The organism is Pseudomonas sp. ACN8, assembly GCF_002303925.1.
In the GTDB taxonomy this organism is placed as follows: Bacteria; Pseudomonadota; Gammaproteobacteria; order Pseudomonadales; family Pseudomonadaceae; genus Aquipseudomonas.
This window is the reverse complement of record NZ_MRCS01000028.1, coordinates 1-88,195: the sequence shown is the minus strand read 5'-3', so window position 1 is coordinate 88,195 and position 88,195 is coordinate 1. Positions and strand designations below refer to the sequence as shown.

The 88,195-nt window shown below is 60.4% G+C and carries 79 protein-coding genes, 1 tRNA gene and 1 pseudogene; 28 read left to right on the top strand and 53 right to left on the bottom strand.

Annotated features, from left to right (window positions below; translation table 11 throughout):
• Positions 1–91: 91 nt before the first annotated feature.
• The 6 genes from BSF44_RS17160 to queA all read right to left on the bottom strand — a co-directional run bounded on the left by BSF44_RS17160 (position 92) and on the right by queA (position 6,195).
• A complete protein-coding gene (locus BSF44_RS17160) occupies positions 92–643 on the bottom strand; it encodes a glycine zipper 2TM domain-containing protein (RefSeq protein WP_056721275.1) in 552 nt (183 codons plus the stop codon).
• Between the two features lie 121 nt (positions 644–764).
• Positions 765–1,679: a protein translocase subunit SecF gene (gene secF / locus BSF44_RS17155; RefSeq protein WP_095944518.1), complete on the bottom strand. Its 915-nt coding sequence runs from the start codon at positions 1,677–1,679 to the stop codon at positions 765–767.
• Positions 1,680–1,688: 9 nt separating this feature from the next.
• Positions 1,689–3,557 carry a protein translocase subunit SecD gene (gene secD / locus BSF44_RS17150; RefSeq protein ID WP_095944517.1) on the bottom strand — a complete coding sequence of 623 codons (1,869 nt, stop codon included), beginning with the start codon at positions 3,555–3,557 and terminating at the stop codon, positions 1,689–1,691.
• A 64-nt stretch (positions 3,558–3,621) separates the two neighbouring features.
• Positions 3,622–3,957, bottom strand: a complete 336-nt coding sequence (gene yajC / locus BSF44_RS17145) for a preprotein translocase subunit YajC (protein WP_007982729.1) — start codon at positions 3,955–3,957, stop codon at positions 3,622–3,624.
• Positions 3,958–4,000: 43 nt separating this feature from the next.
• Positions 4,001–5,116, bottom strand: a complete 1,116-nt coding sequence (gene tgt / locus BSF44_RS17140; RefSeq protein WP_172435360.1) for a tRNA guanosine(34) transglycosylase Tgt — start codon at positions 5,114–5,116, stop codon at positions 4,001–4,003.
• A gap of 14 nt (positions 5,117–5,130) precedes the next feature.
• On the bottom strand, positions 5,131–6,195 hold the full coding sequence (gene queA / locus BSF44_RS17135) for a tRNA preQ1(34) S-adenosylmethionine ribosyltransferase-isomerase QueA (RefSeq protein ID WP_056721282.1): 1,065 nt from the start codon (positions 6,193–6,195) through the stop codon (positions 5,131–5,133).
• Positions 6,196–6,303: 108 nt separating this feature from the next.
• Between queA and BSF44_RS17130 the strand changes: the two genes are divergently transcribed.
• Both BSF44_RS17130 and BSF44_RS17125 read left to right on the top strand, forming a co-directional pair.
• Positions 6,304–6,388: transfer RNA gene (locus tag BSF44_RS17130), tRNA-Leu, on the top strand.
• A gap of 156 nt (positions 6,389–6,544) precedes the next feature.
• The gene (locus BSF44_RS17125; protein WP_095944515.1) at positions 6,545–6,874 is read left to right on the top strand and encodes a hypothetical protein; all 330 of its coding nucleotides are present in this window, start codon (positions 6,545–6,547) and stop codon (positions 6,872–6,874) included.
• A gap of 78 nt (positions 6,875–6,952) precedes the next feature.
• On the opposite strand, the gene BSF44_RS17120 is transcribed toward BSF44_RS17125, so the two are convergent.
• The 3 genes from BSF44_RS17120 to BSF44_RS17110 all read right to left on the bottom strand — a co-directional run bounded on the left by BSF44_RS17120 (position 6,953) and on the right by BSF44_RS17110 (position 10,073).
• Positions 6,953–8,155: a hypothetical protein gene (locus tag BSF44_RS17120; RefSeq protein WP_095944514.1), complete on the bottom strand. Its 1,203-nt coding sequence runs from the start codon at positions 8,153–8,155 to the stop codon at positions 6,953–6,955.
• Positions 8,156–8,442: 287 nt separating this feature from the next.
• Positions 8,443–8,940: a DUF4411 family protein gene (locus tag BSF44_RS17115; RefSeq protein ID WP_095944513.1), complete on the bottom strand. Its 498-nt coding sequence runs from the start codon at positions 8,938–8,940 to the stop codon at positions 8,443–8,445.
• The gene (locus BSF44_RS17110) at positions 8,937–10,073 is read right to left on the bottom strand and encodes an XRE family transcriptional regulator (RefSeq protein ID WP_095944512.1); all 1,137 of its coding nucleotides are present in this window, start codon (positions 10,071–10,073) and stop codon (positions 8,937–8,939) included. Before BSF44_RS17110 ends, BSF44_RS17115 begins: the two co-directional genes overlap by 4 nt.
• Before the next feature lie 691 nt (positions 10,074–10,764).
• Between BSF44_RS17110 and BSF44_RS17105 the strand changes: the two genes are divergently transcribed.
• Positions 10,765–11,079, top strand: coding sequence for a DUF3077 domain-containing protein (locus tag BSF44_RS17105; RefSeq protein WP_095944511.1), 315 nt, complete (start codon positions 10,765–10,767; stop codon positions 11,077–11,079).
• A gap of 299 nt (positions 11,080–11,378) precedes the next feature.
• Here BSF44_RS17105 and BSF44_RS17100 read toward each other — a convergent pair whose 3' ends face one another.
• Entirely contained in the window at positions 11,379–11,639 is a 261-nt protein-coding gene (locus BSF44_RS17100; RefSeq protein ID WP_095944524.1) for a DUF6429 family protein, read from the bottom strand.
• Positions 11,640–12,309: 670 nt separating this feature from the next.
• On the opposite strand from BSF44_RS17100, the gene BSF44_RS17095 reads away from it, so the two are divergent.
• The 5 genes from BSF44_RS17095 (at position 12,310) to BSF44_RS17075 (ending at position 18,606) form a co-directional block, all read left to right on the top strand.
• Positions 12,310–12,786, top strand: coding sequence for a formate dehydrogenase subunit gamma (locus BSF44_RS17095; RefSeq protein WP_095944510.1), 477 nt, complete (start codon positions 12,310–12,312; stop codon positions 12,784–12,786).
• Entirely contained in the window at positions 12,786–14,345 is a 1,560-nt protein-coding gene (locus tag BSF44_RS17090; protein ID WP_095944509.1) for an NADH-quinone oxidoreductase subunit NuoF, read from the top strand. The genes BSF44_RS17095 and BSF44_RS17090 overlap by 1 nt, the downstream gene beginning before the upstream one ends.
• The gene (gene fdhF / locus BSF44_RS17085; RefSeq protein WP_095944508.1) at positions 14,342–17,224 is read left to right on the top strand and encodes a formate dehydrogenase subunit alpha; all 2,883 of its coding nucleotides are present in this window, start codon (positions 14,342–14,344) and stop codon (positions 17,222–17,224) included. The genes BSF44_RS17090 and fdhF overlap by 4 nt, the downstream gene beginning before the upstream one ends.
• Positions 17,221–17,442: a formate dehydrogenase subunit delta gene (locus BSF44_RS17080; protein ID WP_095944507.1), complete on the top strand. Its 222-nt coding sequence runs from the start codon at positions 17,221–17,223 to the stop codon at positions 17,440–17,442. Before fdhF ends, BSF44_RS17080 begins: the two co-directional genes overlap by 4 nt.
• Positions 17,443–17,565: 123 nt before the next feature.
• Entirely contained in the window at positions 17,566–18,606 is a 1,041-nt protein-coding gene (locus BSF44_RS17075; RefSeq protein WP_095944506.1) for a DMT family transporter, read from the top strand.
• Positions 18,607–18,652: 46 nt separating this feature from the next.
• Here BSF44_RS17075 and BSF44_RS17070 read toward each other — a convergent pair whose 3' ends face one another.
• The 8 genes from BSF44_RS17070 to BSF44_RS17030 form a co-directional block, all read right to left on the bottom strand.
• Positions 18,653–19,000 carry a potassium channel family protein gene (locus tag BSF44_RS17070; protein WP_095944505.1) on the bottom strand — a complete coding sequence of 116 codons (348 nt, stop codon included), beginning with the start codon at positions 18,998–19,000 and terminating at the stop codon, positions 18,653–18,655.
• Between the two features lie 314 nt (positions 19,001–19,314).
• Complete coding sequence (locus BSF44_RS17060; protein ID WP_095944503.1) at positions 19,315–20,958, bottom strand: fatty acid--CoA ligase; 1,644 nt, start codon at positions 20,956–20,958, stop codon at positions 19,315–19,317.
• A 24-nt stretch (positions 20,959–20,982) separates the two neighbouring features.
• Positions 20,983–22,761, bottom strand: coding sequence for an acyl-CoA dehydrogenase C-terminal domain-containing protein (locus tag BSF44_RS17055; RefSeq protein ID WP_095944502.1), 1,779 nt, complete (start codon positions 22,759–22,761; stop codon positions 20,983–20,985).
• 6 nt (positions 22,762–22,767) lie between these two features.
• Complete coding sequence (locus BSF44_RS17050; protein ID WP_095944501.1) at positions 22,768–25,287, bottom strand: RND family transporter; 2,520 nt, start codon at positions 25,285–25,287, stop codon at positions 22,768–22,770.
• 16 nt (positions 25,288–25,303) lie between these two features.
• The gene (locus BSF44_RS17045; protein ID WP_095944500.1) at positions 25,304–26,395 is read right to left on the bottom strand and encodes a YCF48-related protein; all 1,092 of its coding nucleotides are present in this window, start codon (positions 26,393–26,395) and stop codon (positions 25,304–25,306) included.
• A gap of 157 nt (positions 26,396–26,552) precedes the next feature.
• A complete protein-coding gene (locus BSF44_RS17040; protein WP_095944499.1) occupies positions 26,553–27,911 on the bottom strand; it encodes a DUF1329 domain-containing protein in 1,359 nt (452 codons plus the stop codon).
• Between the two features lie 41 nt (positions 27,912–27,952).
• Positions 27,953–29,956 (bottom strand): DUF1302 domain-containing protein, encoded by a 2,004-nt coding sequence (locus BSF44_RS17035; RefSeq protein WP_095944498.1) that lies wholly within the window; start codon positions 29,954–29,956, stop codon positions 27,953–27,955.
• 124 nt (positions 29,957–30,080) lie between these two features.
• The gene (locus tag BSF44_RS17030; protein WP_095944523.1) at positions 30,081–30,647 is read right to left on the bottom strand and encodes an alpha/beta hydrolase; all 567 of its coding nucleotides are present in this window, start codon (positions 30,645–30,647) and stop codon (positions 30,081–30,083) included.
• A gap of 356 nt (positions 30,648–31,003) precedes the next feature.
• Between BSF44_RS17030 and BSF44_RS17025 the strand changes: the two genes are divergently transcribed.
• The gene (locus BSF44_RS17025) at positions 31,004–32,020 is read left to right on the top strand and encodes an AraC family transcriptional regulator (protein ID WP_095944497.1); all 1,017 of its coding nucleotides are present in this window, start codon (positions 31,004–31,006) and stop codon (positions 32,018–32,020) included.
• A 190-nt stretch (positions 32,021–32,210) separates the two neighbouring features.
• Here the strand turns inward: BSF44_RS17025 and BSF44_RS17020 are convergent, their stop codons facing one another.
• From BSF44_RS17020 to BSF44_RS16990, 7 genes are all read right to left on the bottom strand, one after another.
• Complete coding sequence (locus BSF44_RS17020; protein ID WP_095944496.1) at positions 32,211–33,221, bottom strand: YeiH family protein; 1,011 nt, start codon at positions 33,219–33,221, stop codon at positions 32,211–32,213.
• Positions 33,218–33,544: a Rieske 2Fe-2S domain-containing protein gene (locus tag BSF44_RS17015; protein WP_095944495.1), complete on the bottom strand. Its 327-nt coding sequence runs from the start codon at positions 33,542–33,544 to the stop codon at positions 33,218–33,220. Before BSF44_RS17015 ends, BSF44_RS17020 begins: the two co-directional genes overlap by 4 nt.
• On the bottom strand, positions 33,541–34,203 hold the full coding sequence (locus BSF44_RS17010; RefSeq protein WP_095944494.1) for a DsbA family oxidoreductase: 663 nt from the start codon (positions 34,201–34,203) through the stop codon (positions 33,541–33,543). The genes BSF44_RS17015 and BSF44_RS17010 overlap by 4 nt, the downstream gene beginning before the upstream one ends.
• Positions 34,200–35,531, bottom strand: a complete 1,332-nt coding sequence (locus BSF44_RS17005) for an MFS transporter (RefSeq protein ID WP_095944493.1) — start codon at positions 35,529–35,531, stop codon at positions 34,200–34,202. Before BSF44_RS17005 ends, BSF44_RS17010 begins: the two co-directional genes overlap by 4 nt.
• Before the next feature lie 92 nt (positions 35,532–35,623).
• On the bottom strand, positions 35,624–36,676 hold the full coding sequence (locus BSF44_RS17000) for a 3-keto-5-aminohexanoate cleavage protein (protein WP_095944492.1): 1,053 nt from the start codon (positions 36,674–36,676) through the stop codon (positions 35,624–35,626).
• A gap of 102 nt (positions 36,677–36,778) precedes the next feature.
• On the bottom strand, positions 36,779–37,627 hold the full coding sequence (locus BSF44_RS16995; RefSeq protein ID WP_095944491.1) for a TauD/TfdA family dioxygenase: 849 nt from the start codon (positions 37,625–37,627) through the stop codon (positions 36,779–36,781).
• Between the two features lie 13 nt (positions 37,628–37,640).
• Positions 37,641–38,621 (bottom strand): quinone oxidoreductase, encoded by a 981-nt coding sequence (locus BSF44_RS16990; protein WP_095944490.1) that lies wholly within the window; start codon positions 38,619–38,621, stop codon positions 37,641–37,643.
• Between the two features lie 204 nt (positions 38,622–38,825).
• Between BSF44_RS16990 and BSF44_RS16985 the strand changes: the two genes are divergently transcribed.
• Both BSF44_RS16985 and BSF44_RS16980 read left to right on the top strand, forming a co-directional pair.
• On the top strand, positions 38,826–40,745 hold the full coding sequence (locus tag BSF44_RS16985) for an alkaline phosphatase D family protein (protein WP_095944489.1): 1,920 nt from the start codon (positions 38,826–38,828) through the stop codon (positions 40,743–40,745).
• Between the two features lie 131 nt (positions 40,746–40,876).
• Positions 40,877–41,371: an adenylate kinase gene (locus BSF44_RS16980; RefSeq protein ID WP_095944488.1), complete on the top strand. Its 495-nt coding sequence runs from the start codon at positions 40,877–40,879 to the stop codon at positions 41,369–41,371.
• Positions 41,372–41,594: 223 nt separating this feature from the next.
• Here the strand turns inward: BSF44_RS16980 and BSF44_RS16975 are convergent, their stop codons facing one another.
• Positions 41,595–42,785: an aspartate aminotransferase family protein gene (locus BSF44_RS16975; protein WP_095944487.1), complete on the bottom strand. Its 1,191-nt coding sequence runs from the start codon at positions 42,783–42,785 to the stop codon at positions 41,595–41,597.
• 102 nt (positions 42,786–42,887) lie between these two features.
• On the opposite strand from BSF44_RS16975, the gene BSF44_RS16970 reads away from it, so the two are divergent.
• A complete protein-coding gene (locus tag BSF44_RS16970) occupies positions 42,888–43,805 on the top strand; it encodes a LysR family transcriptional regulator (RefSeq protein WP_095944486.1) in 918 nt (305 codons plus the stop codon).
• A gap of 9 nt (positions 43,806–43,814) precedes the next feature.
• Here BSF44_RS16970 and msrA read toward each other — a convergent pair whose 3' ends face one another.
• From msrA to msrB, 3 genes are read right to left on the bottom strand one after another with little or no spacing between them, the layout of a single operon-like run.
• Positions 43,815–44,522 carry a peptide-methionine (S)-S-oxide reductase MsrA gene (gene msrA / locus BSF44_RS16965; protein WP_095944485.1) on the bottom strand — a complete coding sequence of 236 codons (708 nt, stop codon included), beginning with the start codon at positions 44,520–44,522 and terminating at the stop codon, positions 43,815–43,817.
• Between the two features lie 30 nt (positions 44,523–44,552).
• Complete coding sequence (locus tag BSF44_RS16960; RefSeq protein WP_095944484.1) at positions 44,553–46,328, bottom strand: cytochrome c biogenesis protein DipZ; 1,776 nt, start codon at positions 46,326–46,328, stop codon at positions 44,553–44,555.
• Between the two features lie 33 nt (positions 46,329–46,361).
• Positions 46,362–46,880, bottom strand: coding sequence for a peptide-methionine (R)-S-oxide reductase MsrB (gene msrB / locus BSF44_RS16955; protein WP_095944483.1), 519 nt, complete (start codon positions 46,878–46,880; stop codon positions 46,362–46,364).
• A gap of 265 nt (positions 46,881–47,145) precedes the next feature.
• Between msrB and BSF44_RS16950 the strand changes: the two genes are divergently transcribed.
• Complete coding sequence (locus BSF44_RS16950; RefSeq protein ID WP_056728524.1) at positions 47,146–47,865, top strand: response regulator transcription factor; 720 nt, start codon at positions 47,146–47,148, stop codon at positions 47,863–47,865.
• Positions 47,862–49,381 (top strand): annotated as a pseudogene (locus BSF44_RS16945) (ATP-binding protein). The gene BSF44_RS16950 and the pseudogene BSF44_RS16945 overlap by 4 nt, the downstream one beginning before the upstream one ends.
• Positions 49,382–49,510: 129 nt before the next feature.
• Here BSF44_RS16945 and BSF44_RS16940 read toward each other — a convergent pair.
• The gene (locus tag BSF44_RS16940) at positions 49,511–50,455 is read right to left on the bottom strand and encodes a GTP-binding protein (RefSeq protein WP_095944481.1); all 945 of its coding nucleotides are present in this window, start codon (positions 50,453–50,455) and stop codon (positions 49,511–49,513) included.
• A complete protein-coding gene (locus tag BSF44_RS16935; RefSeq protein ID WP_095944522.1) occupies positions 50,452–52,200 on the bottom strand; it encodes an amidohydrolase in 1,749 nt (582 codons plus the stop codon). The genes BSF44_RS16940 and BSF44_RS16935 overlap by 4 nt, the downstream gene beginning before the upstream one ends.
• A gap of 284 nt (positions 52,201–52,484) precedes the next feature.
• On the opposite strand from BSF44_RS16935, the gene BSF44_RS16930 reads away from it, so the two are divergent.
• The 3 genes from BSF44_RS16930 to BSF44_RS16920 all read left to right on the top strand — a co-directional run bounded on the left by BSF44_RS16930 (position 52,485) and on the right by BSF44_RS16920 (position 55,984).
• Positions 52,485–53,390, top strand: coding sequence for a LysR substrate-binding domain-containing protein (locus tag BSF44_RS16930; protein WP_095944480.1), 906 nt, complete (start codon positions 52,485–52,487; stop codon positions 53,388–53,390).
• Between the two features lie 246 nt (positions 53,391–53,636).
• Positions 53,637–54,341 carry a hypothetical protein gene (locus BSF44_RS16925; protein ID WP_095944479.1) on the top strand — a complete coding sequence of 235 codons (705 nt, stop codon included), beginning with the start codon at positions 53,637–53,639 and terminating at the stop codon, positions 54,339–54,341.
• Positions 54,342–54,559: 218 nt separating this feature from the next.
• Positions 54,560–55,984, top strand: a complete 1,425-nt coding sequence (locus BSF44_RS16920; RefSeq protein WP_095944478.1) for a PLP-dependent aminotransferase family protein — start codon at positions 54,560–54,562, stop codon at positions 55,982–55,984.
• A 242-nt stretch (positions 55,985–56,226) separates the two neighbouring features.
• Here BSF44_RS16920 and BSF44_RS16915 read toward each other — a convergent pair whose 3' ends face one another.
• The 10 genes from BSF44_RS16915 to BSF44_RS16870 form a co-directional block, all read right to left on the bottom strand.
• Positions 56,227–57,027: an N-acyl homoserine lactonase family protein gene (locus BSF44_RS16915; RefSeq protein WP_095944477.1), complete on the bottom strand. Its 801-nt coding sequence runs from the start codon at positions 57,025–57,027 to the stop codon at positions 56,227–56,229.
• Between the two features lie 14 nt (positions 57,028–57,041).
• Positions 57,042–58,001: a diiron oxygenase gene (locus BSF44_RS16910; protein ID WP_095944476.1), complete on the bottom strand. Its 960-nt coding sequence runs from the start codon at positions 57,999–58,001 to the stop codon at positions 57,042–57,044.
• 66 nt (positions 58,002–58,067) lie between these two features.
• The gene (locus tag BSF44_RS16905) at positions 58,068–58,826 is read right to left on the bottom strand and encodes a TauD/TfdA family dioxygenase (RefSeq protein WP_095944475.1); all 759 of its coding nucleotides are present in this window, start codon (positions 58,824–58,826) and stop codon (positions 58,068–58,070) included.
• A gap of 18 nt (positions 58,827–58,844) precedes the next feature.
• On the bottom strand, positions 58,845–59,720 hold the full coding sequence (locus BSF44_RS16900; RefSeq protein WP_095944521.1) for a branched-chain amino acid aminotransferase: 876 nt from the start codon (positions 59,718–59,720) through the stop codon (positions 58,845–58,847).
• A gap of 31 nt (positions 59,721–59,751) precedes the next feature.
• Entirely contained in the window at positions 59,752–61,092 is a 1,341-nt protein-coding gene (locus BSF44_RS16895; protein WP_095944474.1) for a KamA family radical SAM protein, read from the bottom strand.
• A gap of 32 nt (positions 61,093–61,124) precedes the next feature.
• Positions 61,125–61,769, bottom strand: coding sequence for a glutathione transferase (gene yfcF / locus BSF44_RS16890; protein WP_095944473.1), 645 nt, complete (start codon positions 61,767–61,769; stop codon positions 61,125–61,127).
• A 243-nt stretch (positions 61,770–62,012) separates the two neighbouring features.
• On the bottom strand, positions 62,013–62,498 hold the full coding sequence (locus BSF44_RS16885) for a cupin domain-containing protein (protein ID WP_095944472.1): 486 nt from the start codon (positions 62,496–62,498) through the stop codon (positions 62,013–62,015).
• A 78-nt stretch (positions 62,499–62,576) separates the two neighbouring features.
• On the bottom strand, positions 62,577–63,071 hold the full coding sequence (locus BSF44_RS16880) for a RidA family protein (protein WP_046040191.1): 495 nt from the start codon (positions 63,069–63,071) through the stop codon (positions 62,577–62,579).
• Positions 63,072–63,119: 48 nt separating this feature from the next.
• Positions 63,120–64,400: an acetyl-CoA carboxylase biotin carboxylase subunit family protein gene (locus BSF44_RS16875; RefSeq protein ID WP_095944471.1), complete on the bottom strand. Its 1,281-nt coding sequence runs from the start codon at positions 64,398–64,400 to the stop codon at positions 63,120–63,122.
• Between the two features lie 42 nt (positions 64,401–64,442).
• Positions 64,443–65,543: a hypothetical protein gene (locus BSF44_RS16870; RefSeq protein WP_095944470.1), complete on the bottom strand. Its 1,101-nt coding sequence runs from the start codon at positions 65,541–65,543 to the stop codon at positions 64,443–64,445.
• Between the two features lie 148 nt (positions 65,544–65,691).
• On the opposite strand from BSF44_RS16870, the gene BSF44_RS16865 reads away from it, so the two are divergent.
• On the top strand, positions 65,692–67,110 hold the full coding sequence (locus BSF44_RS16865; RefSeq protein WP_095944469.1) for a PLP-dependent aminotransferase family protein: 1,419 nt from the start codon (positions 65,692–65,694) through the stop codon (positions 67,108–67,110).
• 640 nt (positions 67,111–67,750) lie between these two features.
• On the top strand, positions 67,751–68,029 hold the full coding sequence (locus BSF44_RS16860; protein ID WP_095944468.1) for a DUF3077 domain-containing protein: 279 nt from the start codon (positions 67,751–67,753) through the stop codon (positions 68,027–68,029).
• A gap of 59 nt (positions 68,030–68,088) precedes the next feature.
• Here the strand turns inward: BSF44_RS16860 and BSF44_RS16855 are convergent, their stop codons facing one another.
• From BSF44_RS16855 to cyoA, 7 genes are all read right to left on the bottom strand, one after another.
• Positions 68,089–68,403, bottom strand: coding sequence for a DNA-binding transcriptional regulator (locus BSF44_RS16855; RefSeq protein WP_007970375.1), 315 nt, complete (start codon positions 68,401–68,403; stop codon positions 68,089–68,091).
• The gene (locus BSF44_RS16850; protein WP_095944520.1) at positions 68,400–68,744 is read right to left on the bottom strand and encodes a toxin; all 345 of its coding nucleotides are present in this window, start codon (positions 68,742–68,744) and stop codon (positions 68,400–68,402) included. The genes BSF44_RS16855 and BSF44_RS16850 overlap by 4 nt, the downstream gene beginning before the upstream one ends.
• Before the next feature lie 137 nt (positions 68,745–68,881).
• Positions 68,882–69,769, bottom strand: a complete 888-nt coding sequence (cyoE, locus tag BSF44_RS16845; protein WP_008046745.1) for a heme o synthase — start codon at positions 69,767–69,769, stop codon at positions 68,882–68,884.
• 11 nt (positions 69,770–69,780) lie between these two features.
• Positions 69,781–70,134, bottom strand: a complete 354-nt coding sequence (gene cyoD / locus BSF44_RS16840; protein WP_095944467.1) for a cytochrome o ubiquinol oxidase subunit IV — start codon at positions 70,132–70,134, stop codon at positions 69,781–69,783.
• Positions 70,135–70,761 (bottom strand): cytochrome o ubiquinol oxidase subunit III, encoded by a 627-nt coding sequence (locus BSF44_RS16835; RefSeq protein WP_008046749.1) that lies wholly within the window; start codon positions 70,759–70,761, stop codon positions 70,135–70,137. It abuts the gene before it with no gap.
• Between the two features lie 3 nt (positions 70,762–70,764).
• On the bottom strand, positions 70,765–72,795 hold the full coding sequence (gene cyoB, locus BSF44_RS16830; RefSeq protein ID WP_095944466.1) for a cytochrome o ubiquinol oxidase subunit I: 2,031 nt from the start codon (positions 72,793–72,795) through the stop codon (positions 70,765–70,767).
• A gap of 3 nt (positions 72,796–72,798) precedes the next feature.
• The gene (gene cyoA, locus BSF44_RS16825) at positions 72,799–73,743 is read right to left on the bottom strand and encodes a ubiquinol oxidase subunit II (RefSeq protein WP_095944465.1); all 945 of its coding nucleotides are present in this window, start codon (positions 73,741–73,743) and stop codon (positions 72,799–72,801) included.
• Positions 73,744–73,770: 27 nt separating this feature from the next.
• On the opposite strand from cyoA, the gene BSF44_RS16820 reads away from it, so the two are divergent.
• The gene (locus tag BSF44_RS16820) at positions 73,771–74,031 is read left to right on the top strand and encodes a hypothetical protein (protein ID WP_095944464.1); all 261 of its coding nucleotides are present in this window, start codon (positions 73,771–73,773) and stop codon (positions 74,029–74,031) included.
• Positions 74,032–74,582: 551 nt separating this feature from the next.
• Here BSF44_RS16820 and BSF44_RS16815 read toward each other — a convergent pair.
• The gene (locus BSF44_RS16815; RefSeq protein ID WP_056728475.1) at positions 74,583–75,092 is read right to left on the bottom strand and encodes a disulfide bond formation protein B; all 510 of its coding nucleotides are present in this window, start codon (positions 75,090–75,092) and stop codon (positions 74,583–74,585) included.
• A gap of 271 nt (positions 75,093–75,363) precedes the next feature.
• Complete coding sequence (gene hmpA / locus BSF44_RS16810) at positions 75,364–76,545, bottom strand: NO-inducible flavohemoprotein (RefSeq protein ID WP_095944463.1); 1,182 nt, start codon at positions 76,543–76,545, stop codon at positions 75,364–75,366.
• Between the two features lie 156 nt (positions 76,546–76,701).
• Between hmpA and norR the strand changes: the two genes are divergently transcribed.
• From norR to BSF44_RS16785, 5 genes are all read left to right on the top strand, one after another.
• Positions 76,702–78,252: a nitric oxide reductase transcriptional regulator NorR gene (norR, locus tag BSF44_RS16805; protein WP_095944462.1), complete on the top strand. Its 1,551-nt coding sequence runs from the start codon at positions 76,702–76,704 to the stop codon at positions 78,250–78,252.
• A 174-nt stretch (positions 78,253–78,426) separates the two neighbouring features.
• Complete coding sequence (locus BSF44_RS16800) at positions 78,427–79,329, top strand: chemotaxis protein CheV (RefSeq protein ID WP_008046758.1); 903 nt, start codon at positions 78,427–78,429, stop codon at positions 79,327–79,329.
• 27 nt (positions 79,330–79,356) lie between these two features.
• The gene (locus tag BSF44_RS16795; RefSeq protein WP_095944519.1) at positions 79,357–79,815 is read left to right on the top strand and encodes a GNAT family N-acetyltransferase; all 459 of its coding nucleotides are present in this window, start codon (positions 79,357–79,359) and stop codon (positions 79,813–79,815) included.
• A gap of 159 nt (positions 79,816–79,974) precedes the next feature.
• A complete protein-coding gene (locus tag BSF44_RS16790; RefSeq protein ID WP_095944461.1) occupies positions 79,975–80,301 on the top strand; it encodes a hypothetical protein in 327 nt (108 codons plus the stop codon).
• Positions 80,302–80,384: 83 nt separating this feature from the next.
• Positions 80,385–81,134 (top strand): YkgJ family cysteine cluster protein, encoded by a 750-nt coding sequence (locus tag BSF44_RS16785; protein ID WP_095944460.1) that lies wholly within the window; start codon positions 80,385–80,387, stop codon positions 81,132–81,134.
• A 146-nt stretch (positions 81,135–81,280) separates the two neighbouring features.
• Here the strand turns inward: BSF44_RS16785 and BSF44_RS16780 are convergent, their stop codons facing one another.
• Positions 81,281–81,538: a hypothetical protein gene (locus BSF44_RS16780; protein ID WP_095944459.1), complete on the bottom strand. Its 258-nt coding sequence runs from the start codon at positions 81,536–81,538 to the stop codon at positions 81,281–81,283.
• Positions 81,539–81,732: 194 nt separating this feature from the next.
• Here BSF44_RS16780 and BSF44_RS16775 point away from each other — a divergent pair, with 194 nt between their 5' ends.
• Both BSF44_RS16775 and BSF44_RS16770 read left to right on the top strand, forming a co-directional pair.
• Positions 81,733–82,707 (top strand): D-glycerate dehydrogenase, encoded by a 975-nt coding sequence (locus BSF44_RS16775; protein ID WP_095944458.1) that lies wholly within the window; start codon positions 81,733–81,735, stop codon positions 82,705–82,707.
• A gap of 188 nt (positions 82,708–82,895) precedes the next feature.
• Entirely contained in the window at positions 82,896–83,405 is a 510-nt protein-coding gene (locus BSF44_RS16770) for a DUF2165 family protein (protein WP_095944457.1), read from the top strand.
• A 25-nt stretch (positions 83,406–83,430) separates the two neighbouring features.
• Here BSF44_RS16770 and BSF44_RS16765 read toward each other — a convergent pair whose 3' ends face one another.
• The gene (locus tag BSF44_RS16765; protein ID WP_095944456.1) at positions 83,431–84,333 is read right to left on the bottom strand and encodes a DMT family transporter; all 903 of its coding nucleotides are present in this window, start codon (positions 84,331–84,333) and stop codon (positions 83,431–83,433) included.
• A 137-nt stretch (positions 84,334–84,470) separates the two neighbouring features.
• On the opposite strand from BSF44_RS16765, the gene BSF44_RS16760 reads away from it, so the two are divergent.
• Positions 84,471–85,346, top strand: coding sequence for a helix-turn-helix domain-containing protein (locus BSF44_RS16760; protein ID WP_095944455.1), 876 nt, complete (start codon positions 84,471–84,473; stop codon positions 85,344–85,346).
• Positions 85,347–85,489: 143 nt separating this feature from the next.
• On the opposite strand, the gene BSF44_RS16755 is transcribed toward BSF44_RS16760, so the two are convergent.
• Positions 85,490–87,919: a TonB-dependent receptor gene (locus tag BSF44_RS16755; protein WP_095944454.1), complete on the bottom strand. Its 2,430-nt coding sequence runs from the start codon at positions 87,917–87,919 to the stop codon at positions 85,490–85,492.
• Between the last annotated feature and the right edge of the window lie 276 nt (positions 87,920–88,195).

Here is an 88,195-nt window from a genome sequence, read left to right as displayed (position 1 = left end):
CGCTCCTACAGTGGGGTTGTGGTGGTGCATAAATCACGAGCACAAAAAAAGCACCCCGCAGGGTGCTTCTTTTTTATCCAGCATCAGCAGATCACTGAGCCGCCTGATTCTCAGACAGGATCAACTTGCCTTCCTTATCCACCGGAATCTGGTTGCCTGGATCACGATCCATGCGCACTTTGCCTTCCTTGCCGTCCAGCGAATACCGCACGTCGTAACCTACAACCTTGTCACTGATGTCGTTGACCGTGTTGCAGCGGGTCTGGGTCGTGGTGTAGGTGTCACGCTCTTGCATGCCTTCCTGCACCTTGTTGCCGGCGTAACCACCACCGACAGCACCCGCGACCGTGGCGATCTTCTTGCCGCTGCCGCCACCGATCTGGTTACCCAGCAGACCACCTGCCAATGCACCGACCACCGTACCGGCGATCTGGTGTTGATCTTTCACCGGCGCCTGCCGGGTGACCGCTACATCCTTGCACACTTCACGTGGAGTCTTGATTTGTGTCTTGACCGGCTCAACGGCTAGAACCTGAGCAAACTCAGGACCGCTTTGTTTAACCAGGCTGTAGGTGGCCACAGCACCCCCGGCAGTTACACCGACAGCACCCAGTACAGCACCAACCAGCATCGACTTGTTCACATGAACCTCCTGGACCATCACATGCGGAACATGTCCGCGCTTCTCCCTGCCTTGGAGCACAAAAAAAGGCGCGAGTTCAACTCGCGCCTTTTTTGGACTACATCGCTTAAAGACTTTGCCTTCAAGGACGGTCGTCGACTTCCTTCTCGGTATTGACCGGAGGAATCAGGTCTTCCGTGCTCAGGTTCAGCCAGATCAGCACCACGTTCGCGATGTAGATCGACGAGTAAGTACCCGCCAGAACACCGATGAACAGGGCGATGGAGAAGCCGAACAGGTTGTCGCCACCAAAGAACAACAGGGCCGCGATCGCCAGCAAAGTGGAGATCGAAGTCGCCATGGTCCGCAGCAGGGTTTGCGTGGTCGAGATGTTGATGTTCTCGATCAGGCTGGCCTTGCGCAGTACACGGAAGTTCTCGCGAACCCGGTCGAATACCACGATGGTGTCGTTGAGCGAGTAACCGATGATCGCCAGTACCGCCGCCAGCACCGTCAGATCGAAGGTGATCTGGAAGAACGACAGGATACCGATGGTCACGATCACGTCGTGGATCAGGGACACGATTGCACCGACCGCAAACTTCCACTGAAAGCGGAAAGCCAGGTAGATCAGGATGCCGCCCAGCGCCATCAGCATGCCGAGGCCGCCCTGGTCGCGCAGTTCTTCACCCACCTGCGGGCCGACGAACTCGACACGCTTGACCGTCGCCGGGTTCTCGCCGCCGACCTTCTGCAAGGCTTCGGCGACCTGGTGACCCAGTTGCGGGTCTTCGCCAGGCATGCGCACCAGCAGGTCGGTGGTCGCACCGAAGTTCTGCACGATGGCTTCGTGATAACCCGCGGTCACCAACTGCTCACGCACCTTGGTGACGTCGGCCGGACGCTCGTAGGTCAGCTCGATGAGCGTACCGCCGGTGAAGTCCAGGCCCCAGTTCATGCCCTTATGGAAAACACTGAAGATTGCCAGTGCGGTAAGGAACAATGTGACGCCGAACGCGAAGTTGCGAACGCCCATGAAGTTGATTGTACGTAACATGGCAGCCCCTTAAATCCACAACTTCTTGAAGTCACGACCGCCGAAGATCAGGTTGACCATCGCGCGGGTCACCATGATGGCCGTGAACATCGAGGTAAAGATCCCGAGGGACATGGTCACTGCGAAGCCCTTGACGGGACCTGTGCCCATGGCAAAGAGGATGCCGCCGACCAACAGTGTTGTCAGGTTGGCGTCGAGAATCGCGGTGAATGCCCGGCCGAAGCCTTCGTTGATTGCGCGCTGCACGGTCATGCCGGCGGCGATCTCTTCACGGATCCGCGAGAAGATCAGCACGTTGGCGTCGACCGCCATACCCATGGTCAACACGATACCGGCGATACCCGGCAGGGTCAGCGTTGCACCCAGCAGCGACATCAGGGCCAGCAGCATCACCATGTTCACCGCCAGCGCGACGGTGGCGATGAGGCCGAAGAAGCGGTAGATGGCCATGATGAACAGCGAGACGAACAGCATGCCCCACAGCGAAGCATCGATACCCTTGGTGATGTTGTCGGCACCCAGGCTTGGACCGATGGTGCGCTCTTCAGCAAAGTACATCGGTGCGGCCAGGCCACCGGCACGAAGCAGCAGCGCCAGCTCGGACGACTCGCCCTGGCCGTTCAGGCCAGTGATGCGGAACTGAGCACCCAGCGGCGACTGAATGGTCGCCAGGCTGATGATCTTCTTCTCTTCCTTGAAGGTCTGGACCGGCACGTCTTTCTCGACACCGTTGACCATCTGCTTGGTGTAGGTGGTCACCGGACGCTGCTCGATGAAGATCACCGCCATGCTGCGACCGACGTTCGAACGGGTCGCACGGCTCATCAGCTCGCCGCCGTGACCGTCCAGACGGATGTTCACTTCCGGAGTACCGTGCTCGCCAAAACCTGCCTTGGCGTCGGTTACCTGGTCACCGGTGATGATCAGGCCACGCTCGATCAGTGCCGGAGGACGGTTGCCCTCACGGAACTCGAAGGATTCGGAAGTGGCTTTCGAAGCGCCAGGCTCAGCGGCCAGACGGAACTCGAGGTTGGCCGTCTTGCCGAGGATACGCTTGGCTTCGGCGGTGTCCTGCACGCCCGGCAGCTCAACCACGATGCGGTTGGCGCCCTGACGCTGGACGATCGGTTCGGCAACACCCAGCTCGTTGACGCGGTTACGTACCGTGGTCAAGTTCTGCTTGATGGAGTATTCACGGATTTCCGCCAGCTTGGCCGGGGTCATCGCCAGACGCAGCACCGGTTGACCATTGAGGTCGGCCGGAACAATGTCGAAATCGTTGAAGTTCTTGCGAATGATCGAACGGGCCTGTTCGCGGGTCGCTTCATCAGAGAAGCCCAGCTGAATGGCACCATCGAGTTGCGGCAGGCTGCGATAACGCAGTTTTTCTTTGCGCAGCAGGCTCTTGACGTCGCCTTCGTAGACTTTCAGGCGCGCGTCGAGGGCTTTGTCCATGTCCACTTCCAGCAGGAAGTGCACACCACCGGACAAGTCCAGACCCAGCTTCATCGGGTGCGCGGCGAGGCTGCGCAGCCATTGCGGGGTGGTTTGTGCCAGGTTCAATGCAACGACGTAGTCATCACCCAACGCCTTGCGTACAACGTCCTTGGCCGGCAGCTGGTCTTCAGCCTTGGTCAGGCGAATCAGGCCGCCCTTGCCGTTGGCGGCCAGGGTGGCAGCCTTGACGTTGATCCCGGATTCCTTGAGCGCAGCGCTCACGCGATCCAGATCAGCCTGATTGACCTGCAGCGCAGTGCTTGCACCGCTGACCTGAATGGCCGGGTCATCAGGATAAAGATTGGGAGCGGAATAAATCAGACCGACCGCCAGCACCGCCAGGATCAGAATGTATTTCCACAGAGGATATTTGTTCAGCATCACGCCGCCCGTTTATGACGCGGGGCGCCTTGCGCGCCCCGTCGATTGAATATGAAGTTGAAACTTAGATCGCTTTGAGCGTGCCTTTTGGCAGCGTGGCGGCGATGGCGCCTTTCTGGAACTTCATTTCGACGGTGTCGGAAACTTCCAGAACGACGAAATCGTCGGCCACTTTAGTGATCTTGCCGGCGATGCCGCCGGTGGTCACGACTTCGTCGCCTTTCTGCAGGCTGCTCAGCAGATTCTTCTGCTCTTTGGCGCGCTTGGCCTGTGGACGCCAGATCATCAGGTAGAAGATGACCAGGAAACCGACCAGGAAAATCCACTCGAAACCGCCGCCCATTGGGCCGGCAGCAGGTGCAGCGGCGTCAGCCATGGCATTAGAGATAAAAAAGCTCATTTAGCACTCCAGTTGCAAATGTTGAATCTTGGGGTCAGAAAACTCAGTCCAAAGGCGGAACAGGTAACCCGCGTTTGGCGTAGAAGGCATCGACAAAGGCGGCCAATGTACCCTGTTGAATAGCCTCGCGCAAACCAGCCATAAGCACTTGATAATGACGCAAGTTATGGATGGTATTGAGCATGCTTCCCAGCATTTCGCCGCACTTGTCCAGGTGATGCAGATAAGCGCGGGAGAAGTTCTGGCAGGTATAGCAATCGCAGGTCGGATCGAGCGGCGAATCATCATGGCGATGGAACGCGTTACGGATCTTCAGCACGCCGGTATCGATGAACAGATGCCCGTTGCGGGCATTACGGGTTGGCATCACGCAATCGAACATGTCCACACCGCGGCGCACACCCTCAACCAAGTCTTCCGGTTTGCCAACGCCCATAAGGTAACGAGGTTTGTCAGCCGGCATCATGCCCGGCAGGTAATCCAGCACCTTGATCATTTCATGCTTGGGCTCGCCCACCGACAGACCGCCAATGGCCAGGCCGTCGAAGCCGATCTGGTCGAGGCCTTCCAGGGAGCGCATGCGCAAGTCCTGGTGCATGCCGCCCTGTACGATGCCGAACAGCGCCGCCGTGTTGTCGCCATGGGCTTCTTTCGAACGCTTGGCCCAACGCAGGGACAATTCCATCGATACGCGGGCAACGTCTTCGTCGGCCGGGTACGGCGTGCATTCGTCGAAAATCATCACGATGTCGGAGCCCAGGTCACGCTGGACCTGCATCGACTCTTCCGGGCCCATGAACACCTTGGCGCCGTCGACCGGGGAAGCGAAAGTCACGCCCTCCTCCTTGATCTTGCGCATGGCGCCCAGGCTGAACACCTGAAAACCGCCGGAGTCGGTCAGGATCGGGCCTTTCCACTGCATGAAATCGTGCAGGTCGCCGTGCTTCTTGATCACTTCCGTGCCCGGGCGCAGCCACAGGTGGAAAGTGTTGCCCAGAATGATTTCAGCGCCAGTCGCCTCGATATCCCGTGGCAGCATGCCCTTGACCGTGCCGTAAGTGCCCACCGGCATGAAGGCCGGGGTCTCGACGGTACCGCGCGGGAAGGTCAAACGACCGCGACGAGCCTTGCCATCAGTGGCCAGCAGCTCGAAAGACATACGACAGGTGCGACTCATACTGTTTCCTCTGGGCCCGATTCTTTAGGGGCAGTCGGCGCAGGATTACGCGTGATGAACATCGCATCACCGTAGCTGAAAAAGCGGTAACCGTTGTCCACGGCGGCCTTGTAGGCGGCCATGGTCTCGGGATAACCGGCGAACGCCGAAACCAGCATCAACAGCGTGGATTCGGGCAAATGGAAGTTGGTGACCAGGGCATCGACCACGTGAAACGGCCGACCAGGATAAATGAAAATATCTGTATCGCCGCTGAACGGCTTGAGCACGCCATCGCGGGCGGCGCTTTCCAGGGAACGCACACTGGTGGTCCCCACCGCCACCACGCGACCACCGCGAGCGCGGCAGGCGGCAACGGCATCGACCACGTCCTGGCCAACTTCCAGCCATTCGCTGTGCATATGGTGGTCTTCAAGCTTCTCGACGCGTACCGGCTGGAAGGTGCCAGCGCCGACGTGCAGGGTCACGAACGCAGTCTCGACGCCCTTGGCGGCAATCGCCTCCATCAGCACCTGATCGAAATGCAGCCCCGCCGTCGGCGCCGCCACCGCGCCCAGACGCTCGGCGTAGACGGTCTGGTAACGCTCGCGGTCGGCGCCTTCATCCGGGCGGTCTATATAAGGAGGCAGCGGCATGTGCCCGACACGGTCGAGCAGCGGCAACACCTCCTCGGCAAACCCCAGCTCGAACAACGCATCGTGCCGCGCCAGCATCTCGGCCTCGCCACCGCCGTCGATGAGAATCTTCGACCCAGGCTTGGGCGACTTGCTGGACCGCACATGGGCCAGCACGCGATGACTGTCGAGCACCCGCTCCACCAGGATTTCCAGCTTGCCGCCGGAAGCCTTCTGGCCAAACAGCCGCGCCGGAATCACCCGGGTATTGTTGAACACCATCAAGTCGCCGGGGCGCAAATGCTCCAGCAAATCAGTGAATTGACGGTGTGCCAGAGCGCCGCTGACCCCATCCAGGGTCAACAGGCGACTATTGCGCCGCTCGGCCAGCGGATGGCGGGCGATCAGCGAATCAGGGAGCTCGAAGGTAAAGTCAGCAACGCGCATGATGGGGTGTCGTCTAGCAGGGCCGGGAAGTCTAGCGGAAATATCAAAAATTCTCCATGTACCTGATTGACCAGCGGTTATCTCATCTCTATACTTCGCCGCCATTGAGCCCTGATGGCGGAATTGGTAGACGCGGCGGATTCAAAATCCGTTTTCGAAAGGAGTGGGAGTTCGAGTCTCCCTCGGGGCACCAAAATTAAGAAAGGTCTTGCTTTGCAAGGCCTTTTTTTTTCGCCTATAGAAAAGCACCTGACACCCCCGCTGTCCCTGTGGGAGCCAGCCTGCTGGCGATGCTTTTGCCCCTTCAACACCAGCCGCACCGCCGGAACATTTCACAAGGATTCCCCCCATGGAATTGCACCTGGAAACCGTCGCCCTCTTCTCCCTCAAACTGGCTTATGAGTCGGAAGATTCAAGCCCGATTTTGCGTGATGATCTGGTGATGGGTGACTACCAGCGGGATGTGTTTGAGTTGCTGGTGCGGTGGGGGGATGTCAAGACGATTCAGTTGAAAGTGGATGAGTGTGTGGGGTTGGCGCTGGAGGCCATTGGTGGCGTGGATAAGCCGTTGGGGCGGGAGTTGCGGAGGTTGGCGGGTGAATTTGCCAGTGTTCAGATGATGGAGCAGCTTGATGCCCCGCTCATCGCGCTCAAGGACTATCTGAAAGCTATTCAATGAATGAAGGCCGACGATTAAAAAAGTAATAATAGATCCGCCCCATTTTTCTTCATTCAAACCCGCGGGGCAAATCCTGCGTCAACGCGTAAGTTGCAAAGTAGGTAGAGGATGAACACGTACCTGCGACCATTCAACCATACGACGAACAGCTTCCGCCCATACGTCTTTTGCAGACCTGTCATTAGCTAAATGCAACCGTGGAGGCATACGGCTGACCTTGCTGTTATTTGTGATCAGGCATAGTTTTGTGTACGCGGGCAAGCGATGAAGCGATGCGCCACGCAGGGCGGTGGGGCACATCAACAATAGGTCACCGAAAGTAAACAGCTGATACGCCTCAACTTGCACCCTATTGTCGGGACGTAGTCTGGTATGCCATTGCAGGGAGTCTATATCGCCAAGCCTCACCTGCTCGTCGAGAATGAAGTTTGTGGTCTGCATCTGGCGAATTTCCAACTTCCCGGCCACGACGTAGGTAATGCTCGACATCGCCCCACGGGAAGCCAGCAGATATGCCATGAAGAGTGCAAGGATGCACAGCCCGGCGATGAATACCCTTCGATAAATATCGCCATTTAGCAAGTAAAATAACAATGCGGGAACCAGACTCAGTGCCAAAGTACAAATAGAAAACACGGCAACGAAATTAACTGCCACCTCATCGTCTTGCCCCACATAGCTGTTAAGAATGAGTAAGAGGGGAAGTGATCCGGAGATCACCGTCAACACCAGCATGACTGCGATAGGCACATATATTTTCCTGCGCGCACCCAAGGGAGCACCTGCCGCGATGAGTACTCGCAACGTGGGGATTCTTGATATGCCAAGAAACGTAACCACGATGACCAACGCTACGATAGATAATGCTTCGCCAGTATTCACACGACCGCTGAAATAAAACACAAGCAGGACAAAAGCGGTAAGCCCGACCACCACCGGCACCACCAGCCACAGCCCGACGACTCTGGTCCTGCGACGATGCCGAGATATCAATGATATCGATGAGGCGAACAACCAAGAACAAGTCATCAATACGCAGAGCTGCAACACCATGATGAACACTACGCATATCATCCATACAAGCAACGCTGACTTCGAGTCCAGCGTCGACATGAAGATGTCTACACGGCCAATCGCCAGCGTGTAAATGTACAGACTGAGCACCCCAAAGCCAGTACTGAGAAAGATCATCAAAACACTGATGGGCGACCAGTACTGAAATATCCGTTTGAGCCATTTCCTGCTGAAGCTGGGGAAGGTCAAATCTGCTGTCCCTGTCATGACATATCCTTAAATTAGACGCTGTTTTCAGTTACCGTAGAAGGAGCAGACTAGAGCAAGAACTTCCATTAACTTCCGACTATCCATACACCAAACAAAGTAAAGCAATGCACAACTTGATAAAACATCAAAAAACCCTAGCCACCTATCAAACCGACCACCAATTTCATATGCGACGCTTGGAGAAAAAGGAGGTAGAAAAAAAAGCGAAAAATAAGTGCTGAGATCTACTTTCACTCACTCCGCTAAAAACTCCAAGCCCAAACGACTTGAGCAAGTCATTTATTTTAAGAAGACAACACAAACCTTGCTTCAAGCCTATGCAACAACTCAAACGTATTCAAAAAAGGAACATTGAGCTCCTGACAAATATTGGGAATGATGAATTTTCGTTTAGCGTCGCGATTCAGTACCTCATGAGTAACGACTGTAGCCCCTGTAGTCATCGCTTTCGCAATTAACCAAGGGTCAGCACCCGCTAAGAACTCCTCCATAGCACCTATTTTCATCTTAGGTGCCTGGCCAGCCACAAGCCTCGCAATTTGCGCGAACGCCAGTTGCGTATCCTGATCGGTGGTGGAGTGAAAGAAATCGGAATTGTCCTTCGCCCAACCTGCCAGATCGTCATGCCCTTTTGTTAACTCATCCATTACAGGTGCAATGCTGGCTAAAGCCAATGCTTTATTTTTAAGTAATAACCAATGCCAAAATCCAGGACAGATAGCCATCCCGTAGTAACGGTTCTTCGCTTCGATCAGTGTGTTAGCGTCGAGTAAATGATTCATTCCGTAATCTTGCTGGCGAGAGTTCTTAATTTGGCAGGTTGCACGCCGAGCAAGTGTCCCGCCTCGCGCAGCAGCATCCGGCCACTCATTGCTTCAGTCAGCACTGCCTTGCTCAGACGGGGGCTGTTTTTCGCGGTAGCGTTACGGTAATAGTCACCCGCTCCACCTTTTTCATCCTGGAAAGCCTTGAGGATCCTTCGATAGTAAGCGCTGTATTGCGCTTGGCTTATATATCCAAGATCCAATGCGCGGCGACCGGTCGCCAATTTACTGATGTGAAACCGAGTGGCTAGCGGAGCTAAATTGTCTTGCCAGTCAACATCTACGCTCCACAGGGCGCGGAATTGGGCTTCAGGAGCCAGAAACTCACCTGCAACTGCATTGCAGAAACGCTCCTCGTCTCGACCATTTGCGGTATTTCCATCAGACACTCCACTGCTACCAATCCAGATATGGGCCAGCTCGTGAAGTAAGGTGAACAGCCTGGCGGTGGGAGCGTCGGAGCTGTTGATAAATACGACGGGGGCGTAGGCATTGCTGATGGCAAAACCCCGAAATTCGCTCACTTCCAGTTTGCGGTGAGTGTTCCCTAGCGCGATGCCACTGCGCATAACCAAAATGCCAGCCGTTTCTGCTGCCTCGATCAAGGCGCGGCTATATTTTTCGTAATCCAGTCGAGCAATGTCAGGGTTCACGCCGAGGACCCGGCGGATATCGTCCACCACCTCTCTGACTTGAGATTGACTACTGAAGCGACCTACAAATGCCAGCGGTTGATGCTCCTGGTGTTGCAGATACTCCAAGTACCAGTCCTGCTTACGTATGGCATCCCTTACAGTGTCCAACAGTTCCAAAGTGGGACGTTGAGGAGCAATCCCTCCCACTGTCCGCAGATCAGGTAAAGGCAGTTGCTCGACGGGAGGCTGCTGTAGAAACAGGAATCCGAAAGGGATGTGAGCGACACTCGCCCATTTTTGAGCCTGAAGGAATGTTGGCTTGGTCTCGCCAGCCTCCCATTCCTGTACTCGATCAGGTTTCACTGGTAGCTTTTTAGCAACCTGCTCAGTGGACAGACCTGCGCGCTCCCGAGACCAGGTGAGCAGGCTTGGATTGACGAAGGCGGCTTGACTCATAGGGTCGCAGGCAAATCAGATGGGTTCAGTAACCGTTCAAGAGCATCCTTGGCAGATGCGTCCGACTGAAGCTGGTTCCCGCTATCTGGCATTGCCTTTCTCCTTGGCTATTGAATATCTGGTAACAGCGTCTACAGATTAGTAGAGAAGCGGAGCTACCGAAGGTAGAAGCGGGCGAGTATGAGGTAAATCCGCAACGACCCGAAGCGCAAATATGTAACCCGCGGACAGATGGCATTGCCCTTTTGCCAGCCCGCCGCCACGACCTCCTAATGCAAACATCCGCCCTGATCGCCCACATCATCACCCAGCGTCTCGACGGTTGCAGGAAAAGGATCTGGACGATAACCTTCCAACGTCGCTGCCAATTCAGCGGCCGGGCTTGGTAACCCGAGGTAAATCACTGCGCAACAGTGCCATGCGTTCGCAGGCGCTTTTTTTCGCCTGCGATCTGCGTTATGGCGGCTGTGCGTGGGACGTCTTCGGACGTGCCGGTTTCCTTGATTTCCCGGTTTACCAACCTGCGCACAGCTGCCACCCATTCGCTTGGTAACGAATTGTGGCAGCTCTTCAAATTAAGGAGCTTCGCAATGCGCAGTATGAATCCGTTTGAAATTTGGCTTTTCCCTCTACGCAATTCCCAATCGCGTAACACCCTCCCCCATTGCCTCTCCATCCTCGGAGGTGGCCAATGACTGAACAAACTGAACTCAAAACCATCGGCCTGACACCGGCCATCTACTGTGCGGATCAAGCGCTGTTTCATGTCACTCGCGGGGTTCCTCTCGGGGATGCGTTGTCCATGGCTTCTGATTTTTTGTTCCTGGCTAAAACGCTCACTGAAGATGCTACTTATGCCAGAGACACTGACCGGCATGCCTGGGCTGCGCATTATCTGACTTCGATGAGTAAGGCGTTGGTGGATGATGCGGTGAAGGTGCTGACGCGGGATCGGGTTTGCGCGCAGGTATCATCCAAGCGGGCGGGAGCGAAGGCTGAAGCTTAGTGTTTGAGGCCTGTGGGGAGGGGGTGACTTGCGATGGTGGTAGCTGATTCAGCATTTATGTTGGCTGGGCTGGCGCTATCGCGAGCAGGCTCGCTCCTACATGGATTGCGGTGGGCTGACGGGCATTGTTTGGCCCGGCTGGGTGACTGGGTTGTGATTGCGGTGCATCTTCAGCATTGATGGTGGTTGGGCTGGCGATTTCGCGAGCAGGCTCGCTCCTACAGTGCAAGAAATGGGGGCCGAGTAGTTTATGGATTTATTTTTGAGATCAATCCAACCATCGTGCCCGCAGTCTGAGGTCAGGTATCAGAGCTGGACTCAAGCTCGCCTTGAGTTTTCACGCCGAACAACCGGTCGGCTATCTGCCGACCGCGCTCCAACCCTTCCTCCGTTAACCAAACTGACTTGTTCCTGTTCACCGGATCGCTGATGAAACCCTGTTCATGCAATCGGCTCATGATTTCGAAGTCGAACCCTTTCCAGGTGTTGCCGCTGTCGGAACTAAAGGCTGCCAACAGGGCAAGCACGGCGTCTTGAATGAGTTTGTCGTCGTATTCCATGATCATTGTTCCGCTTATGTTTGATGGCTATCGTCGGGGCTGTGATGGGCGTTCCACTCCCCCTCTGAGTTGCATAAAAACATAAGAATAGTGCGTTCATCCAGGTAGCGTCGTTGAGTGGACTCACGCCTGCGACCGATTCAGCACAGGGGCTTTCTAGACTGCCGCTTTCGCGAGCAAGCCCGCTCCCACAGTGGGTGCAACAAGCTGTCTTGTTTGGGCCACGCGTGTGGGTGGGTTTGGGGCGCATCTTCGATATGGATGAGGGGTGGGCGGGCGCTATCGCCAGCAGGCTGGCTCCCACAGGGGTTAGTTGTGGTGACTGGCATTTGGGTGGTTGCTATACATCATCCATCGACAAGCCCTTCGGGCACTACGCCGGTGTGTGAACACCCCTTGCGGCGCTCATCTAGACTTAATGGATAGTCGTAGACAGAACCGAACACGTCGCTCTGGTGCGGCCGATTCAAGGGCCGCGTGGCAATCTGGCTTTTATGCCCCTATTGAGGTGCGGCGAAGACCGTGCCGGGCGCAACAAGATGCCCGCTCAGGGTGCCCTGGCCGACGGTCTGTAGATGCCACGATACCGTGACGTGGTGTAAATGCCGCAGCCGACACTTTCGGACAACCGACGACCGCCTGGTTTGTCCGTGACCGTGAGGATTGCTGAATGCCTGATGAGTTGTTGCACCTGCCTGTGGTCAACAGTCTGCTGGAGCGCCACAAGGGCTCTGCGGGTGCGCTGTTGCCCATTCTTCATGATATTCAGGAGCGCATCGGTTACATCCCCGATGTCGCCGTCCCCGAGATTGCCCATGCCCTTAACCTCAGCCAGGCCGAGGTTCGTGGGGTGATCAGTTTTTACCATGACTTCCGTACCGCGCCGCCCGCGCGGCATATCCTGCGGCTGTGCCGGGCCGAGTCGTGCCAGAGTCGTGGCGCCGAGCAGCTTGCGGCGCAGTTGCGCGAGCGTCTGCAACTGGACGATCACGGCAGCAGTGCCGATGGCAGCATCAGTTTGCGTCCGGTTTATTGCCTGGGTGCTTGTGCCTGTTCGCCGGCGCTGGAGCTGGATGGCCAGGTGCACGCGCGGCTCAGTGCCGAGCGGCTGGATGCGTTGCTCGATGCTTGCCGGGAGGACGCGTGATGCCGACTCTTTATCTGCCTTGTGATTCCCTTGCCCGTGCCGTGGGGGCCGATGAAGTGGCAGTGGCCCTGATCACTCAGGCCCGGGAACGTAATTTGCCGCTGGAATTGCAGCGCACCAGTTCTCGCGGTTTGTATTGGCTGGAACCGCTACTGGAAGTGGACAGCGCGCAAGGTCGTATTGGCTTTGGGCCGCTGACGGCTGACGATGTGCCGTCGGTGCTTGATGCGCTGCAAGGCGAGCCGTCCGCTCATCCACTGGCCTTGGGCCTGGTGGAAGAACTGCCTTATCTGAAGACTCAACAACGTCTGTTGTTTGCCCGCGCCGGCATCACCCGGCCGCTGTCCCTGGAGGATTACCGGGCCCACGGCGGTTTCGAGGGCTTGACCCAGGCCATCGCCATTGGCGGCGAGCAGACCGCGACGGCGGTGTTCGATTCGGGCCTGCGTGGCCGTGGCGGCGCGGCTTTCCCGGCCGGGATCAAATGGCGCACGGTGCGCGGCACTCAGGCTGCGCAGAAATACATTGTATGCAACGCCGACGAAGGCGACTCCGGCACTTTTGCCGACCGCATGCTGATGGAAGGCGACCCCTTCCTGCTGATCGAAGGCATGGCCATTGCCGGTCTCTGCGTCGGGGCCACTTACGGCTACATCTATGTGCGCTCGGAATATCCGGATGCCGTGGCCACTATGCGTGCAGCATTGAACATCGCCCGAGAAGCCGGTTACCTCGGCGCCAATGTCGGCGGCAGTGGCCTGGCCTTCGACATGGAAGTGCGCGTCGGTGCCGGTGCTTACATCTGCGGTGAAGAAACCGCGCTGCTGGACTCCCTCGAAGGCAAGCGCGGGATCGTCCGCGCCAAGCCGCCGATTCCGGCGTTGCAGGGGTTGTTCGGCCTGCCGACCCTGGTGCACAACGTGCTGACGTTGGCCTCGGTGCCGCTGATTCTGGCCAAGGGCGCGCAGTTCTATCGCGACTACGGCATGGGCCGCTCCCTGGGCACCATGCCCTTCCAGCTGGCGGGCAATGTGCGTCGCGGCGGTCTGGTGGAACGGGCCTTTGGCCTGACCTTGCGGGAGCTGGTGGAAGACTACGGTGGCGGAACTGCCAGTGGTCGGTCGCTGAAGGCTGCTCAGGTGGGCGGCCCGCTCGGCGCCTGGGTGCCGCCTTCGCAATTCGACACGCCGCTGGATTACGAAGCCTTTATGGCCATCGGCGCGATGCTCGGTCACGGTGGTGTGGTGGTGGCTGACGACACCCTGGACATGGCCCGCATGGCGCGCTTCGCCATGCAGTTCTGCGCCGAGGAATCCTGCGGCAAATGCACCCCGTGCCGCATCGGTTCGACCCGTGGCGTCGAGGTGATCGACCGCCTGTTGGCCGCGCCCGACCAGAACAGTCGCGATGAGCAGGTGATCATCCTCAAGGACCTGTGCGACACCCTGCAATACGGTTCGCTGTGCGCGTTGGGCGGCATGACGTCTTATCCCGTGGCCAGCGCCCTCAAGCACTTCCCCGCTGACTTCGGTCTGCAAGCCTCGGAGGCCGAACAATGATCACTCTCTTCGACCCGAAAACCGATATCGACCTGGGTACACCGGCCCGCGACAGTCAGGTGCAAGTCACCCTGAACATCGACGGCCGCAGCATCAGCGTGCCCGAAGGTACTTCGGTGATGCGTGCCGCTGCGCTGATGGGCACCACCATTCCCAAACTCTGTGCCACCGACAGCCTGGAAGCCTTCGGCTCCTGCCGCATGTGCCTGGTGGAGATCGACGGCATGCGCGGTTATCCGGCGTCCTGCACCACGCCGGTCAGCGAAGGCATGAGCGTGCATACCCAGACGCCAAAGCTCGCAACCCTGCGCCGCAATGTCATGGAGCTGTACATTTCCGATCACCCGCTGGACTGCCTGACCTGCTCGGCCAACGGCAACTGCGAGTTGCAAACCGTGGCCGGTCAGGTCGGCCTGCGGGAAGTGCGTTATGGCTATGAAGGCGAGAACCATCTGGAGGACGTGAAAGACACCTCCAACCCTTACTTCGACTACGACCCGAGCAAGTGCATCGTCTGCAACCGCTGCGTGCGCGCCTGTGAAGAAACCCAGGGTACTTTCGCCCTGACCATTACCGGGCGCGGTTTTGAATCCCGGGTGGCGGCCGCCGGTGGCGAGAACTTCCTCGACTCCGAATGCGTGTCCTGCGGCGCCTGTGTGCAAGCCTGCCCCACCGCGACCCTGATGGAAAAGAGCGTGGTCGAACTGGGCCAGCCCGAGCGCAGCGTGATCACCACTTGCGCCTATTGCGGTGTGGGCTGCTCGTTCCGTGCCGAGATGAAAGGCGACCAGCTGGTGCGCATGGTGCCGGACAAGAACGGCCAGGCCAACCACGGCCACTCTTGCGTCAAGGGGCGCTTTGCCTGGGGCTATGCGACCCACCCGGATCGCATCACCAAGCCGATGATCCGCAAACACATCAGCGACCCTTGGCAGGAAGTCAGCTGGGATGAAGCGGTGACCTACGCCGCCAGCGAATTCCGTCGGCTGCAGCAAAAATATGGCCGCGATTCCATTGGTGGCATCACCTCCAGCCGTTGCACCAACGAAGAAACCTACCTGGTGCAAAAACTGGTGCGCGCGGCCTTCGGCAACAACAACGTCGACACCTGTGCGCGGGTCTGCCACTCGCCGACCGGCTATGGCTTGAAGCAAACGTTGGGCGAGTCCGCCGGCACCCAGAGTTTCGACTCGGTGATGCAGGCCGACGTGATCCTGGTGATGGGCGCCAACCCCAGCGACGCCCACCCGGTGTTCGCTTCCCAACTCAAACGCCGCCTGCGTGAAGGCGCGCGGCTGATCGTCATCGACCCACGACGCATTGATCTGGTGGATACGGTGCATGCCCGCGCCGAGTATCACCTGGCCCTGCGCCCCGGTACCAACGTCGCCATGCTCAACGCCTTGGCTCATGTGATTGTCACTGAAGGACTGCTCAACCAGGCCTTTATCGACGCCCGTTGCGAGGGCAGCGATTTCGCGATCTGGAGTGAATTCGTCAGCCGTGCGGAAAACTCGCCGGAAGCCCTTGGCCCTGTCTGCGGTGTACCCGCTGCCGACATCCGTGCCGCTGCGCGCCTGTATGCCACCGGGGGCAATGCGGCGATCTACTACGGTTTGGGCGTCACCGAACACAGTCAGGGCAGCACCTCGGTGATGGGCATCGCCAACCTGGCCATGGCCACCGGCAACATCGGTCGCGAAGGCGTAGGCGTGAACCCGTTGCGTGGGCAGAACAACGTGCAGGGTTCCTGCGACATGGGCTCTTTCCCCCACGAGCTGCCCGGTTACCGGCATATTTCCAACGAAGTTGTGCGGGCGCAGTTTGAGCAAGCCTGGAACGTCACCCTGCAACCCGACCCGGGCCTGCGCATCCCCAACATGTTCGAGTCGGCCCTGGCCGGCAGTTTCAAGGGCCTGTATTGCCAGGGCGAAGACATCGCCCAGAGCGATCCGAATACCCAGCACGTCACCGCGGCCTTGTCGGCGATGGAATGCATAGTGGTACAGGACATTTTCCTCAACGAAACCGCCAAGTTCGCCCATGTGTTCCTGCCGGGCTGCTCGTTCCTGGAAAAAGACGGCACTTTCACCAACGCCGAGCGACGCATCTCCCGGGTGCGCAAGGTCATGGATCCGCTGGGCGGCAAGGCCGACTGGGAAGGCACGGTGGCCCTGGCCAATGCCCTCGGTTACCCGATGAACTACAGGCATCCGTCAGAAATCATGGATGAAATCGCCAGCCTCACGCCGACCTTCACCAACGTCAGCTACGCGGAACTTGAGCGCCACGGCAGCCTGCAATGGCCGTGCAACGCCGAAGCACCGGACGGCACGCCGACCATGCACATCGAAGAGTTTGTGCGCGGCAAGGGGCGCTTCATGCTCACCGGTTACGTGCCGACCGAGGAAAAGGTCAACGCTCGCTATCCGCTGCTGCTGACCACCGGGCGCATCCTCAGCCAGTACAACGTCGGTGCCCAGACCCGGCGTACCGACAACGTCGCCTGGCATGACGAAGACCGTCTGGAAATCCACCCGACCGATGCCGAGAGCCGTGGCATCAACGAAGGTGACTGGGTCGGCATCGGCAGCCGCGCCGGGCAGACTGTGCTGCGTGCGCGGATCACCGAACGGGTTGCCCCGGGTGTGGTGTACACCACGTTCCACTTCCCGGAATCGGGGGCCAACGTGATCACCACCGACAACTCCGACTGGGCCACCAACTGTCCGGAGTACAAGGTCACCGCCGTGGAAGTCAGCCGCGTTTATCACCCTTCGGAGTGGCAAAAACGCTTCCAGGCGTTCAGCGACGAACAACAGCGCCTGCTTGACGCTCGTCGCCAGGAACGCGGGACCAAAGCCGAGGTGCGCCGATGAGCACGGACAACCTGATCAAGATGGCCAACCAGATCGCCCAGTACTTCGCCAGCCAGCCGGACCAGCAACAAGCGGTGCTCAGCGTGCGCAATCATATGCAGATGTACTGGGCGCCGAGCATGCGCAGGGAGTTGCTGGCCTGGCAGACGAAGCATCAGGGGGCGGATTTGCACCCGCTGGTGCAGGCGGCGGTGACTGGGGCGGGTTGGGAGGCTTAGCCTGCTGGCTCCCACAGGGGGTTGTGTCAGGGGGGGTGTGTTGTGTGGGCAGGCCAGAGGCGCTCATTGGCGGCATTAAGCGTATCCTGTTCACGACCACCTCCCCTGAGCCCCGGAACCACAATGACCAAAAGCATTCTCTACGCCTTGGGCGCTGCTGCCTTGTTCGGCGCCAGCACGCCCTTGGCCAAGTGGCTAGGCTTGAACGTGTCCCCCATCCTCCTCGCCGGCCTGCTTTATCTGGGCAGCGGCATCGGGCTGACGCTAACCCGCCTGATCCGTGATCGTGGCTGGCGGCCGACAGGTCTGACAGCCCCTGAATGGCCGTGGTTCATCGGGGCCATTGTGTTCGGTGGCGTGCTGGGTCCGGTTTCATTGATGTTTGGACTCACCCTCACCTCTGGCACCACCGCATCACTGTTGCTGAACCTGGAAGCCGTGTTGACCGCACTGATGGCGTGGGTGGTCTTCAGGGAGAACGCTGACCGGCGCATTGTTGCGGGGATGGTGGCCATTGTTGCCGGGGGCGTGTTGTTGGCGTGGCCTCGCACTTCGGCAGAGGTTCAAGGCTGGTTGGGGCCTGTCGCGGTGGCGGTGGCGTGTTTTTGTTGGGCCATTGATAACAACCTCACCCGCAAGGTGTCTGCGTCGGATGCGTTGTTTATTGCCGGCACCAAAGGGCTGGTGGCAGGAGCCGTCAATTGCGCGCTGGGGATCGCGTTGGGTATGCACCTGCCAGAGTGGTCGCTTCTTGGGCCAACCCTGCTGGTGGGCTTTTTGGGGTATGGCGTCAGTCTGGTGCTGTTCGTCCTGGCGTTGCGGGGGCTTGGTACGGCGCGGACCGGGGCGTACTTTTCCACGGCGCCGTTCCTGGGAGCCGCGATAGCGATCCTGTTTTTCGGTGAAGCCGTGACGTGGGTGTTTTGGATCGCTGCCGGCCTGATGGGGCTGGGGGTCTGGATTCATCTGACCGAGAGTCACTCACACGAGCATCAGCACGAACCGCAAATCCACGACCACAAGCATGTCCACGATGAGCATCATCAGCATGAACATGCCTTTGAGTGGGACGGTGTGCAACCCCATAGCCATGTGCACCAACACTCACCGATCGTCCACAGTCACCCGCACTTTCCCGACATCCATCACCGGCACTCGCACTGAGCCCCGGAGGCTGCGGCCATTTAAACCGGCCGTAGCCATCACCGCCCTACTCCACGTCCCCCTTCCTCGTCGCCGTCACGGTCACTTCAATCGCCCGGACACTGATCGCCGCGAATGTCGCGGTCATCAGCACGCCGTTGAAACCCAGCAGGATCGCCAGCACTCGCGACACACCCAGTTTTGGTACCAGTTCTCCATAGCCGATGGTCAGCCCGGTCACGAAGGCAAAGTAGACACCTTCATCAGGGCTCCACCCTTCCAGCCGGGCGATGATGAGGCCAATCGCAACGATCACTAACAGCAGAATCGAGAAGATCGGCCACACCACTTTGAAGTAGAACCAGACGGCTTTGTAGAACTCGTGGCGAACGTTTGATGCATGGGCGAGGCTCATGGCATGGGCTTCCTGGGGTTTGATTGGCCGGCAATCGAATGCGCTGCGGTTCAATACCCCGTTCAGCTTGGCACAAGCGCTGAAAACCGCGACCGACGGGGCGTTATCTTTGGCGCGAACTATGACAAGGATGACGCCCCGCAAACTATCCAGAAACCGCCTGGCACCGGTGGATTTCTGTAGGAGCGAGCTCGTGATGGTCGTTAACGATAACGCTGTAAACCTGATAGCCCCCGGCGTTCTCAAGTCCATCGCGAGCAAGCTCGCTCCTACAGTTAAGTTGCGACCATCGGGGACGGTGGCAGGTTTATCCCTCAGTTCGCTTCCGTTTCCCGAATCAGCTTCTTGTTGATCTTGCCGACGCTGGTCTTGGGGATTTCGGTGACGAACTTGAACTGCTTGGGGATCGCCCATTTGTTGATGCGCCCGCCGTCGACGAAGACTTGCAAATGCACCTCCAGAATCTTGCGGTCCAGGTATTGCCCCGGTTCGCACACGACCATGGCCATCGGGCGTTCACCCCATTGTTCGTCGGCAATGCCCACCACGGCCACGGACATCACGCCCGGGTGTTCGCTGATCAGGCTTTCCAGTTCCAGGGAGCTGATCCACTCGCCGCCGGTCTTGATCACGTCCTTGATGCGGTCCTTGATTTCCACGCCGCCCAGTGGGTCGATCGAGGCCATGTCGCCGGTGTGCAGCCAGCCGTTGAGCCACAGCTGCGCGCCTTTGTCCGGGGCTTTCAGATAGCCCTGGGTCAGCCATGGCGCGCGCACCACGATCTCGCCCAGGGACTCGCCGTCATGGGCCACGTCATTGCCCTCGGCGTCGATGATCTTCAGGTCGACCAACGGCACCGGCGTACCGGTCTTGATGCGGATCGGCAGTTGCGCTTCGGTGGACAGCTGCAGGTCTTCATCGCGCAGGTAGGTCAGGCACAGCAACGGGCAGGTTTCGGACATGCCGTAACCGGCGTGCACCACCATGCCTTTGGCACTGGCTTCGCTGGCCACGCCCAGGGTCAGCGCGCTGCCGCCCAGGAGCATTTTCCAGCCGTCGAAGCGGGTCGCCTTGCCTTCCTCACAATGGAGGATCATCTGCAAAATGGTCGGCACGCAGTGGGAGAAGGTCACCTTCTCTTCGCGGTACAGCCTGACCAGGCTGTTGGGCTCGTAGCGGCCGGGGTAGACCTGCTTGATGCCCATCAGCGTCGCGACATACGGCACGCCCCACGCATGCACGTGGAACATCGGCGTGATCGGCATGTACACGTCGTCGGAACGCAGCAGCGGCTGGCCCTGATAGGCGCCCAGGGTGCCGACGGCATTCAGGGTGTGCAGCACCAACTGCCGGTGGGTGAAGTACACGCCTTTCGGGTCGCCGGTGGTGCCGGTGGTGTAGAACAGCGTGGCGACCGAGTTCTCGTCGAAATCGGGGAAGTCGTACTGGTCCGGGGCCAGGGACAGCAGGTGTTCGTACTCGCCCAGCACCGGCAGCGAGGTGGTGGTCGCCTCGTCATCGGTGAGCTGCAGGTAGCCTTTAACGGTTTCCAGCCGACCGTGGATCTGCTCGACCAGGGGCAGGAAATCATCATGCACCAGCACCAGGTCATCTTCGGCGTGGTTCATGGTGAACAGCACCTGCTCCGGCGACAGGCGAATGTTCACCGTGTGCAGCACCGCACCGATCATCGGCACGGCGAAGAAGCACTCCAGGTAACGGTGGCTGTCCCAGTCGAGCAGGGCCACGGTGTCACCGGCCTTGACCCCGGCCGCCGTCAGCGCATTGGCCAGGCGGCGGATACGCTTGTTGAGGGTCTGGTAGCTGTAGCGCAGCTTGTCGGCGTAGACGATTTCCCGGCCTGGCTCGTAGCGCACGCCGGACAGCAGCAATTGCTTGATCAGCAAGGGATAGGCATAAGCGCCGTCGGCGGGCGGAATTATTTTTGTCGCCATCATGATTAAGGTTCCTTGTCCTTTCGATCAGAACTGATCGGCTTGCAGCTCGTAGAGGCAGTCGCTGCCGGCCTTGGCCGATGCGCTCAACGAGTGGATACGCGGCAGCAACCGGGCGAAGTAGAAACGCGCGGTGGCCAGTTTGCTGGTGTAGAAATCGTCTTCGGCATCGCCGCTCATCACGGCCTTGGCCATGCGCGCCCACAGGTAGGCGTACGCGGTGTAGCCGAACACGTGCAGGTACTCGACCGAGGCCGCGCCGATTTCGTTCGGGTTGTTTTGGGCCCGGTCGAGCAGCCACGCGGTCAGGTCGTCGAGGGTGTCGACGGCGGCGTTCAACGGCTGGGTGAACTCGCCGAGATCCGCGCCAGCGCTGGCGGTGAATTCGCGGATTTCCGAAGCGAACAAGCGGTACAGCGCCCCGCCGCTGCCGACGATCTTGCGCCCGGCCAGGTCCAGGGACTGGATGCCGTTGGTGCCTTCGTAGATCTGGGTGATGCGCACGTCGCGCACCAGTTGTTCCTGGCCCCATTCGCGGATGTAGCCGTGGCCGCCGAAGACCTGCTGGCCGTGGATCGTGGTTTCCAGGCCCATGTCGGTGAGAAAGGCCTTGGCCACCGGGGTCAGCAGCGAGACCAGGTCCTGCGCGCGCTGGCGCGTCGGGGCGTCGTCGCTGTACTTGGCGATGTCCAGTTGCAGGGCCACGTAGCTGGAGAACGCACGGCCGCCTTCGTTCAAGGCTTTCATGGTCAGCAGCATGCGGCGCACGTCCGGGTGCACGATGATCGGGTCGGCCGCCTTGTCCTTGTGCTGCGCGCCGTTCGGTGCGCGGCTTTGCAGGCGGTCGCGGGCGTAGGCGACGGCGTTCTGGTACGAGCGCTCGCCCTGGGCCAGGCCTTGAATGCCTACGCCCAGACGCTCGTAGTTCATCATGGTGAACATGGCCGCCAGGCCTTTGTTCGGGGCGTCGACGATCCAGCCGGTGGCGCCGTCGAAGTTCATCACGCAGGTGGCGGAGGCCTTGATGCCCATCTTGTGTTCGATGGAGCCGCAGGACAGCGCGTTGTTTTCACCCAGCGAGCCGTCGGCGTTGACCAGCACTTTCGGCACCAGGAACAGCGAGATGCCTTTCGGCCCGGCCGGTGCATCGGGCAGACGCGCCAGCACCAGATGGATGATGTTTTCGGTCAGGTCGTGCTCGCCGCCGGTGATGAAAATCTTGCTGCCGCTGACCTTGTAACTGCCATCGGCCTGGGGTTCGGCCTTGGTGCGGATCAGGCCCAGGTCGGTACCGGAATGGGCTTCGGTCAGGCACATCGAACCGGTCCAGGTGCCGGCGTACATGTTCGGCAAATAGGTGGCTTTCAGTTCTTCACTGGCATGGGCCTTGATCGACAGGCAGGCGCCGGCGGTCAGCATCGGGTACAGGCCGAACGACAGGCTGGCCGAGTTGACCATCTCTTCGACCTGCGCGGAGATCGCCTTGGGCATGCCCATGCCGCCGTACTGCGGATCACCGCCGACACCCACCCAACCGCCTTCGGCGAAGGCTTGATAGGCCTGGGCAAAGCCGTCCGGGGCGCTGACCGCGCCGTCGTGCCAGGTGCAACCCTGTTCGTCGCTGGCGCGGTTCAGCGGCGCGATCACTTCGCCGCTGATCTTGCCGGCCTCTTCGAGGATGGCGGCGGCGGTCTCTTCATCGATCACGTCGGCCAGGCCGGGCAATTGCGCCCAGAGCCGGGACACCTGGAAAACCTCGTTGAGTACGAAGCGCATGTCGCGCAGGGGAGCTTTGTAATCAGACATCTTGGCTTACTCGGAAGTGGTCACGGCATGCGGCATGCCGGGACGTTCAGTGGATTCAGTGGTTTCGGTTGCCGCGACAGCACCGGGCTGAGGGGCCCGTTCGCGCAGCAGGAAGTACGACAGGGCCGGAATCAGGATCAGCGCGCCGAGCATGTTCCACAGGAACATGAAGGTCAGCAGGATGCCCATGTCGGCCTGGAACTTGATCGGCGACCAGACCCAGCACACCACGCCGGCGGCCAGGGTGATGCCCACCAGCCCGACCACACGGCCGGTGAACGACACGGCGTTGCGGTAGGCCTGGGACAGCGGCAGGCCCTGGCGCTGGAAGTGCAACTGCACGCTGAGCAGGTACAAGGCGTAGTCCACGCCGATGCCCACGCCGAGGGCGATCACCGGCAGGGTCGCGACTTTCACGCCGATGCCCATGGCCACCATCAAGGCTTCGCAGAGGATCGAGGTCAGCACCAGCGGCAACAGCGCCACCAGCGTGGCGCGCCAGCTGCGGAAGGTGATCAGGCAGAACAGCGTCACCGCCGCATACACGTACAGCAGCATGGTGCGGTTGGCTTCGCGCACCACGATGTTGGTCGCGGCCTCGATCCCGGCAGTACCGGCGGCGAGCAGGAACTGGCGATCCGCGGTGCTGTTGTCCTTGGCGAACTTGTCGGCAATCGCCACCACCGCATCGAGGGTTTCCGCCTTGTGATCCTTGAGGAAGGTGATCACCGGCATCAGCGAGCAGTCGGTGTTGAACAGCTCCGGCGAGTTGACCGAGGCTTGCTGCGCAGCGTAGTTGAGCACGTCCTGGTTGCGCTGGATGCTGTTGAGCTTGGGGTTGCCTTCGTAGGTGCCGGCGGTGATCTGGCGTACCGCGTTGACCAGAGAGGCCGTCGCTTGCACGCCCGGATACTGCTGCAGCTCCCAGGCCAGGCGGTCGGCGAGGACCAGGGTTTTGTAGTTCAGGCAGCCTTCCGGCGCGGTCTTGATCATCACCGCGAACAGGTCGCTGGACAGCGCGTAATGCTGGGTGATGTAGGCGTTGTCGCGGTTGTAGCGCGAGTCGGCGCGCAGCTCCGGCGCCCCGCTGTCGAGGTCGCCGATCTTCAGGTTGAGGCTGACCAGGTAACCGCCGATGCCCATCAAGATGGCGACCAGCACGGCACCGGTAGCCCACTTGGCCGTGGTGAAGCGATCGAGCGCGTCCCACAGTTTGCCGAAGCCTTTGTGCTTCTCGGCACGGTTGTCGATCTTCAGCGCGCGCTCGGCGGCCTTGGCGCCGACGCCGATGTAGGACAGGGCCACCGGCATCAGCAACAGCGAGGTGAAGATCAGCACCGCGACACCGATGCTGGCGGTGATCGCCAGGTCCTGGATCACCGGGATGTCGATCAGCATCAACACGGCGAAGCCCACGGCGTCGGCCAGCAGCGCGGTGACACCGGCGATGAACAGACGGCGGAAGGTATAGCGCGCGGCGATCAGTTTGTGGGTGCCACGGGCGATGTCCTGCATGATCCCGTTCATCTTCTGCGCCGCGTGGGACACGCCGATGGCGAAGATCAGGAACGGCACCAGCACCGAATACGGGTCGATGGCATAACCGAGCCAGGCGACGATGCCCAGCTGCCAGACCACCGCGATCAGCGAGCAGCCGACCACCAGCAAGGTGCTGCGCACGCAACGGGTGTAGGCGTAGATGATGATCAGCGACGTGACCACGGCCAGGCCGAAGAACATCATCACCTGGATCAGGCCGTCGATCAGGTCGCCCATCAGTTTGGCGAAACCGATCACCCGCACCTTGTAGTGACCGGTGCCTTCGACTCCGGATTGACGCGCCGCGCTGTCGCCGGCGTATTCGATCTTGTCGCGCAACTGCTCTTCGAGCATCTGCGAGAAGGCGTGGTAGTTGATGCGCTGGCCACCGGCGGCGGCTTTGTCCATCAGCGGCACGATCAGCATGGTCGACTTGAAGTCGCTGGCCACCAGGCTGCCGACGAGGCCCGCGCGGGAGATGTTCTGGCGCAATTGTTCAATGTCGGAGGGCGAGCCCTGATAACGGTCGGGCATCACCGGGCCACCCTGGAAACCGTCCTCGGTGACTTCGGTCCAGCGCACGGCCGGGCTCCACAGCGACTTCATCCACGCACGGTCGACGCCTTCGGTGAGGAACAGCTGGTCGTTGACCTGCTTGAGCACGTCGAGGTATTCGGGGTCGAAAATATCACCCTGGGTGTTCTCGACCACGACGCGCACTGAGTTGCCCAACCCGCGCAGCGAAGCGCGGTTTTCCAGGAAGTTCTGGATGTAGGGCTGGCTCTGGGGAATCATTTTTTCGAAGCTGGGGCGCAACTCCAGGCGAGTCACGGCCATGAAGCCCAGCACCACGGTGGCGAGCGCCATCAGCAGCATGAACAGCGGGCGGTAGTTGAACACCAGCCGCTCGAGGAGGTTGCCGGAGCGCTGGTCGAAATCCCGCAGGTCGCGGATCACCGGCATGGCGTCTTGTTTGATATTGCCCATGTCTGGGTTCTCGCTCTTAGGGTTCGAGGGCTGGATCGGCGGACAGCGTCCGGGCGCCACGGCTACCCGCCACCACCAGTGAACCGTCGGTGGCCTGGGTGGCGCCGGCGACCGGGGTCGGTGCCGGTTGCTGCTTCAGACGCAACTGCGCGCCCGTCCCCTGGCTGACCAGCATCTGCCCGCCCTGGGTGAACAAGCGATAATTGCCACGGGCGTCGATCAGGCCGGCGGTGATGCTGACGTGCAGGCCGCTGTCCAGTGCGGTCCAGCGCTGGCCGCCGTCGGTGCTGCGCAACACGTTGCCGCGCAGGCCGTAGACCAGCACTTCGCCGGGCTTGCCGAGCACGCCGAAAAAGCTGCCTTGATAAGGCGTCGGCACGGCATTGAAGCGTTGGGCGCTGTCGTCCCACTTGAGCAGCAGGCCTTGCTCGCCAGCGATGTACACACCGTCGCCGGTGGAGGCGATGGCGTTGAGGTGGAAACCCTGGGGGTTGTCGGTGCGGTCCTGAAACGGGGTCCAGGTCTGACCACCGTCGTCGGTGCGCAGGATCAGGTTGAACACGCCGACCACATAGCCGGTCTTGTCGTTGGCGAACCAGACGTCGAGCAGCGGTTTATCCGCGCCCTGATCGGCTAGCTTCTGGCCCTCGGTGACCAGCAGCGGCCATTGCTCATTTCCCGGATCGGCGCTGGCCAGCGCCGTGTAATGTTTGACCAGCAAGGCGCCGATCTGACGACCGTCGAGTTGCTTTTGCCAGGTCGCGCCAGCGTCGCTGCTGTGCAGCACCACGCCGTCGTTACCCACCGCCCAGCCTTGGGTGGCGGTCGGAAAACTCACCGCAGTGAGGTCGGCACTGGCCGGTACGGCGGCCTGTTGCCAGTGCTTGCCGGAATCATCGGAAAACAGAATATGGCCACGCTGGCCGACGGTAATCACTCGCCCGCCGGCGCGAGTCATACCCGACAACGGGCTGTTGATGGCCAAGGCACTGACCCTGGCGGGCAGGTCCAGCACATCGACGTACTCGGCCGCCTGGGTGACGCCCTGCGACAGGCCGAACACGACGCCAAGCGCCAGCTGCAACATATTATTTTTATACGAACACATACTGCGTCCTCTTCGGAAAACCTGGCGCCGTGCAGATCCTGTGGGAGCGAGCCTGCTCGCGATGGACTCAAAAACACCGCGGGGAACCAGATTCCCCGCTTCATCGTTCACGACCATCGCGAGCAGGCTCGCTCCTACAGGGGATCGTGCGGTTGGCTTAGCGAATACCGGCGCCGGCCAGGGATTCCGAAGACCACTGGGCCTTGGAGAGCGGCTCGATGTACTTGATGCCGCCGTAAGGGCCGACTACACCGTTGATGTTGTAGGAACCGCCGACCAGGTCGTAGATCATGAACGGCGTGGAGTCCGGAACCTGCTTGTCGTAGCTCTGGCTCAGGAAGGCGAAGGAACCGCGATAGAGCTGACCACGGGCGTCATATTGATCCGAGGCCAAAGCGGTCCAGCTGTCTTCGTCGAGGTAGAAGCGGCGCTTGGCGTAGATGTGACGAGCACCGGACTTGAGGTTGCCTTCGACGACCCAGACGCGGTGTTTTTCCCAACGCACGAAGTCCGGTGACAGGTGATTGGCGGTGGTCAGCGACTTCGGATCCTGCACGTAGGTCAGCTTGTAGGTGTTGTACGGCACGATCATTTCCTGCTTGCCCGTAAGCTTCCAGTCGTAGCGATCCAGCGCACCGTTGAACACGAACACGTCATCGTAGGTGCCCGCGCCAGCGGTACCCGGGTTGGGCGTGTCGTAGGCCAGGCTCGGAGCCAGCTTGACCCGACGCTGCCCCGGCAAGTACTGCCAGGCGCGACGCGGTTGCTGCAACGGGTTGGCGGCGTCCTTGAGCATGATTGCCTCACCGGCGCGGCGCGCAGGGCCGGTGTACGCCAGCTTCATCTGGTAGTACACGTCGGCGCTGCTGATCGGCTGCGAGAGGTTTTCGTAGATCGGGTAGGAGATGTTCGCTTGCCCGGTGGTTGCCAGGCTTGGCACACCGGCGGAGTCGACGTTCCAGGAGTCGTACTTGGAGCTGATGCTGACGCCTTGGTAGCGCAACAGGAAGTTCCACATCGCTTCGTTGCCCGACTGCGGAATCGGGAATGGAATGCCCGGCAGCACGTTGTCGATGGCCAGGCCACCTTCCAGGGACTTGGCGCCGCTGGCGTTCTTCACGCCGTTATCCAGAATCGCCTGGGGCAGCGACACGGTGCGGTGCGTCGGGAACACGTCGACACGGAAGGTCGGGAAACGCTTGGCCAGTTCTACCGTGGTCGCCGTGAGCATGCCCTTGTACTGATCGACGTTCTTGCCGTCGATCACCAGTATCGGTTTTTCACTGGCAAACGGGTCCGGGCGCATGCTGTCGCCGGCCTTGAAGCTGGCCGGCGGCGTGGTCAAGCCACCGTTGTAGGCAGGAATGGAACCATCAGCGTTCCCGGCTTTTTCAGCCCCTACCATGGTCAGGCTGGTGCCCAGTTTGGCAGCTTCCTGAGTTGAAACGGCAGCCTGTGCCTGAGCGGCGAAGACCATGGCCAAGGACGCGGCCAACACGGTTTTTACGAATTTCATCTTGTTATTCTCCTGCTTGCATTGAGCAAATCAGTGGTGAATCAGAATGTAGTTTTCATCGTCAGGTACACGGCGCCACGGTCCTCAGTCGTGGCACCACCTCCGGAGAAGGACGAGTAGCCGCCGGCATAACAGGCGTAGTTTTCGTTGCCGCTAAAGGCGTTCGGGGTGGAGCCGTCACCGGCCTTGGAACCGGTACTCACACCGCTGTTGTTGCACTTCTCGGTTTCACCGAAAGAGTCCACGTACTTCAGGTCGACAAAGTATTTGTTGTACACAATGGCGCCCACGCCCACGGCATAGTTGCCGGTGTCCTTGGCACCGCCACCGGAGACCGGCGACACACCGTCGAGACCGACGTTGACGGACATCGGCGCGTTGAGATCCACACCCGGGAATACCTGGTACCAGGTCGGTGTGAAGTTGACTGCCAAGCCCCAGTTGTCACGGGTCGGCGCGTCGATACCGCGATAGCTGCTCTTGCCTTTGTAGAGCGCTTCGTTCTCGCTATCGAGCTTGAGCAGGTTGCTGTAGTACAGCTCGGCAAGCACGGTTGCCTGGTCGAACACCGGTGTTTTAGGCAGGGTCATCAGACCGTTGAGCGTCCAGTGCAGGGTATCGCCGGTGGCGCTCATGCTGTCGCCACGGCTCGGGGTGTCATAGACCACACCGGTAGCGTCCGTACGTGCAGGCAGCAGGCCAAGCCCTTGACCCAGGCCCAGCGGGCTGCGGGTACTGACGATCGCCGGGATACTGGCCAGCGGCATGTTGTGACGGATGTTCAGGTCCGAACCGACACTGATCCCGCCCACGTCCTTGGACAGGCTCAGGCCGAGGATCTTGATGTTGTCGGCATAGGCCAGTTGATAGGTGGCGGTGTTCAGCGAATTGAGGGTGTTGATCACCGCAGGCACCTGCCCCGCCGGACGGGTGCCGTTCGGGTTGGCCGAGCTGATGCCCCGGGCGTCCAGCCAGGCTTGCGGCAGGATTTCCGAGGTTTCGCGGTAGTAAACGCCGAGGGTGCCATCCAGCCAGGCCGGCGACCATTTGGCCATGACGCCCCAGTCGCCGCTGTCATGCGGCGTCAGGTCCTTGCCACGACGCACATTGGTCAAGGCGTTGCACGGCGCCAGGCCACAACCCAGCGGACTGCCCGGTACCACGCCGTTGGTGTTGCCCAACAGGAACGATTGCGCGCCGAAGCCGACCAGGTCGGAACCACCGTAATAGGTGCCCGCTTCCGGAAGACGCGCGGCATCCCAATTCAGGAAATACTGGGCACCCACGGTCAGCTCGGGATTGATGGTGAACGACATCGACAGCTGGTTACGCGGAACGAACAGTTCCTTGGCTTCGGTACCCGGCGACGCGGCGAGCTTGGCCAGGTCGAGGCCGGACTGGCCATAGCTGACCGAGTGCACCGGATTGAGAATGGTCTCGCCCCAGAACACGTTGTGCTGACCGGCCTTGGCGCTGAACATCGACTCCTCGCCCACTTCGGTGCTGTAGAACACGAAGGCATCGAGGATTTCGCCCGAAGGACCGCTGTAGTAGCGCTGGGCATAGTTGCTCAGGTGCGGGCTGCCGTTGCCGACGTTGTCACGGTTGACCCCGGCAAGGCGCGGGTCGTTGGCGATCAGGCCCGAACGCGCATCGTTGCCGTTGACGAACGGGTTGGAATTGGAGCCAGTGTTGTCATAGGCCTTGTCGTACCAGCTGGCGGCGCTGACGCGAAAACCCATGGCGTTCTTGTAGACCACGTCCATTTCGGTCAACAGGTCGATACGGTTGGTGATGTTGGTACCGGCCTTGCGGAAGTTGTAGTCGCCGTCGTTGTTGTTCGGCGTTCCCAACATGCGCTTGTCGGCACTTTCGGTGCGCACGCCGTAGTTGTACTTGATGGTGTTATCCACGCGTACGTTCCAGTCCGGGTTCCCCGTCTCGATCTCGACCGCATGGGCCGCCGGTACGCTTGCCGCGAGAATGGCCGAGGCCAGCAAGGTGCAGCGTGGAGCGGTGAAGCCGTGACTCTTATTGTTGTGCATTGCGTTGTCTCCGCCTTTTTGTCTTTGTTTTAAGCGCAGCCGCCCTCGCACAAACCTCTTCGGGTTTGCGTTTAAGGAATGAGGGCAAATGCCGGTTGGCGTACTGCCAGTCCAGCTCCTTGTACTAGCGATCCAGCTCCAGGATGAGTGCTTCTGCTTGCTGCCAGTGGCCAAATCCTGCGGCCGGATTGAGATGGCCGACATCGCCCAGATTGAGCAATTCGGCGCCCCAGCCTTGCGCCATGCGGGTGACCGCGGCAAGACTGGCCAGGTGATCGTTGGTGCTGCCGGCCACGATGCTGCGAAATGGCAGCGGGCTTTGTGGCAGAGGATTCCAGCCCTGGCTACGCAGGGTTTCGGACGATGGATAGTTTGACGGCCAGACCGCATCGAGATCCGGTGGCGCGGCCAGCAAAGCGCCCTTGATCGGACGGCTGTAGTGCGCCGCCCAGTGCGCGACCATCAGCACGCCGGCGCTGTGGGCCACGAGAATCACGGGGCCGTCGATTTGTTCGAGTTCGTGTTGAATCGCCCGCACACGGGCCATGCAATCGAGTTTGTCGGTTGTAAGCGGCGCCACACTGCGCACGTTGCTCAGCCTGGCGGCAAGCAGTGTTTGCCAATGTTCGGCCACGTGCTCGCGCAGACCCGGAACGATCAGAATGGTGGCGGCAGTTTGCAGTTTGTCCACGGTCAACACCTTCGCTTTCTCGATAACTCGACTGGCTGTTTTCGCCAGGGGCTTTTTGTAGTGTCGACATTAAAGAGCGCCCACCCGAAGCGCTTTACATTGGACGTCAGGCACTTTTCTTTTGATGACAAATTGTCGGACACTTGGACAGTGCGACCACCGGTCTAAAAACCCCGCAGGTTGGCGCAAGGTCACTGTAATCAACGGATGAGCGCCGGTGGTTCCATGCAGCGTAGAAGATGAGTGACCGGACAGCATGAAATCCATCAACGACATGACAACTGTTCAACTGTTGATACGCTGGATATAGTCGCCACGCTCACGCCAACCGCCATCGGCCCAGGGAAGACTTTTGCATGACCAAGCTTGTTCGCGCCGCTGTCTTGACCAACTACCTGGAGGTCACCCAATACCTGGGTTTCAACCCGCGCGACGTGCTGGCCGCTGTCGGCCTGAGCAGGGCCCAACTGCAAGCCCCTGAACACCGTATCCAGATCGATGCCGCCGTCCGCTTGCTGGAAGACTCGGCCACCGCCAGCGGCTGCCAGACCTTCGGCCTGAGCATGGCCGAGTCGCGCCAGCTCTCGGACTTCGGCGTGGTCAGCCTGCTGCTCAGCCACCAGCGCACCCTGCGCGATGCCTTGCAGGTCGTGGTGGATTACCGGCACCTGATGAATGACTCGCTGGCCATCTTCATTGAGGAGGCCGGCAAGATGGTGATTATCCGCGAAGAGGTCGTCACCGAATCGCCGATGCCCAGCCGCCAGGCCACGGAGCTGGCCATCGGCGTGATGTTCCGGCTGTGCTCGGCCCTGCTGGGCTCACACTGGCATCCCTACAGCGTCAACTTCATGCACCAGCCACCGGACAACCTGCACCTGCACCGCCGCCTGTTCGGCTGCAACCTGGAGTTCGGCAGCGAGTTCAACGGCATCGTCTGCCCCGACATCAGCCTGGACATGACCAACCCCAATGCCGACCCGGCCATGGCCCGCTACGCCCAGAGCTACCTCGACTCGCTGCAGAACCACGAAGGCACCTCGATGCTGTTCGAGGTGCGCAAGGCCATCTACCTGCTGCTGCCCATGGGGCGCGCCACCATCGAACAGGTGGCGCAGAGCCAGGGCATGAACGTACGCACCCTGCAACGCCGCCTCAAGGACGACAACTGCGCCTTCAACGACGTGATCAACGACGTGCGCCGCGACCTGGTGCTGCGTTACCTGGACAACCCCAATTACTCGTTGAGTCGAATTGCCGACATGCTGGGCTACTCCATGGCGAGTTCGTTTACCCGTTGGTTCATCAGCCAGTTCGGCATGCCGCCGGCGACGTGGCGGGCGCAGAAACAGGCTGGGACGAAGTCGTCCTGACAGCCCGGCAAAAAAAAACGGCGACTGCTGGCACAGTCGCCGAAAGCACGAGATTGGAACTGCAATCCTTGTAGGAGCGAGCCTGCTCGCGATGGTCGTGAACGATTACGCGTATAAACAGATGCCCCGCGGTGCTCTTGGATTTTTCGCGAGCAGGCTCGCTCCTTCAGGTTTTAATCCTGGCCGATGTTCAGAGCCCCCAGCGCAGCAACAACAGCACCAGCACCACCAGGAACACCGTCTCCCCGACCATCAGCAGAATCGGCTTGATCCCGACCGCCGCCAGCTCCCTGAGCCGGGTCTTCATGCCCAGGGCACTGATGGAAATCACCAGGCACCAGCGCGACAGTTCGTTGACCGATCCTTGCACCGCAGGCGCTATCCAGCCAGTGCTGTTGATACAGGCCAGAATCAGAAAGCCGACGGCGAACCACGGCAACAGCGGCGGGCGCTTGCCGGTCGGGTCGGCGCCTTGCATGCGGGTGATCATCGCGGCGGTGACGATCACCGGCAGCAGCATCGCCACACGCATCAGCTTGACCACAGTGGCGGTGTCACCGGTCTCGGTCGACATGCTGTAGCCGGCGCCGACCACCTGGGCCACGTCGTGGATCGTGGCGCCGAGAAACACGCCCGCCACCTGCGGCGACAACTCCAGCCAGTTGGCGATCATCGGGTAGACGATCATCGCCAACGTCGACAGCGCCGACACGCCAATGACCGTGAACAGTGTGGCGCGTTCTTTCTGCGGATGGTTCGGCAGCGCCGCTGCCAGGGCCAGGGCCGCCGAGGCGCCGCAGATGGCCGTCGCGCCGCCGGTGAGCATGCCGAACAGGCGCTGGAAGCCCAAGGCCTTGGCGGCGATCACCGACACGCTGATGGTCACCACCACCAGGATCACCACCAGCGCTATAGGCTTCCAGCCCAGCGCGGCCATTTGCTCCAGGGTGATGCGCATGCCCAGCAACGCCACGCCAATGCGCAGCACGGTGCGGGCGGTGAACTCGATGCCGGCCTTGCAGGGACCGTCATCGGCAAGAAAATTCAGGGCCATGCCCAGCAACAAGGCAAACAGCATGACCGGCGCACCGTAGTGCTCGGACAGGAACGACGCGGCGGCCGCGACAATCAGACTGACGATAAACCCCGGTGCCAGTTCGCGCGTGCGACTGTGGATACGGGTAAGAGCAATGGCGCTCATGGCGCGGACTCCTCGGTAACGATGACGATAAACGCCTGGCCGTCGATGATCTCGACCGGGTAGTTGGTGACTTTGACCTGCCTGGAATTGAGCAGGTAGCCGCTGTGCAAATCGAAGCGCAAACCATGGGCGAGGCATTGAATCACCCGCCCCTCAAGACGCCCTGCGCATAACGAGGAACCCTGGTGCGGGCAGCTGTCGTCAATGGCAAACAGCTGCCCGTCGACGTTGAACAGCGCCAGGCTTTTGTCTTCGAACTCGAACAGCGCCCGGCCGCCGGCCGGCGGGTGCTTGCCGGCCGGCACGGGAATGCGCCGGGTCATGCTGGCTGCCGCTCGCGATCACTTTCCTTGAGGGCTTCGTTCATGGCCCCGAGCAGCGCCTGGGCTGGTTGTGCGCCGATCACCGTCATGCGGTTGTCGAACTTGAAGCTCGGCACGCCACTGGTCGCGCCGGGGGATCCTTCAAACGGCGTGGCATCGCCCGTCAGGCAATCGAGCACCCCGTCCGGGGCGATGCCGCAGGAGCGGGCAATGGCGAGCAAGGTCTCACGGCAAGCGAGGTTTTCGCGCCTGAAGAAATAAGCGGCGAACAGCCGTTCAAGCAACATTTCACGCTGACTGGCGTTGCCCAGTGCGCTGGCACGCTCGAACAAGCGATGGGCGTCCGCGGTGTTGGGCATCGTCTCGATACGGCTGAGGTCGATGGCCAGTCCGACTGCACTGGCAGCCTGTTGTACCTGGGTCTGGCGCATGGTCATCGCGTCGGCATTGCCCAGGCGCTTGCGATAGAAATCGGCGAAAGGTTCACCTTCTACCGGTATCTGCGGCAGCAACTGCACGCCATGCCACACCGTGGTGATCTGCACGTCCGGATGGCGACTGCGAAACTGCACCTGCGCATGCTCCAGTTGGCGCTTGCCGATCAGGCACCAGGGGCAGATAAAATCGAAAAACACATCAATACGTAAACGACGACTCACAACTTCACCTCTATCCCGGCGGCACTGACGGGCTCAGGCACGCTCTGACCCTCAAGCCGGGCGATATCTTTGTGGTAATGACACTTGGCATAGAAGAACACCGCTGCCGCCGCGAGGCTGACCAGCGGCACTAATTGGAAAGCGGCATGCAGGCCGATGAGGTCGGACACACGGCCAGTCAGGAACGGCCCGGGTGCCAGCCCCAGCAGGTTATTGGCCAGGGTCAGCGTGGCGAACGCCGTACCGTGGACGGAGTAATGGGTCAGGTTGGCAACCATCGCGCCGGCGGGGCCGGTGGTGCCGGTGGCAATCGCCATGCCCAGGCAGATCAGCGCCAGTTGCACCGGCCCTGCGTGCAAGGCAAAGGCCGCCGACAGCAGCAGGCAACTGCCCAGGCAAAAACCAATGGCCAGGCTGACCTTGCGCTCCGGCGAGTTGCGACACAGGCGGTCGCTGAGCATGCCGCACAGGATCATCCCCGCGCCGCTGCACAACACGATGATCGCCGCCATGCCACCGGCCTTGTCGGTGGGCATGTCGTAGTAGCGGTTGAGGTAGCTGGGAATCCACACCATCACCGTACCGCCGACGAACAACTGCAAACCGCTGGCGATGTAGGTCGACACCACCGAACGGCTGGACCACAGCGTGCGCAGCGGACGCTTGACCGCGGCAGCCGTCTTGTTCGCAATCTGCGCGGCACGTTGTGGCGCAATGCGCGCTTCCTTGACGATCAGCGGGTAAAGCACCGCCAGAAACAGGCCAAACAGCGACATGCCGGCGAACGACCAGCGCCAGCCCAGCTTGGCGGCAATCGCACCGCCCAAAGCCATGCCCAACACCGAACCGAACATCCCGCCGGCCATGAAGGCACTGGCCAGGGTGGCCCGCATGTGTTTGGGGAACACCGAAATCACCACCGCGATGCCCACGCTGCCGTAGGCGGCTTCGCCGACGCCGACCATGAACCGTGCGATGAACATTTGCTGGTAGTCCTGGGCCAGCGCGCAACCCAGGGTTGCGACGCTCCACAGGAACGCCATCAGCGCCAGGCTCTTGACCCGGCCGAAACGGTCGGCCATCAACGACAGGGGAAACGTCAGCAGGCCGACCATCAGGGCAACGATGCCGCTGAGCAGACCGAGCTGTCCGTCACTCAACGCCCACTCAGTCTTGAGCAGCGGGAATACCGCGTTCAGCACCTGACGCGACATGTAATCGGAAATCAACAGGCCGAACGTCAAGGCAAAGACGATCCAGGCATATTGGCGCGCAACGCCGACTCCGCAGGAGTCGTCATCGTCAGCGGCTATTGGGTGAAAGGCCATGCAGCCTCCTCAAGAGCTTTGTTTTATTTTTGTTATCAAGCGTGTAACGGTCGGGCGGACGAGAGGTCACGGCCTCTCGTCCCGACCCTCGGTCAGCCGCGTTGCGGAGTACCTTTCTGCCCAGCCTTGCGGTTGGGGGCCATGCCGTTGGCCAACAGGGTTTCTTCGATGGTTTCGTACTGCACGCCGATGCGGTAGATCTCACGGGCTTCCTTGCCGGTGGCGATTTCACGGCCCAGTTCGTGGGCAATGCGCACGGTTTGCTGGATCTGGGCAACCGAGCCGAAACGATCGCCCTTGTGATCAATGATAGTGTCTTCGTTGCCCACACGCGGGTGCATGCCCATGGCCATCGACATGGTGTTGAACGGCATGACGTTCTTGAGCAGCGATTCGGAGGTCAGGGTGCAACCGTCCGGCGCGCGGTGGATGAAGTTGAAGAAGTTGAACGGGTTCGGGCCATCGAAACCGCCGCCGATGCCGATCCAGGTCAGGTTAAGCGGACCTTTGTAGATGCCCTTGCGCACCAGGCGCTCCAGGCTTTCCATGGCGTGCATGCCGGTCAGCTGGAAGTGTGGCTGGATGCCGTTGTCCATCAGGCGCTTGAGGTGCTCCGCAACCCAGGCCGGGCCTGCCGGTACGGTCATTTCGCTGTAGGCAGCCTGGTACAACGGGTTGGCCAGGGAGGTGCCTTCCAGGTATTCCGGATACAACAGCTCCATGATGTTCATTTGCGTGGTGTTGATTGCCACGGTGACCTGATCCGGTTTCGGCGTCAGCTCGGCCAGCATGTGGCGGGTGTCGTCGGACAGCCACTTGGCCGCTTCGCCATCGCTTTCCGGAGCGAAGGAAATCGAGCCGCCGACCTGGATGATCATGTCTGGCACGGCTTCACGCACACCGGCGATCAGCTCGTTGAACTTCGACAGGCGCTTGGAGCCCTTGCCGTCCAGTTCGCGCACATGCAGGTGCAGCACGGTGGCGCCGGCTTCATAGCATTCGACCGCTTTCTGGACTTGCTCGTCCATGGTCAGCGGGATGTCTTCCGGGAAGTCTTCCGGCATCCACTCCGGGCCGTACGGGGCCACGGTGATGACTACCTTTTCCATGTTTTCGGGGTGCAGGGAATCGTCGAAGAATTGCATGGCTGCTCCAGTTCTTATGATTGTTCCGTCCACCCGGGGTCGTGCCGGGCAGACATTTTTACGAATACGAATGCCGCGAGTGCGATTGCAGGTGGCGTTCGATCAGAACGTCTTGTCGCCGATGATCCCGGCACGGTCCATCTTGCGATGGCACGGCGGGTAATCCATGACGGCGTAGTGCTGGGTACTGCGGTTGTCCCAGATAGCGATGCTGTTGGGCTTCCAGCGCCAGCGCACTTGATACTCGGGGATGTACGCCTGGCTGATCAGGTAACGCAGCAGCTCGCTCGCGCCGGGGTTGGCGTCCTGGCCGAACCGCACCCGCGCCGGGGTGTGGTAGTTGCTGAAGTGCGTGGCGAAGGCGTTGACGAACAGCACCTTCTCGCCGGTTTCCGGATGTGTGCGCACCACCGGGTGCTCGGCATCCGGAAATCTCTCCCTGAGCGCCAGGCGTTTTTCGATCGGCATGGCCGCACCGAAGCTGGCTTCGATGCTGTGACGGGCGCGCAGGTCGGCGATCTTCACCTTCACATCTTCGGGCAAGCGCGCGTATGCCTCGACCATGTTGGCCCACATGGTGTCGCCGCCCACCGGCGGGCACTCCAGGCAACGCAGTACGCAGCCCATCGGCGGGGCTTCGCGCCAGGTGGCGTCGCTGTGCCAGGAGTTTTCGTAGCGGTCCGCCGGCTGGTCCGGACGCTTGTAGATTTGCACCAGACCCGGATGCTCCGGATCGCTGCCGGCCACCGGGTGATCCTCCAGCTCGCCGAAGCGCCGGGCGAAGGCCACGTGTTCGGCGCGGGTGATGTCCTGGTCACGCAGGAACACCACGCGATGCTTGAGCAACTGGGCGCGGATTTCGGCAAACAGACCGTCGTCATGTACCGCGTCGGCCAGGTTGACGCCGATCAGTTCGGCGCCGATGGTGCAGGTCAATTGTTCGACTTTCATGGCTGGCCGCTCCTTAAACGACGAAAATCGATGAGCCGGTAGTCTTGCGCGATTCAAGGTCGCGATGGGCCTGCACCGCGTCCTGCAAGGCGTAGTGCTGGTTGATCTCGATCTTGATCCGGCCGCTGCCGACGTGGTCGAACAACTCACCGGCCAGCTCGGCTTTTTCAGCTGGGTCGCTGATGTAGTTGGCCAGGGCCGGACGGGTGAGGAACAGCGAGCCTTTCATCGCCAGCATCACCGGGTCGAACGCCGGGATCGGGCCGGACGCGGTACCCACGCAGACCATCAGGCCACGAGGTTTCAACGAATCCAGCGAACCCATGAAGGTGTTCTTGCCAACGCTGTCGAACACCACGTTGACGCCCACACCGTCGGTCAATTCGCGAACGCGAGCGGCGACGTCTTCATGGCTGTAGTTGATCGTATGGTCGCAACCGTGAGCCCGGGCGATTTCCGCCTTTTGCTCGGTCGACACCGTGCCGATCACGTTCAGGCCCAGCAACTTGGCCCACTGCGAAACGATCAGACCGACACCGCCGGCGGCGGCATGCAACAGGATGCTGTCGCCCGGTTTGAAGTCGTAGATGCGGCGCATCAGGTACGAAGACGTCAAACCGCGCATGGTCATCGCGGCAGCGGTCTCGAAGCTGATGGTTTCCGGCAGTTTGATCAGCGGCGCGGCCGGGATCAGGCGCTCGGTGCTGTAGGCACCGAGGGTGTTGAGGAAACCGGTGTAGGTGACACGATCACCGACCTCGACGTTGGTGACCCCTTCACCAACGGCCTGGACGACGCCAGAGGCCTCGACGCCCATGCCGTTGGGCATCGGAATCGGGTAGGTGCCGTTGCGGAAATAGGTGTCGGCATAGTTCAGGCCGACTGCCACATGACGAAGCCGAACCTGGCCGGGACCGGGTTCGCCGACTTCGACGTCCTCATAACGTAGAACTTCGGGACCACCGGTTTCGTAAAAGCGTACGGCTTTGGCCATTTTTCTTATTCTCCAATCTGCAATGTGGGCGTGTTGCATCGAATTGCGCTGATTGGACTGTAGGACGAGGCCTGTCGGGACGCTTCTCATCAGACGACAATGGCTTTTCATTTGGTGACAGGCAGAAACGGGATCGTCTAGCCGGTCCCGTCGCCACCTGCGCTATCATCGCCCGCTTCCACGCCCCAAGAGTCTTGAAGCCGGATGTCCGAAACGCTGCCACTGCCTGATGATCATGCCCTGCCGCCGGTCCTGGCGGGTCCGCTGTTGCGGCGTCTGGAGCCCACGCGGCTGGCGCTGTGGCTGGTGGGTTCCCGGGCGCTGGCGCTGACCTTGCGCCTGCAGGGCATCGGCGATATCCGCCTGGATGCCGGGCAATGCACGGTGATTGCAGTGGGGGCCCATGCCTTTGTGCACTTGATCGATGTACACCTCGATTGCGCCCTGCCCTGGGACGAGTCGATCGACTATGACCTGCTGATCGATGGCACGGAAGAAGGCATCGCCGACTGGGCGCCGCACCTGCTGTACGGCGATGCCCGTTGCCCGAACTTCGTCCTGCGCGCACGGGTCGACCAGTTGCTGCACGGCTCTTGCCGCAAGCCTCATCACCCGGCGACAGACGGCTTGCTGTGCGTCGACCGGTTGCTGGCGCAGGAACACGCGGCAAAAGACCGCCCGGCACTGCTGATGATGACGGGCGATCAGGTCTACGCCGACGATGTCGCGGGGCCGATGCTGCGGGCGATTCACGCCTTGATCGAGCGCCTGGGTCTGTTCGGGGAACACCTCGAAGGCGCCGTAGTCAGCGACAGCGCCAGGCTCTACGAGCATCCGGCCAGTTACTACCACCGTGCCGATCTGCTGCCGGCATTGCAAAGCAATGAAACCCTGCGCGAGCGGTTTTTCGGTGGCGCGCGCAAGCCGATTTTCACCAGCAGCAGTGCCGACAACCACCTGGTGACCTTCGCCGAAGTCATGGCCATGTACTTGCTGGTCTGGTCGCCAGTGCCCTGGACCCTGATCGCGCCCCAGGCACCGTCGCTGACGCCGGAACGGCTCAAGCGCTACGCCCTTGAACAGACGCGCATCGATGCCTTCAAGGCAGGCCTTGGCAACGTCGCGCGGGCACTGGCGCATCTGCCGACGCTGATGATTTTCGACGACCACGACATCACCGATGACTGGAACCTTAGCGCGCAGTGGGAAGAAACGGCCTACGGCCATCCGTTCTCCCGGCGCATCATCGGCAACGCGCTGCTGGCCTACATGTTGTGCCAGGGCTGGGGCAACCATCCGGATGCGTTCGCCGCCCTGCTGGAAAAGGCCGGTGCGTTGAGCGTCAGCACACACCAGCGTCACCTCGACCGCACCGTTCAGGATGATTTGATCGGTGATCTGCTGAAGTTTCAGCACTGGCATTACGTGCTGCCGACCACTCCGGCCATCGTGGTGATCGACACCCGCACCCGGCGCTGGCGCAGCGAGATGAACCTCAAGCAGCCTTCCGGTTTGCTCGACTGGGAAGCCCTGAGCGAACTGCAACAGGAACTGCTGGACCACCCGAGTGCGATCATCGTTTCGCCCGCGCCGATCTTCGGCGTCAAGCTGATTGAAACCGTGCAGCGGGTATTCAGCTGGTGCGGTTATCCACTGCTGGTGGACGCGGAAAACTGGATGGCCCATCGCGGTGCGGCGCAGGTGATCCTGAATATTTTCCGCCACTCGCGCACGCCGGGTAACTACGTGGTGCTGTCGGGCGATGTGCACTATTCCTTCGTCTACGAAGTGCTGATCCGCCACCGCAAGGCCGGGCCGCGCATCTGGCAGATCACCAGCAGCGGCATCAAGAATGAATTTCCCGCCACTCTGCTCGAGTGGTTCGACCGCCTCAACCGCTGGCTGTACTCGCCACGTTCACCGCTGAACTGGCTGACCAAGCGTCGACGCATGCGCATCGTGCCCCACGTGCCCGAACACGCCGAAGCCGGTGAACGGCTATGGAACTCGGCGGGGATCGGGCAGGTGTTCTTTAATGAAAAAGGTCAACCGCAGGACATTTTTCAGCACAACGCCAATGGTTCGCCGAAGACCCGGATGGTGGCGCCCGAAAGCGACGAGTGATCACAAAAAACTGTGGGAGCGAACTTGCTCCGGGCGGCGTACCGACGATTGCAATCTGTCAGTCACTTTAGTGGTGACTGCCACACCGTCATCGCGAGCAAGCTCGCTCCCACAATTGATCGGAGTCGCTCATGGACCTCACCCGAACCCTGATCATTGGTAATTCCGGCTCGGGCAAGAGCTGGCTAGCACAGCGGCTGGCCGAGCAACTGCGTGTGCCCTGGACCGATCTCGACCGGATTCACTGGCTGTCCGACGAACACAGCATCCCCCGCCCCCGAAATGAAACGCTGGGTATGGCGCGCGGGGCGGCAAGTGAAGAGCGCTGGGTGATCGAAGGGGTTTACGGCTGGATCGTCAGCGAAATCCTCCACCGCGCCACGGCGTTGATCTGGTTGTGTGTCGATGACGAGGATTGCGTCGCCAACATTCGCCAACGGGAAACACAGGATGATGAACGGTTGGTGGCATTGCTGGAGTGGGCGGGCAGCTATCGCACGCGTGATGACTCAAGTGGATTTGCTGCGCATCAGCGGTTGTTCGAAGGGTTTAGCGATTCAAAAACTCGGTTGATGGATCAAGCTGAAATCACGGATTTTTTCGGCGCAATGCGAAACCCCGGTTAACCACTGCATCTGCCCCTTTCAAATCGGATCTGGACTACAGCAATCGCAGAAACATCTTTTGGAATGCAAACGGATACTGAACACCTATCCAGATGCGGAGAAGACCATGCGATATATCCGACACTTGCTGAGTTATTGCAGTATGAAAAAGAACACGCCGGTTGGCCTCGACGTGTCTGATGAAACCGCTTACCTACTACGATCAAAAGCCAACGCTGAACGATTATTCCAGTCGATCGAGAACTTGCGAAATCACCCCACTCACCCCTCTGACAATCATCTCCACCTCCCGCTCATCAATGGTCAGCGGCGGCAGCAGGCGGATGGTCTTGCCCCGCGTGACGTTGATCAGCAAGCCGTGATCCCGGGCGGCGATCAGGCTCAGGTCGCGGATCGGTTGCTTGAGTTCGAGCCCGATCATCAGGCCCTGGCCGCGGACTTGCGAGACGTTCGGGTTGCCCGCCAATTCTGTGCGCAATCTTTCGAGCAGGCGCGCCCCCTGAAGCCGGGCGTTTTCCAGCAGGCCTTGTTCTTCAACGATATCCAGTACGGTGCATCCGACCCGGCAGGCCAATGGATTACCGCCGAAGGTGCTGCCGTGGCTGCCCGGCGTGAAGAGTTCTGCCGCCTTGCCACGGGCCAGGCACGCGCCGATGGGCACGCCGTTGCCCAGGCCTTTGGCCAGGGTCATGACGTCCGGGACGATGCCTTCGTGCTGGAACGCGAACCACTGGCCGGTGCGGCCGATGCCGGTCTGGATTTCATCGAGCATCAACAGCCATGAGCGCCGGTTGCACAGTTCGCGCACGGCCTTGAGATAGCCCGGTGGCGCCAGCTGCACGCCGCTTTCGCCCTGGATCGGCTCCATCAGGATCGCCACGATCCGTGAACCGTGGGCCTGCTGCACCTTGTCCAGCGCATTGAGGTCGCCGAACGGCACTTTGACGAAATCCCCCGGCAGCTTGTTGAAACCCAGACGCACCGCAGGGCCATCGCTGGCCGACAAGGTGCCGAGGGTGCGGCCATGGAACGCGTTCTCCATGACCACCACCAGCGGCTGCTCGATGCCTTTGTGCCAGCCATGCAGCCGGGCGATCTTCAGTGCGGTCTCGTTGGCTTCGGCCCCGGAGTTGTTGAAAAACGCCCGGTCCATGCCCGCCAGCCGCGTCAGTTTCTGCGCCAGCCGCTGTTGCCAGTCGATGCTGTAGAGGTTCGACGTGTGCAGCAGTAACCCGGCCTGTTCAACGATGGCGGCGACGATTTTCGGATGGGAGTGGCCGACATTGGTCACCGCCACACCGGCGACCGCATCCAGGTATTCCCGGCCGGCCTGGTCCCATAGGCGAGTGCCCAGGCCCTTGTTGAAACTCAAGGCCAAGGGTTGATAAGTGCTCATCAGGCAGGCGGCGGTCATGACATCAAGCTCCAGCAAGGGTCGGTGTTTTTGCAGTATGGTTAGCCACCAGAACTGGATAAACACCGAAAAACTTCAATCATTTAAAAGCAGAGCTTGATAATGGATCTGTTCCAGGCAATGACCGTCTACGTGAAAGTGGTGGAGACCGGCAGCATGACCGCTGCCGCTTTGCAGTGCGAAATGTCCACGACCATGGTCGGCAATCACCTCAAGGCCCTGGAGCAACGACTGGGTGTGCGCCTGCTCAACCGCACGACGCGGCGCCAGCGGCTGACCGAGTTCGGCACCGCGTATTACCTGCGCTGCCTGGAAGTGCTGGGGTTGGTGGCCGATTCCGAGCGCCTGGCCGAGCAGGCGCTGGACGAACCGAGCGGCATCTTGCGCATCACCGCGCCCCTGACCTTCGGTACCGAACGTCTGGCACCGGCACTGAGTGAGTTCAGCCGGCAAAACCCGCGGGTGAAACTCGACGTGGTCCTGACCAACCGGCGCCCGGATCTGCTGGAAAACGGCCTCGATGTAGCGTTCCGCCTTGGCGCTCTGGAACCCTCCAATCTGATCGCCCGCCCGCTGATCGACTACACCCTGACCATGTGCGCGTCACCGGAGTACCTCGCCCGGCGCGGCACACCGCAAACGCCTGAAGACCTGCGACACCACGACTGCCTGTCCTTTGCCTATCCGGCCGGGGATGACTGGCAATCGGTGCAAAAGGAATGGCGCCTGGCCGGTCCCGATGGCGAAGTCAGTGTCGGGGTCAGCGGGCCGATGCTGATCAACAGTTCGGCGGGACTGCATCAGGCGGCGCGCACCGGCATGGGCATCGTGATGATGCCCGACGCCCTGGTCGAGCAGGATCTCAAGGACGGAAAGCTGTTGGCCCTGATGCCCGATTACTGCCCGCCCAGCCGGCCGATGCACCTGGTCTATGCCCAGGATCGCCACCGTTTGCCGAAACTGCGGCGCTTCGTCGAGTTTGCCGTACAGAGGTGGGGCAAGCACCCGTCGGCCGAATAGGCCATGCATTTACATCCCCGCCTTCACCAGCACCGGCTGCTCCTGATAGCGATTGGGGTACAGCTGCTTCAACTGCGCGACCTTCGGCAAGTCGTTGATCACGATGTACGGATAGGTCGGATGCTCGGTCAGGAAGTCCTGATGTTCTTCCTCCGCCGGGTAGAAACCGTTGTAGCTTTCCAGCTTGGTCACTATCGGTTTATCGAACGACTTGGCGGCATCAAGCTGGGCAATGTAGGCCTGCGCGACCCGTTGCTGTTCACTGGTTTTGGTGAAAATCGCCGAGCGATATTGAGTGCCGGTATCCGGCCCCTGGCGATTGAGTTCGGTCGGGTTGTGTGCCACCGAAAAGTAGATCTGCAACAAGGTGCCGTAGCTGACCTGAGCAGGATCAAACGTCACTTCGACCGATTCCGCATGGCCGGTATTGCCGTTACTGACGCGCTCGTATTGTGCGGTATTGGCCGCTCCGCCCGCGTAGCCGGAGACGGCGTTCTTCACGCCTTTGACATGCTGGAACACCCCTTGAACACCCCAGAAACAGCCACCGGCAAACACGGCGGTTTCGCTGCGGGCCTGAGTGGTTTCATCGAGGGCCGGCGGTGGAAGGATGACCCCCTCTTCGGCGCCACCGAAGGAGAAGGCCGAGCATTGGCCGATGATGCCGGCAGCCGCCAGCCCCAGCAGGGTACGGCGCCAGGTAAAGAGTGTTTTCATGGGGCGAACTCCTGAAGCGTTGGAAAGTAATCAGCCGAAGGTGAAGGCGTAAGCCGACGCACCCGGATCAAGAAACTCGATACTGAAGGTCCGGTCGGTCACGCCGCCGCTCTGACGCACCAGTTGATACAAGCGCTGGTCGGTCACGGTGCCGCTGCCGTCGGGGGCCACGTCCATGCCGTGGGCATCGCCGGGAGCCTTGCCGTCGATCAGCACCTTGAAGCGCACCGGCTTGCCATCGGCGCCAGGGCCGAGAACCAGATGCAAATCACGGGCATGGAAGCGATAGACGATGCGGCTGGCCGGTGCGCTGGCGGTGGCCCGCTCCGGGCCGACATGCCACTGGCCGCCCAGGCTCCAGTCGTTGAGGGCCAGTTGCGCAGGCGGGTTGTAGGCCGCGACCTTGTCCGGCACCAGCGCGGTTTGCGGTACGAAGTGCTCGGCACGCTGGTAGCCGACATAGGTTTCCGGCGACTGCACGGCGTCGTTGTCCGGGGCCATTTGCACACCGTCGGCCTTGGCACTGATCAGCCCGTCGGCGACCTTGGCCGCCCCCGCCTCGCGCAGCAATTGCTGAATGACTCGCTCAGACTCGGCGTACGCGCCTTCGCCGAAGTGGTGATAGCGAATGCGTCCCTGGGCGTCGGCAAAGTAATGCGCCGGCCAATACTCGTTGTTGAAGGCGCGCCAGATCTTGAACTCGTTGTCGATGGCCACCGGGTAGTTGATGCCCAGGTCTTTCATGGCCTTGGTGACGTTGCCGACGTCACGCTCGAAGGCAAACTCCGGCGCATGCACACCGATCACCACCAGACCCTGATCGCGATACTTCTCGGCCCAGGCCTTCACATAGGGCAGCGAACGCAGGCAGTTGATGCAGGAGTAGGTCCAGAAATCCACCAGCACGACCTTGCCTTTCAAGGCCTGGGCATCGAGAGGTGGCGAGTTGAGCCATTGCACGGCGCCCTCCAGTGACGGCAGGTTGCCTTCGACCGGCAAGCTGCCCGGGGAATTCTCGGCCACTTGCGCTGCGCCCCCGGAGGTCGAGTTCTGCGCCATCATCGCCCCGCTGTTACGCGCAGATTTGCCGCTCAGTTTTTCCACCAGCGCCTGCTCGATACCACCGGTCGACGCCGTAGAGAGCCGCGCCAGAACCCCCGTATCCAGACCCAGGGCAATCGCCGCCACACCCGCCAGCATCGCCGCGCCAAGACCGCGACGCAGCCATTCGCCCGCGCCGATGGAGCGCTTCATCGCGGTGAAGACTTTGCCGCCCAGCAACAAGGCCAGCGCGAGGGACGTGGCGGCACCGGCGGCATACGCCAGCAGCAAAAAGCTGGTTTGAATGCTGGCGCCTTGTAGTGCTGCACCGGTCAACAGCAGACCGAGAATCGGCCCGGCGCAAGGTGCCCACAGCAGGCCGGTGGCCACGCCGATCAGCAACGAAGCACCGGGACGTGGTCGCGCATCGGCGCCCGCCGCCTCCGACAAACGACTGCCCGCCGCCACCAATGGCCGGGTCAGGCGTTCAGCCAATTGCGGCAGCAACAACGTCAGTCCGAACAATGCCACGAACACCAGCGCCAGCCAGCGCCCGTACTGGTTGAGCTGCACCACCCAGCCACCGCCCACCGCCGCCAATGTGGCGACCAGTGCGAAGGTCAGCGCCATCCCGATCAACAGCGGTAATCCGCTTTTGACGAAGGGTTGCCCGGTGCGGGCGAAGACAAACGGCAACACCGGCAAAATGCACGGGCTGACAATCGTCAGCACACCACCGAGATAAGCGAGGACCAGCAGCCACATGGCGATTACCTGCAAAAAGTGAGTGGAAGGGAATCACACCGTCCTGGGCACGAATTTCATCGCCAGGCCATTCATGCAGTAGCGCAGGCCGGTGGGTTTCGGGCCGTCGTCGAAGACATGCCCCAGATGCCCGCCACAGCGCCGGCAGTGAACCTCTTCGCGGACCATGCCGAACGCCCGGTCCTGACGGGTCGCCACGGCCTTGTCCAGCGGCGCCCAGAAACTCGGCCAACCGGTGCGGCTGTCGAACTTGGTTGCAGAGGAAAACAGCGGCAGGTCGCAACCGGCGCAGGCGAAGGTGCCATCGCGGTGCTCGTTGTTCAGCGGGCTGCTGTAGGCGCGTTCGGTGCCTTCTTCGCGAAGGATGTCGTACTGCTCGTCACTGAGGATCGCGTGCCATTCGCTGTCACTGTGGGTCACTTCGAATACCTCCGCTGCGCTGGCCTCACTGATCAATGCCGGGCCTGTGGAAAACTTCGGCAACAGGCCGATTGCCAGGGCCGTCATCCCCAGCCCGCCGCTCGCGACAAGAAATTGCCGTCTTGAAAACATGCTCGCCTCCAAAAAATCCAGGGGTGTTTCATGGAACACAGCCTAGGCTTTGGGTGATCGCCAAATCCTCACGGGAAGTTAAACAATTCGTGATAACTCAGACCCCGAAAAACCCGCACAATGCGTCTGCCCGAACTGTAGGAGCGAGCCTGCTCGCGATGGTGGTTCAGACACAGTGGTGTCGACTGACACTCCATCGCGAGCAGGCTCGCTCCTACAGGGGCATTGCGCATCATGCGTGCATCGCACTGAAGGATTGAGCTGAATGGAACAGACCAAACGCGTCCTCGTGGTCGAGGACGATATGCATATCGCCGACCTGATCTGCCTGCACCTTCGCGATGAGCAGTTCGAGGTGGTACACAGCGCCGATGGCGATGAAGGCATGCGCCTGCTGCAACAGGGCAACTGGGACGCACTGGTCCTCGACCTGATGCTGCCCGGCGTCGACGGCCTGGAAATCTGCCGCCGCGCCCGGGCCATGGCCCGCTACACGCCGATCATCATCACCAGCGCACGCTCCAGCGAAGTGCACCGGATTCTCGGCCTGGAACTGGGTGCCGACGACTATCTGGCCAAGCCCTTTTCCATGCTTGAACTGGTGGCCCGGGTCAAAGCGCTGCTGCGCCGGGTCGATGCCATGGCGCGCAACCTGAAGATGGACGCCGGCAGCCTGCTCACCGACGGCCTGGCCATCGACCCGATCACCCGCGATGTGTCCCTCGACGGACGGCGCCTGGACCTCACGCCCCGGGAGTTCGACTTGCTGTATTTCTTTGCCCGCCAGCCCGGCAAGGTGTTTTCGCGCATGGACCTGCTCAATGCCGTGTGGGGCTACAGCCACGAAGGCTACGAACACACGGTCAACACCCACATCAACCGCCTGCGCGCCAAGATCGAGGCCGACCCGGCGCAACCGGTGCGCATCCTCACGGTCTGGGGCCGTGGCTACAAATTCGCCACAGGCGAGGAGCCGCAGCCATGAGGCTGACCCTGACGCAACGCCTGTCCCTGGTGTTCGCCGTGCTGCTGCTGGTGTGCTGCGGCACGTCGGCGTGGTTGCAGGTGCGCTCCAACCAGATGCATGAGCAGGAAGTGGTGCAAGGCTTGTCCCGGGACCTGGCGCAGCACATCGCCAGTGACACGGTGCTGATGGACACCCAGGGCCTGATGCCCAATGCCGTGCGTGACCTGTTCAGCAAACTGATGCAGGTCAACCCGAGCGTCGAGGTGTACCTGCTGGACACCGAGGGCAAGATTGTCGGCAGCGCCGCGCCCGAGGGCCGGATCCGTCGCGAACGGATCGACCTGGCGCCGATCCAGCGCTTGTTGCGGGGCGATGCCCTGCCGATTCTCGGCGACGACCCGCGCAGCGTCGATGCGCGCAAGGTGTTCAGCGCGGCACCGCTGAAAGTGGATGGCAAGCCGGCCGGTTATCTCTACGTGGTGTTGCTCGGCGAGGATCACGACCGCCTGGCCGAACGCGGCGCGACCAGCGCGGCGCTCAACACGGCATTGCTGTCCATCGGCCTGGTGGCGCTGCTGTGCCTGATTGCCGGTCTCACGGCGTTTGCCCTGATTACCCGGCCGTTGCGCCGTTTGACCGAAACTGTCAGCCAGTTCGACATCGATGGCGTCCCGGTGACACCGGCCCTGCCTCTCGCAGTGGAAAAAGCCGCCAGCCATGATGAAATCGCCGTGCTCGATGCGGCATTCCGGCAGATGCAGACCCGCCTGGGCGAGCAATGGCGCTCGTTGACCCGCCAGGATCAGGAGCGCCGCGAACTGGTGGCGAACATCTCCCACGACTTGCGTACGCCGCTGGCCTCGCTGCACGGTTATCTGGAAACCCTGTCGCTCAAGGACACCACGCTGTCCCCTGCCGACCGCCGTCGCTATCTGGGCATCGCCCTGGACCAGAGCCGCAAGGTCGGCGGTCTGGCGCAGTCGCTGCTGGAACTGGTGCGGTTGGAACATGGCTTCGTACAACCGGTGCTGGAACGCTTTTCCCTGACCGACCTGGCTCAGGACATCTTCCAGAAATTCGAACTCACCGCCGAAGCACGCCAAGTCGAACTCAAGGCCACCTTCGCGCCTAATGCCTCAGCGGCCTGCGCGGATCTCGGCTTGATCGAGCGGGTGCTGACCAACCTGTTCGACAACGCCCTGCGCCATACCCCGGCCGGTGGCGAGGTCGAGCTGGGCCTGCGCCCGCAAGGCTCATTCATTGAAGTCACGGTCAGCGATACCGGCCCCGGCATCGCCCCGGAACTGCGCGAAGGGTTGTTCCTGCGCCCGTTCAATATCGGCGGCGCACGGCGTGATGGTGGGCTGGGGCTGCGGATCGTGCATCGCATCCTGCAATTGCATGGGCGCGAGATTCAGCTGATCGATGTGCCTGGGCGCGGGGCGACGTTCCGGTTTTCATTGCCGATCGATGAGGAAACGGCAACTGCGTTGGCGGTGCGTCGATGAACCTCAATACACCGCGGCAGGCCTGACTGACCGAGGCGCCTGCTTTCGCGAGCAGGCTCGCTCCCACAGGGGTTATGTGTCGATCACAAAATCCGCAGCAAATCAGATCAATTGTGGGAGCGAGCCTGCTCGCGAAGAGGCCAACCCGGCCGCAGTCATGCGCTCATCTTCACGGTGCAGGCCTCAAGCCCCTGCCCCAAGGCATCCCAACCGTCGAAACCACGGCGGGCGATAAATACCAGGCGTGTGGTCTTTGCCTGGGCTTCATCCGTGGCCGGCAGAAACTGACTGCGCGTGCCGACATGTTGCAACCAGTGCGCCGTGCTGCCCTGCGCCAGCTTCACCAGCCCCTTGACCCGAAATACATCGCCGGGCAACACCTGCAACCAGCCACGCAAGCCCTCGGCATCGAGCGCCAAGTCGCTCTGCCACAACCAGCTGCTGAACATCTCGCCATGATCGCCATCGGACACCCGTGTCAGCGGTTTCACGGTGCGCGGCTCAAGCTCCAGATCGGTGTCGAGCCACAGCGTATCCGGCAACTGCGCCTGCACGCTTTCGTGGATCCGCGTGCGCAAACCCAACGCCTCGCGCAGCGTCCGCAACTGTGACTCATCAACCAGGTCGGTCTTGTTCAGCAACAGCAGATCGGCGGCCGCCACCTGCGCCCGGGCCAGCCGCGCGTACTCGCCGTCGAGTTGCAGATGACGGGTGGCGTCGACCACGGTAATCACCATATCCAGTTGCATCTGGCTGCGCAGCTGTGGATAAGCCAGGGTCTGCACGATGCGCTGCGGATCGGACACGCCGCTGCACTCGATGACAATGCGCTCCAACCTTGGTTCAAGCTGCGCCAGGCTGCCGAGTTGCGCCAGCAGATCTTCCTGCACGGTGCAGCAGATACAACCGTTTTGCAGGCTGTACACCGCGTCGGTGACTTCGGAAACGATGGCCGCATCGATGTTCAGCTCACCGAAATCGTTGACGATCACCGCCAGCCGACTGCCTTCGGCACGGCGCACCATGCGGTTGAGTAGCGTGGTTTTACCGGCGCCGAGAAAACCCGAGACGATGGTCACGGCAATACGTGGGGAAGTCATTCTGCCTTGCCCTCCAGCACCGGCGGTTCGCCCTGCCACACAGACTTGAGGCCGACGGATTCCAGCGTCGAGTGGCGGTCGTAGACCAGTTGCCCTTCAACGAAGGTCAGCAGCACCTGGGTCTTGTGGATGTAGTTGCGTGCCGGGGCGGCGAACAGGTCGCGGTCGATCACGATCAGGTCTGCCGCCTTGCCCACTTGCAGGCTGCCGGTGCTGTGTTCCAGGCCCATGGCCACCGCGCCGTTGCTGGTGATCACGGTCAGCGCCTGTTCGAGGCTGATCGGGTCGCCGAAGCAGGCCGGGTCGTCGTTCCACGGGTTCTGCCGGGTGATCATGGTTTCCAGCGCCAGCCACGGGTCGATGGACGCCACCGGCCAGTCGGTGCCCATCACTGCGGTGCCGCCTGCGGCGAGCACGCCTTTGAAATCGTAGATGCGTTTGAGCCGCTCCTGGCCATAGCCGGAACGCGCACCGCTGGCGAACGGTGTCGGGTACCAGGCGGCCGGGGAGAATTCGGCGATGACATTCAGTTCCTTGAAGCGCGGCAGATTGCCCGGATGCAGCAAGGTACTGTGGGCGCACTGGTGGCGTACGCCGCTGAAACCGTTGCGACGACGGGCCTCGGCCACGGCATCGAGGAACACGTCCGACGCACCATCGCCGGTGCAGTGGGCAATCACGCGGATGCCCTTGCGGTCCATGTCCACCACCATGTCGGTGATGTGTTCCGGGGTCAGGTTGAGCTTGCCGCGCCAGCTCGATTCCTGCGGCCATGGGGTCAGCAGGTATGAAGATTTCGGCTCGACCGTGCCGTCGAAGTGGAACTTCACCGCGTTGGCGCTCAGGCGTGCGCTGCGGTAGTAGTGACGCTCGCCAGCCAGCAGTTCCCAGCGACGACGCACCGGAAAGATGTCGTCCTGCCAACTGATCGCCGCCTCGATGCGCACCGTCAGTTCGCCGCTGTCGTCCAGTTCCTTGAGGGCCTGCAAACGCTGTTCGCAGACGTGCACGTATTTGCTCGCCGTGACGCCGCGCGAGCTCTGGAAATGCACGCCATCGCGATAGGCGCGGCGCAGCACGCTGACCGGAGTCGGCGGCATGGCGGCGTGGATCATCGCGTAGGCGCCGTCGATCATCAGGCCGGTGGGTTCACCGGTCAGTTCGTCACGCTCGAAATAGCCGTTGCGCGGGTCACTGGTGTTGCCATCGATCCCGGCCAGCTCCAGTGCTTTGGAGTTGACCATCATGGTGCCCCACATGCGGTCGAGCAGCGCCACCGGGCGGTCCGGCATGACGCTGTCGAGCCACGCTCGGCCCGGGGTCAGGCCCGCTTCGCGGAAGGTGTAGCGCACCCAGTACTGACCGTAGATCCAGCCGTCGCCCGGATGGCTGTCGGCGTAGGCGAGGATGCTTTCGCGCAGTTGTTCCGGGGTCGGGTCTTCGATACCGACGTCGAGGTCGTCGCTGTAACGCGGCGCCAACGCGAGGTCGGGGTGGGTGTGCATGTCGTGCAGGCCGGGCATGCAGAACGCGCCTTGCAGGTCATGCACGCGGGTGTTCGGGCCCTTGAACATCTCGATCTGGCCTAGGCTGGCGACACCGATCAACTTGCCATCGCGGATGGCCACGGCCTCGGCCCACGGGTTGGCCGGGTCCTGGGTATAGATACGCCCATTGGCGAGGATCAGGTCGGCATAGGTCCCCTGCACGGAATGGGTAGAGGAAAAGTTATCGGACTCCGCCATGTAAGCCACCTTCGAGTTCAGGAGATTGAAAGGTTCACCGGACGCCAGGCGGCGTCGGAAACCTGAAAAACTGTTGTTGTTCCAGATCAGCAGGAAACATCGCGGAAGCACCCTGTTTGAGGGTGGGCCTGACCGGCCGATGACAATGAGCGCTAGTATTGTTGAATCAACCAATACAACAATCGATTTTTTTTGGTCTGACTGTTCGATTTAAATCACCATAAGGGAAGCCATCGGTGATCCGTGTTTGCAGGCCTTTCTTCCACCTTTGAACGGGATGATTTATGCGATTTCCTTCAATGACAGCCCTGCGCGCCCTTGATGCCGTCGCCCGCCTCGGCAGTGTCTCTGTAGCGGCCCGTGAACTGAACCTGACCCGCAGCGCCATCAGCCACCAGATCAGCAAGCTTGAGGAATGTGTCGGCTTCGCCCTGACTGAACGGATTGGCCGTGGCATTGGCCTGACATATCAAGGCGAGCGCTATGCGCGGGAAGTGCACGGGATTCTGTTGAACCTGCTCGATGCCGGGCAGTTGATCGACGATCAGGAAATCTCCGGCCGGCTGTGCGTCAGTTGTGCGCCGGGGTTCGCCACCTATTGGCTGTGCCACCACATCGGTGCGTTTTTGCGGCAGTACCCGCAAGTGCAGTTGCAGCTGATTTCCCCGCGCACGCCGGACGACACCAACAACCCCAACGTCGACCTGTTCATCGCTTACGGGATTGGCGACTGGCCGCAAATGAATGTTGAAGAGATTGTGGCTCTGCGCTTCTTCCCGGTGTGCAGCCCACGTCTGATCAACGCCCTGGGCGGACTGAAAAACCCGCAGGAGCTCAGTACCTACCCCTTGCTGCACATGACCGACTACTCGGACTGGCGCATCTGGTTGACCGCCGCCGGTGCTTCGGCGGTCAATGCGCTGAGCGGCATCCTGTTCTCCGACGCCCACTGCGCGCAGGCGGCCTGCATCGCCGGCCAGGGCATCGCCATCGGCGACAACCTGATCAGCGGCGATGCCTTGTCCAAGGGGTTGCTGGTGCGGCCGTTCGACATCAGCATCGATCTGCACCGTGGTTATTACCTGGCCACCGACCCGCAAAAAGCGGACCGCGCGGTGGTCCAGGCCTTCAGCAACTGGGCCAAGACGCAGCTGCATTCGTCCCGCCAGACCTGGCAGGACACCCTGTAACGCACACCACATCCCCTGTAGGAGCGAGCCTGCTCGCGATGGTCTCAAGAGCACCGTGCTCATCCAGAATGAACGCGTTATCGTTAACGTCCATCGCGAGCAGGCTCGCTCCTACAGGGGAGCAAAAAAATGACCAGCCGCCTGTTGATCCGTGACAACGTCGCCCCGGTCCAATAGATTAGGCGACCTGAAAAAGCCCCCGCGCTTTCTCGCCCCAATTCAAGCTAAAAAAGTAGTGAAATTTCAATGTCCGATTCCAACACCGCTGAAACCGTAGTCACCTTGTCGTCCAAAGCGGAATACGAAAACTCCATCAATCTTTCACAACACGTGCCCCAGGCAAAAACCATCAGCGAGATGGTGCTGGACGCTTTCCAGTCCACCCGCGAAAGCGACCAGATCCGCGAACTGCGTGCCGCGATCCGTCAGGCCCACGACAGCTTCGACGATGACAAAGCCTACGAACTGATGGGCCAGCTCAAGCAACTCAAGGACGCCGAGGCCGCCGACATCGCCGCCCTCGAAGACTTGAGCGGCAAATTCCCGATCAGCCGCATCCTGTCCAGCTTCAAGGACGACCCGGCGTTCCAGGAAATCGTCTACGGCCTGGCCCTGAAGGTGCTGAACCAGACCCACCAGGCCATCAGCAACCCGAGCGGCGGCAAGAGCAAAGCCGCCAAGGCCAAGAAAGAAGTCGAAGTGTTCACCATCAGCAAGGACGGCATGAGCGTCACCTTGCCGCTGCGCACTCCGCGCTCGCGCCTGAACGTCGACCGTGAGGCCCTGGAATTCCTCGGTTTCACCTTCGTTGGCGAAGGCGAAGAGGCGGAACTGGAAAGCGAGACGTTCCTGGACAATAGCGGCGCCGAACAGGCCGTCAACCGCAAGAACATCATCACCGCCCTGCAGCAACAGAGCGCGTTCGACGGGTACAGCATCGCAGTACAGTAAGGCCCCCCGCGTCACAAGGTCCTCAGCGACTGACTCCAGAGCCCCGCCATCAGTGCGGGGCTTTTTATTGTCCGTGATTCGGGCAAAACCGCGATTACTCTTCCAGTATCGACGCAGAACACCACTTCCCTTCACCCATGAGCACCACGGGTCCGCCTGCGGGGAGCGTCAACTCACTTTCCAGCCCAGCCCCCGGTGGTGCAACTGCCGAGGTCACCATGAACACGCCCCCCTTGTATCGCCAGTTAGCCAACCACTACCTGGACGCGATCCGCAGCGGCACCCTGAAAACCGGTGAACGCCTGCCCTCGATCCGGTTGATGATGGAAAAACATGCCGTCAGCCTGTCGACCGCCGTGCAGGTGTGCCGGGAACTGGAAGACTGCGGTGTATTGGAAGCCCGACCGCGTTCCGGCAACTACATTCGCCAGCCCGACACAGCGCCCAGGCCCGCCCCGATTGCCTTGGCGCCGGATACCCGCGCGTATGTCGGCATTCATGAACAGGTCTGCGCGGTACTCAAGGCCAGCCAGCGCGCGACGATCAGGGTCAACTTCGCCAGCGCCTACTGCGCGCCGGAGCTTTATCCGCTCAAGACCTTGCAAGACCACATGATCAAGTCGCTACGCTACGACGCCGGCCTGCTCGGTGCCGCGGGTTCGACCTGCGGCAACAGCGCATTGCGCAACGTCCTGGCCCGACGTGCACTGGCCAGCAAGACCCACCTGGCCCCCGAGCGGATCGTGATCACCAACGGCGCCACCGAAGCGATCAATCTGGCCTTGCGTGCGGTCACCCGCCCCGGCGACACCGTAGCCGTGGAGTCGCCGACCTTCTACGGTCTGCTGCAGATTCTCGAAAGCCTGAACCTGCGCGTGCTGGAAGTCCCGGCCTCGGCCCATACCGGGCTCAATCTGCAGGCCCTGCAACGGCTGCTGCAAGGTGCCGAACGGGTCAAGGCGCTGATCGTCATTCCCAACCTGCAAAACCCGCTGGGCAGCATCATGCCCGACGCCAACAAGGCACGGCTGGTGAAACTGTGCGCCGAGCACGACACCGTGCTGATCGAGGACGACACCTACGGCGACCTGGTGGACACCGAACAGCCGCTGTCGACGCTCAAACATTGGGATAGCACCGACAACGTGATCTATTGCGCCTCGTTGAACAAAACCCTGGCACCGGGCATGCGCCTGGGCTGGATCAGCGCCGGCAAATGGCACGACCGCGTGGAGATGCTCAAACATGCACAGTCGCGGGGGTGCGAGGCGTTATCGCAATTGGCGGCCAGTGAATTCATGCGCACACCGTCCTACGAACGTTACCTGCGGCGCTTGAGGAAAACCCTGACCCAACAACGTCAACAGATGAGCGAGGCGATCATTCGCTACTTCCCCCTCGGCACCCACGTGACCAATCCCCAGGGCGGTACGCTGTTATGGGTGGAACTGCCTCGCCGGCATTCATCGATGACGTTATTTGACGAAGCGTTGAAGGCCGGCATCCAGATTTCGCCTGGGGATATCTTTTCCAATGCCAGGCGTTTCGATCACTTTGTGCGCATGGGTTGTGGCGCACCGTATTCGCCGCGGATTGATGAGGCATTGCAGACGTTGGGGCGCCTGCTCCAACATCAGGGTTGACCGCGATTCTGTAGGAGTGAGCCTGCTCGCGATGGCGGTGTATCAGACACAACAATGTTGAATGTGCTGCCGCCTTCGCGAGCAGGCTCGCTCCCACAGGGGATTTTCGGTGAACACAACATCGCTGAACGACAGTAATCAACTGTGGGAGTGAGCCTGCTCGCGAAAGCGGTGTATCAGGCACATCAATGTTGAATGTGCCGCCGTTTTCGCGAGCAGGCTCGCCCCACAGGAGGTTGTGGTCAGTTCGGGGGTTGGTGCAGGCAAATGATATGCGGGTCGTCATTCCAGCGCGGGAAACGCTCGGCGATCAGCGGGTCGTGGCCGGGGATGACGTGGTCTTCGCCATCGGCCAGGCGGTCGATCTCGGTGAAGGCTTCGAGGGTTTGCGCCAGGTCATCGAGAATCGGAAACGGGCTGCGCTCACGAATGTTGACCCACAAATGCGCGGCATCCGAGGCCAGCACGATCCAGCCGCGCTCAGTATTCACCCGCACCACCTGACTGCCCGGGGTATGTCCGCCCACCGGGTGCAGGGTCACGCCGGGCAGTACTTCCACCATGCCGTTGTGCAAACGCATCCGCCCTTCGAACAGCGGCGGCAGCGCCGACATCACGTCCTCGACCTCGTAGGTTTTGTTCACCGTGCGGTAGGCCATTTTCGGCCCGGTACAGAAACGCAGTTCCGCTTCCTGCAAATGCACGGTCGCCTTCGGGAATAGCCCAAGGTTGCCGGCATGATCCCAGTGCAAATGGGTCAGGATCAGTTGCTCGACCCGGGCCGGATCAATGTCCAGTTGTCGCAAGGATTCCTCCGGCAGGCGATACATCTGACGATTGCGCCGGTCCGCTGTGGCCGGTTGGAAACAGGTGTCGACCACGATCACCTGCTGCTCGTTGCGGATGACCCAGAAGAAGTAGTCCAGCGGCATCGGCGCATTCGGATCACCGCAGCAGGCGTCGTAGAGAAAGTTCTCCCTGGCGGTGCGCTGGACGTTTGCGCCAACACGAATAGCGAACACTTCGTACACAGGAGCTGACATGGACACCTCCGGGTTCAGGCGGCCGCCGTGGTTTTGAGGGTTGGACGGAAATCGAAATCGATCTGGTCGCTGATGCCCAGGTCATGGGCCAACTTATGCAGGCCGCTGTAGTCACGCATGATGGTCGCGTTCTTGTTGCTCTCGCGGGTGTCGGCAATGATCAGCGCCGCATCCTCGACCCCGAGCTGCGTCAGAATCGCCTCCCACATGGAGTAGTCCTGAGCGATAAAAGCACTCTGCGCCACCGACAGGTTACGTGCGAAAAATTCCCGCTGGATGGGCTGCATGTTCGCGTACATGACCTTGGCCACTTCGGCCAGCACCTTGCTGTGGGCATATTCGTCACGGTTGTGCAGTTCGGCCACCCGGCGGTTCTGCGGCTGGATGGTCTGGTCGTCCGCCAGCAAGTCCAGGTAGGCGTTGACGCTGATCTCGGCCACCACTGCAAAGGTGATCGCCGCCAGATCCCGCTGCCATTGCTCGGGCAGTGCTTCACGCTGGGCTTTCAGGCGCAGGTAAGTGACGGAGGGCGGCAAGTCCAGATCCTGATCCAGCGCCCGCTCCAGCTTGGTCCGTTCGATGGCGCGCAGGTGCATCAGCGTGTGGTAGTGCTCGTCGATCAGGGTTTGTTGCATGGCCTCGCGAAAATGCCAGTCATCCTTGCCCAGGTACTGATTGGCAATGACGCTCAGCGCCGGATTGACCACATGTTCTTCGGCGGTGACGGTGCGCAGGTTGTAGCCGATCCAGCCCCAGGTCACCACGCTGCTTTTGAGCTCGTCGCTCAGCGCCTGGAACTTCGGGTGATGAAAAAACGGCACCATGCACTCCGGGTAATCCGGGCGTGCCGGGTCGAACACTTCTTCGACCTGGCCCCTGTCCGGCGAACACACCGTGGCGCGCTTGGTCCAGGCCTGGTTGAGCCGCACGATCAGTTGATGGTCGACCTGGGCGATCTCGATTGCTGTTTGCATGACGCGATACCTGTAAGGCGCGTACCCGCCTGGGGTACGCCAAAGGAATGAAGGGCGACGGAAAAATCAGGCCAGCCAATAGCGGGTCAGGTTGCGCGTCGGGTCAGTGTAACGACTGCGGGCGTGAATCATTCGCCAGTTGTCCCAAATCAGCAGGCATCCGTCGGGAATCAGCACCGGCACGTTGTGCTCGACGAAGTACGCTTCGCCGAGCACGGCAAACCTGGCCAGCGGCGAGGTGCTGTCGGCGACCAGGGATTGCTGCAGGGCCGCCTTGGACGGGTTCACGTCGCCGTAGTGAAACTGGTTGTAGCTGAAGCGGAAAATATCCCCGTCCTCTGTAGGCGTGAGGATGTATTCCTTGACCCGTCGTTGCGCCGGTTCGCCGGGTTTGGCGGTGGCGACAAATTCTACCGGCGTGTCATCCAGCCACTCACGCAGTTGCGGTTCGCTGTGTTCCAGGGACTTGAGAAATTCGTAGCCGTCCACCAAACCGGTGTGCCCGCCACCGCACGTGGCCTGTTTATGGCAATGCAACGCCAGGTAGCGTGGCGGCGGCCCGTATACCGGCGCTTCGGTGTGCGGGCCGATGCCGTTCATGCTCTGGGAGTACGGCAAGTCTTCGTAACCCGGCTTGCGGGTAATGGCAAAGGCCATCTGGCCGTTGAACTGCGGAATGATCGGGCCGAATTCGAGCAAGGTGCCTACGACATCATCGGCAAATTCCTCGGGGGTCAGCACCGTCCAGCCCAACGTCGACAGTTCCTCATGACGATGGCCGAGCGAAATGCAAGGTTGAGACGCAACAATCCCTTGGTCTGACATGGTGAGATTCCTGGCGGGTTATCCGGCGTTGACGGTTGAGGTGTACGCCGCGATGAAGTCGCGGCAGGCGTCACCCGGTCGATAGTGCTGCTCATCGATACTCTGCACCGGGGTAATTTCGGCAGCGGTGCCGGTGAGAAAACACTCGTCGAAGTCGCCAAGCTCCGTAGGCAAAATCGTGCGTTCAACGACCTGATAGTCCAGCGCCTTGGCCAGTTCGATCACGGTCTGGCGGGTGATGCCGTTGAGGAAGCAATCCGGTGCGGGGGTGTGCAGCGTCCGGCCTTTGACAAAGAACACATTGGCGCTGGTGGCTTCGGCCACGTGGCCGCGCCAGTCGAGCATCAGCGCGTCGTGGTACCCCGTGTTCTCGGCGTCGTGCTTGCTCAGCGTGGCGATCTGGTAATGCCCGGAGGCCTTGGCTTCGAACGGACTGCTGCTCGGTGGCGGACGACGCCAGCTCGCGGTTTTCAAGCGGATGCCGGCCATGCGCGCCGCCGGGTCGAAATAGCTCGGCCACTGCCAGCACGCGATGGCCAGGTGCACACGGTTGAAACGCGCCGCGGTGGAAATCATCTCGCTGCCGCGCCAGGCCACCGGGCGCAGGTAGCCGTCGGCGACCTTGTTGCGTTGCAGCAGTTCGTGGCTCGCCGCTTCCAGTTCAGCCAATGCATAGGGGATGGCAAAGTCCATCAGTTGCGCCGAGCGATACAAGCGCTCGCTGTGTTCGCGCAGCTTGAAAACCTTGCCGTTGTAGACCCGCTCGCCTTCATACACGGTGCTCGCGTAATGCAGGCCATGGGTCAGCACATGCAACTGCGCCCGGGACCACTCGACGAACTCACCGTCGAGCCAGATAACGCCCTCGCGTTGATCAAACGGGATACTGCTCATATCCATATCTCCCCATTGTTCATGATTTTTCCTACGCCGATTCCAGCAACACGGGTATCAATTCCGGCACGGCGGTGAGCTCGGTCTGAAAGAAGAACGCACGCTCGCCGAAGGCCGGTTGCAGATCGTCGAACCAGGTCACTTGCGGATCGAAGCGCGCGTAGAACGTGCGCAACACCCATTGCGGATCGCGGGCCTGGAGGAACTGCAAGACGAAAACCTTTTCCCCGGCGACGGTCTCGATGCCGTTGATCAACACCTTGCCGTAGAAGGTGCTCATGGACGGCCCGCGCACCGTTCGCGCCAGCCCCGATACCGTGCGATACGCCGCCTGGAAGATCTCGAAGGCCCTGGCCAGCGGCAGTGCGAAGTAATGACTGGGTCCGGTATCGCGCTCGACGAACATGTAATAAGGCACGGCCCCGAGCCGCACACCTTCGGTCCACAGCGCGGCCCAATCGGCGGGGTTTTCGTTGATGTGGCGGATCACCGGCGCCTGCATGCGCACCGTCGCCCCCGTCGAACGAATGCGTTCGATGGCCTGGCGGGCGATGGGCTGGCGGATCTCCACCGGGTGGTTGTAATGGCCCATGATCGACAGGTTTTTCCCCGCCGCGACGATGCGCTGGAACAGCTCCAGCAGCTCAGGCGCATCCTTGTCGCTGACAAAACGCTGGGGCCAGTACGCCACGGACTTGGTGCCGATGCGGATGTTCTTCAGGTGTGGCAGTTCCAGCAGCGGCTCGATATAACCGGCCAGGGAGCGGGTGTTCATGATCATCGGGTCGCCGCCGGTAATCAGCACGTCGGTCACTTCCGTGTGCACCCTCAGGTAACTGACCAGCTCCTGGGACTCGCGGGCGTTGAACTTGAGTTCTTCTTCGCCAATGAACTGCGCCCAGCGGAAACAGAAGGTGCAGTACGCGTGACAGGTCTGACCGGCTCCGGGGAAAAACAGCACCGTCTCGCGGTACTTGTGCTGGATGCCCGGCAGGACTTTGCCGTGGAGGGTGGCAACGTTGTGGGTCAACTGCCCGGCCGGATGCGGGTTCATACGGCGCCAGATCGCCTCGATCCGACGCTTGATCGCCGCGCTGTCATCTTGCTCGATCAGTTGCTTGAGCGAGGCATATTCCTCCGCCAGCAACATGTCCTTGTGGGGGAAAGTCATACGAAAAATCGGGTCGTCCGGGATGTTGCTCCAGTCGATCAACGTGCCCAGCACATATTCGTTGGTACGGAACGGCATGACTCTGGCCACGATGGTCATGGCCTCCTGCAACGCCGGCGTCAGCTTGTGCCAGTAAGGTGTATCGCGGATGGTGCGTGAGTTATAGGGTTTGTAGCGTTCGTGCTCCGACAGTCCTTGCATGGCCGCGCTCCTGGTGATTGCCCTGAGTGTTGTTACGCGATGGCCGGCGCTTTGCGCTCTATGTCCATCCATGCCCGGACGCTGTCGCGATCCCACTGGCGACGTACATACGCCGCGAGCCGTGCAGGCACCGGATCGCCGTTGGCAACCAGTCGGTTGAGCATGATTGCCAGGTCGGTGTCGGCAATGCTCCAGTCGCCGAACAGATGCTCCGCCCCCTCTTCCAGCAAATGGTCGGCGACGAAGAACAAGCGCTCGACGGCGGCCTGGGCATCGTCGGACAGCGCGGTATTTTTCTTGCTGAAGTACACCAGGTCAAACGGGCGCTCCTTGCGCACCACCAGCAAGTCACTGCGCAACCAGGCTTGCAGTTGACGGGCACGGGCGCGCTGCTGGAGGTCCTGCGGATAGAGTTTTTTATGCCCCGGGGAGAGTTCATCGAGGTATTCGGCAATCGCCGATGATTCCGACAAGGCAAAATCGTCGTGGACCAGCGTTGGAATCTTGCAGGTCAGCGAAAGATCGCGATAACTCGCCATATAGTTTTCGCGTGACTTTAGATCAACAGTAACAAGTTCAAATGAACGTTGCTTTTCCTTGAGCGCCACAAAAGCCGACATCGCAAAAGCGCTGACATAGTCGGCGCCAACATACAGTTTTAGCTTCCTGTTTTCCATAGAACACTCCATTGACCAACTGCAGGGTTTGACGTGCATTGGAAGTGATCGTAGTTAGTTGGATCAAGGCTGGATAGATACAGAATTTGCCCGTTTCAATCGATACAGAAAGTTGTTTTCCACCGACAGACACGCAGTTAAAACCCCAGTAACAACGCTGCAAAAAGCGATACCGGGGCAGATCTGAAAAACAAAAAAAGGGAGCCGACGAAGGTGGGCTCCCTGGGTTGATTCGCTGGGAAATTACGCCTGGGTGGTAATCAGGCCATGGCTGTCGGCGAAGTTCGAAAGCAGTGCCATTTGCGGCATGTTGCTCATGTTCAGCATCGCCAGTGGCTCGTGTTTGCTAGTGTTGACGAAGCCGTGTCTGGTCCACGCCGGTACCAGCAACACGTCGCCATTGCTGACGTTGACCCCGTCGGCATCGCCGAGGGTCAACACGCCACTGCCACACTGGATGACAAACAGGTGCCACCAGGAATGGGCATGACCGTTGAGCGTCACACCGGGGTTCAGCCATTGCATGGCGATCGCCATGCCAGGCGTCACTTCACAACCCTCAATGCTCTTGTCGTGAGCCAATGCGACAATATCAACGTCACTGGCTTCAAGGGCCTCGCGCATACCCGCCAGTTCAGTGCCTTTCCATACCTTGGGAACTGGCGTTCGATGGTACAGGCTTTGACGAAAGTCCTTATATGAAAAAAACGCACCTTGAAAGTTATCCATTCGCACGTCCTTTTTTCCCCCACACTTTAGCGCTAAACATTAAGTTAAGGGTTCAGCACTGTAAAGTCGGGAAACAACTTACAAAACCGATGGGCGCAAGGCGGCGATCATGTCCACTTCTATCGCGGCATTCTTGGGTAACTGATAAACACCCACTGTAGTGCGCGTATGTTTACCGGCATCGCCCAGCACATGGCTGAACACATCCGAGGCGCCGTTGGCCACTTCGCTCAAATCGACAAAGTCCGCCGTGGACTTCACATAGACCGTTACCCGGATCAATGACTTGATCTTGTCCAGCGAGCCAATCGCATCGACGATCAACGCCAACCCGCGCATCGCGCTGATGCTGGCCGCCGCTTGGGCATCGGCCATGCTGAGGTCCAGCCCGACACGGCCGGGGTAATGGATCTTGCCGTTCATGCGCGGCACCAGGCCGCTAATGTACAGCTCATCGTGATGACGGATCAGCGGTGCGTAATGCCCACCCGCAGTGTTTTCGCCGTAGATGTCATAACCAAACTCTTTGGCCAGGGCGATGAAGCGTTCATCGCAGGTCATGTGCTGGATCATTGATCGAACCCTCTTGATCAGTAATGCAAAAAACAGGGACTTGCGGGCTCAACACACGGCGCGGGTGGCCGGTGCCAGGCAAGTCACCTCAATGCGTGACTCAATCGCTTCGGCCAGACGCAACAGGTCGTTGCTCAGTTGCCCGTAGTGTTCGTTGAACAGCACGATGTGGCCGATGAATGAGAAGTTGTCCTTGATCTGCACGCTGACCGAGTCACCGACACGCTTGGCGTACTGGCCTTCCACCAGGTCGATACGCAGGGCGCGGGCCAGGGCCTCGATGTCAGGCGTCGAGCGCAGGATGCCGCCGGATGGCGCCCTCAGCAGTCGAATGCCGCAGTAGCCGCGGGCCACTGGCTCATGCTGTTCGGTCTGGCCTTCCACCGCCCAGCGCACCCAGCGCTCCCACGGATCGAAATCGACGAAGGCGCGTTTGGCCAGGTCCCAGATGTGCATGCCGCCAGGCCGCATGTTGGTTTCCACGGCCGAGGTCAGGTTATCGCTGCGCAGGAACACTTCGTTGTGCCAGGCGCCGTTGTCCCGAGACACCAGGCCCGCCATATGCCGACCGGCCGCCATCAAAAGTGCCTGTACCTCAGCCGCAAGCGGTGCGGGCACGACTTGCTGGATCTCTGCGCGATAAGCGCCTTCGGTGGTGGTTTTTTCAGTCACCCAGGTGCTGCCCGCCACGCAGTCCCAGCTGTATTCGCGGGCGTTCTGCACCAACTCTTCAAGAACGATGCCGCCTTCGCGGTAAGGCTTCAGGGCGAGCCAGGCGTCATCGCATTCCGAAGGGTGATGGATCACGCGACAACCCCGGCTCGCGCCTTCACAGGCCGGCTTGATGAAGGCCTTGCCACCCAGTTCGACAACGCGCTGGCGCAGTTCCGACAGGCTTTCGACCCGCACGGAAAACACCGCTCGGTATTCTCCAGGGGAGGTGCTGGCCGCCGCTTCGAGCTGGCGGAAAATCTGCTTGTCCACGCCCGCCCGCGCTTCGCCCGGGGTAATGCCCGGCAGGCCGAAATGGCTGGCCAGCGCCGCACCGAGCAGCACCCCGCGATCGGAGAACGGCAGTACGCCGATCAGCTTCCAGCTGTCGGCATTCAGGCACCCCACCACCAGTTCAAGGGACGCCGCCACATCTTCCTCTGCCAGTGAGGTACTGCAGACGTGATCGGCCACCTGATCGTCATGGGGCTGAATCTTCTCGACCAGCAGGATGAGCCTGGCGTTGTAGAGCGACTTGCACAGCTCGCGCAGCTTCTGGATGTCGTGAACCCGATTGCCGTTGTAACCGACCACTACTACGCATGAAGTCGTATTCATAATGCCCCCGACCTGCAAAGTGAAAACCGCAACGGCGATGACTCAGTCATGCAGCGACGCATTGGATTTACGGTTGAGCCAATACCAGGCCAGGATCCCTGCGGCACCGATGGCGGCCAGCACCAGCGCGTTGTACGGCGCCGGCACCACCCGCATGATCAACACGGTCAGCCCGGCCCCCACTCCCAGGGACACTTCCTTGACGAACATGTTGTTTTGCTTGACCGAGAAGTAATCCAGGTAGCTGAAGGCGCATTCGGCGATGGACAGCAGCGCCACCCAGACCAGCGCCCCGGCGAGGGTTTCGACATGGAACGCGGCGGGCGAAGACAGCACCGCAAAGCCGCCGACGATGATCCCGATCACCGCCACGACCTTGAAGCGCCCGGTGCGCTCAATCAGCTTCATCACCAGCACCTGGGCGAACACCACTACGGCGCTGTTGAGGATCAGCATCAAGCCGTACCAGGCCGGCAGCTCGCCGGTCTTGAGCAGGATCGCCTGTGGCAGGATCGAGAACACCCCGAACAGCTTGATGCCCATGATGATGCCGGCGATCACCCAGGGCAGTTTGTTGCCCCAGTTGCTTCCGGTTTGACTGGCCGGGCGGGCGACCACCGGTTCAGTGGTGAAGGTCGCGCCGAGGGCGATCGGCAGGCACAGCAACACGAACGCCGCCGCACCGAGGAAAAACATCGTAGGCGTGAGAAGCGGCGACAGCAGGATCAAACCGGCCACCAGGCTGCCCATGTTCATGGCTACGCGGTTGTAGGCCGCGCCTTCCTTGGTCTGGGCCGCTTCGCTCTTGATCAGGTAACCGGCAATGGCAATGCCGTAGGCAAACAGTGCCGCAGCAAACATCACCATGCCTTGATGGCTGGTCAGCGCCAGCAGCACCAGGCCAAGGCCGGCACACAGCAGCGTGACGCTCAGGGAACGGCGGCCAAGCACCAGTAAAGTCAGGGGCAACAGCAGCAACAAGGCGCGATATCCAAGGGCCAGGATGCTGTTGGTAGCCGTGTCGAGCCAGACGTTGGCCTTGCCCAGCACCGCGAACAGCGAGACGGCGGTGATGATCCGGATCGTGAATAGCCGCAGGTTGATGACCGGTTTGGCTACCGCGACCGTTGTTTCGACACTCATGCAGCACCTCAGGAACCGGGTGAACGCCCGCCGACAAAGGCCGACCTTCAGAAAAGTCTGTAAGGGCATGGTAGAGAGAGAGGCTTGTCCTGATCAGGGCAAGTTCGTATAGAATCCAACGAACTTTACTGCCGGAGAGACCAGTAAAATGCAGGTTCAACGTGCAGTCATTGCCGCCATTGAATTCCAGCCCGGCGCGCCGCTGGTGCAGCAGATCGTCGATCAGTTGACTCAGGCGATCAGCACCGGTGGCCTGCCCCACGGCGCCAAGCTGCCGCCGATTCGCGAACTCTCCGACTTGATGAACGTGGGCAAATCCACGGTGGTCGATGCCCTGGACCGCATGCGGGCCAAGGGGCTGGTGGTGTCTCGCCAGGGCTCCGGGCATTACGTGCATCGCTCCGAAGCGGCACTGAAAAGCGGCACCGGCCCGGACCTGCAACCTCAGGACACCCTCAGCGTGATTCGTCGCGCCTTGCTGCTGGACAACGGCACGCTGCGTCCCGGCTGCGGTTTTCTGCCGACCTCGTGGCTACCCGCCGAAGAATTGCAGAAAGCCGTGCGCAGCACCTTGCGTGCGACGTCGTTGCGCATGGGCGAGTACGGCGTAGCCGGCGGTTACTTGCCGTTGCGCCAGGCCCTGCGGGTCAAACTGGCGACCTTCGGCATCGAAGCGTCGGTGGACCAGATCATCACCACCGCCAACACCATGCAGGCCATCGACCTGCTGATGCGCCTGCTGGTCAAACCCGGCGACACCGTGCTGCTCGACGACCCCTGCTACTTCAACATGCACGCCAACCTGGCATTGCATGGAGCCAAAGTCATCACCATCGCCCGGGATTGCGACGGCATGGACCTCGACGCCTTCGAGCAACTGCTGATCGCCCACAAACCCGTGCTGTACATGACCAACAGCACGCTGCATAACCCCACCGGCCACTCGTTCACCCCGGCCCAGGTCTACCGCTTGCTGGAACTGAGCCACCGCCATGGCTTCCACATCGTCGAAGACGATCTGTACTGCGACATCCAGCAACGCCGCACCCCCCGCCTGGCGGCCAGCGGGCTGGACAACGTGAGTTATGTATCGGGCTTCTCCAAGACCCTGACCGCCAACAGCCGCGTCAGCTACACCGTGCTGTCACCGCAACTGGCGGCACGCATGGTCGCCCTGAAAATGGCCTGCGGCGGGGTGACGTCGGAGCTGGCGGAACAGATCACCTGCACCATGCTCAGCGACGGCAGCTATGCCAAGCATGCGCGACGCACGGTGGATCGGTTGTATGAGTCCAATAGTCGTGTGGCGAGTTGGCTGGCGGAGGCTGGGTGCTCGCTTTCCTCGTTGCCCGGCGAAGGTGTGTTTATCTGGGCACGGTTGCCGGAGGGCTTGCACGCCGAGAACCTGGCTCGCCAGGGGCTGGAGAACAATATGGTATTGGCGCCGGGCACCTTGCTGAGCAAAGGACCGGATGCCAGCCAGTTCCTGCGCTTCAATGTGGCGCACAGCGACAGCCTGCAGGTGCGGGAGCGGTTTTTTCGGTTGCTTGATAATCCCCAAAAATAGCTGACTGCCTCGGCCCTGTGGGGGAGCGGGCTTGCTCCGGGCGGCGATCCGACGAAGGGGCCATCACATTCAAAATTGATATTGCCTGACACGCCGCCATCGCGAGCAGGCTCGCTCCCACAGGGGCCAGCGTCATGCTCGATATCAGCGATGACGCTAGTCCAATGTGGGAGCGAGCCTGCTCGCGATGAGGCCGTCACATCCAGCATCAATGTTGCCTGACACACCGCTATCGCGAGCAGGCTCGCTCCCACAGGGTCCGCGGTGTCCCGGCCATCGCCGGCCACCAGATCGCTACGATTGCCGACCTTATCCTTGCCGGCTAACTTTGCCCGGTCGCTGCCAATTCAGCGACCGGGCCTGAGAACCCGGGTAAACTGCACGCGCACTAGCGCCCAAATCACGATTGTTGGCGTTTTTTTATGCCCGCATTTCGTGCAATGGCGGCTGTGCGTGGGAGACCTTCGGGTCTGCCGGGTCGTGCAACCGGTTTCTCAGCCTGCGCATAGCTGCCACCCATTCGCCTGAGAACGAACGTGGCGGCTCTACTTTGATTTCTGGAGTATTGCCAATGCACGCTATTGATCTGTCCGCTTCACCGGTCATCCCACACCACCTGACCAACAGGAGGTGAAGCCCAATGACCAATCCCCAAGACCTCAAAACCATCGGCCTCACCCCGTTCTCCTACCACGCCAACGAACCCCTGTTCCGCATCAATGCCGGTGTCCCGGTGATCGAAGCCCTCTATCACGCCTCCGACCTGCTCCACGTAGCCAAACTGCTCGCCTCAGACGCCGCCATGGTTCGCGACTCCGACCGACTCGCCTGGGCCTCGCATTTTTTGCAGGACATGAGCAAAGCAATCATCGATGACGTGGTGAAAGTGCTCGATGCACCCTGTAACAACCGCGCCTGAATGAAAAAGCCCCACGTTTCGTTTGAATCGCGGGGCTTTTCAGATATTCGACGATGTGATCAGACGACTGCCAGTCGATCAACCATATCCGGAAACTTCTCAACCAACCTGATCAGCAAGGCGGCCTGAGCATTGGGCTTCGACTTTTCCTGCTCCCAGTTTCTCAGGGTGCTGGGACTGGTTCGAATTCGCTTGGCAAAAACGGCCTGGGACATGTGTAGTTTTTCCCGTAGCGCAACGATTTCTTGCGCCCCCACCTCTGGTGCAGGGATGTCCTCCACTACCGTATTGCGCAACGTAATCTTGCCTTCGCGTTGAGCCGCCATCTCATCAACGCCCTGCATCAACTCTGCAAACAGGTCGCGTTTTTTCATGGGGTACCTCGTTTTTTTAACTCTGTCTCTATGGCTTTCTTGAGCACCTTCTCTTGGTCGGCGGTCAAATTCTCAAGCTCATCTTTGTCATAAATTGCGAACATCCAGAACTGGCCATTATTCATAAGCCAATAATAGATAACCCGCAAGCCACCTCGCCTACCTTTACCTCGGCGTCCATCAGCCCAACGCAGCTTTCGGAAACCGCCCGTTCGAGGCATGACATCACCCGCTTGCGGGTTCAACTGCATGTGCGACTGCAAAGCACGATACTCATCGTCCGTCAGATAATCGCCAACGGTTGCAGTGAAGGATGTGGTTTCGAAGAATACGGTTCGCATCGGCAAACTATAGGCAATTTGCTTATAGTCATGCAACCGACGAATCATCTTCCTGACGAGCAGCCCTTGCGATTTGCCCCAACAAAAAGCCCCGCTCTTCTCTCGAAGGCGGGGCTTTTCTTTACAGCATCCGACGCTTAAGGCGCGTACGTCAGCAGCAACTCGGTCGGCACTTTGAAGTCCAGGGACATCATTACGCTCAACGCGGTAATGGTGAAGATCGAGAACACGAACAGCTTGCGTGCCCAGACCGTGTCATCCACTGCCTTGTAGCCGGTCCAGGCCATGTACAGCCAGTACATGCCCATGGCCGCGGCAACGGCGAGGTAGCTCATGCCGGCGTAGCCGCTGAAGGTCAGCATCAAGGTCGCCACGAGGAAGGCCAGGATGTAGATCAGGATGTGCTTCTTGGCCACCTGGATGCCGCGCTTCACTGGCAGCACCGGAATCGATGCGGCCAGGTAATCGTTGAAGCGGAAGATCGCGATGGCGTAGGAATGCGGCATCTGCCACAGGCTGAACATCACCAGCAGGGTCAGCGCGGCCATGTCGAAGGTGTTGCTGACTGCGACGTAGCCAATCACTGGCGGCATGGCGCCCGACAGACTGCCCACCAGCGTGCCGTGAACCGACTTGCGCTTGAGGTACAGGCTGTAGAAGCCGACGTAGATCACGAAGCCGATCACCGCGAACAAGGCGGCCAACGGGTTGGCCACCTTGTACAACAGCGCAACGCCGGCGACACCCAGGACGGTCGCATAGATCAGGGCCAGTTTCAGGGAGATCAAGCCCTGGACCAGCACGCGGTTCTTGGTGCGCTCCATCTTGATGTCGATGTCGCGGTCGATGCAGTTGTTGAACACGCAACCGGAGGCAACCACCAGGGACGTGCCGATCATGGCGGCCAGGAAGATGGCCAGATCGACATGCCCTTTGGAGGCCAGGAAAAATCCGCCTGCCACAGAAAGCACGTTACCGAAAATGATCCCCGGTTTGGTGATTTGGATAAAGTGCTTGAGGGACATGCGGACTTACCTCACTTCGCCATCATGAACGTGTGGATGCTGAACATGATCCACAGCGACAGGCCAACCAGCAGGACGATCACGATCGCGGCGAAGACAAACGCAATCACGTTGTTTCGCTGGGCGGCCGAACGGTCCAGGTGCAGGAAGTACACCAGGTGCACCAGCACCTGGATGACTGCGAACGCGACGACGATCATCAGGGTGATCGACTTCGGCAGCGTCGGGTACATCACCAGACCGAACGGGATCAGGGTCAGGATCACCGACAGGATGAAGCCGATGCCGTAGGACTTGACGCTGCCGTGACCGGCGTCGTGGCTGTCATGGCCATGGCCATTTTGGGAATGAGCTGTGTTAGCCATTTACATAGTCCCCATCAGGTAAACAACGGTGAATACGCAGATCCACACGACGTCCAGGAAGTGCCAGAACAGGCTCAGGCAGCTCAGACGGGTCTTGTTGGTCGCCGTCAGGCCGTTTTTCTGCACCTGATACATCATGATCGCCATCCAGATCAGACCGCTGGTCACGTGCAGACCGTGGGTGCCGACCAGGGTGAAGAACCCGGACAGGAAGCCGGAACGGCTAGGGCCGTAGCCCTCGGAGATCAACACGTGGAACTCGTTGATTTCCATGCCGATGAAGCCGGCACCGAACATGAAGGTCATGGCCAGCCAGCCCAGGACCTGCTTCTTGTTGCCCTTGAAGAACGCCAGCATGGCGAAGCCGTAGGTGATCGAACTGAACAGCAGCAGGGCGGTTTCGCCCAGTACGTATGGCAGTTCGAAGATGTCGTGGCCCGACGGGCCACCCGCTACGTTGTTAACCAGTACCGCGTACGCCGCGAAGATCGACGCAAACAGAATGCAGTCGGTCATCAGGTAGAGCCAGAAACCGAATACGGTCATCTCGCCCGAGTCGTGGTGATGGTCATCATGCCCATGTCCATCGACATGGGTGTGTCCAGCATTGGTCACTAAGTTCGACATGGTTTAAGCCTGTTCCAACGAGGTTTCAACACGGGTGGCGGTGGCCGGGATTTTCCCTGCCGCTACCAGACGCTTGTGCTGCTCGGCTTCGATGCGCTCGATCACGTCGACCGGCACCATATAGCCTTGATCATCACGGGCCGCGTGGATCACGAAGTAGATCACGGTGCCGGCCAGGCTAGCGATTGCCAGCCACCAGATGTGCCAGATCATCGCGAAACCGAACACGGTCAACAGAGCACCCATGACCACACCGGTGGCGGTGTTGTTTGGCATGTGGATCGGCTGGTACTTGGCCGGGGCCTTGTACGCGGTGCCGTTTTCCTTGGCTTCGGTGAACGGGTCGACGACGTCGGCTTTTGGCAGCACGGCGAAGTTGTAGAACGGAGGTGGCGACGAGGTCGACCATTCCAGGGTGTGTGCATTCCACGGGTCGCCGTGTTCGCACATGTTTTCCGGCTTCTTGCGGTCACGCACGCTGACGTACAGCTGGATCAGCTGGCAAGCGATACCGACAGCGATCATCACCGCACCGAACATGGCGACGTACAGGTACGGCACCCACTCAGGGTTGGTGGTGGCGTTCAGGCGACGGGTCATGCCCATGAAGCCCAGTGCATAGAGCGGCATGAACGCGACGAAGAAGCCGCTGATCCAGAACCAGAACGCAGCCTTGCCCCAGCCTTCGTGCAGCTTGAAGCCGAACGCTTTAGGGAAGTAGAACGCGAAACCTGCGATGTAACCGAATACCGCACCGCCGATGATCACGTTGTGGAAGTGCGCGATCACGAACAGGCTGTTGTGCAGAACGAAGTCGGCACCCGGGATGGCCAGCAGTACGCCGGTCATGCCGCCGATGGCGAAGGTCACCATGAAGCCCAGGGTCCACAGCACCTGGCTGGTGAAACGCAGACGGCCCTGGTAGATGGTGAACAGCCAGTTGAACAGCTTCACACCCGTCGGGATGGAAATCAGCATCGTCGCCAGACCGAAGAAGGCGTTGACGCTGGCACCCGAACCCATGGTGAAGAAGTGGTGCAGCCAGACCATGAAGCCCAGGATCGAGATCGCGCCCGATGCGTAGACCATCGAGTGGTGGCCAAACAGTTTCTTGCCGGTGAAGGTCGAGATGACTTCAGAGAAGATACCGAACGCTGGCAGGATCAGGATGTACACCTCAGGGTGACCCCATGCCCAGAACAGGTTCACGTACATCATCGGATTGCCACCAAGTTCGTTGGTGAAAATGTGGAAATCCATGTAACGGTCAAGCGTCAGCAGCGCCAGGGTAGCGGTCAGGATCGGGAACGAAGCCACGATCAGGACGTTGGCCCAGGTGCAGGTCCAGGTGAAGATCGGCATGTCCATCAGCTTCATGCCAGGGGTACGCATTTTCAGCACGGTGGCCAGGAAGTTGACCCCCGTCAGCGTCGTACCCAAGCCCGATAGCTGTAGCGCCCAGATGTAGTAATCCATCCCCACGCCAGGGCTGTATTGCAGGCCCGACAGCGGCGGATAGGCAACCCAGCCGGTCTTGGCGAATTCGCCGACGCCCAGGGACAGGTTGATCAGCACTACGCCGGACACCAGCAGCCAGAAGCTCAGGGAGTTCAGGAACGGGTAGGCAACGTCACGCGCGCCGATCTGCAGCGGCACTGCAAGGTTCATCAGGCCGGTGAAGAATGGCATCGCCATGAAGATGATCATGATCACACCGTGGGCGGTGAAGATCTGGTCATAGTGTTCAGGTGGCAGGTAGCCAGGCGAACCCTCGGTGGCCATGGCCAGCTGGGTACGCATCATGATGGCGTCGGCAAAGCCGCGCAGCAGCATGACCATGGCGACGATGATGTACATCACGCCGATTTTCTTGTGGTCGACCGACGTCAGCCACTCAGTCCACAGGTAGGTCCACTTCTTGAAGTAGGTGATACCCGCGAACAGCGCCAGACCGCCGAGCGCGATCATGGCGATGGTCACCATTACGATCGGCTCGTGGAACGGGACCGCTTCCCAACTTAATTTACCAAACATCGTTTACTCCTCTGCCCCGGCAGCTGAATGCGCGTTCATGTCCATTCCTTGCGTAGCGGCCACTTCTTTCTCTTCTTTCTCGTGCTTCACTTTCGGACCCGGTTTCATGCCTTCGTACTTGTCGACGATGGTCTGGAACAGGTTCGGCGTCACCGAGGAGTAGAGCTCGACTGGGTTGTTCTGGCTCTGCTTGGCAAGGGCTGCGTATTCAGCTTGTTCAAGCTGTTTAGGTGCCTTTTTGACTTCACTTACCCAGGCGTCGAAATCTTCCTGGCTCGTTGCGATCGCTTTGAATTTCATGCCGGTGAAACCCGCGCCGCTGTAGTTGGCGGAGATACCGTCCATTTCAGCGTTTTCGTTGGCGATCAGGTGCAGCTTGGTCTGCATGCCAGCCATCGCGTAGATCTGGCCGCCCAGCGCAGGGATGAAGAACGAGTTCATCACGGCGTCGGAAGTGATCTTGAAGTTGATCGGGGTGTGCGCCGGGAACACGATCTTGTTGACCGTGGCGACGCCTTGTTCCGGGTAGATGAACAGCCACTTCCAGTCCAGCGCAACCACTTCAATGGTGATCGGCTTCACGTCGGATTCCAGCGGCTTGTACGGGTCAAGGGCGTGGGTCGACTTGTAGGTGACATAACCCAGGGCAATGATGATCAGCACCGGAACAGCCCACACCGCGATCTCGATCTTGGTGGAGTGGTTCCATTTCGGGGTGTAGGTGGCGTTGGTGTTGGACGCGCGGTATTTCCAGGCGAACAGGAAGGTCATGACGATGACCGGAACCACGACCAACAGCATCAGCAGCGTTGCGGTGATGATCAGGTTTCGCTCGTCCAGACCGACCTGGCCCTTGGGATTGAGCAAGGTCATGTTGCAGCCTGACAGCAACAACGTGCCGATCAGCGGCAATAAGCCTAGTAGTCTGGGGTACCTGTTTTTACTCATCTCACGACCTCTAAAGCAGCTTGCGCAATGCAGTTGGGTTTTGATCGCCAACACTTCACCCTGCCAAGGGTTGGCATTTTTCTTGGATTGAATAAGGGCATGCCCGTCGTGCGTCAGACGCTGTGCGACAAATCCCGGGCCTGCGGTGAGTTCTTATTCGAATACGTGGTCAAAGGCCTTTTTACAGACCAATTCCATTTGGTGCGGGTAGTTGGAGGCTCCGACACCTGGGCATCGCATGAAGCCACCAGGCCTCTCGACACCCTGTTCCTGCTCACGCCTGGTTAAGATTTGAGCAGTGCCGGGGATTCAGTGCGGGCGATTGTAGATATGTAACGTTTTATAAACCATGTCTCATCCCGAAATAATTTTTATCCGAACCGGCAACAATCATTACCCGTTTTTGCAAAAGCGGCGCATCTTATCGAAATTCATTCTCAACAAAAACACCACAATAAGTAGGTCTTCCACCCACGGTTCAGACAGTATCGGGTCCCTCTTCATCGCCCTTTACCTTGCCCAAGGCCCGATATGACGGGGGCTCCGGCCATTCGCCAGAGCCTGTTAAAACTGCCTGCTCGTGTTCGCAATGGAAAAAACCGCAAGCCTGCAAAACAGCCCAATTTCGTTACGTTTCCATGTACCAATCCGGCTCCCTCGAACGCCCTGCGACACCAACTCTGTGACAACATGTCGCACATGTGTCGCACCCTTGGCTGTCGCACATCACGGTCTTTTTACCCGGCCTCTGAAATGCGCTCTGCAAGACAAAAAAAGCCCCGGTCCTCTCTTCAAGGACCGGGGCTTTTTTGTCCGACAATGCGTGGCGACAGATGATCTCAGCGCAGCGCTTTGCGGTTACGCGACGTCAGCAATGGCACCAGCACCACGATCAGCACGAAGGCGACCAGCGCCCACTGCGCCAGCGACAGCCCGAGGATCGGCGGGTATGGCGTAGAGCAGAAACCATCGACCTGGAAACCCAGCGGAAAGATCTTCGCCAGTGGCAAGTCATCGACAATCGGTTGCAGCACATCGATGCCGCAGCTGACCGCTGGATAGAATTGTGTATAGACGTGATGCCCGGCAACGCCTGCACCTGCCACTGCACAGATCACCACCAGGGTTTCAAACACCGTGATACTGCGACGGCCGCGCATGGCCGCGCCAATGAAGGCAAAGATCGCGATCAGCAGCAACGCGTAACGTTGCAGGATGCACAGCGGGCAAGGCGCCTCGCCCAGAACAATTTGCATGTACAGCGCACCGCCGATCAGCGCCAGGCAAATGATGCCCAGCAATACCAGGTAGCGCCGTTCACGCCCCAACCGCATGGATTCATCGCTCATCGCGTTTCCCTTCAAGATATCGATTGCCCGCCAGTCTACACGCTGGCCCGGACCTTTGAGAGTCTGGAGCATGTGAGGGGGATTCGGGGGGAATAGACGACAAGGCGGTTAAGAAGGGATTAACTTTCTGACTTTTTTCAGCTCAGGACTGAGGTGAAGCATTCGCGAGCAGGCTCGCTCCCACATTGGTCCGCGTCGTATGCAGATCAAATTGTGGGAGCGAGCCTGCTCGCGAAGAAGGCGACTCGGTCCCCCGAGCCGCCGCAACCACTTACTCCAGCGCCGCTGCCGGCCCGAAGAACTCGTAACGGCTTTGCTTCTCCGGCACGCCCAGAGCCTTGAGGTGGCGCTTGATGGACGCCATGAAACCTTTCGGCCCCAGGAAGTAAGCATCCAGGTCACGCTGCTCCGGCAGCCACTCATGCAACTGCTGCTGGCTCAACAAACCAACCTTGTGCGCCGCCGGGCTCGCGCCGTCGTCCTCGGAGTAGCAATAGAAGCGCTTGAGCTGCGGGTGACGTTCGGCCAGCTCGTCGATCCAGTCGCGGAAGGCATGGACGCTGCCGTTGCGCGCGCAGTGGATGAAATGCACCGGCCGCTGGGTCTCCAGCGCCGCTTCGAGCATCGCCAGGGTCGGGGTGATGCCGACGCCGCCACTGATCAGCACCAGTGGCTTGTCGCTGGCGGTCAGGACGAACTCGCCCGATGGCGGGAACAACTGGATGCTGGCGCCGACCTGCAACTGGTCGTGCAGGAAGTTGGAAGCGCGACCACCGTCCTCGCGCTTGACGCTGATGCGGTACTGGCCATTGTTCGCCAGCGCCGACAGCGAGTAGTTACGACGGATCTCTTCACCGTCGAGGATCAGTTTCATGCCGATGTACTGACCAGGCTCTGCCACCAGGATCGGACCTTTGTCCGCAGGTTCAAAGTAGAACGAGGTGATCTCGGCGCTCTCCTCGACCTTGCCGGCCACGATGAACTCCCGCGCCCCGCGCCAGCCGCCCGGTGCCTGCTCCTTCTGGTCGTAGATGCTGGTTTCGGCACCGATCAGGATGTCCGCCAGTTGGCCGTAGGCCGCGCCCCAGGCCGCGATCACTTGCGCGGTGGCGATCTCTTCGCCCAATACTTCAGCGATGGCCCGCAGCAGGCAGCTGCCGACAATCGGATAATGCTCCGGCAGAATCTGCAGGGCCACATGCTTGTTGATGATCTTGGCCACCAGGTCGCCCAACTGGTCGAGCTGGTCGATATGGCGCGCATACATCAATACGCCATTGGCCAGGGCACGCGGCTGATCACCGCTGGTCTGGTGGGCCTGATTGAACAGCGGACGGACTTCCGGGTATTCGGAGAGCATCATGCGGTAGAAGTGCGTGATCAGCGCCTCACCACCGCTTTCGAGCAGCGGCACGGTGGACTTGACGATGGCACGGTCTTGAGCGCTCAGCATAAAGTAACTCCTGGTCTTCTTGGATTGCTAACGGATTACCCTATACGTATCAGCTTTCGTGCCAACTATTTAATCCTTTAAAATCAATTAGTTAGAAACTTGATAGTCATTTCGACACTGCCTGACTTATAGTCATACCGACTACACGGAGTCACTATGACTGCAAAATCCCTGCTCACCGCCCTGCTGCCCCTGGTCTCCGACCTGTCCCGCGAACTGCCCGAGGGCGAGCGTTATCGTCGCCTGCTGGAAGCCATGCGCGCCCTGCTGCCGTGCGACGCCGCCGCCCTGCTGCGCCTTGATGGTGAATGGCTGGTGCCACTGGCCGTCGACGGCTTGAGTACCGACACCCTCGGTCGGCGCTTCAAGGTCAGCGAGCACCCGCGTTTCGAAGCGCTGCTCAGCGGCCCCGGCCCGACCCGTTTCGCTGCCGACAGCGACTTGCCCGACCCCTATGACGGCCTGGTCGATGGCCTGGATGATCATCTGGAAGTCCACGACTGCATGGGTTGCCCGTTGTTCATCGACGAGCGCCCATGGGGCCTGCTGACCCTCGACGCCCTCGATCCGGAGCGCTTCGAACCGATCGAACTGGATGCCCTGCAAGCCTTCGCCAGCCTCGCGGCGGCCACGGTCAACGCCGCCGAGCGCATCGAACGGTTGAACAATCGGGTCGAAGATGAACATCAGCGCGCCGAGGTTTACCGCCAGGCCAGCGGCCAGCAGAATCGCGAGATGATTGGCCAGAGCAAGGCCCACAAGCGTCTGGTCGAAGAAATCAGCCTGGTGGGCGGCAGCGACCTGACCGTGTTGATCACCGGCGAAACCGGAGTCGGCAAGGAGTTGGTGGCCCAGGCCATCCATGCCGCCTCGCCCCGCGCCGACAAGCCGATCATCAGCCTCAACTGCGCCGCGTTGCCCGACACCCTGGTGGAAAGCGAGTTGTTCGGCCATGTTCGCGGCGCCTTCACCGGAGCGATGAACGACCGCCGCGGCAAGTTCGAACTGGCCAATGGCGGCACGCTGTTTCTCGATGAAGTCGGCGAGTTGTCTCTGACCGTGCAGGCCAAGTTGTTGCGTGTATTGCAGAGCGGTCAATTGCAGCGACTGGGTTCGGACCAGGAGCATCAGGTCGACGTGCGCCTGATCGCGGCGACCAACCGCGACCTCGCCGAAGAAGTGCGCAGCGGCCGTTACCGCGCCGACTTCTACCATCGCCTCAGCGTTTATCCGCTGCTGGTGCCGGCCCTGCGCGATCGCGGGCGTGATGTGCTGCTGCTCAGCGGTTATTTCCTTGAGCAGAACCGCTCGCGCATGGGCCTCAACAGCCTGCGCCTGAACAGCGACGCCCAGGCCGCGCTATTGGCCTACGACTGGCCCGGCAACGTGCGCGAGCTTGAACACCTGATCGGCCGCAGCGCCTTGAAAGCCCTGGGCAATTGCAAGGAGCGGCCGAAGATTCTCAGCTTGAGCGCAGCCGACCTGGACTTGCCCAACGCCGGCGTTGAAGCCGCTGCCGAGCACCCCGTCGCCACCGTCATGCAAGCGGCGACCGGTGATTTGCGCGAGGCTACCGAGCGTTATCAGCGCCAATTGATCGGCGCCTGCCTGGAGCGCCACAACAACAACTGGGCAAGCGCAGCCCGTGAGCTAGGCCTGGATCGGGCGAACCTGGGGCGGATGGCCAAAAGGCTCGGCATGAAGTGAAGGACCCTTCGCGAGCAGGCTCGCTCCCACAGAGGCAGCGACAATCCCTGCTCGCGAAGGCGGCCTGACATTCAATGGAAATGCTAAAGCCTGCCCCAAACAAGTCGATAACCCGGCATCGAAGTCATTGGCGATCCCTGGATTGCCCGTCACCTTTTTCCAGAGAAGGTTCCTATGTCCTCCACCAAAGCCCGCGCAGACTCACTTTCGCTTCTGCTGTTTACCTTGCGCAGCGGCAAGCTGATGGCGATCAACCTGCTCAAGGTCAGCGAAATCATTCCCTGCCCGCCACTGACCAAACTGCCGGAGTCGCACCCCCACGTCAAAGGCATCGCCACCCTGCGCGGTGCCTCGCTGTCGGTGATCGACCTCAGCCGTGCCATTGGCGAGCGTCCGCTGGAAGACCCCAACGGCGGTTGCCTGATCGTCACCGACGTCAGCCGCTCCAAGCAGGGCCTGCACGTGCAGGCCGTGAGCAAGATCGTCCATTGCCTGACCACCGACATCCGCCCTCCACCCTTCGGCTCCGGTGGACTGCGTGCCTACATCACCGGCGTGACGTCGGTCGATGGCACCCTGGTGCAAGTGCTGGACATCGAAAAAGTCATCCACGGCATCGCCCCGGCGCAAATCGAAATGGCGCCGACCGAACTGAGCATGGAAGACGCCGAACTGCTCGGCAACGCGCGCATCCTGGTGGTCGACGACAGCCAGGTCGCCTTGCAGCAATCGGTGCACACCCTGCGTAACCTTGGCCTGCAATGCCATACGGCCCGCAGCGCCAAGGAAGCCATCGACTGCCTGCTGGACCTGCAAGGCACCGCGCAGCAGATCAACCTGATCGTCTCGGACATCGAGATGTCGGAAATGGATGGCTACGCCTTCACCCGCACCCTGCGGGAAACCCCGGATTTCGCGCATCTTTATGTACTGCTGCACACCTCGCTGGACAGTGCGATGAATGCCGAGAAAGCACGACTGGCGGGGGCGAACGCGGTGCTGACCAAATTCTCTTCGCCGGAATTGACCCAGTGCCTGATCACCGCGGCCAAGGCTGTCGCCGAACAGGGTTATTGAGTGTTGAGCGAAGAATTCTGCTGGCTGATGCGGCGCGACCTCTCTGTCGTCGTGCCCTCCCCGGATTGGCCTGCGGGCCTGCAACTGAGCGAGTACCGCCCCGAACTGGGTGTCGCCGTGCACCGGTTGATGGAGTTCGGTTATCTCGATGGTGGCGGTCGTGTAGCCGAACTGGAGATGTGGCAACGGCAGTTCGAAACCGACCCGGAATATGACTCGGCCCTGTGCTTCATTGCCCTGGATGCCGGAGAAGTGGTGGGTGTTTGCCAGTGCTGGACCAGCGCCTATATCAAGAACCTGGTGGTGCACCCGCGGTTTCAGGGCCGGGGGTTGGGCCGTGCGCTTTTGTTGCAGGCGTTCAAGGTGTTCCAGCAGCGACGTGAAGGCTTCGTGGACCTGAAGGTACGTGAAGACAACCTTCGGGCGCGGCGTTTGTATGAAAGCGTCGGGATGCATGCAGTCCGCCGGGAACCGGTTCCGCTCTGACACACCGCCATCGCGAGCAGGCTCGCTCCCACAGGGGATTGCATTCCAAATGTGTGGGAGCTTGCTCCGGGCGGCGTTCCGATGATGGGGCCGACACAACTACCTCAAAACCTTCAGGCATACTCACCTTCCGGACACAGCACCAAGGATGCCTGATCAATGAAAGCAGCAACCCTGACTTTTCTCTGCCTCACCACCCTCACCCTCCAGGCCCACGCCTCCAGCCCCGACGCCTGGGCCACCTACGACAAAGCCGTACTTGCCAGTTGCACCAAGGCCAGTGGCCTGAAGGACAGCAAACCGGTCGGCAACGCCGCGCAGTTCGATGACCGGGTCGGCTACACCGCGCTCCTGCTCCAGGGTCAGTACCCGCAAAAGCACATGAAAGGCGCACAAGGCACCGAGTTGTGCCTGTACAACAAAAAGAGCAAAACCGCGTATGTCACCGAATGGGACTCCATCCGCCCGGCCGGCAAGGCAAACTGAGTGGCGCATAACTTGCTTCGATAGCGGCCTTTGCGGCGGCATTCTGTCGTCGTTTCATGCCCTGTGATGCGAACGAACGCTCAATGAATACGACGTTTTCCTGTGTAGGCTGCGGCAAATGCTGCAACGACCACCATGTGCCCCTGACCCTGAGCGAAGCCCGGATGTGGGCAGCCGATGGCGGTCAGGTGATCGTGCTGGTGGAAGCTTTTCCGAGTAATGGCCTGGGCCTGCCGGTGCACCAACGGGAACACGCCGAACGCCGCTCGGCGGCGGTGCGCAGCGGTGAGTCCGAGGCGTACGTGGCCATCACCTTCGCCGCCTACAATGTCGGCCCCTGCCGGAATCTTGACGAAGACAACCTCTGTCGTATCTACGAACGCCGGCCGCTGGTATGCCGTATCTATCCGATGGAAATCAATCCGCACATACCTCTGAACATCGCCGTGAAGGAATGTCCGCCTGAGTCGTGGGAAAAAGGACCGGACCTGATTGTCGGTGGTGAATTGGTCGACCGGGAATTGTCGGAATTGATCCTGCGCTCCCGTCAGGCGGATCGTGATGACATTCTGATGAAGGACGCGATTTGTGCGTTGCTGGGGATTCGCACGACAGCCCTGAAGGGTGACGGGTTTACCGCTTATCTTCCGGATATGGCGGAGTTCGCCGCGATCATCGACGACCTGGCCGGGCAAACGTTGCCGCAGTGGGCCAGCGAATGGCGGTTTCATGTGTCGGGGGAGGATATTGCCGGGCAAGTGCTGGCCGCGGGTGCGCAAGTGACGGCGGATGCGCCGGCGAATTACTCGTTTATTTCGTTGCGGGCGGTTTGATTCAACAGATGTGTTGCCTGTAGCGGCCCCATCGCGAGCAGGCTCGCTCCCACCTTTGATCGCATTCTCATTGCAAGAACGCAGTCTCTTTGTGGGAGCGAGCCTGCTCGCGAAGACGGCAGGCCGGGCACTACAAACCTGAAGCCTTAGCGCTTACCCATCGACCGACGAGTCCCCGGCGGTGCCATGCCCGGCGTCTTGGTGTGGCCGTTCTTGGCGCCGTTCTTGTACCACGGCTGGTTGGAACCCTTGGCGGCTGCCAGCTCACCCGGCTTGAACGGGAATTTGAAGGCCGGGATCTCGGCTTTGGTTTCGCTGTCGGCGCTGGAGTCGACGCTGTCTGGCAGCTCTGCCTGCACGTCGCTCAGGGCGTCGGCGATCGGCGGTTGTTTCGGGGAAGTCATGAAAGCTCCGGGTGGTGCATTAATTGTCGGGCCCGGTGAGCGGGCCGCATGCCACAGTATAAGAAGTGCGGCAGTATAACTGGATGAAGCACCGCAAGCTGCAAGCTTGCATTGACCGCCTGACGACTCGCACAAATCCCGCGAAGAATGTTAGCGTGCTCATCATTCTTCACCGCCCGACGAGCCCGCCTCCCATGAAAAAGACCGTCCTTGCATTCAGCCGCATCACCCCGCAAATGGTTGAACGCCTGCAACAAGACTTCGACGTCATCGTGCCGAATCCGAAAAACGGTGACATCAACGCCCAATTCAACGAAGCCCTGCCCCATGCCCATGGCTTGATTGGTGTAGGCCGCAAACTCGGTCGTGCGCAGCTGGAGAACGCAGCCCGTCTGGAAGTGGTGTCCAGCGTCTCGGTGGGCTACGACAACTATGACCTGGCCTACTTCAACGAACGCGGGATCATGCTGACCAACACTCCGGATGTGCTCACCGAAAGCACCGCCGACCTGGCGTTTGCCCTGTTGATGAGCAGCGCCCGTCGCGTTGCCGAACTGGATGCCTGGACCAAGGCAGGGCAATGGCAGGCCACTGTCGGTGCGCAGCTGTTCGGTTGCGATGTGCATGGCAAGACCCTGGGCATTGTCGGCATGGGCAATATCGGTGCGGCCATCGCCCGGCGCGGCCGTCTGGGCTTCAACATGTCGGTCATCTACAGCGGCAACAGCCGCAAGACCGGGCTGGAACAGGAACTCGGCGCACAGTACCGCAGCCTCGATCAATTGCTGGCCGAAGCTGATTTCGTCTGCCTGGTGGTGCCGCTCAGCGAGAAAACCAGACATTTGATCAGCCATCGTGAACTGGCGCTGATGAAGCCGAGTGCCATTCTGGTAAATATTTCCCGTGGTCCGGTGGTGGATGAGCCCGCACTGATCGAAGCGCTGCAAAACAACCGCATTCGTGGTGCCGGGCTGGACGTATACGAAAAAGAACCGCTGGCCGAATCGCCACTGTTCCAGCTGAAAAATGCCGTGACCTTGCCGCACATCGGCTCGGCCACCCATGAGACCCGCGATGCCATGGCCAACCGTGCCTTGACCAACTTGCGCAGCGCCCTGTTGGGGGAACGACCGCAGGATCTGGTCAACCCGCAAGTCTGGAAGGGTTGAAAAAAAGGGCAGGCGTTATAAGCGCCTGCCATTTAATACAAAGAACAAAAACAATATCACGCTCAACCTGTAAAAAACTGTCCGGATACACACGCTGCAATTCAGTCAACAACCAAACAGTAAAAACGGGCGATAGACTCTCCTTACTTACCCAAGCCATAACGGGAACGATAACGGAGATCAACAACTTGAACACATTCACAACAAGCCAACTCATTCGATTCAGCAAAGTTACACTGATGCTGTTTATTAGTTTCTTTGGATTGCTGATGCTTTACAGCAATCTCACGGATTACTCGACCAACTATGAATACCTTGCCCATATCCTGAGCATGGATACTACGAATGGCCGCCAAAAATACAGCTACAGGGCTATTACCTCCCCCATGCTGCAGCACCGGATTTACTGGCTGATCATTACACTTGAAGTGGTCTTCACCCTATTTTGCCTTCTAGGCTCCTATTGCCTTTACAGAAACATCAACGCGAGCCTCGAACAATTTCACGAAGCAAAAAAACCTGCACTGATAGGACTGTTGATCGCCCTCTTTCTTTATTACGTCGGCTTTCAAGTGATCGGTGCCGAATGGTTCAATATGGATGAGTCAGACACATGGAACTACAACGAATGGACCCGACATATTGTTGATTTCCTCTTTCCGCTACTGATATATATCGCGATGAAAGTCGAGCGCTGAGGCATCGGCACTCGACGTCATCACCTCAGGCCAGCTTGCCGTTGCACAGCACTTGCGGCGCCTTGAGTTTGCGAAACACCAGGACGTTCCCCGACATCACCAATACCAGCCCCAACAATGCCGGCATCGTCCACTGATAACCCTCGGCGAACGCTGATACGTTGAGCGCCACCACCGGGAACAGCACCGTGCAATACGCAGCCCGCTCAGGCCCCATGCGACCGACCAGCGTCAGGTAGGCGGTGAAACCGATCACCGACCCCGGAATCACCAGGTACAAGAGTGACCCGATGTAACGCGCGCTCATGTCCATGTCGAAGGGAATGCCTTTGACCAGGCACCACACCGTGAGCATCGCCGCTCCATAAGCCATGCCCCAGGCATTGGTGGTCAGCGGCTTGAGACCGGCCTTCTGTTGCAGGCTCGAAAGCATGTTGCCCGCCGAGAAACACAAGGTGCCGCACAGGGCCAGACCGAGACCGAGCAACGTTTCCGGGCTGGCGGTATGCCCGGCCAGTTCCGGCCAGAACAGCAGGCCCAGCCCCAGCAGACCCAGCGCACCGCCCATCAACACATTACGGGCGATTTTCTGACCGAAGAACACCCGCGCGTTGAGGGCATTCCACAGGGTAGCGGTGGAAAACACCACGGCCACCAGACCGCTGGGGATCCATTGGCTCGCGCTGAGGAAGCACATGAAGTTGACGCAGAACAGACACAACCCCTGAGCCAGGCAGATGAGGTGCCCGCGGCGGTTCATCACTTGCAGGCGTCGGCTGAGCAACAGGATCACGAACAGCACCAGCGCGGCGAGACCGAAGCGGTAAACGATCGACACGGGAATGGCCACCACGCCCAGTTGCCATTTCAAGGCAATCCAGGTGGTACCCCAGATCAGCACGGTCAGCAGGTACAAAGAAAGGTTCATGACTAAGGCTCCTCGATAGGTGCCCAGTGTCCGGCGCCATGCCCTGGCGCACTTGCATAAACTTGCGCTTTTGTCTGGCGACAGGCTGGCAGGCACGCGTCTACGGAGTAGGATGCAAGGCGTTGGAGAGAACCCATATGGCCGCACTGGACAACCTGCAAGTCTTTCAAGCCCTCAACCGCTCGCCCAATGCTCGCCTCGAGCACAGCGCCGAGCTCGGTGACGGCTTGTCCGCAGCCTTGTGGAGTAATCACCACGACGCCCAGGAATACGAAGCACCCAGCCACCACACGTTGTCCTGTTACATCGCCGGCGGTACCGGCACCTTTCGCCGCGATCAGCCCGACAACAAGGGCGGCCCGGACAAACTGTGCATCCTCCCGGCCGATCACCAGTCAGGCTGGGTGATCAACGGCGATATTCGCTTGGCACACCTGTATTTCAGCCCCGAACAATTTGCCCTTGGCTGCGTCACCCTGCTCGATCGCGAGCCACGGGAAATGCAACTGCGCGAGCAGACCTTTCTCGATGATCCGCAGCAGGCGCTGCGCTTTCGGCAGTTGATCACCTTGAACTGGGACGAGCCGGGCGAGCGCCTGCTCACCAGCAGCCTGGCTCACGAACTGCTCAGCCATGCCCTGCTCAGCCAGGTCAACGTGCGGCAGGGTTTGCGCCTCAAGGGAGGGCTAGCTGCGCATCAGCGTCGGCATCTGGTGGAGTTCATCGACAGCCATCTGGACGAGGCCATCAGCCTCGGTCAGTTGGCGGCGTTGTGCGCGTTGTCCGAATACCACTTCGCGCGGATGTTCCGCGAAAGCTTCGGCTTGCCACCCCACCAGTATGTACTGGCGCGGCGCCTTGGCCGGGCGCGGGAGTTGCTGCGCATGACGTTGCAGCCGTTGGGGGATATTGCGCTGGCCTGTGGTTTTTCCAGTGCCAGCCATTTCACCAACCGGTTTCGCCAGTCACTTGGCGGGACGCCCGGTGAGTATCGGCAGGCTTTTTTACGCTAGGCCCGGGATCTTCGGCGCCTTTCAGGGCGCCATCGCGAGCAGGCTCGCTCCCACAAGGTCCGGCGGTGCTCACCGTTTTTTTGATCACCTTATTCCCCTGTGGGAGCGAGCCTGCTCGCGATGAACGATGACGCGGTCTACCGTCAAAACTCCAAAGTACTCGACAACGTCACCTGCCGCGAATCCCCCATCGACACAAAGAACCGACTCGCCGCCGAGGTGTAGTAGGTGCGGTCGAACAGGTTCTTCACGTTGAGCTGGAACTTGACCTTCTGCCCTTCGACTTTGGTGTCGTAGGTGGCGAACGCATCGGCCACGGTGTAGCTCGGCAGATCGAAATCGTTTACCGCGTTGCCCGCGCGCTCACCCACATAACGCGCCCCGGCGCCAACCCGCAATTGATCACCGCCAATGACGCTGCCGAAATCATAGACGGCCGACAACGAGCCGCTGTTCTTCGCCACGTTTTGCAGTTGATTGCCTTGGTAAACCGGGTCTTCGGTGACCTCGGCATCGGTGTAGGCGTAGCTGCCGATCATGCTCCAGTGATCGGTGAGCTGACCGCTCAGGTCCACTTCCAGGCCACGGGAACGCACTTCGCCAGCGGCACTGTAAATCGTGGTCGGGCCTTCGGCGTTGGCCACCAGTACATTGCGTTTCTTGATGTCGAACAGCGCGATGTTGCCGGTGACGCGGCCCGGCAGATCGAGCTTGGCACCCAGCTCCCAGGACTTGGCTTCTTCCGGCGCCATACCGCCGTCAAGCACGGTACTGCTCCCGCTCAATGGCGCGATGGTCGAGTTGGGTTTGAATGACTCGGTGTAGCTGCCATAGAACGACAAGGCATCGGTGTACTTGTACACAAGGCCCGCGCGCGGCACCCATTTCTGCCCGTTGCTGTCGGTGTTGGCGTGGAACGGCACACCTTTGCCGGCGTATTGGTCGTACACCTGGAAACGCGCACCGGCCACCAGAATCCACTGGTCGGTGAGGTGGATGGAGTCCTGCAGAAACACCGAATCGCTGCGCAGTTCATCGGTCTGTGCGCTGTCGGCCGCACTGACGGTGGTGCCCGGCACTTCCCGACCATAGACCGGATTGACGTAACTGAATGTGCTCAGGCTTTTCTGGCGGATCAGGTCTTCGCGGTAGATCTTGCGGTATTCGTCGTCGATGCCGAACAACAGATCATGCTGCATGCCGAGTACGTTCACGTTGCCTTCGAGGCTGGCGGTGGTGAATCGGTCGGTGCTGATGGCATTCTGAGTGCCATCCATGCTGCGGGTCAGGGTGCCCTTTTTGGTGTCGATGGCGGTCACGCGCACCTGGCTGGCATCGTAGGTTTCGCGGTTCCAGCTGTAGCCGAAGTGGGCTTGCCAGTTGTCGTTGAGTTCGTGATCGGCCTCGAAATGATAGAGGTCCGAGCGCCCCTCCATGTTGTTGAACGGCTCGTCGAGACGCTCGTTGCGCGAGATGTCCAGCGGGTGATTGGTGCGCGGATCGATCAACGTACCGCGGTCGAACGGTGTGAGGAATTCGCGGTGCTCATAGGAGAACAGCAGGCTGGTGCTTTCGCCGTACCAGGCCAGCGACGGCGCGATCAGGCTCTCGCGATGCACGCCGAAGTTACGCCAGTAATCTTCGTCTTCGTAGTCCAGCACCATGCGGTAGGCCAGCCCGGAATCGCCGAGGGCCCCGGTGCTGTCGAGACCGCCGCCGCTGCCGTTCTTGCCGTCGCCATAACTTGAGCCGCGCGCGGTCAGCGCGTTGTACCGCTCAAGTTCGGGCTTCTTGCTGACCATATTGACCACCCCACCCGGATCCTGGATGCCATAGAGCAACGAGGCCGGCCCCTTGAGCACTTCGACCCGGTCCACGCTGGCGTTGAGGCCACGGCCCTGCACGATCGGCATGCCGTCGCGCATGATCGAGCCATTACGGTTGTCGCCAAAGCCACGGACCATCACCGAGTCCTGGGTGCTGCCCAACGTGTTGGCCTGGGTGATGCCACTGACATTGGCCAGGGCGTCATCGAGATTGCGCGGCGCCTGGTCGCGAATGACCTGGGCCGGGACGACATTGATGGTCTGCGGGATTTCCTGAATCGGGGCCGAAGAGCGCATCACCGAAGAGGTCGGTGGCGGCTGATAGCTCATGGATTCATCCATCGTCGAGGTGATGGTGGTTGCGCCGAGATTCAATGCGCCTTCGGTTGGCCGAGGTTCCAGTGCGAAGGTGTGGCCGTCGGTGCGACGGAAGGTCAAACCAGAACCGGCGAGCAGACGTTGCAGGGCCTGTTCGGCGCTCATCTGGCCATTGATGGCCGGCGCATTGAGGCCGTACGGCGCTTCATCGGTGTAGACGACGCTGATACCGGTCACCCGGCTGAAATCACTCAGGGCCTGGGGCAGCGGTTTGGCGGCCAGCGCGAAATTGAATTGCCCACGCGACTGACTGCTGCCCGCCTCTGCGGCCAGCGCCACGCTCAGCGGCAACAACGCCATTGTCGAAAAGCTCAATGCAGACACACCCAACCATTGTTTGACCGAACCCGATTTTGCCCTGGACTTCATGACTCATGACCTGTGTAGAACCGCAACGGATGCGAATGACTCGCAGTTTCAGTCACTACACGGATGGCAATCGGGTTTACCTCAGCAAAAAATTGAAAATATTTTTATTCAGAGTGATGGGGTGTTTGAACGGGCCCCATCGCGAGCAAGCTGAACTGGTCAAGTAATCCCGGACACCGGTTACGGTGTTTATGCCGCTTTTTGCTCCATGGCTATTGGCGACAGATAGTTGTTGTAGCTGTGGAGCCTGGTGCGGTTGTAGTACATGAAGAAGCG

Bases quoted from the DNA above. Each gene is read 5' to 3' on its own strand.
- BSF44_RS17075 (WP_095944506.1), top strand. From the start codon at position 17,566: ATGACCAAAAGCATTCTCTACGCCTTGGGCGCTGCTGCCTTGTTCGGC.
- BSF44_RS16800 (WP_008046758.1), top strand. From the start codon at position 78,427: ATGTCCTCCACCAAAGCCCGCGCAGACTCACTTTCGCTTCTGCTGTTT.
- norR (WP_095944462.1), top strand. From the start codon at position 76,702: ATGACTGCAAAATCCCTGCTCACCGCCCTGCTGCCCCTGGTCTCCGAC.
- BSF44_RS17015 (WP_095944495.1), bottom strand. From the start codon at position 33,544: ATGACCCGGCGCATTCCCGTGCCGGCCGGCAAGCACCCGCCGGCCGGC.
- BSF44_RS16865 (WP_095944469.1), top strand. From the start codon at position 65,692: ATGCAGGTTCAACGTGCAGTCATTGCCGCCATTGAATTCCAGCCCGGC.
- BSF44_RS17090 (WP_095944509.1), top strand. From the start codon at position 12,786: ATGCCGACTCTTTATCTGCCTTGTGATTCCCTTGCCCGTGCCGTGGGG.
- BSF44_RS17055 (WP_095944502.1), bottom strand. From the start codon at position 22,761: ATGTCTGATTACAAAGCTCCCCTGCGCGACATGCGCTTCGTACTCAAC.
- yajC (WP_007982729.1), bottom strand. From the start codon at position 3,957: ATGAGCTTTTTTATCTCTAATGCCATGGCTGACGCCGCTGCACCTGCT.
- secD (WP_095944517.1), bottom strand. From the start codon at position 3,557: ATGCTGAACAAATATCCTCTGTGGAAATACATTCTGATCCTGGCGGTG.
- BSF44_RS17040 (WP_095944499.1), bottom strand. From the start codon at position 27,911: ATGAAATTCGTAAAAACCGTGTTGGCCGCGTCCTTGGCCATGGTCTTC.
- BSF44_RS16760 (WP_095944455.1), top strand. From the start codon at position 84,471: ATGGCCGCACTGGACAACCTGCAAGTCTTTCAAGCCCTCAACCGCTCG.
- BSF44_RS16940 (WP_095944481.1), bottom strand. From the start codon at position 50,455: ATGACTTCCCCACGTATTGCCGTGACCATCGTCTCGGGTTTTCTCGGC.
- BSF44_RS16790 (WP_095944461.1), top strand. From the start codon at position 79,975: ATGAAAGCAGCAACCCTGACTTTTCTCTGCCTCACCACCCTCACCCTC.
- tgt (WP_172435360.1), bottom strand. From the start codon at position 5,116: ATGTCTTTCGAGCTGCTGGCCACTGATGGCAAGGCTCGTCGCGGTCGT.
- BSF44_RS17050 (WP_095944501.1), bottom strand. From the start codon at position 25,287: ATGGGCAATATCAAACAAGACGCCATGCCGGTGATCCGCGACCTGCGG.
- BSF44_RS16980 (WP_095944488.1), top strand. From the start codon at position 40,877: ATGGACCTCACCCGAACCCTGATCATTGGTAATTCCGGCTCGGGCAAG.
- BSF44_RS17105 (WP_095944511.1), top strand. From the start codon at position 10,765: ATGACTGAACAAACTGAACTCAAAACCATCGGCCTGACACCGGCCATC.
- msrB (WP_095944483.1), bottom strand. From the start codon at position 46,880: ATGTTTTCAAGACGGCAATTTCTTGTCGCGAGCGGCGGGCTGGGGATG.
- BSF44_RS16930 (WP_095944480.1), top strand. From the start codon at position 52,485: ATGCGATTTCCTTCAATGACAGCCCTGCGCGCCCTTGATGCCGTCGCC.
- BSF44_RS16850 (WP_095944520.1), bottom strand. From the start codon at position 68,744: ATGCGAACCGTATTCTTCGAAACCACATCCTTCACTGCAACCGTTGGC.
- cyoA (WP_095944465.1), bottom strand. From the start codon at position 73,743: ATGAGTAAAAACAGGTACCCCAGACTACTAGGCTTATTGCCGCTGATC.
- cyoE (WP_008046745.1), bottom strand. From the start codon at position 69,769: ATGTCCCTCAAGCACTTTATCCAAATCACCAAACCGGGGATCATTTTC.
- BSF44_RS16990 (WP_095944490.1), bottom strand. From the start codon at position 38,621: ATGGCCAAAGCCGTACGCTTTTACGAAACCGGTGGTCCCGAAGTTCTA.
- hmpA (WP_095944463.1), bottom strand. From the start codon at position 76,545: ATGCTGAGCGCTCAAGACCGTGCCATCGTCAAGTCCACCGTGCCGCTG.
- BSF44_RS16775 (WP_095944458.1), top strand. From the start codon at position 81,733: ATGAAAAAGACCGTCCTTGCATTCAGCCGCATCACCCCGCAAATGGTT.
- BSF44_RS17035 (WP_095944498.1), bottom strand. From the start codon at position 29,956: ATGCACAACAATAAGAGTCACGGCTTCACCGCTCCACGCTGCACCTTG.
- BSF44_RS17120 (WP_095944514.1), bottom strand. From the start codon at position 8,155: ATGACAGGGACAGCAGATTTGACCTTCCCCAGCTTCAGCAGGAAATGG.
- BSF44_RS16880 (WP_046040191.1), bottom strand. From the start codon at position 63,071: ATGATCCAGCACATGACCTGCGATGAACGCTTCATCGCCCTGGCCAAA.
- BSF44_RS16795 (WP_095944519.1), top strand. From the start codon at position 79,357: ATGCGGCGCGACCTCTCTGTCGTCGTGCCCTCCCCGGATTGGCCTGCG.
- BSF44_RS16875 (WP_095944471.1), bottom strand. From the start codon at position 64,400: ATGAATACGACTTCATGCGTAGTAGTGGTCGGTTACAACGGCAATCGG.
- BSF44_RS16815 (WP_056728475.1), bottom strand. From the start codon at position 75,092: ATGAGCGATGAATCCATGCGGTTGGGGCGTGAACGGCGCTACCTGGTA.
- BSF44_RS17115 (WP_095944513.1), bottom strand. From the start codon at position 8,940: ATGAATCATTTACTCGACGCTAACACACTGATCGAAGCGAAGAACCGT.
- BSF44_RS16975 (WP_095944487.1), bottom strand. From the start codon at position 42,785: ATGACCGCCGCCTGCCTGATGAGCACTTATCAACCCTTGGCCTTGAGT.
- BSF44_RS16820 (WP_095944464.1), top strand. From the start codon at position 73,771: ATGCAGTTGGGTTTTGATCGCCAACACTTCACCCTGCCAAGGGTTGGC.
- BSF44_RS16870 (WP_095944470.1), bottom strand. From the start codon at position 65,543: ATGAGTGTCGAAACAACGGTCGCGGTAGCCAAACCGGTCATCAACCTG.
- BSF44_RS16935 (WP_095944522.1), bottom strand. From the start codon at position 52,200: ATGGCGGAGTCCGATAACTTTTCCTCTACCCATTCCGTGCAGGGGACC.
- BSF44_RS16835 (WP_008046749.1), bottom strand. From the start codon at position 70,761: ATGTCGAACTTAGTGACCAATGCTGGACACACCCATGTCGATGGACAT.
- BSF44_RS17005 (WP_095944493.1), bottom strand. From the start codon at position 35,531: ATGGCCTTTCACCCAATAGCCGCTGACGATGACGACTCCTGCGGAGTC.
- BSF44_RS16920 (WP_095944478.1), top strand. From the start codon at position 54,560: ATGAACACGCCCCCCTTGTATCGCCAGTTAGCCAACCACTACCTGGAC.
- BSF44_RS17100 (WP_095944524.1), bottom strand. From the start codon at position 11,639: ATGGAATACGACGACAAACTCATTCAAGACGCCGTGCTTGCCCTGTTG.
- BSF44_RS16885 (WP_095944472.1), bottom strand. From the start codon at position 62,498: ATGGATAACTTTCAAGGTGCGTTTTTTTCATATAAGGACTTTCGTCAA.
- fdhF (WP_095944508.1), top strand. From the start codon at position 14,342: ATGATCACTCTCTTCGACCCGAAAACCGATATCGACCTGGGTACACCG.
- BSF44_RS17020 (WP_095944496.1), bottom strand. From the start codon at position 33,221: ATGAGCGCCATTGCTCTTACCCGTATCCACAGTCGCACGCGCGAACTG.
- BSF44_RS17045 (WP_095944500.1), bottom strand. From the start codon at position 26,395: ATGTGTTCGTATAAAAATAATATGTTGCAGCTGGCGCTTGGCGTCGTG.
- BSF44_RS17060 (WP_095944503.1), bottom strand. From the start codon at position 20,958: ATGATGGCGACAAAAATAATTCCGCCCGCCGACGGCGCTTATGCCTAT.
- secF (WP_095944518.1), bottom strand. From the start codon at position 1,679: ATGTTACGTACAATCAACTTCATGGGCGTTCGCAACTTCGCGTTCGGC.
- BSF44_RS16855 (WP_007970375.1), bottom strand. From the start codon at position 68,403: ATGAAAAAACGCGACCTGTTTGCAGAGTTGATGCAGGGCGTTGATGAG.
- BSF44_RS17110 (WP_095944512.1), bottom strand. From the start codon at position 10,073: ATGAGTCAAGCCGCCTTCGTCAATCCAAGCCTGCTCACCTGGTCTCGG.
- BSF44_RS16780 (WP_095944459.1), bottom strand. From the start codon at position 81,538: ATGACTTCCCCGAAACAACCGCCGATCGCCGACGCCCTGAGCGACGTG.
- BSF44_RS17025 (WP_095944497.1), top strand. From the start codon at position 31,004: ATGACCAAGCTTGTTCGCGCCGCTGTCTTGACCAACTACCTGGAGGTC.
- BSF44_RS16960 (WP_095944484.1), bottom strand. From the start codon at position 46,328: ATGTGGCTGCTGGTCCTCGCTTATCTCGGTGGTGTGCTGACGATTGTC.
- BSF44_RS17080 (WP_095944507.1), top strand. From the start codon at position 17,221: ATGAGCACGGACAACCTGATCAAGATGGCCAACCAGATCGCCCAGTAC.
- BSF44_RS16925 (WP_095944479.1), top strand. From the start codon at position 53,637: ATGTCCGATTCCAACACCGCTGAAACCGTAGTCACCTTGTCGTCCAAA.
- BSF44_RS16860 (WP_095944468.1), top strand. From the start codon at position 67,751: ATGACCAATCCCCAAGACCTCAAAACCATCGGCCTCACCCCGTTCTCC.
- BSF44_RS16910 (WP_095944476.1), bottom strand. From the start codon at position 58,001: ATGCAAACAGCAATCGAGATCGCCCAGGTCGACCATCAACTGATCGTG.
- BSF44_RS16905 (WP_095944475.1), bottom strand. From the start codon at position 58,826: ATGTCAGACCAAGGGATTGTTGCGTCTCAACCTTGCATTTCGCTCGGC.
- BSF44_RS16755 (WP_095944454.1), bottom strand. From the start codon at position 87,919: ATGAAGTCCAGGGCAAAATCGGGTTCGGTCAAACAATGGTTGGGTGTG.
- msrA (WP_095944485.1), bottom strand. From the start codon at position 44,522: ATGAAAACACTCTTTACCTGGCGCCGTACCCTGCTGGGGCTGGCGGCT.
- BSF44_RS17070 (WP_095944505.1), bottom strand. From the start codon at position 19,000: ATGAGCCTCGCCCATGCATCAAACGTTCGCCACGAGTTCTACAAAGCC.
- BSF44_RS16895 (WP_095944474.1), bottom strand. From the start codon at position 61,092: ATGCAAGGACTGTCGGAGCACGAACGCTACAAACCCTATAACTCACGC.
- BSF44_RS17095 (WP_095944510.1), top strand. From the start codon at position 12,310: ATGCCTGATGAGTTGTTGCACCTGCCTGTGGTCAACAGTCTGCTGGAG.
- cyoB (WP_095944466.1), bottom strand. From the start codon at position 72,795: ATGTTTGGTAAATTAAGTTGGGAAGCGGTCCCGTTCCACGAGCCGATC.
- BSF44_RS16915 (WP_095944477.1), bottom strand. From the start codon at position 57,027: ATGTCAGCTCCTGTGTACGAAGTGTTCGCTATTCGTGTTGGCGCAAAC.
- queA (WP_056721282.1), bottom strand. From the start codon at position 6,195: ATGCGCGTTGCTGACTTTACCTTCGAGCTCCCTGATTCGCTGATCGCC.
- BSF44_RS16970 (WP_095944486.1), top strand. From the start codon at position 42,888: ATGGATCTGTTCCAGGCAATGACCGTCTACGTGAAAGTGGTGGAGACC.
- BSF44_RS16900 (WP_095944521.1), bottom strand. From the start codon at position 59,720: ATGAGCAGTATCCCGTTTGATCAACGCGAGGGCGTTATCTGGCTCGAC.
- BSF44_RS16765 (WP_095944456.1), bottom strand. From the start codon at position 84,333: ATGAACCTTTCTTTGTACCTGCTGACCGTGCTGATCTGGGGTACCACC.
- cyoD (WP_095944467.1), bottom strand. From the start codon at position 70,134: ATGGCTAACACAGCTCATTCCCAAAATGGCCATGGCCATGACAGCCAC.
- yfcF (WP_095944473.1), bottom strand. From the start codon at position 61,769: ATGGAAAACAGGAAGCTAAAACTGTATGTTGGCGCCGACTATGTCAGC.
- BSF44_RS17000 (WP_095944492.1), bottom strand. From the start codon at position 36,676: ATGCAATTCTTCGACGATTCCCTGCACCCCGAAAACATGGAAAAGGTA.
- BSF44_RS16985 (WP_095944489.1), top strand. From the start codon at position 38,826: ATGTCCGAAACGCTGCCACTGCCTGATGATCATGCCCTGCCGCCGGTC.
- BSF44_RS17125 (WP_095944515.1), top strand. From the start codon at position 6,545: ATGGAATTGCACCTGGAAACCGTCGCCCTCTTCTCCCTCAAACTGGCT.
- BSF44_RS16995 (WP_095944491.1), bottom strand. From the start codon at position 37,627: ATGAAAGTCGAACAATTGACCTGCACCATCGGCGCCGAACTGATCGGC.
- BSF44_RS16785 (WP_095944460.1), top strand. From the start codon at position 80,385: ATGAATACGACGTTTTCCTGTGTAGGCTGCGGCAAATGCTGCAACGAC.
- BSF44_RS16950 (WP_056728524.1), top strand. From the start codon at position 47,146: ATGGAACAGACCAAACGCGTCCTCGTGGTCGAGGACGATATGCATATC.